Raw genomic sequence first — 112,887 nt, 5'->3', positions numbered from 1 at the left:
GCGCTCCCACAGGAGGCGCCCAGCGTGTCCGATGAGGATGAGCTGACGTTCGTGCTCGCCAAGGTCCAACGGCGCAAGCAGGTCCGGCGGGAGCCGTGCGAGATCGAAGATATGCTGCCGGTTCAGCCCGGCCTCGTCCAGCATGGACTTGAAGGGAATCATGGTGATCATGCCTGCTCGAGTTGACCTGCTCCCTGTCCGAACGTTTGTCGCAGCCGCTTGCCGTCGACGACATGCGCCTGCCGGCGCTCGAGATCGAATCGAATCAGGGTTCGCAGGGGGCCGGCAATCCGGGCGCTCTCGTAGCACATCCAGTCGACCGAACTGATTCGCAGCGCAACGGGGGATGGGCGCGGAATCGAACGCAGGCGCGCCTCGATCTCGGCCAACGGCCACGCGCCGGCATAGAGGCCGGCGGTGACGTGCGGCACATAGTGTGTCCTGTCCCAGGTCGGCGCGGCCCGTTCCCAGATGGATCGAATGCCGGTCAAGCTGCCCGCAGCAGCCTCGACCGAGAGGCATGCGGCGGACGTGAACGTGAACGGCTCGCTGACGTGCACGTCGAACGCGGCGATATCCGACTGGACCAGAGCGTCGATCTGCACCTTGATTTCGTCGACCGCGAAGTCATCGTTCCGGCGTGCCGTCGTCGTGGGGAAGCCGCACACGTGCAGGGTGATGTGCGGCTGCCGCTCGTAGCCGCGTAGCAGCAGGCCGTCGAGGGCGGTTCGAACCTGTCTGAGGCGCACGTCCAGAGCTGGATCCTCCAGCGCGAGGGCCCATACCGCGAAAAGGGGCCGGCCCAGGTGCCACTCGGAAAAGTCTCTTTGCTGGCTCGCGATCGTGAAGTCGCGCACTGGTGCCTTCGCGGCCGCATTCTGGTCGGCGCGACTCATCGTGCGATCCGCTGCCATTCGAGGTCGATCCGTTGCCCGTGGCGCGGCGGAGCCGGCCACCGCTCGCTCTTCGGCCGCGCGCCACCTTGATCGCGCACCCACAGCGCGGCGCATAGCCAGCCTCCGTGCGTGACCAGCAGCCGTGCATCGCCGGGGTCGAAGGACTGCACTCTCTGCAGCACCGATGCGACGGGCTCGCCGCCGCCCGGGGCGTGGTCCACGAAGTCGGCGCACCAGGCATCGATCGCCTCGGGCGCCACAGCCGTCCAGGGTTGTCCGTCCCACTCACCGAAGCTCACTTCGATGAGCGCTGGGTCGATCCAGTGTTCCCAGCCCCAGCGCGACAGCCAGCGACCGACCGCGCGGCAGCGTTTCAATGGCGACGTGACGACGATATGCGGCAGGCCATGCAGTCGGGCGAAGGCGCGGACTCGGTGCGCCAGCCGCTTCGCACGCCGGGCATCGACGCGCAGATCCGTCCGCCCGATGCACCGGCCTTCCGCCCCGATCGCGGACGGGTGTCGCCATACGTGCAGCCGCAGCCCGTTCATCGCCACGCCGACGCGGCGAACGACAGCAGGATGGCGACCTCGCCGAGCTGTTCGGCGGCGCCCAGAGTGTCGCCGGTGTAGCCACCCAAGCGATGTCGAAGCCAGCGGCGCAACATGAGGACCATGCCGCCCAGCGCCAGTAGTGAGGCACCCGCCGCGATCGTCGGTGCCTGGGTCCAGGCCGCGAACCCCAGCGCGAGCAGGCCGACGGCGACAGCCCATGCTGCGTCGATGCCGTGCACGTCGCGCGCCACGCTGCCCGCCTTGGCCTGCGCTGCATCGCCCTCCTCAGTGCGCGCATAGGGCAGGGCCGCCATCAACGCCACCGCAGCGCTGCGACCGCCCGCATGGGCTGCGATCAGGATGACTGCGGCTGCCGCCTGATCGCGCGCCATCAGCTCGGCCAGCAACAGCACGCGCAGCAGGAGCGACAGCACCAGGGCCACGGCGCCGTAGGTGCCTATGCGCGAATCCGTCATGATCGCCAGCGCCTTCTCGCGCGAAGCGGTACCCAGCAGCGCGTCGAAGGTATCGGCCACGCCATCCTCGTGGAAGGCCGCGGTGAGCCACACGGTACCGGCAAGCGCCAATGCGGCCGCCACGGTCGGTGGCCAGAACCGGTTCGCGGCCAGTGCGATGCAGGCGCCGAATGCCCCGATCAGCACGCCCACGAGCGGGAAGTGGCGAACGGCGTGCCGCATCAGCGCTGCGTCGAAGCCGACCCAGGCCGGCACCGGCACGCGGGTCAGGAACTGCAGCGCCAGCAGGAAGAGCCTCAGCTCTCGCACCAGCATCGTCATGGCGTGCGCTGGCTGACCCCGGCCGTGGCGAAGCTGGCCATCTCGGCCAGCACGCGGCAGGCGGATTCGAGCAGCGGCCACACCAGCGCGGCCCCCGAGCCTTCGCCAAGCCGCAGATCCAGGTCCAGCAAGGCCTGGACGCCCAGGTGCTGCAGCCAGTGCGTGTGCCCGGTCTCCTGCGAACGGTGCGCGAACACGCAGTGCGCGAGCACCCCTGGCTGCAGCGCGGCCGCCACTGCCACGGCGGCTGTCGTGATGAAGCCGTCGACCACGATCACGCGCCCGCCCGCCGCGGCCTGCTGCACAGCGCCGACCATGGTTGCGATCTCCAGGCCACCGAGTGCGGCCAGGGCCTGCAGCGGCCGCGTCGCCTGGGCGTTGGCCTCCAGTGCCTCGGCCAGCACCGCGCGCTTGGCGGCGAGGCCCGCATCGTCGAGACCCGTGCCACGGCCGGTGCACACCTGCAGCGGCGCGCCGGTCAGGCGGGCCATCAGCAAGGCGGCCGCCGAGGTGTTGCCAATGCCCATCTCGCCCAGCAGCAGCACGTTGCCGGGCAGCGCCGCGACGAGGCGGCGGCCCTGCACGATGGCGGTGCGGCATTGCGCCTCGCTCATCGCCGGGCCGCGGCTCGCATCGGCGGTGCCTCGCTCGACGCCGGCCACCTTCAGCCGCGCCAGCATCGGGTGAGCCTCGAACTCGGCGGCGACGCCGCAGTCGGCCACTGTCAGGGCCAGGCCGTGCTGACGCGCCAGGACCGACACGGCCGCACCGCCGGTCAGGAAGTTCAGCACCATCTGCCGCGTCACCTCGGCCGGATAGGCCGAGATGCCACGCGCGGCGATGCCGTGGTCGGCGGCGAACACCACCAGCTGCGGCGCGTGCAAGGCGGGCTGGCCGGTGCCGAGCGCGACCGCGAGCTGAACGGCCAACGATTCGAGCCGGCCCAGTGCGCCCAGCGGCTTGGTCTTGGCATCAAGCGCCGCCTGGACACGCGGACGGGCGGCGTGGTCAAGAGTGGGCAGCGGCAGGGTGGTGTCGAAATCGGAATCCATGGGTCAGCAGTGAAAGAGTGTGCGCAGCGTGGCCGCGCCGAGATGGGTGTCGATGAAATCCGCCAGGCCGTCGAAAGTGGCGTCGAGCGTGCGCACCTGCTGGCCGAAGAGGGCGCGCAGCACCGCAGCGTCCTCGAACAGCCCGTGGGTGGCGATGCCGAGCACGTTGTGCCGGTCCGGTTGCCCCGGGTCCGCGGCGGCCGACCAGCCGATCGGCAGGCCCTCGGCATCGTGCAACGCCAGCGTGGCCGCGGAGGCGGCACCTGCGATGGACTGTGTGCGTCCGCAGCGGATCTCGTAGGCGGCCCAGCGCTGAGATGACAGCGCCTGCCACGGGTGGGCCAGATGCGCGAAGCGCACCGGCGCGGCCCGCAGCCGCTTGGGCGCGGCATAGCGCGTGGCCAGCGGCAGCAGGCCCAGGCCCGGCAGCGGGCCATGGGCCTCTCCGTCCACGCCATCGGGGTCGTCGAGCAAGGCACCCAGCGCCTGCAGGCCGCCGCAGATGCCCAGCACCGGCCGCCCGGCGCGTGCATGCCGCACGATGGCGGCGTCCAGGCCCTGCGCCTTCAGCCAGGCGAGGTCGCCGCTGACCTGCTTGGAGCCGGGCAGCACGATCCAATCGGCACCGTCCAGGTCGCCCGCGCTGCGCACCCAGCGTACCGATGCCACAGCGGCCAGTGGCTGGAATTCGTCGAGGTTGCTCAGCTGCGGCCAGGCGACGATGGCCACGCGCAGGCCACCGGCCGGGCCCGACGCCGCGCCGTACAGCCCGTCCTCCTCCGGCAGCCCGTGGTCGCGGTTCATCGGCAGCACGCCCAGCACTGGCACGCCGGTCAGCGCCTGCAATCGCTCGGGCCCGGGTGCCAGCAGTACCGCATCGCCGCGGAACCTGTTGAGCACGAACCCGGCAAGACTGGTGCGCAGGTCGTCGGGCAGCAGCGCCCAGGTGCCGTGCAGGTGGGCGAAAGCGCCGCCGCGGTCGATGTCCACCACCAGCAGTGCCCGCAGGGTGGCGATCTCGCGTGCCCAGCGTGCCGTGCCGAGGTTGACATAGTCCTGCGGCGCGAGGTTGATCTCCGCCGGCGAGCCGGCGCCCTCGATCACCAGAACCTCATGCCGCGCGGCCAGGCGATCGAAGCTCTCGCGCGCGGCCCGTGCCAGCCGGGCGCTGCGTTCGCGCCAGGGCATGCGCGACAGCGCGGCGTCGACCCGGCCCCGCACCACCACTTGGCTGGCCGTGTCGCGCTCGGGCTTGAGCAGCACGGGGTTCATGTCCACCTGCGGCGCCGCACGGGCGGCCAGCGCCTGGAAGTACTGGGCCGAGCCGATCTCGCCCACTTCCGCGTCCGATCCGTGCGCGGCCAGCGGCACGACGCGGGCGTTGTTGCTCATGTTCTGGGCCTTGAACGGCGCCACGTCCAGGCCCTCGCGCGCGGCCCAGCGGCACAGTGCTGTCGCGAGCAGACTCTTGCCGGCGCCGCTGCTCGCACCCCAGACCATCAGGGCGGTCTTCATGGCAGGCCCCCGTCGAGCAGGTCCAGTGCGTGCATCAACGCGTCCTGTGCCGAGGGCGCTTGCGCCGAGAGGCGCCACCAGCCGGGCAGGCCGAACGAAGTCGCGTCGCGTACCGCGACGTGGTGCCTGCGCAGCAGCGATGGTGCCACGGGGCGCGGTGGGCGCACGACCACGTACGGCGTCACGCTCGGCCGCACCTCGAAGCCGCGTGCCGACAGGCGCCGCAGCAGGTCCGCCTTCCAGGCCGCCAGGCGGGTGCGTGATTCGGCCACCCAGGCGTGCACGTCGGGCGTGGCCCAGGCCAGCAGCATGGCCTCGGCGTGGGCCGACAGCGGCCACGACGGCGCCGCAGCTTCCAGCGCGGCTCGGGACGCCAGCACGTCGTAGCCGGCGCCACCGCGATCTCGTGGCGCGACCGCGTAGGCGCCGCGCACGCCGGTCAGGCCCAGCGCCTTGTTGGGGCTGTGCAGCACGAAGACCGCATCGCGCGCGGATGCTTTCCACGCCGACGCTCCCTGAAGCCTTAGCGGCGCGTACACCGCGTCGAGCACGGCGGGGCAGCAGGGGGCATCGTCACGGGCGACAGCGCCGTCCTGGCCCAGCGGACTCGTCGGATCGGCATGCCAACGCAGCGTACAGCGCGTCGGCGCCTCCGGGCGCGCTGCATCCTCCGGGACACAGACGCGCCCGCAGGCCGCGGCGGCCGCTGAGTAGTCGCCGTAGGCGAACCGTGGAACCCGCACGGTACCGGGCCAAAGCCGAGCGGTGACCGCGGTGACACGCTGGATGAATTCGCTCGCACTGGCGGCGGGCAGGATCCGCGAAGGTTCGACGTCGTGCAGTGCCCCCAGCGCCTGCCGGACTGCCGTGGCGGCCGGGTCGGGATAGCGCGTCGCGTCGGCTGCCTGCACGGCTGCGAGCGCGGCCGGGCACGGTCCCGCCGCGTTGGCGCAGGTGGAGAAGTCCCAGCGCGCGGCACCGTGTGAGTCGGCACCGCCGTGGACGCGGGCGGCCGTACCGGGGCTCACCACAAGTTCACCTTGAGCACGACCAGCAGCAGCGCAGCCGCGATCGCCCCGCGTGCCGCCCCCTCGCCGACCGTCAAGGCATTCGTCAGTGCTGCGGCATCCGGCGCCGGGGCCTGCGCGTTCAAGGCATAGGCGCCCGGTTTGCCGAGCCGGACCCCGATGCGAAACGCCATCGCCGCCATCGGCCAGCCGCCGTTGGGCGACGGCGTCAGCGGAGCCTCGCGCGTGAGACGAGCCACGCCCACGCTCGGCCGCCACAGCAGCAACGCCGCCAGGCGCGCGGGCACACAGCCCATCACGTCGTCGGCCCGCGCCGCCCATTTGCCGGCCCATTCCCAGGGGCCGCGATAGCCCCACATCGCGTCGAGCGTATTGGCGGCGCGCCAGGCCCAGGCACCGGGCAGGCCGGCGACCAGGAACCAGAACAGCGGCGCGACCAGCGAATCGTTGAAGTTCTCGGCCAACGTTTCGATGGCCGTCTCGCGCACCGCAGCCGCGTCGAGCTGGGTGACGTCGCGGCTGCACAGCCGGGCTACGCGGGCTTGGCCTTGTTCGAGCCCATGCCCGAGCGCCACTTCGACGGCGTGCACCTCGTCGTTCAGCATCCGCCACGCGAATGTCGGCTTCAGCGCCGCGGCGAGCAGCGGGATCGCGATCCAGGCCGGCGCTGCCCCGGCGGCCTGCTCCACGGCGAAGGCCGCTCCTGCGACAGCGGCGACGAGGCTGCACCACAACACCGCACCGGCCGCGAAGGCGGCAGGTGCAGCCCAGGAGTGCACACGACGACCCAGAGGCGCGGCGATGCGGCCGAACCAGGCCACCGGGTGCCAGGTCGAGCGAGGCTCGCCGAAGCGGCTGTCGATCAACCAGGCCAGGGCGAGCGCGGCGGCGGCGACCATCAGTCCTCAATGCCCCGCTGCGCCGGCACGCCCTGCTGGTGGTGGTGCTTGACCAGCGTCATCTCGGTGACGGTGTCGGCCAGATCGATCAGCTCCTGCGGCGCATCGCGGCCGGTGAGCACCACATGCACATGGGCCGGCCGCTCGCGCAGGCAGGCCAGCACGGGCTCCAGCGTCTGCCAGCCGTAGCGCAGCGGGTAGGTGATCTCGTCGAGCACGACGAGGAAGTGCTCGCCGGCACGGATGGTCTCCTCGGCGCGTGCCCAGCCGTCGCGGGCGAGCTGGGCGCTGTGTTCGAGGTCACGGCTCTTCCAGCTGAAGCCGTCGCCCAGACCCTCGATCGGGATGCCGAGCTGCTCGAACATGCGGTGCTCGCCAAAGCGGGCCGAGGGCACCTTCATGAACTGGTAGATCTTCACTGGCTTGCCGCGGCCGTGCGCCCGCAGTGCCAGGCCGAAGGCGGCCGTGCTCTTGCCCTTGCCGTGGCCGGTGTGCACGAGGATCAGGCCGCGGCGTTCGCCTTCGGCCTTCGGGCGGGGTGCAGTGGGTGGTGAGACGATGTCCATGGGCAGGCGGTCGAGGGGGCTTCAGGCGGCGTCCAGGGCCAGAGCGACACGCGGGCGGTCCTGGGAGTCGGACTCGATGCGGATGGCGCCGCCGAAGACGCGCACCAGCGCGGCCTGCACGGCCGGATCAGTCGGCGGGCCGTCGGCCTGCAGCGTGCCCGCATCCAGCACCAGAAGGCGATCGGCCTGCAGTGCGATGGGCAGGTCGTGCAGCACGCTCAGCACCGCGCGCGGCGCCGAGCGGTCGTGTGTCAGACGCCTGAACAGGCGGGCCAGGGCCACTTGGTGTGGCGCATCGAGGTGGGTGGTCGGCTCGTCGAGCAGCAGCATCGGCGCCTCTGTGGCCAATACCCTCGCCAGCAGCACACGCTGGCGTTCTCCGCCGGAGAGTTCGTGCAGCCGCCGGTGCTGCCACGGCAAGCTCTCGGTCAAGGTCATCGCACGGTCGACAGCCTTGCGGTCGGCCGCGACCGGCGTGCCCAGCAGACCGAGACGGGCGATGCCGCCGAGCTCGACGGTCTCGCGCACAGTCAGCTCGCCGGTGACCTCGCCCTGCTGCGCGAGCCAGGCCAGCACGCGGGCGCGCTCGGCGGGCGCGGTCCGGTGCATGTCGAGCGGCTGGCCCGCCGCGCCCGGGTTCAGGAAGACCTGCCCCGCCGCCAAGGGCTGTAGTCCTGCGAGGGCCCGCAACAGCGTCGACTTGCCGGCACCGTTCGGGCCGACGAGCGCGGTCCAGCCGGCGCCGATCCCAAGACTCACGGCATGCAGCACGTCGCGGCGGCCCAGTCGGACGTTCACACCCAGCGCCTGCAGGGTCGGATTCATGCGCTCGTCCTTTGTTTGAGCAGCCAGACAAGGTAACTGCCGCCCAGCACGGCGGTGACCACCCCGACGGGCAGTTCTTCCGGGGCGATCAGAGCGCGCGAAATGACGTCGGCCCACAGCAGGATTGCGGCGCCCATGCCGGCGCTGGCCACCAGCAGCCAGGCGTGCGTGCCCGGTGCGCGGCGCCGCACAAGATGTGGGGCGACCAGCCCGACGAAGGCGACCAGCCCGGCCTGCGAGACCGCCAGCGCCGTGCCGAGGCTGAGCATCAGCACCAGGGCCAGTCGCACTTTCCCGAGGTTCAGGCCGAGACTGGTGGCGCTGTCCTCGCCGAGCGTCAGCGCATCCAACGCGCGGGCATGCCGCTGTGCCAGCACCACCAGCAGCGTCAGGCCGGCGAGCATCAGCGCCAGCGCGTCCCAGCCGAGAAAGCCGGTGCTGCCGAGCATGAAGGCCTGCTTGCCGCGCAGCGCGTCCGGCGAGACGACCGTGATGAGGTCGCTGACGCCTCCCAGCAGCACGCCGATCACCACGCCGGCCAGCAGCAGCCGCAGGGTGTGGACGGCGCCGCTTGCCAGCGTCAACGTGAGCGACACCCCCGCCAGCGCGCCGACGAACGCGGCGGTGACAATCCCTACGCGCTCGATCCAGGCCACGGTGGCTAGGCTGATGGTGGCGCCGCCAAGTGCGGCAGCCGCCAGCACCAGCACCACCCCCAGCCCCGCGCCCGCCGCGCTGCCGAGAAGGTAGGGGTCGGCCAGCGGGTTGCGGAAGACGCCTTGCGCGATCGCGCCGGACAGGCCCAGCAGCGCACCCACCAGCGCGGCACCCAGCGTCCGGGGTGCGCGGATCTGTCCGAGCAGGAGCGCGGCGTCGTTGCCGTTGAGGTCCGCCCAGAAGTCCCTGGGCGCGAAGCCCGTCGAGCCGGTGGCCAGGCCGCAGGCGAGGCCCACGACGATGGCCAGTGCGATCCCGGCCGCGAGCCGGCGGCGTGCCTCTGCGTCGCCCATCGCTGCGTCGAACGCCGGCCGGTTCGTTGAGACAAAGGACATGCTCATCGGGTCGCCGTCGTCCCGAGCCGCGCCAGGCAGTCCGCCAGCAGACCGGCGGCTTCACCCATCCGCGGTCCGGGCCGAATCAGCATCTCGTACTGAGGCGTCTCGAAGCCGCACAAGCGCCGCTCACGCACGGCAGCCAGGGCATTCCAGCCGGGGCGCGCCATCAAGGCCGACTGCTCGCGTTGCACGCCCATGATGAGGTCGGGCTTGGCGCGCACAATGTACTCGGGGTTCAGCTTCGGGAAGGGACCGAGGTCCGGCGGCGCGATGTTCGCCAGCCCCAACCGCGCCAGGGTCTCGCCGATGAACGAGGTAGTGCCGGCGGCATAGGGGCCGCCGCCGATCTCGAAGTAGACGCGCTGCCCGCGCAGCGAGGCCGGCACACGGCTCGCTTCGGCATCGATCTCGCGGGCCAGGCGTGCCCACACCCGGGAACCTTCGTCGGGGTTGCCCAGCAGGCGCGCAATCAGGTCGAGCGTGCGGTGCACGTCGGCATGGCTTTCCGACTTCAGGCGCACGACGGAGAAGCCGAGCGCTTCGAGCCGCTCCATTGCGCGCGACGAGGCGGAGGCCAGGATGAGATCGGGCTTGAGCGCCGCGATGGCCTCGATGTGCGCATCGTCCAACCCGCCCAGGTGCGGCAGCTTCGCGACCTCGGCCGGCCAGTTCGAGTACCGGTCCACGCCCACCAGTCGCGACCCGGCGCCGAGCACCCAGGCGGTCTCGGTGAGCGACGGCAGCATGGTCACGATGCGCTGCGGCGGCGCGCTCAGGCGGTGCTCGGTGCCGCGGTCGTCTCGAATCTGGATCGGCTGCGCCGCTACCCATGACGGAGCCAGCGTCAGGTAGAGCCACACCAGCAGCCATCGCAGCAGGCGCGACGCCGCGCGTGGCTGCGGCCTCTTCCCGATGGACCGTGTGGAGGACCGAATGGGCGGTTCAGTGCGGATCAAGGTTCGTCCTTCACGCTCAGTTCACAGCCGGCCACCATCAAGGTCACGCGGCCGCAGAGCCCGGCCACGGCCTGGTGAAGCAGACCCAGCGTGTCGATGAATTCGCGCGCCTCGCGCGACGTCGGCAGCACCCCCAGGCCGATCTCGTTGGACACCAGCACGATGGGCGAGGCGCTCTCGCTCAGGGCCGACAGCAAGGCCGCCCGCTCCTGGTGCCAGAGCGCGGCTGACGCGACCCGTCCGGGCAGCGGCATCAGGATCTGGGTCAGCCAAAGCGTCAAGCAGTCGACCACGATGAGGAGTTGCGGGTCCGACAGACCCTGCAGGGTGCCGCCGAGGGCATCCGCCGCTTCGACGGTCTGCAGTTGCGGGACGCGGGCCGCACGGTCCGCGCGATGCCGCGCGATGCGCCGGTCCATCTCCGCATCGCCGGTGACTTTGCCGGGAAGCGCCGTGGCCACCAGCGCCGCGCGCCGGTTGCCGCCTTCGCCCAGCCATCTGGCGGCACGGCATTCCGCGGTGCGCGACTTGCCGCACTTGGCGCCGCCCAGGATCAGTTCATGTCGTGCCTGCGTCATGGCCGGAACGGCGAGGGCGTGTCGAACAAGCGGGCGGCCGCGGCAGGTGACGAGGCGAACCACGGGTGGAACCAGCTCGCGCGCAGGCTGCCGAGCTCGTAGACCGCCTCGCCGCCGCCAGCGGCTGCGGACCGGCGCTGCGGCGTGGTGAAGGAGGCAGGCTCGAGCGTGGTCTCGAGGCGGGACCAGTGGAAGCTGTGCCCGCGCAGTGGCATCGCCTCTCCCGCGAGCGGCATCTCATGCGGACCCAAGGCCGCGAGGCGCCGCCCCAGCATGGCAGTTCCCGGCAGCAGGCCCCAGAGGGCATGTGGTCGGCCCGCGGCGTCGACCAGGTGCTCGGCCAGCACCATCAGGCCACCGCACTCGGCCCACAGCGGCTTGCCCGACTGCACATGCGCCGCAATCTGCGCGCGCAACCCGGAGAGTTCGGCCAGCCGCGCCGCGTGCAACTCGGGATAGCCGCCGGGTAGCCACAGCGCGTCGCAGGGCGGCAAGGGGTCGCCGGCCAACGGGGAGAACAACACCGGCCGCGCACCGAGGTCGCGCAGGACCTCGAGGTTGGCGGGATAAACGAACGCGAAAGCCGCGTCGCGCGCCACGGCGATGCGCCGCCCGGCCAGGGGCCGCTGGCGAGGCGCCGGCTGCGGAGCCTGCGGTGGCTGCCACCGAGGCCAGGCGGCGAGGTCGCGCCCCAGGGGCTGGCCCGCAACGGCATTCGCGGCGGCATCGAGCCTGGCCAGCGTGTCCGCTGCTTCGGCGGGCATCGTCAGACCCAGGTGGCGCTCGGGCAGGGCGATGGTGTCACTGCGCGCCAGGTGGCCCAGCCACGGGCCGCCGTCATCGGGCCGCGAAGGGTCCAGCGCTTCGCGCAACATGTCGGCGTGCCGGGGGCTGCCAACCCGGTTGGCGAAGACCCCCGCCCACGGCAGGGCAGGCTGCCAGTGGCGCAGACCATGCGCCACGGCGGCGAAGGTACCGGCCATCGCACCGGCGTCGATCACCGCCGCCACCGGGATGCCGAAGCGCTGCGCCAGGTCCGCGGCGCTGGGCTCGCCATCGAAGAGGCCCATGACGCCTTCGACGATGATGAGGTCGGCCTTGCTGGCGGCAGCGGCCAGGCGCTGCGCGCAGTCGTCGGGGCCGTTGATCCACAGGTCCAGGGCGTCGACCGGGCAGCCGCTCGCCGCTTCCAGCCACATCGGATCGAGGAAGTCGGGACCGCACTTGAAGCAGCGCACGCGCCGGCCCTGCCGTTCGTGCAGCCGCGCCAGTGCCGCCGACACCGTGGTCTTGCCCTGGCCAGAGGCCGGGGCGGCGATCAGCAGGGCGGCGGCCATGTCGACAACTCGAGTGACTGTCAGGCGGGGGTCGGATCGCGATGACTCAGAGCGACCAGCGCAGCAAGACCTGGCCGTTGCGGCGGGCGGTCGCGTAGTTGCGCGCCAACTCGTAGGACTTGTCGCCGAGGTTGTCGATGCGCGCCTCGAGCGACATCCCCGGGTTCAGCTGCGTGCTGACGTAGAGATTCACGAGGCCGAAGCCACCGAGCACCTGGGTATTGGCCGCGTTCTCGTATCGCAGTCCCGCAGCCTGCACTTCGGTGCCCACCGTCCAGCCTGCCAGCACCGTCTCGGCACCGAAGGTCGCCAGCCGCTTGGCGCGGCGCCGCAGCACCTTGTCGGTGTCAACGTTGCGTGGGTCGTGCCAGCCCAGCGAGGCGCGCAGCGTGACGCCGTCCAAGTCGGTACGACCGGCGAGCGTGACACCTTCCAGTTCGGCGCGGCCGACGTTCTGGTAGCAGCCGAAGGCGTTCAGGCACGGGCCAGGCGGACCAAACTCGATCAGATTGATGACCTTGTTGCGCCACGCCGTCAGGCTCGCTTCGCCGCCCGCGGCAGCCCAACGCAAGCCCAGTTCGACATTGCGACCGGACTCGGGCACGAGGCTGGCCACGCCGTACTCGCTGAAGCGCTGGTACAGGGTCGGCACGCGGAAGGACGTGGCGGCCGCAGCCGTCACGCGCCACTCGGGCAGGAACTTCCAGCCCCAAGCCAGGCTGCCGGTGCTCTTGCCGCCGAACTCGCTGTCGTCGTCGCGGCGCACATGCGCCTGCAGGCCATGGTCGCCGAAATCGCCGCGCCAGCCCAGGCCGATGGCGTCCTGATGACGCTTGCCGCCGAAGGCCGCGCTGAACGCGGTTTCGGGGTTGAAGAGCTTGTCCTCGCGCCGTTCCAGCGTGCCGGTGAACACGTTGCCGCCGACCTTCTGCTCGTGCAGCAGGGTGTAGTCGTTCAGCGTCGTCTCGGTCCGGTAGAAGCTCGGCTGGGTTTCGTAGGTGCTGCGGGTCTGACCGACCTGCAGACGGGTCGTCGAATCGGCGTTCCAGCGGCCCTGCCAGACCACGTTGCCGGTGCGCAGCGTGTGGTGGTTCTCGTCATTGGTTGTGGCCGAGCCGTCGTAGCTTGACTTCAGGTTACTGGCGAGCAGGGAGGCATCCACGCGATGCTCGGCGTTGATCTGGTAGCCGACGCGACCCTGCACCGAACTGCGCTTCCAGCCGTCCTTGTCGGGGTTGTGCCCGAAGGCGCCGGGCTTTGTGGCGTCGAAGCCGTCGCTGCGGCCCCGGACTCCCGACAGTGCGTAGTTCAGTGCGTTGGCCGAGCCGCTGACGCCGACCTGGCCCTGCACCGTGTTGTACGAGCCGACGGTCAGCGAGGCCGTCGGGCGGGCAGGCCCCTGGCCGCGCTTCGTGAAGAGTTGGACCACGCCCGCGATGGCGTCCGAGCCATAGATGGCCGCGGCTGGTCCGCGCAGGATCTCGATGCGTTCGATCTGGTCGAGCGGGATCTGCTCCCACACGGCGCCACCGGTGGATTGCGAGTCCAAGCGGACGCCGTCGACGTAGACGGCCGTGTGGCGCGTTTCGCCGCCGCGGATGAACACGCTTGTCGAGTTGCCAAGACCGCCGTTACGCGTGATCTCGATGCCGGGATGGCGGGCCAGCAGATCAGCCACGCCGGCCACGCCGGTACGCTCGATCTCGTCGCGGTCGATGACGGTGAGATCGGCGAGCACCGTGGCCAGCGGCTGCGGCGTTCGGTTGGCGGTGACGACCACCCGTTCGAGCGCAGTCGGCGGCGCCGACTGAGCCATGGCAACGGGGGAAAGGGCAAAGGGAACGAGAGCGGCAGCGACACGCTGCGCGCAGCCGAAGGACGAGGAAGTCATGACGAAGACACGGACCAATCGCGCTCGGCCGCTTCCCCGCAGCCATGCGCCTTACAGCGAACCGCAAGAACCGTTCGCCACTTCGTTGGCCGGTATCCGGGCTGACGGAGACTATCCGTGACGCCTTCCCAGTCGTCATCGCCCCATCCTTTGACCGGCGATGCATCCCAGTGGCCTGTTGTCACGAACCGGCAGGCCGATCTGGCCTTGCCGTCCGCTTACCGTTGCGGGGGCAGCTCAGGTTAGGTGTCGGTCCGTCCGACCTCGACCTCCCTGATTCCCGTTGAACTGTCTTGGCAGAGCGCCTCGACGAGCACCAACAGCGACGATGATACAGCACAGCTTCAGCTCCGCAAAGCCCCACCGATGCACATCGACAATGAGTGCCGGCCTGTCGGTTCGGCGGGCAGCAGAGCGAGTGAGGAGCGCATCGACGGAGTCGGGCATCGCGGCATTCAGCGTGGTGCGCACAGGTGTACAGCGGAAGGCGCGGCAGTCGGCGCGGATCCAGACGTTGCCGTTCCAGCGCAGCGACGGCGCAAGGAGCCGATCCCGCAGCGGGCGGCCCAACCCCGGGCGCCGCCGAAGTCGTTCGTTCTCCAACGTTGCGAGCAAGCGCCGGATCGGAGCTTCTTCGACGGCATAGACGACCGGGGGCATGCAGCCAAGTGCGCTCGATAGTGGAACTGCGTCGGCAACCCGGAGAACTCGGCGTTCCGTTCGACGGGCTCGTGTCCGACGCCAAGCAGCGTGCATGGAGATGGTCCATCAACTGATCGGGCGCCGGCCTGTCGACGGATGCCATCTCCCGGCGTGGTGCTCACGAACGGGATGACATGCTCGCCCCGCAAGCAACGTCCTTCCTCGGCGACCTTGTCGGCGAGGCCCAGGTCGATTTCGGCATGCAGTCCCATGCGATCCCGCAGGACCGCGACGCACAGGGCGTCAGCGCGTGCGGTGCGTCGCTCCGAAAGATCACTCCTTCGCGCACGCGTCGGCTGTCGGCTGCCCGCCGAGGTCGCGGAAGTTGAACGCCGCTTGCGCGGCGAGTCCGACGCACGGCGCACGCCGTGCCTCAGCGGACGGGCGGACGCTCGAGGAGGTCTTCCACGTCGTCGTGCGGCCGTGGAATGACGTGCGCCGAGCGCACCTTGCCGACCACCTTGGCCGCCGCCTCGCCCGCGTCGACAGCGGCCTTCACGGCACCGACGTCTCCGCGCACGATGATTGTGATGATGCCGCCCCCGGGCTGTTGCATCGTCAGCAGCCGGACGTTCGCTGCCTTGACCATCGCGTCGGCGGCCAGTGTCGCCGCCGTCTTCCCCTGCGTCTCGACAAAGCCGAGGGCGCTGCCTCTCAGTTGACTGAGGTCACTCATGTCGATGACTCCTTGACCGCCAGTTGCCCGAGCGCCAGACGTGCCGAGGGCAGCGCCGTGGTGGGCAGCGAAAACAAGCGAATGCCGCTGCGGTACAGATCCTCGACCAAGCTGAGCGCGGAGCCATCGCCGCATTCGACGCCGATGCGCACCTCCGGCCGTTGCGCCGCCACCGCCGCGACGCCCGCGAACATCTCGGCGACCTTGCTGCCCAAGGCCGTCCGCGGGTTGTGCGCCAAGTACCCGTCAGCGACATAAGACTCGAAGACGTCGTCGGCGAAGGACAGCGCGCTCGGATAGCCGTAGTACGTCCTGATGATCTCGCGCAGGTCGACCCAGACCGCACTGGCGCCTTCGGCGATGCCGTGCGCCTCCGCAATGCCGGCGGGGCTCTGCAGGACCACGCCGACCTGGTTCAGTCCGAGGCCCGCTGCGGCGCGCCTGAAGGCGTGCAGTTCGGATGCGGCCGTGATGCCGGGCACCAGCGGCGTGGTCTGCGCATGACCGGTCTCGCGCGCGGCATCCGCAATGCCGCGAAGCAGCGCCACGTACAGGCCCTTCAGGCCCAGCGGCAGAAACAGCCGCGGTGCAAGCGATGCCCAACTTCCGATCATGCGCTGCGCGCGGGGTGAACCCAGGTTGGGCAGCCGCAGGTCGATCGGCGTGCCGGCCGACTCGAGCATCAGCCGCTGGCAAGCCTGGTAGGCAAGACAGGCGAGCCGATCCTGCGTCGACTTCCGGTCGGGTTGCTGCCCGAGGTCGTTGACCGCATCGATGAAGTCGCCCAGCGTCTCGTCGGCGATCATCAGCTCCGTCAGCGCCACGACGCCGAAGCCGCGAGGTGACTGTCGCAGTGCGGTCTGCGCATCCGCGGCGCCGACACTGCCTGCCCAGAACGACGCTTGGGTGCGATCGTCTGCCCAGACGAGCAAGCGGTCGATCTGTTCGGTCGCCTGCGAAGCCGGCTCCAGCGGAAGCAGGCCGCTGTACACCTTGCCCGTCGCACCGTCCACGGAAAGCGGAGCACCTTCCTCCAGGCGCTCATCGCCGACGGTGAAGCTGCGCGCAGCGAGGTCGACCTCCATGGCCTCACAGCCGACCACACACGGAACGTCGAGCGCACGGGAGACCACCGCGGCGTGACTGAGCGCGCCGCCCTTGGCCGTGACGATGGCCCGCGAGGCCAACATCCCGCGGATGTCTTGCGGACTGGTTGTGGGGCGCACCAGGATCACTCGCTCGCCCGAGGCCGCCACTGTGGCCGCACGGTCCGCGTCCAGCACGGCAATGCCGTAGGCGTGTCCGGGGCTGGCCCCGATCCCTTCGAGCAGCGGACGGGTTCGAACCAGCACAGCGGGTTCGAAAGCGGGTCGCAGCAGCCTCTTGAGCTGCTCGACGCTGACCCGCTTCAGCGCGGCGGCACGGCCCAGCATGCCTTCGTCGACCAGCTCGGTGGCAATCCGGACGGCCGCTGCCGCTGTCCGCTTGGCAGGGCGGACCTGCAGGAAATAGAGTTGGTCGCCTTCGACGGTGAACTCGATGTCCACTGCGTCGCCGTACATCTCCTCAAGGCGATGCCCGTGGTCGGCCAATTCGCGGTGATGGGCCTCGGACAGCCCGCCGGGTGCCCCGAGCGGCGATGGCGTGGCAGAGCCGGACACCAGATCCTCGCCCTGGCGGCCGGCGAGAAACTCGCCGTACAACTCGCGCTCGCCGGTGTTCGGGTTGCGGGTGAAGGCGACTCCGGAGCCCGAGCGGCCGTCCAGGTTGCCGAAGACCATCGCCTGTATGGTCACTGCGGTCCCCAGTTTGTCAGAGATCTTGTGGTGCGCGCGATAGGCGCGCGCGCGCCGGCTGTCCCAGGACTCGAACACCGCGGCGATCGCCCGACGCAGTTGCCAGGTCGGATCGGCGCTGACGTCGTTGACGCCTTGCGCAACGATTGCACCGAGAACGGCGGTCTCCAGCCGGAGGAAGTTCTCCTCGGAGGGCTCACGGCGCGTCTGGTCCAACAGCGATGCGACCGCGTGCTCGATCACCTCGGCCTCCAGGTTCAGCACGATCTCGGCGAACATGCGCCAGAAGCGCACCCAGGTGTCGACGGCAAAGGCGGCGTTGCCGGTCTCCTGCACCAGGCGCTGCGCGCCACGACAGGTGATGCCTAGGTTCAGGACCGTGTCCATCATGCCGGGCATGCTGACCTGCGACCCTGACCGCACGGATACGAGCAGCGGCAACGCACTCAGACCGCCGAATGAGCGGCTGGTGTGACTTTCGAGCACGCCCATTGCACGATCGACCTGGGACATCAGGTCCTCCGGCAGATCGCCGGAATCGCGGAAGGCGCGGTAGGCATCCGTGCCAATGACGAAGGCTGGCGGAACGGGAATGCCAGCGGCGGCCATGCGTGCCAGCCCAGCGGCCTTGCCACCGAACTTCGCCGTGTCCATGCCGTCGATCTCCTGGATCAGGTGGACAAGACTGGGAGCGTCGACGGTCGGAACCGGCGCGGCGGAGCACTGCGCCTTCATGTCGTGCTCTCCTGGCGCGGGCTCATTCCGGTGCCACTCTCGTTGGCGCGCATCACGGCCACGTCGTAGGTGTTCCAGGCAAGCTGGTCATTGAGGTCGTTCAGCTCGGGGATTGTGAGCTGGTCGCACAGCACATTCGCCCTGCTGACCTTCATGCGGGTCTTGCCCTTCGTGCGCGCTCTCATCATGCCGTCGCCGAGGATTCCGTCCAGAACGGGCGGCAAGTCATTGAAGTGGCCGATGTAGGTCGGGCCCTGCAAGCGCAGCCCGTCGTCGGCGGGCCGGTCGCGTTTCTGTTTCTGATAATCCATGTGTTGTCTCCGATCGTTGTTGTTAGTCCACCAGCACAACCTGCCCCAGCTCGGCTGCCCTCGCTTGCCGTCCAGCGCCGCCTTGCTCATCATTTCAAAGTGCGAATCGCCGTCTCTCGTCGTCGGGCGCAGGATCTGGAACTCGCGCGAGAGGCTCCCGACGTGCAGCTCGGGGGTTTTCGACAGCGTGACTGGGCCGCTACACCCATGCTCAGCGCCGAGGCGAGGAAGATCGTACGGCCTCGTCGAAGTCTCGAAGCTGTTGAAGCCTTCCACAATGACTTCACGGTGTCTCCCTGGTCTTGAGGTAGGGAGGGTGTTCGCTGGGTGAGCCCTCGACGTCTAGGCGATCTGTTGTGTGCCGCTCAGTGGTCTCCTTCTCTCAGGATTCGTTGCAGCGAGGACATCAGCTCGGTGCGTGCGCTCGGGCCGGACACTGCCGAGGCCATGCTGGCGCCGGGTGCCGCACGAGCTGTCGCGGCAGCGGCCTGCAACCGGGTGTGAAGCTGGCGTTCGCGGCGATGGCGCGCCACCTCTCTCACTGGGTCGCCCGTTGGTGGCGCGGCTGCAGCGCGGACAGCAGGCGCTGGTGCTGGCGGCAATGCACAGCTGTCTGCCGACCCGCTCGAGCAGCCGCAACTCGTCGCAGGCGCATCGGCGTCGCGCAGCCAGGCGACCAGTTCCTGCGGCCACAGCGCCACGCGTTCGGCGCCGGCATCGAGCAATTGGCGTTCGCTGTGCATGCCCCAGGTCACGCCGATCGCGCGGATGCCGGCTTCGCGGGCCTCCCGGACGTCTCCGACGGTGTCGGTAACCAACACGACATCCTGCGCCTGCAGCGACGCGTGGCTGGCTTCGCCATCGTGATAGGCCGGCGAGCAGGCGCGGTGCACTGCATAGCGGTGATCCCCGAGAAAACGGCGGATCGAAACCGACTTGCGCGGCTCAACGTCACCTGAGAAGACGTGCGAGAAGCAGTTGGCCAGATCGGCACCGACCAGAATGCGACGGATCGCCTCGATGCCGTTCGTCGAGATGACGGCCAGCGTGCTGTGAGGCGCCAGCGCGCGCACCACGTCGACCATGCCCGGGATCAGTGCAGGGTGGTAGCGCGTGCGCAGCAGCTCCATGAAGTGTGCCTTGACAGCCGCGGCGCGCTGCGGATCGGGGCAGAGCTTGGCCAGGGACTCGAAGAAGTTGCCTTCGAAGGCCCGGAAGAAGGCCTCGCGCGAGTCGATTCCGAGTGCGAACGCGAGATTCGTCTCAGAGAACAACTGCCATGACGCGGCTCGCGTGTCGACGAGCGTGCCATCGAGGTCGAACAGGATCGCGCGGGTCACGGCGTACCTCGGCTCCTTTCGGTTCGTGGGACGTCAGAGGGGACGTGACGGGCGGCGCGTGGACTCGACGCTGTTCAGCGCGTTCAGTTGCGGCAGTTCAAAGAAGTCCTGGACCTCGCCGTGACCCTTCAAGCCGTTCATCTCCCACGCGCACAAGGAGTTGAAAGAGATCATGTTGGGCCAGCACTGCCAAGGGAACGTGGTCAGCGCACGGCCGCGCAGCTTCCAGACGCGGTCCTTGGCGTCCGTCACCTGCAGCTGCAACTGCTCGGGGTAGCGTTCCTGCGGGCGCTCGACCTGTCCCGTGCCGGCCTTCAGCCCGACGATGCGGCCGCGCTCCATCACGTAGCCATGGGCGAGCCAGAGCTCGACGCCATTGCGCGTCTGGTCGAACCCGAAGATGCCGTGCACGGCCAGGTCCTTCGAAAAGTGCGCGTGCAACCAGCTCATGTTGGGCTTGCCACGCTCGGGACGGGCCCCCCAGCTGTGGTCCATCGTTGAGACGCAGTCGATCGGCACCTCGCGTCCGCGGATCGCCACGCTGCCCTTGAAGTGGCCGGTCTGGTCGAAGTGGCCGTTGTACGCGGTACCCCAGGCGAACTTGCCTGCCTCACCCTCGGAGCCGCACATCGGGTCTATCTCTGGGTCATGGATGTCGAACGCCGGCATCAGCGCTTCGTAGCGCACATCGATGCGCGTGCCCTGCTGGTCGTCATAGCCGATGTGCCAGACGCGGTTCGGTTCCAGGCAGCGCACGTGCAGCGTGTTGAGCAGCTTGTAGTCCAGCAGCGAGCGCGGCGTCGGGATCGGCATCGCGGAGCGCAGATCGCAGAAGTCCGCTTCCCAGGGCGTGACGGCGCGGCCCGAATTCATACAGATCGTTGAGCTGACGACGCCAAGGTTCGGCCGGAAGAGCGCATACACGCCCACGTTCAGCTTGTGCTCGGCGTTGAAGAAGCCGAAGAAGTTCGTCTCAGCCCAGGTCGGGTCCGAGTCGGTGACGTGGAATTCCGCGTCCTGATCCTTGATCACGTCTTGTCTCCGTTTGGTCCTTGCGCACGCAGGCTCGTTCTGGCGAACTCTTGGGGCAACTCTAGGGGCGGCGAACGGTGACCACCAGGGGCGGCATGGACAACGGAGCCCCCCTTTGACCTTCCACGCTGGCCAATGACGCCGCACTGCGCGCCCTCTACCGTTCAGTCCATTCCCAGAACAGATACGGAGACAGGCACGATGCAGCTGGCTCGCGTTCGCGGCAACGTTGTCGCATCGATCAAGGCCGCCGGGCTGGCATCGCACAAGCTTCTGTTGCTCGAGCCGGTGCGGGCCTCGGCACCGCTGGACGACGGCGTCGAACCGTCTTCCACCTACGTCGCGATCGACCTGGCCGGCGCCGGCGTTGGGGAGATCGTGCTCGTGACGCTGGGCAGCGCCGCGCGCGTCGATTCGGACGGACACAACGCTCCCACCGACGCCGCCATCATCGCAATCGTCGACTCGGTTCAGTTCGACGGCGAAACCACTTTCCAGAAGCGCTAGGCCGCTGGCGCACTTTCAACCCCCGAAGGAGATGCTGAAATGGCAACGAACCCCATCACGACCGGCGCGGTCAACGAGGGCCCGCGCGGCGCGCTCGGGCTGATCGAGACCAAGGGCCTGGTCGGCGCGATCGAGGCCGCCGACGCGATGGTCAAGGCGGCCAACGTGCGGCTGGTCGGGCGCGAGCAGATCGGTGGCGGCCTTGTCACCGTGATGGTGCGCGGCGACGTCGGCGCGGTGAAGGCCGCGACCGATGCCGGCGCGGCCGCTGCCGGGAAGATCGGCGAGATTGTCTCGGTGCACGTGATCCCGCGCCCGCACGAAGACGTTGAAGGCATCCTGCCCAAGCCGCGCTGACGCGCTTTGGCAATGGCGACAAGCGTTCGCGAAAGGGCGCGCGACTGCCTGCGCACCCTGTGGGCGATACGGCACTGCCACGACCACAAGTTCAAGGCGATCGTCCGCGGCCTGATCCGCGAAGACGTCGCCCGGCTTCGCGGGTTGCAGCGGCCGACGAGCAGCAGGTGACGATGTGACCGACTTCAACTTCCTAGATCCAGAACTCGTGGCGATCGGCGAGGCGCGCACCAAGGCGCAGCTCGCCCGCCAAGCCTTCGAGGCCTTCCAGGGTGTCACCCAGGAGCAGGCCGACCGAATCGTCGATGCCATGGGCCATGCTGCCGAGGTGGCCGCGGCGGAACTGGCGCGCTTGGCAGTCGACGAGACCGGCTACGGGGTGTACGAGCACAAGATCCTCAAGAACCTCTACAACGCCAAGTTCTGCGCTCATGCGATGAAGAAGATGCGCACCCTGGGCGTGCTGTGGACCGACGAGGTGGCACGCGTTACGGCGATCGGCGCGCCGATGGGCGTGATCGCCGCGATCATCCCGGTGACAAACCCCACCTCGACGACGATCTTCAAGTGCCTGGCGGCGGTCAAGTCGGGCAACGCGATCGTCTGCGCGCCGCATCCGCGGGCGGCGAAGTGTTGCGTTCGGACCGTGGAGATCATGGCCGAGGCGGCCGAGCGCGCCGGCGCGCCGATCGGCCTGCTGCAGTGCCTGTCTGGCGGCCAGCTGCCCGCTACGCGCGAGCTGATGGCGCACCGCGACACCGCGCTCGTGATGGCGACCGGCGGGGCTGCGATGGTCCGGGCTGCCTACTCCTCGGGCAAGCCGACGCTGGCCGTCGGCGCCGGCAACGTCCCGGTCTACATCCATCGTTCGGTGGCGGACGTGTCGGAAGCGGCGCTGATGGTCATCACGTCGAAGTCGTTCGACAACGGGACTGCCTGCGTTGCGGAGCAGTCGGTCGTGCTCGATGAGCCGATCGCCGACGCCGCCATCAAGGCCTTCGAGCAGCACGGCACCGTGTTCCTCGACGCCGAGCAGCAGCGCCGGCTAACCGAGCTGCTGTTTATCGGGCGCGGGGCGCTCAATCCGGAGGCTGTGGGTCAAACCGCGACCGAGCTGGCCCGGCGCATCGGCATGACCGTGCCACCCGGGACGAAGGTGCTCGGCGCCGCGCTGGACGACGTGGGTCCGCAGACACCGCTGTCAGCCGAGATCCTCGGACCCGTGCTGTCGTTCTATCGGACACGCGATCTTGGCGCCGCACATCAGCGCTGCCGCGAGGTGCTGGCCTTCGGCGGTGAGGGCCACACGCTCGGTCTGCACGGCCAGGACGCGGAGATGGTGGCGCGCATGTCGGACCTGCCGGCCTCGCGCATCGTCGTCAACACGCCGAGCCTGCTCGGTGGCATGGGGTTCAGCGCCGGCACCGACCCGTCGTTCATGCTGGGTACTGGCACCTGGAGCGGCTCGATCGTGTCGGACAACGTGACGCCGATGCACCTCATCAACATCAAGCGCGTCGCCCACCAGAACCGCCCCTGGCGCGACATCTACCTGCCGACGATGGGGCTGTAGATGCTCATGCGAACCGAGACCGACACTGGCTTGGCGCGTGTGCAGCGCTTCCTGGACGGCGCCGCTGCGCGTCTGCGCAAACCGTCGACGCCGCAGGTGCCGCTGCGCTTCGGGGTGGACCTCGGCACGGCGACCGTCGTGATCGCTGCCGTGGACGCGCAGGGTGAGCCTGTGTACTGGGATTTCATCAGCGCCCAGGTCGTCCGCGACGGAGTCGTGGTCGACTTTCATGGCGCAGTGCAGGCGGTACGGCAGCTGAAGGCCAGCAGTGAAGCGGCACTCGGGATGGAGATCGAAGCAGCGGCAACCGCGCATCCGCCGGCAGTGCCGGTGAGTGACTGCCGTGCCTGTGCCTTCGTGCTGCAGCAGGCGGGGATCGACTGTCGCAGCCTCGTCGACGAGGTCACTGCGGCGAACGCCATCCTGCAAGTCAAAGATGGTGCGGTCGTGGACGTGGGTGGCGGCTCGACCGGCGTCGGCGTCTTCCGTGGCGGCGAACTCGCCACCCTGAGCGACTTCGCAGGTGGCGGCCATCACCTCGATCTGATCCTCGCCGGCGCACTGAAGCTTCCCGTCGAGGCCGCCGAGGTCCACAAGCGCGAGCACGGGGCAGAGGTCATGCAACTGCTGCGTCCGGGCATTGAGCGCGTAGCCGAGTCCGTCCGGCGCCAATGCGCTGGACGGGACCCCGGCACAGTCTACTTGGCGGGCGGCGCCCTGCAGATCCCTGGCGCCGATGCCGTCATCGCGCGCTATCTCGGCTGGAAGGTCCAGGGCTATGCACACGCCGAGTTGATCACTCCATTTGGAATTGCACTGAGCTGAGCCATGGATAACTTTCAACTGCGCACCTACGCCTTCGTCGACCGCATGCAGCCGCAAGCGGCGGCGCACGTCGCCGCCACCTGCCAGGGCGACGTCCCCGTGGCCGGCATGTCCGAGCTCTACATCGAGGTGGCTCCGGGCAACGAGATCTTCCGCTGCGCCGATATCGCTCTGAAGGCGGCTGACGTGAGGCCGGCTCTGCAGGTCGTCGAGCGGGAGTTCGGTCTGCTGGAGATCCACTCGCGAACGCAGGCCGAGGTGCAGGCCGCCGGTCAAGCGGTGCTCGAGCACCTGAAGCTCACCGAGGCGGACCGGGTCAAACCGAAGGTCGCCTCGTCGATGTTCGTGACGAACGTCAACCCGTATCAGGCGCAGCTCATCAACAAGTGGCGCAAGGGCAACCTGCTCATTCCCGGACAAAGCCTGTACGTGCTCGAGGTGTCGCCGGCCGCCTATGTCTCGCTGGCCGCCAACGAAGCCGAGAAGGCAGCCGACATCACGATTGTCGAAGTGCGTGCGCTCGGCCGGTTCGGGCGGTTGTTCATCTCGGGCACCGAAAGCGACGTGCAGGCAGCCGCTGCCGCGGCCATCGCTTGCATCGAGCAGCTGGAGGGCAAGTGATGGCTCGCATGCTGACTGCCGCCGACGTCGAAGCCGCAGGTGGCAAGCTGATCCTCGCCGCAGGCGATCGCCTAACGCCGCTGGCACGCGATCGGGCCCGGGAACTCGGCATCGTCGTCGAAGCCGCAGGTTCGTCATCTGGCGCATCGACGCCGTCTGCCTTGCCGACGCGGACTTCGGCTCCAGTCGTGAAGTCCCCGGTTGCCGCGCCGGCCCCTGCGCCCGTGTCCGCCGCACGCCCGGCGACTCCGGTTGCGCCGCCCGCCGCCAGGGGTTCTCGGCCGCTGGTGCTGCCGCCGTCGGGTGCCCTGTATCGCCGCAATGCGTTGGGGCCGAGTGCACAACCTTCCCGAGCGGTCGACCGGCGGCCCAAGGCGGGCGTGGTCGGGGCCGGCCACGTGGGCGCCATGACGGCCCTGCGCTTGGCCGAAAGCGATCTCTTCTCGGAGGTGGCGCTCGTCGACGTGGTGCCGGGCCTGGCCGCTGGGCTCGCGCTGGACATGTGGCATGGCGCCGGCCTGTACGGCTTCTCCACGCGGCTGTCGGGCAGCGATGACCTCGTGGCACTGGCCGGTGCCGAGTACATCGTCATCACCGCCGGCAAGCCGCGCCAGCCGGGCATGAGTCGGACCGACCTGACGGCGGTGAATGCCGAGATCATGACGTCGGTGTGCCGCGGCATCCGCACGCATGCGCCGAACTCGACGCTCGTGATCGTGAGCAATCCGCTCGAGGAAATGACGCACCTGGCCGCGCAGCAGACCGGCTTCCCGGAAGAGCGCGTGCTCGGCATGGCGGGTGTGCTGGACTCGGCGCGTTTCTGCGCGCTCGTCGGCCTGACGGGCAAGGCGCGACCGCAGGAGGTCCGTGCAGTCGCGCTGGGCAGTCACGGTCCCGAGATGGTGATCCCGCTCAGCCAGGCCTTCGTCGGCGACCGACCGATCGAGTCGATGTTCGACGCCGAGACGCTCGAGGCCCTGGTCGAGCGGGCACGGGAGTCGGGTGGCGAGGTAGTCAAGCTGCTGCAAAAAGGCAGTGCGTACTTCTCGCCCGCCGAATCGGCCGTGACGATGGTGCGCGCGATGGTGCGCGACAGCGGCGAGGTCATCGCCGCGTGCGTGCGCTCGCGCGGCGCCTATGGGGCGGTGGACACGCGTGTCGGGCTGCCCGTGCGGCTGCACCGTCGCGGTCTCAAGGAGATCGTTCCGCTGGCGCTGCGGCCGGCAGAACAGCAGGCGTTGCAGGATGCCGCCGCGCGGATCGCCGCGCGGATCGCCGAGCTCCCGGTCCCTTGCTGATTTCGGCCCCGCATTCGTGCGGCCGAAAGGAGACAGCATGACAAACGATCCGATGGGTCGCTGCAAAGAAGCACACGAGCGCAAGTTCGGTGGCCTTATCAGAGCACCGACGCTGTTGGCGATGCTGCTGCTGATGGCATGTCGGCTTCGGGTGGGGCTTCGCGCCCGGCTGGCACTTCGCAGCTCTCTATGGACGTGACTTGTCCATGCGCAACGGTCTGAAGGAGTCGGACCGCATCAATTTGCGCTTGCTGAAAGCATTCTGAGGCCCCTGGGCCACAATCAGTCCTGGCGTTCTCGAAACGTCGGGGCCAGTGCGGAAACCGCGTCGACCACAATTCTCATGCGAGCCGTCGTCTACAAGAGCCCCGGGCACGTCGAAGTCAGCGACGTCCCAGAACCGCACATTGCCGAGGCGACTGATGCTATCGTGAAGGTCACGCACGCCGGCATCTGCGGCACGGACTTGCATGTAGTGAAGGGCGACTTCGCGGGCATCACGCCGGGTGCGGTGATTGGACACGAATTCGTTGGCGAGGTCGTGGAAGTAGGTCGTGCAGTTCACCGAATTCGCTTGGGCGACAAGGTGATGTCTTCCGATTTCACTGCCTGCGGCCAGTGCCGCTGGTGCGATCGAGCCGAACACTGGCAGTGCACTGAGCGGGCCTTCTTCGGCACCGGCACCGCATTCGGCCCCAGCATCTCCGGAGCGCAGGCGGAGTACGTCCGGGTGCCGTTTGCCGACCAGACCCTGGGCCAGTTGCCGGAACAGTGTGCACCGGAAGCAGCCTTGCTGATGGGTGACAACCTCGCCACCGGCTGGGTCGCGATCGAGCGCGCTAGCACCCAAGCGGGGGACTTCGTCGTAGTTATCGGCGGCGGCGCGGTCGGCCAGCTCGCCGCATTGTCGGCGCAGGTGGCCGGTGCGGGGATTGTCGTGCTGGTCGAACCCAACGAAACGCGCAGGGCGTTCGCGACTGCCCAGGGATCCATCGCCGTGCATCCGGACGACGCCGCGGTGCTGGTGCGGAAACTGACGGATGGCGACGGTGCCGAGGTCGTCGTCGAGGCGGTCGGCGGCAATGGCCCGCTCGACTTCGCAATGTCGCTGGCGCGCGCGCGCGGACGCGTCGTCTCCGTGGGCGCGCACGTAGCAGAAAGCTGGGCCTTTCCAGTCGGCCGCGCGTTCAAGGACGAGATGACCCTCAGCTTCGCGATCGGCGACAGCATTCGCCTGCGTCGCAAGCTGTTGCGGCTGATCACCAGCGGAGCCTTCGATCCCACCGTGGTGGTGGACACACGTGGCCGACTGGCCGACGCGCCGGGGCTGTACGAACTGCTCGCCAAGCAGCAGCGCCTGAAGGCAGTGATGACCCCATGATCTGGCGCGCGCATAGCGGTGCAGACTCGGGGGCATGGGAAATCGATTCACCTCCAAGCGAACGCTGATGGCAGGCGCACTGGCGGGCGTTCTCGAGCCGATCGCGACTGCCGCGGCCCGTGGGCAGTACGACCTCCTGCTCGCGGAGGCCGAACGGGCTGTCGCCGAACTGCTCCCCGCCGCCCGCGGGCGCGTCATTCTGCGCACTGGCGGCGCCTGGCATGCCCCGTCAACGCTGGAACTTGTTAGCGACACACCGGGTCTGGATCTTCCCGGAGGACTCGAGACGCACGAAGCACCGCTGCGGGTGGGGAGGGGCGTGTTTGTCCCGGTTGCGCCCGGAGCGCTCGCTCTGCTGATCGAGGGTGATCCCGTCACGATCGAAGCCTCCGACTCTCTGGACGTGTTCTGCAGGTTCTTTGCGCTTGCTGTACAGACCTGTGAGCGTCAGCGGATCGCCGTCCAGAACCTCGACGAAGTGCAGGCGCTGCAACGGGTCGCCACCCGCATTCTCAAGAGCCACGATCTGAGCGAGATCCTGCTGCTAATCACGCAGGAGGCCAAGCAGCTGCTGTCGGCGGACATCTGCGGCGTTCTGCTGCGGCAGGACGACAGGATCGTCATGCGCCGCTGCGTCGGTAACCGCTCCCCGGAAACGGCGAACCTGCAGATGGGACCCGGGCAGGGGTTGGCCGGGCTCGTCCTAGCACACCGCAAGCCAGCTTCGGTCGAGGACTATGTCACCAGCGAAGCCATCAGCCGCGACTTCTTCCACCTAGCCGAGGCCGAGCTCGTTCGCTCGGCGTTGGCGGCCCCTCTGCTCGGACGAGACGACATCATCGGCGTGCTGGAGGTCTGGCGTCGTCGACCCTCGACATTCACGCCACAGGACACGACCCGGCTGACAGCGCTGGCGAATCTGACATCGATCGCCCTAGAGAACGCGGAACTCTACGCCGGGCAACGCCGCATGGTCGAGGAGTTGGGGCAGGCGCATGAAGCGCTCAACCAGCGCTTCGACGTCGTGCGCAGCGTCTCGAGCCTCACGCAGACACTTATGCTGCTGCTGCTCCAAGGCACCGGATTGAATGCGATCGTTTCTACCACGTCCACGACGCTGAAGACGGACGTGGCCGTCATCGACAGAGACGGCACACTGTTGGCATGGAGTGGTAGTGACCGGGCGCATGGCCTAGTCGCTGCAGTGGCCGCCGCCGTCGTCGCGCAAGGCGTCGCCACCGCGGGGCTGTCGATGACCCAGGGCGGCTTGTCCTGGCGAGTTCAACCCATCTTTGTCGAGGGCGAGGCAGTGGCCTGGATCCTCGGAACGCTCGACGACGCGCATCGCTCGGAGCTCATCGAGCTGACACTCACGCAAGTTGCGATCATCGCTGCTTTGCAGCGGCTGGAACAGCGATCGGCGAGCCGAGCACGATCGGAGTCGATCGACGCAACGTTGTGGGATTTGCTGCGCGCGGATGAGACCGCACGTGCGGCGGCCATCGACCGCGCGGCGGATCTCAAGCTGGATCTGGAGGGCCCGATGCGGCTCTACCTCTGCGAACTCGGCGCCACGGTTCCGGGATCTGCGCAGAGCTCGGGCTCTATCCTTCGGCAGAAGATCACACATGCCGTGCAGACCGTACGTGGCGAGAAGGCGCGCGCGATCGCATTGCAAGGCAGCTCGATCGCCGTGTTGTGTTCCGATCAGGCGCTCGACAACGCCGAACGTTTTGCTAAGGGTCTCGCAGAAGCCATCAGCGACGGTCTTGGTGGACGCCAGGTTGTGGTGGGTGGGAGCAGCCGCTGCCACGTTCCCCGTGCTCTCGCAATCGCATACCGGGAGGCGCAGATCGCGCTGGATGTCTCACGGCAGATGGGCAAGACCGCCTCGGTCGTGTACGACCGTGCAGGCGTAGTCGGCATGTTGCTGAGTCTGCGCCATGATGTCGGGATGCGGCGATTCCTGGAACTGAACCTTGGTGAGTTGCTGAACGAGGAACCGAAGCAGCGCGACCTCTTCTTGCAGACGCTGCGCGTCTACTTCGATGTGAACTGTTCACACGAAGCAGCGTCGCAGAAGCTTGGTGTGCACAGAAAGACGATTGCACACCGGCTTGGTCGAATCTCCGATCTGACGGGCCTGGATCTCAGTACGCACGACGACCGGTTGGTCGCGGACCTTTCGCTGTACGTCTTCCAGATGCTGAACAACGGTACAGCATCCGGCGATGCAGAGGATCGGCGCGTCAGGTAGTTGGTAAGCAACGAGATGGACGTCCACCTCCCGTTGAAGGCAGCAGCGTGCCAGAGTAGCATTCGACGGAAGAAGCCTCCGAACGGTGTCTGCAAGTTGACATAATAACCACGCCATCAAGGCTGCACCATTGAGGTGCAAACTGACGCCGGATGGCGCTTTGCCGTCGCAGTTGCTTGGGTGCTGAGAGCCTCGGCCCCCGGTTGCAGTTCCGGCGACGGTCTTGGGCGACTCGGCGACTCCGCAAGGTCCGGGGGGAGTGGTGCGAGCCGCGCGCCAGTAGGAATTCACGCGAGCGGCGTCACCTTGATCGTCTTGCGTCGGTCGTACACCGTGCGCATCGTCTGCGGGTTCTTATGGGTGTTCGGCTCGCGCTGCTGCTCGAGCATTTCGGACACGTATAGCGCGCGCAGGTCGTGCGCGCGGAACCAGCGGGCCGACTCCTTGCCTTCGGGCGCATAGGCGCGCATGAGCTTCTGCCAGAGGGCCTTGAAGCCGTGGTCTGTGTAGGTCTGGCCATCACGGTTGGCAAACAGAAAGCCAGACATGAGCGGCGGGCGGTTCTTCGCACGCCGGTGCTTGATCGACATGGCTTCCGCGATGACTTGGCGCAGCGTCGGGCTCCAGCCCACGAGGTAGAAGCGTTCGGCCTCGCCGGCCTTCGTCTTGTTGTCCTTCACGTTGATGCCCTGCTCGGTCATCGCCGTCTTGGGTAGGTGCAGAATCTCGCCGCGGCGCCGGCCGGTGAGCGCCACTGTGCAGCCGATGAGGGCGACGAGGTAGCTCGAGCCACCCTTGTTCTTCGCGAAGGCCAGGAACTCGTTCAGCTCTGCGATGGAGACCTTGCGTTGACGCGGCCTCTCCGGGTTGCGCCGATACCCGCGGCACGGGTTTATGTCGACGGCGCCAGATGACAGGCCATAGTTGAACGCCGACGACAGCGCGCTCATCTCCTTGTTCGCCCGCACGCCGTTGCCCTGCATGCGGCGCATCTTGAGGTACTTCGCGGCATCGCCCGGCTTGAAAGCCCGCGGGTGCATGTCGCCGAAGACCTTGCAGACGGTCTTCAAGCAAAGGTCGTAGTCGATCAACGTGTTTTCCCCGAGCGCTGTGTCGTCCCCATCGGCGCGCATCTGGCGCTGTTCGGCGAGGTAGCCATTGCACATGGCGCGGATGGTGGTTTCGGTGCCGGGGAGCTCGAGCAGCGCGGCGAGCTTGGCCTTTGCCTGCTGCTCGTCGTACCCGAGGGGAACGCGCTTGCCGCCCACGCGCGTCGAATACTGCGTCCGGCGCTTCCCGATGCGTGCATAGAGGTGCGGCGCTATCTTCACTTCCGCTGTCATGGCGTCATGCTTCCCATTAGCGCGGCCCAATTCGGCGAGCCACCGTCGATGTGCTCCCCGGTCGTCGCCAGCTTGCATCCCATCTTGGTCTCGTAGTGGGCGCGATCGACGCGGGGCTTGCCGAGTCGGTCGAGCCGGAACTTGAACCCGTTTTCCTTGAGCCAGCGCGCCTGCTCGGCGCCGCGCTTGTAGCCGGTGAGCTCGTGCAGTTGCTCGGGCGACAGCGTCAACCGCGACGAGCCCACGACAGCGTGCCCCAGTTGCTGAACTGGGGCGGGCGCTCGGGTGACACATGGGTTGTGTTTCGTTGAAGAATCCTCCAATGGCTGGGAGGACAGCAGCTGGTCCATAACGACCTCCAAGAGTCTGATGCCGACACGCGGGGCCGTCACACGCTTCAATTGAGCGCGGATCAGCAATGCGGCGCAGAGCACGTCAGCAGGGAAACAGGAACGAGCGGCAACACCGCCGAGCCGAGCGAACGGAGAACGATGCGCGCGTCGGCGAACGGCTCAGCAGTGCGCTGTTGCTAGATTCGAGCTTGGGGACGATAGGCCCCAACACTCTGCCGGTGCGAAGCAGCCGGCGCCTCGTCGGAGATCAAAACTCTTGTGCGGGTCACGACCGCTAACGGCTGCAAGTGGGGGCAGCGTCCGCGGAGCGTCGCGCTCCGCAACTGGCGAACCGACATGGTCCGACCGTCTGGGCATCTTATGTGAGGCACCCAGGTGCACGTCAAGGCGTCGCTTACACATGTCGCATGCACATGGGTCAGAGGTGCCCACGCGGCAATGGCGGGATGCAAGCAAGGACGGTATGCGCCCACGGCCCCGAAGCCTCTAGCGGCATGTTGATTACTCCCAATATCAACAAGCGTGATTCCCGCGGCCAAATGGCCCGGATTTCCGAGTAGACAGCGGCGCACTGCCGCGGACACTCGTTTCCGCTGCGACGCCGCGTGCCCCTTCTGCGCCGATCGTCGCCTGCACGACGATCGACAGCGGGGATTCAGTGACCTACGACTTCGAGATGCCGGGATTGGCGCAGGCTGTTGCGCGCATACCTGTGGAACCCAAGCACGCAGCGCTGCTCGACGCCGTGCGTTCGCACCGTTGCCTGAACAACGCCAAGGTCGGGGCATGGCGCAACGGCTCGTGGCTGTCGCAACGCAAGGTGGTTACGGCGGCCGGCGATTTGGTCGACGAGGACCATGAGGCGTGGCTGGAGCAGCAGTGCGCACTCGACGGCGGCAATCTGTCGCGCACCGTGCGCCGGCTGCGCGCGCTCGACTACCGGCTCACCGAGTGCGAAATCACGACGCTGTACCTGATCCACGACCGCGGCGGCCGGCAGCAGGACTTCGTGCAGCTCACGGTGCATCAGGAGGACGAGTTCATCGAGAGGCGGCTGTTCAGCATGCACGACACCAGCTGGCGTCGCTCGCCGAAAGACGTGAGCGATGTGGTCGGCGAGGCTGAGGACGGCGAGCGATTCGACGGCGAGACGAAGGTGCGCTTCCGCCCACCGGCCTATCGGCTCGCATGCGCGGTCGACTTCGCCGCGTTCCTGCAGGAGGCGGTCGCCGTCGAGGGCGCGCGCCGCCTGATGCAGCGACAGAGGGTCGTCATGGTGGCCGAGGTCTTCCCCGGCGAGGCGACCTCGGTCGCGCGCCCCATGACGGTGGGAGAGCTCTATCCTGAGGGCGGCAGGTTCGCCTGGGCGGGGCAGCGTCTCTTCGATGACTGGGCGTTCTCGAGCGCCGGGCGCAGCGGTGCGCGCCTGTGCGATCACTGGGTGTTCCAGACCGCGGACTACACGAGTCCTGCGCGCAAGCTCGCCGAGCGAGCGTTCGATGAGCTTCGTGCCGGTGTGGACCTTTCGCGCGAGGCTCGCCGAGGTGGCGCGCAGGCCGAGCAGCGTTCATGCGCTGTACGGCAAGCTCGAAACGATCGACCGACGTACCGGCGTGCCCTTCGGCTGGTACTTCTGGATGCTGCACGGCAATCGGGTGCACGACGCGGCTGGGCGCGCGATCCTCGAGGCCGCAGAAGCCGGGAAGATCGTGCTGCCCGAGCACGACTACATGACGCTGAAGAGCTGGTACGAGAGACCTTATGGCTTCTGATCTCGGCGCTGTTCATGTCGCGTCGCCGGCAAGGGCGCGCAAGCTGGGTCCGGCGCATTTCGCCTTCATGCGCGGCCTGGTGCAGGGTCTCCCGCTGCGAGAGACGTGGGACAGGTACCTGGGCGTCGAAGGATGCGCGACCGACCTGCGCGTCGTACGCACGACGATCGACTGGATCCGCGACGCATTCGCTGCGGCGGCACGGCGCGAAAGCCGGTTCGGGACCGCGCGACTGGTCTTGTTCGATGTCAGCCGCATGCCCGAAGCGGGGCCCAAGGTGCCGTCACTCGAGGAGTTCGCAGCGGCGCGCGGCATCGAAGACTTCTCGCAGGCCGAACAGATTGAAGCGTTCGAGGCCGAGTACGGGAGGGCCGGCGAGCGACAGACGCGCCGTGCGCGGCTGATCGAGAAGCAGCTCGACGCGCTGCGCTGGCTCGAGTCCCTGGTGGCGCAACCGCTGCGCGCCGGCGATGCGGTGTCCGCTTGGCTGAACCCGAGCATCGCACTGCGCCTGGAGGCCGCCGGCATCTTCACGCTGGCCCAGCTGCTGGAGCGGATCAATGGCGTTGGCCGTGGCTGGCCGGCATCGATCAGAGGCGTGGGGCAGGCGAAGGCCGAACGTGTTGTGCATGGCTGATGCAGAACCAGGCGACGATCGGCATCGCCGTCGGGCGGCACGTCGGGCTGCCGCGAACGTCACTGTCCTTGCACGAACTGCGGCAATTAGTCGGTCCGGCGACCGACATCCGACCGCTGGAGAAGCTTGTCGTGCCCGCCGAGCTCGACGGCAGCGGCGGCGCCTTTCGGCGGCCGCAGAGCCATTGCCTCTTGTCTGCGTCGAACGACTACGAGGCACTTCTCGCCTGGCTGCAGTCGAAGGCCGGCGTCACGCCGGAACAGCGAGACGCCGCGAAGGCGCGGCGCAGGGGGCGCGATGCGGGGATCGACGGTCCGATGGACTGGCTGCTCTACCTCTCCCACACCCAGGGCGCCTATCGCAAGGAGGGAGAGCGATTCCTGCTGTGGGCCGTCGTCGAAAGGCGCAAGCCGCTGTCGTCGATGACGACCGAGGACTGTGCCGCCTACCGCGCCTTCCTCGCCGATCCTCAGCCTCGTTCGCGCTGGTGCGCGCAACGCAACCGCGAGCGGTGGTCGCCGCTGTGGCGGCCCTTTGAAGGTCCGCTGTCGCTTGCCGCACAGCGCCAGGCCGTCACGATCCTCAAGAACCTCTACGCGTTCTGGGTCGATAAGAACTACGTGATGGGAAACCCGTGGACCGGCATCAGCGTGCCCCGATCGTCGCGGCCGCGCATGAACATCGGTCGGAGCCTGACCGTGGGGCAATGGCGGTTCGTGCTTGACCAGGCCGCCCGATTGCAGGGCACATCTAGTTCGCGGCGACTGCGGTTCGCACTGTCCCTGCTGTACGCGACCGGCCTGCGCCTTTCCGAAGCCGTCGCCGCCCGGGTCGATCACCTTGAGTGGGTCGAATACCCGCCGGATGACGAAGACAGCGAACATGTCGAGGGATGGGTGCTCAACGTCGTCGGCAAGGGCGGCCGGCTGCGCCAGGTGCCGGTCCCGATCGACGTCGTGCGCGAGCTGTCGAGCTATCTCGTGACGCGCGGACTGGACCCGAATCCGGACTCGACGAACAACGTCGGGGCCTTCCTGCTCGGCAAGGCGAGCGACATCGGCAACGTGGCGCCTGCGCTGCAGCCAAGCGGCGGAGTTGACCCGCGCGCCGGCATCGCGGCCAATACGCTCTACGACCAAGTCAAGCGATTCTTCGAGGGTTGCGCGCAGGTGCTTTCGACGCAGGGCGACTGCAAGAGCGCAGAACGCTTGGCGCGCGCGAGCATCCACTGGCTTCGACACAGCCATGCATCGCACTCGATCGCACGAGGCACCCGCGTCGAGATCGAGCAGCAGATCCTCGGGCATGCATCGCTGGCCACGACCACCGTCTATGTGACGACCGAGGGAAAGCGCCGCATGAAGGCGATCGCCTCCTTCTGGCAGCGATGACGATCCCGGGGCTGTAGCGGCTACCATGCCGCCGACGAGGAGCGCGAGTCATGGAAGCGCGCCGTTTTCATCCCAAGGGGAGGGTGCCATGGACCAACATCAGCGGCGGCGCAGCGCGCGAATGACGTGCGCGTTCGGATACCTCACGACGTCTCCTGTAGACGGTCTCCTCGACAGGCGGGAAGCGGAGCCCCACACCGAAAGCAGCCGTCTCTTGCCGGCGGAAGGGCCGCTGGCGCCGCAATGGCACGCGATGCCGTCGATGCCTCACTCGGAGCGTGTTGACATGGCTGGTCCCGGCCGACCCGCACCGGGTCTGGCCGCAGTCTCCGTCACGCACAAGCGTGCGCGGCGCATCCCTGTTGACGTGGAATAACGGCGACCTGACGGGCGACCAGGGCGGAGGTGGGGCGGACCTGCAGGGGAGAGGCGCTCTGCACGCCAGGTGGACGAGCAAAAGAGAAGGGGCCCTCGCTCTCGCGCAGGGCCCCAGAAATGGACGCGTCAGGCAGCCAAGGGCTGCTCGTCGGCTTCGATCGACTGCGACCCGACCTCGTCCTTGTCGACGTCGAGTTCGCGTGCCAGCTCTCGCTGACGAGCCAGCAGCGCCGTGAGGCGCTCCTCATGCTCGAAGGGCTTGGCCAACTCTTCGCGCAGGTCCACCAGCCGTTGACGAAGCGAGGTCAGCTTGTGGCTGGCCTCGGCGGCGCGCACCTCAGCGCCCCGGAGGACGTTGTGCAACTCCGCCGACAACGCCGGTCCTGTCGAGTAGGTCTTGCAGTCGTGGACCGCCTGCCCCTGCAGGTACAGGTGCACGTCATCGGCACTGCGGCCGATGAAGACGTACAGTCGCAGCCGTCCCACGTGGCCGATGAGTTCCTCGGACGCGCGTCCCGAGACGTTTGCGCGTGCGGTCTTGATCACCGTGCGCAGCGCATCGCCCAGGTCGTCGCGGTTCTGGTAGCGGCGGCCGTTGACAACCGCCTCCGCGCCCCGGGCCAATACTTCACTGGCAGCCTCTTCGTCCGCCTTCAGTGCCGCGGCCAGCTTCTCCATGCTCTGGATCCGCGCGGGCAGGTTGGCGACCTCGGACTCGTGGCCGTAGCGCTGGTTGCGCCACACCGAGAACAGCGACGAGTAGCGCGCGATCTCGGCGTCCACGCCCGCCTTCTCGATGACGAGCGGGTTGCCCGAAGCCAAGGCCTTGACCTCGGCGTAGCTCAGCGTCGCCAGCTCGACGTCCTCCACCGACCGCAACCCCTTGTCGCCGCTCATCACCTGGGCGATGAACTTGGACTTGGTCAGCACGGTCTGCCAGGAGTAGGCGTCGAAGCTGCCCTCGGTCACGTAGCGGATGATCTCGACCTCCTCGCATTCGTTGCCTTGGCGCAGGATGCGGCCCTCTCGCTGCTCGACATCGCAGGGCCGCCAAGGGCAGTCCAGTTCATGGAGCGCGACCAGGCGCTTCTGCACGTTCGTGCCGATGCCCATCTTCGCTGTCGATCCCAGCAGGACGCGCACCTTTCCCTCTCGGACCGACCGGAACAGCGTCGCCTTTTGGGCGTCGGTTCCGGCGTCGTGGATGAACGCGATCTGTTCCTGCGGGATGCCGAGCCGGATGAGTTCGGCCTGCAGTTCGTCGTAGACGCTGAAACCGGCGTCGGCGCGCGGCGTCGACAGGTCGCAGAACACCAGCTGGGCCCTTTTGAGGCCCGTGGTGCGCGACCAGATGCCGTGAACCTCCGCTGCGCACTGCGCCACCTTGCCTTGCGGGTCGGCGAGCGAGTGCGAGTCAACGAGGCGCATGTCCAGCGCTGCCTTGCGGCCTTCGTTGGTGATCTTCAGCATGTTGTCGACCCGAGGGTCGACCCGTTGCGTCTTCAGCCTTTCGGCCCTCGTCACCAGCGTCTTCACGAACGCCTTCAGTTCGGCGCTCGGCTTGCACATCACCGTTCTCGGCTTGCCGCCCTTCAGTGCAGGGACGGGCAGGTTGAGCATCTCCTTGGTGCGGATGTCCGATGCATCGCAGAAGACGCCCATGAGGTCGGGCACGTTGACGAAGCGCGCGAAGCGCGTGTTCAGCCGATAGCCGCTGCCATCCGGCGCGATCTCCAGCGCAGTGACCGTCTCCCCAAACGTCGCAGCCCAGGCGTCGAACTGCTCCAGGCCAAGCGTGCGCAGCGTGTGGGGCTGCAGGTAGCGCTGGAACGTGTGGATCTCGGCCATGCTGTTGGCCACCGGCGTCGCCGTGGCGAGCACGACGCCGCGATGCCGACCGCGGTGCAGGCCCATCGTGTAGCGGGACTTCAGGTAGAGATCGAATGCGCGCTGCGAGTTGGACAGCGGCAGTCCCGCGATGCGCGCCATCTTGGTGTGGCGCCAGAGGTTCTTGTGCAGGTGGGCTTCGTCGGTGAACAGGTAGTCGATGCCCAATGCTTCCCAGCAGAGGAAGTCGTCCTTTCGCTCTTGGTTTTCCAGTCGTTCGAGCCGCACCTTCCAGACCTTCTTCATGCGCTCGAGCTGCTTGATGATCCTGTTGGAGCGGTCGTCAGCCTTGGTCGCGCGCACCGCGAGCTCGAGCTCCCGGATGATGGATTGGATGTGCTCCTTCGTGAACTCGCGCGACATCGGCAGCAGCTCGAAGGTCGAATGGGTCAGGATCACTGCATCCCAGTCGCCCGTCGCGATGCGAGAGACGAACTCGCGCCGGCGGTCGCCGGCCAGGTCCTCCTTCGTCGCCATCAGCACCGAGGCGAACGGATACAGGCGCACGAACTCGGCCGTGTACTGCTCGAGCATGTGGTTCGGCACGACGTGCGCTGGCTTCCTGGTCAAGCCGAGGCGCCGCAGTTCCATGCTCGACGCCACCATGATCGCGGTCTTGCCCGCACCCACCGCATGGAACAGCCCGGTGTTGCCGGACTGCACGATGCGCCAGATCGCGTTCAGCTGCGACCGGTGCAGCTCGAAGCACCGGGAGAAGCCCGGCAGCCGCAGATGCGACCCGTCGAACTCGCGCTGCCTCAGGCAGTTGAAGGTGTCGTTGTAGATCCGGCACAGCCGCTCGCGCCGCCGCACGTTCTCGTAGGCCCACGCGGCGAAGCGCTCCTTGATCGCCGCCAGCTTCTCGCGCGCCGCCAGCGTCTGTTCCTTGTTGACGATGTAGGCGCCTTCCTTCTCCGGGTGCGGATCGCGCACCGTCGGCGTCTGGACGTTCAGCGCGTGCTGGATCAGCTCGACTGCGTCCATGCGCTGGATTCCGAATTCCTGCGTACATGCCAGGTTACGGCTCACCGTCCACTTGTCGACCTTCACCGACCAGGTGCCGGCGATGTCGAGGTAGCGCACCGTGGCCGACTCCAGCCCCAGCACCTCGTTCATGAACGTCTCGACGACATCGGCTGGAATCCAGACGGCGCCAAGACGCGGCTCGATCGCCGCCGGCGGTAGATCCTCAGGGATCACGGTTTCCAGCGCGACCACGTTGGCCAGGAACTGCGCTCCGGCAGCGGCCGCGGCCTTGAGCTTGCGCTTCACGTCGCCGGACAGATAGGCGTCGGCGGTCTCGTACGCGCCGCTGTCGGGATCGAGGAAGACCATTGCGCGTTGCCTCAGGTCCTCGACCAGCGCTTCAGGCGCCGGACCCAGCAGCGCCGCCATGTAGGACGGATCGACCCGACCCCGCCATTGCATGCACAGGGCGAGCGCTTCGTCCGGGCTCTCTGCCCTTTGCGGCTCCTCGATGCACGACACTGTCCGCCGCCGGAAGATGTCCGCCTTGGTGGCTGTCTCGTCCTCCTCGTCGTACTGCTCGAGCGAGAGCAGCAGCGGGTAGTCGGGGTCCCTCCGAAACGCCAGTGCGTTCGCACGCGCGCTCAGGAAGCCGTGCTTGGCGACGAACCGGTCGTAGGACAAGTTCAGCGCCACCCGCTTGCTGGCGAGGTCGGCGTCGCTCGCATCGCTGAGTTGAGCTGCGAGCAGCGCGCGCGCCCGATCCCTGATCTCGCACATCCTGGCGATGCGCTGTCGCGCGGCCGCGGTAGTGCGCTCATGCACGTCGACAAGCTGGCCGTCTTCGACGCAGCAGACGCGACCATCGCGCACGACGAAGCTGCCCGGGCGGGCGTTGGACGCCGCTTCTTCGGGCTGCTCGCTCGGCCGAACGACGCCACGCGTTTCCGAGGGCGGGCTGTAGGCGCCGGCCGGCACGAGGCCAGTGACCCGTTCCAGCTCCGTGCTCAGCGCGCCGTCGAGCACCGCCGTCGGCACGGGGTAGTGGCCGTTGCTGACCTTGTCGATGCGGCCGAGCACGAACTCGGGCCGCTCGCAGTACCACGCGTTGATCCGCATGTAGCGGTCGTGACAGCCCGTGTGCCTCAGCGCGTCGGGAACCGTGCCCAGCCCCAACCAGATCGGCTCTTCGGCCGGGATGTCGCCCGATTCCCGCTTGCGCAGGATCAGGAGGTCGGTCTGAACGGCGGTGGAGCCGAGGCGCTCGAACGCGCCATGCGGCAGCCGGAAGGCGGCCAGCAGGTCCGCTCTCGACGCAACGTGGGCACGGGCCGAGCCGTCGTGTTCGTCCAGCATATACGCCGAGGTCACGACACAGACGAGGCCGCCAGGGACGACCACATCGAGCGCCTTGCCGACGAACCAGTTGTGCACGCTGAACCGGCTGTAGGGCCGGTTGCGGCCGTCGTTGACCGGGAAGCTCCCGAACGGCACGTTCGAGATCACGAGGTCGATCGATTCGTCGGCGAGCGCTGCGGCCTCTGCCGCCTGGATGCGCACGTCGACGCCGAACGGTTCGTAGAGCGCCTGCAGGATCGAGCCAGCGACCGTGTCGATCTCGATCGCGGTCCATCGGCTCGCGCGCGCCAGGCGTGGCGGCATGCAGCCGATGAAGTGGCCGATGCCGGCGCTCGGTTCAAGGACTCTGCCGCCGCGGAAGCCGACGGTTTCGAGGGCTTCCCAGATCCAGCGGATCAACGCCGGCTCGGTGTAGTGACTCGTGTTGACGGAAGCCTTGGCGGCCTCGTACTCGGCCGCGTCGAGGCTTGCGGCCAGTTGCTCGGCCCGACGCCGCCACGCTGCGTCGTGCTGCTCGCGGTTGAAGCTGGCGGGAATGCCGCCCCAGCCGGTGAAGCGCAGCAGACGGCAACGCTGCTCGTCGCTTGGCGCCTTGCCAGGCGATTCAGCCACTTCGCGCAGCACCGCGATCGCTTGCAGGTTCGCGTCGAATTTCGAGACCGCGCCGGCCAGGCCGTCCAGCGCGGACCGTCCCAAGCGGGCCAGTCGAAGGCCGTGGCAGGTCTCGTCGTTTCGCCGCACAGCGTCGGACGCCAGGCTTTGATCTGGTCGCCCTCGAGCATGTTCGAGGGCGGAGGCGCGGCCGGAGACGGCGGCTCGCTGAAGAGGTCGGGGAACGAGGCTTCTTCCGTTGGACAGAAGCCCGGGAGCCAAAGGCTCGGCGCCTTGGTGGCATGGTTTGCCATCGGTGGTTCTCCATGGGAATGGAGAGCCCACTGCCCCCATGGGAGCGTGAGCTCCCCGTTGGGGATGCGCCGAGGAACGCTTGCGCGCGCCCCGGCAGGTCGATGGGTCAGCGAATCGCGCGCCGCGGGCACCAGGCGCGGTGCGACGATCTGCGCGGTCTGTTGACCGAGGATGAGGAATGGCCGACACCCGTTGGGGAGGCGGCAGCGATGAGGTTGCCCACCCCGAGTTGGCTCAGGCGGGGATGCATGTGCGGGTCACGACCGCTAACGCCGACCAGGTCGGAGGAGTCCACGGGGGACAGCTGGGGAGCGAACGCTCCGACAGTGCGCCGAGTATGCGAACTTGCGGGCGCATCGGCAATCCATCGCCGCCAACCGTCGCATGCACATTGGTCGCATCCGCGACCGATGTTCAGCCGCCTTTGCCCGACGCCGAGATCGGAGATGCCGCCGGGCCGCTCAACGGGAGGACGACGAAGAAGGTCGTGCCCTCGGCATCGCTGCGCATTCCAACGTCCCAGGCGGCAGTCGTCGCCAGCAGCTTGACGACGGCCAGGCCCAGGCCGCTGCCTTTGGGTCGATTCGACCGCGCCGCGCCGCGCACGAAAGGCTCCCACACTGCCTCCCGCACAGCCTCCGGGATGCCCGGTCCGTGGTCCGTTACGCTGACCTCAACACCTTCGGCGAGGCTCATCGTGCCGAACGTGTGGCTGAGGAGCTTGGCTCGAATGTCGATGACCCCTGGGCCGGAGTACTTGACCGCGTTCGAGAGGTAGTTGTTCAACACCTGGTGCAGTCGAATGTCGTCGCCGTGCACCTGCACGTCTGCAGTCTGCGGCGCGTCGAGTTTGAGCGTCTGATCATTCGCCTGCGCGGCCTCGGCATGCTCGGTGACGACCCGCTCGAGCAGAGGCACGAGCCTGAACGGCTCTCGCCGCAGCTCGACGTTGCCGCTCGCAAGTCGCGCGTACTGGGCGATGTTGTCGAGCCGCCCCTTGATCTGCACGATGCACTGTTCCAAGCCCTGTACGAGCTGGGCCGTTGCCGGGTTCTGCGGTTTGAGAGCGAGCAATTCGACATTCGCCAGCATCGTTTGCAGGGGCGTGCGCAACTCATGCGAGACCATTCCCAGCAATGCCGTCCGCGCCTGGGCGCTGCGCTGTGCTTCGGCGCGCGCCCGCGCCTGCAATGCTGCTGCCTCGCGCTTCGATGCCTGCGCCCGGCGTTGCAGATGCAGTCCGATCGAGAGCGAGGCCACCAACACGATGCCGGACACGGCAAGGACGGCGAGAGCGGGGCTGCGGTTGGTCGGGACGGTGGCGATGAGCCAGAAGCCGGCGGCCACCAGGACGGCGATCAAGGCGAGCGCAACGAGCAGCAAGGATCGCCCCGACAACGTGCCAAGGCGGCTGGAACCTGCTGTCTCTGCGGGTTCGTCGATGGCTTGATCGCGCTGCAAGTTTGGGTGACGTCCGAGTGATGTGGACGCGCGCGCTTGGCGACCCGATACCAGTGATTGCGAGGGCATGCGTCAGGCCTTGCGATCGCCGAGGGCCAGCCGCAGATCTGCGGCGAGTTTCACCCCCGAGTATGGCTTCGCGCGGTATTGCACCCGGTGGCGATCGATGGTGCGTGCGAGCGCTTCATCTGTCGGCACGCCCCCGACCGCGAGGTTGCCCGACAGGAGAAATATCGGCGAGTGAGCCGACGCAGGGCTGCGCCGCAGAGCGTCGATGAGTCCAGCTGCGGTTGTGCTGCCGAGGTACCAGTCGAGTACATAGGCCGCGAATGGCGCGGTCCTCGAAGCGCGCTCGAGCTGCGTCGCTTCGGTGTACGGTACGACGTCGAAGCCGCTCTGGGTGAGGATCGCCGTGACGGAGGCGACTGCGGCGAGATCGTCGTCGAGCGCCGCGATCCGCGGCCGCAGCTCATTGCCCTGCGTTACCAGCGTGTCGCCTTCGCAGGGTGACTCGCCATCTCGCTCGACACGGCGCGAACCTGCCGACGCGACCCGAGTAGATCGCGTGCTGGCCGTCAAAGACGGCCCGTCTTGTCGACTGGCCATCACCACGAGTCCTCCTATCAGCGGGAGACGTCAGCGCGGTGGGCGCTGAGTCGCCCCTTGTCCGCGAGCGTGCGAGGCTCGCGCAGGACCACAATCGTAGTCGAAGTAGGTTACGTAGTGCCACCATAAAAAGTAACATCATGGCACCCGAAGTTGTCTCAGACAGTTACTAGATCATGAGCTATAAAAGATCTGCTGCGGTTCACATGACGACCCAAGCCACTCGATCGCGTCGACGCATGCAGCCCATTCGAATCCTCATTGCCGATGATCACCCCCTCATCATCGAGGGGCTGACCCTTGCGCTCGGGAAGCGGGGCATCGAGGTGGTCGGGCACGCGTCCGCGATTGCCGATGCTGTTCGCGAGTACCGGCAACACAAGCCCGACGTCGTCGTGATGGACGTCGGCTTCGGGCAGTCGTCAACCGGGCTTGACGCTGCGCGCGAGATCCTCGGAATCGATCCCGACGCGCGCATCGTCTTCTACACACAGTACGACCAGGACGAGATCGTGCGCGAAGCCTACCGGCTCGGGGGCCGGGGGTTCGTGCCGAAGGTGCAGCCCACCGACCTATTGGCCGATGTGATCGGCCAGGTTCAGCAAGGGAAGATCCACTTCCTGCCCGAGATCGCCGAGAGGCTGGCTCTGATGGGCGTGAGAGGTGGTGACGACTCCCCGCGAGCAAAGCTCGATGCCCGCGAGTTGGACGTGTTCCGACGCCTGGCCCAGGGCCAGACGATCGAAGAGATTGCCGGCAGCCTCAGCCTATCGAGGAAGACGATCTCGCTTGTCGTGCAGGCCGTGAAGGACAAGCTGGGCGTTCAGAGGTCGGCCGACATCACGAGGTTGGCGATCCGCCACCACATCATCGAGACCTAGTTTCGCGGCCGGGTCAGCAACAAAAAGGGAGAGTGCACGATGCCCGTGCCGTTCGTTCTGCTTGTCGTGTCCATCTGCGCGGCCTGGCTGCCGCCGCTGTCCGTCGCGAAGCTTCGCGTGCATCCGTGGGCCGTGGTCTACGCAGTCGCAGTCGTTGCGGCCTTCGTCCAAGGGTTCCTGCAGGTCAGCGCCGTTGTCGCGTTGATCGTGCTCGTCGCACTGGCTCTGTGCGTGACCCGCGCAACCCGCAAGGTCATGTACTGGCTGGCGTTCGCGTTGCTGTTGCTGCTGTGCCTGGCGCTTGCGCTGCACAAGGTACCCGGCTTCAACAACCCGATCGTGATCGACGGGGTGCAGTTCTCACCCGACGCGAAGCCCTTCACCCAGTACCTGAACTTCGACAAGGGTTCGGTCGGACTGGTCTTGCTTGCGCTGCTGTCGCCCAAGCTCCGGCGCGGCGATCGTGTCGGCCGCTTGGCCGCCGAGACGGCAGCGGGATACGCCCTGACCACGGTCATCGTGCTCGGTGCCGCTCTGGCGAGCGGCCTGGTCCGCTTCGAGCCGAAGTTGCCCGCGCAGGCGCTGCTCTTTCTCGCGACGAATCTGTTCCTCACTTGCGTGGCCGAGGAGGCCTTCTTCCGCGCGCTCGTCCAGGATCCCCTGCGCGGCATGCGCGCCGGCCAAGCCGAGCCGGGGGGCGCATCGTGGCGCGCCGGTGCCATCGTCGCGATCGTGGTCTCGGGCCTGCTCTTCGGCATCGCGCACGCCGCAGGCGGGACGTCGATGATCGTGATGGCGGCTCTGGCGGGCATCGGCTACGCCGCCGTGTACGCCAGGACGAACCGCATCGAGGCCCCCATCCTCGTCCACTTCGGCGTGAACGCCACGCACTTTCTGGCGTTCACGTACCCCGCTCTAAAGGGGTAGGGCGATGAAGCTGCACCGTGTCTTGTCCTCGGTCGGCCTCGGGCTGACCGCTGGACTGTGCGCAGCAGCAGGCGCCGCGGAGATCCCCGCGGACGCAGACCTGTACCCGACCGTGTTGACGCCCACGCGGCTGCGGCAATCGCTTCAAGACGTGCCCGCGAGCGTCACGGTCATCACGGCAGACATGCTGCACAAGTTTGGCATTCGTTCGATCCCGGAGGCGCTTCGGCTGGTCCCGGGGATGGCGATCACGCAGGCCAGCGGGCCCGACTATCGGATCAACTACCACGGGACCAACGTGCTCGTCCCGCGGCGCATGAACGTGTTGATCGACGGCGTGTCGGTGTATCAGCCGTTGTTTGCGCGAGTGGACTGGACGAACCTTCCGATCGCGATCGACGACGTCGACCGGATCGAGGTCACCCGCGGTCCGAACTCGGCGGCCTACGGGCCGAACTCACTGCTGGCGATCGTGAACATCATCAGCCGCCATCCGCGCGACGTGGAGAGGGTCTTCGCGTCGGTCGAGAAGGGCGGCAACGGTGTTGCGGCAGCGACCTTCCGGTTGGGTGCGCAGCTCGGCGACATCGACATGCGGCTGACGCTCAACCACGAACGGGATGGGGGCTACGACGTTCAGCAGCGTGCGGGCGCAGATCACGACAGCCTGCGGATGACGCGCGTGAACTTCCGCGCTGTCAAGCCATTCGGGTCGGCGACGAACTTGGACATCAATGCCGGATACGTCAGCGGGACCAAGGAGGTTCCCGGCGTCGACGCCGGCGGCATTACCTATCCGGATGCGAAGCCGCGCGACACCTATGTCTCGGCAACGCTGACTCACAGCTTCGCTCCGACGCACCAGTTCCAAGTGCGCGCGTACGTGTGGACCGACAAGATCGAGCAGTCCTGGCGCACGTGCTATCCCACGGCGATGTTCCTTCCCGAGATGTTCGCCGTGTACCGAGCCAACCCGAGCTACGCTGGCGCCATCCTTGCGGGTCGCCTGCCCACCGGCGGCACGCCGGCGGACGACGCGCTCGCGGCGGCGGCCATCGCGGCGATCCGCGCCCTCGGCTCGTCCGCGACCACGCCCACCTGCGGCACGGCAGAGCAGGGTCTCGAGCAGCGGAGGGCCGACCTGGAAATGCAGGACACCTACGTGGTCTCGGAACAAGCAAGGTTCGTCGCAGGTGCGGGCGTCCGGCGCCACAGCGGATCAAGCGCGACCTATCTGGGCACCGACCTGGCCAACACGGTATGGCGTGCCTTCGGCAACCTGGAGTACCGTCCCGTGCCCGATCTGGCGATCAACCTCGGTGCCTACGCCGAGCGCGACGAGCTCAGCGGGTCCTCGTTCTCGCCGCGCGTCGCGGCCAACTATCGACTCTCCGACCTGCAGACGCTGCGATTCGTGTGGTCTCGCGGAACCCGAACGCCCGACGTCCAGGAGCAGCGAGCGAACTGGACGTACACGCTGACCGAGGCAGCCCCCGCACTGAACGGCTCTTCGACGGTTCGCTTGTTTCAGAGCGCCCGCTCGCCAGGCGGGTTGCAAAGCGAGCGCATTCGCTCGGTCGAGGTCGGGTACCTGCTGAACGTTCCCGCGTATGGCCTCCTCGTTGACGTCAAGGCGTTCGATGACGAGCTGTCGAGCCTCATCTCCGAGAAGCTGCAGCTGTCCAGCTTCAAGCCGACGAACAGCGGCGCCGTGCACCTGACCGGTGTCGAGCTGCAGGCGAACGCAGCAATCACCGCCGACTGGACGGTGTTCCTCAACTACGCCTATCTCAGCAACCATGGCGCCACGAACCCTCTCGAGACGACGCAGTACTCGAGGCATAGCGGCTCGATCGGCACGTGGAAAGGGTTCGGGGACGGGTGGGCGGCGTCGATCGCGTACTTCGGCGCCGCGGGCGACGGGCTTGGGCAGTCCTCGTACGGGCGGACCGACCTCACGGTCAGCAAGCGCGTCGGATTGGCGGCGGGCAAGGCGGAAGTCTCGTTGACGGCCCGTCGCTTGGACAACCCACAACAAACGTACTTCCGCGACTTCGGAGCCGCCAACACGTTGCGGGCGGCCTACGACAGTCGTTGGCAAGTGCTTGGGCAACTCAGGGTGAGCTTCTGACGTGAGCGGGCAAGCAGACCCGTAGCGCATGCATGGATGCCGCCACTCGTGCCAAGAAAAAACATAACGCAGGACCTTCAGCACACGGCGACCAGCAGTCGACGCTCTCTGGGCATGCTCGCGCTGAGCATGTGCTTCGGCGCACCCCTCGCGAATGCCGCGCCCGCCGAGTTGCGCGTGCTCATGGCGGACCAGCCGACACCGGCTGCGCGCGAGACGCTTGCCGCCTTGATCAAGCGCTTCCCGTCGACCACGGTCGACACCGACGCGCGCCGGCTCCTTGCGCGGCCCGGCGCAGCGGTCCACGTGGCCTTGGGCGCCGATGCGCTGAAGGCGCTGCTGGAGGCTGGATCGAACAGCCCCTTGCTGGCCCTGCTGTCGTCGAACGAGTCCTTCCGCGCGACGGTCGCCGCGGCGAGCGCCGAGCGTCGCCGGGCTCCGCTCAGCGCGGTATACGCCGAGGCCGCGCCGGCGCAGCAGATGATGCTGATCCGCCTGATCTTCCGACGGCAGGTGAGGGTAGGCGTTCTGCTCACCGAGAACACAGCCCACATCGAGCCGCTTATCCGCTCGGCGGCGCGCAGCGTTGACCTGGACGTGGACATCCAACGCATGGAACGAGGCGACAACCCGATCCGTGCCCTCAACCGGCTCGCCTCGGCGAACGTGCTGCTCGCTGTGCCGGACCGCGCGATCTTCTCGCCGGAGAATGTGCAGAGCCTGCTCAAAGCGACGTATCGACGCGGGCAGGCCGTGGTGGGGTTTTCGTCGGCGCTAGTTCGCGCCGGCACGCTGGCGTCGGTCTATTCGACGGTTGACGAGGTAGTGGCGCAGGCCAGCATGCTGATCGAGCAACTGGCGAACGGCCAGCAGCCAGGTGCGCAGTACCCGATCTACTGGCGCGTGGCGGTAAATGAGAGCGTGGCCCGATCCATGAACATTCCCATCGACAACGATGCCCGGGGCTTCGCCAGCCCGGTACGCTGACATGCGCACACCGTGGCCATCGCACTGGGGCATCACCACGCGCTTGGTGATGGTGGCAAGCGTACCTGCGCTTCTCATGTTCCTGGTGATCACCGCGGCGCTGTACGTCAGCGGCCAGGACGAAGCGATCGAGGCAGTGCGGGAGCGAGGCGCATTGATCGCATCTTCGCTGGCGCAGACAGGCCAGTACGGCCTGGTGTCGGGGAACAGCGCTTCGCTGGAGCGCAGCATTCAGCGCCTGGTCGAGTCGGACCCCACCATCGCGTCGATCCACTTGCGCGACCCCAGCGGACGAGTGGTCGCCGCGGCGCAAGCGCTGAACCGGCAGGCGAGTCTCACCTTCGAGAGGGAAATGCGCGCCGACGTGTTCGCGCTCGACTTGCTGGACAACTCGGGGGCGGCCGCCAGCGGCACGGTGCCGGATGCCGCGACCAGCGAGGGACGCGTGGTCGGCAAGGTGACGGTGCGCATGTCCAGCGAGCCGATCGTCCAGCAGCGCCTGCGCCGCATCGCCTATGGGGCGGCCGCGGTGCTGTTTGCCGCGGCCATCAGCGTCCTGGCCGGGCTCACGCTCGCGCTGCGCCTGAGAGAGCCGCTGCGCGCGGTCATGGCTGCGCTGCGCGAGATCCGGCAGGGGCGCTTCGACGTGACGCTGCCAACGGGCGCCAGCGGCGAACTCGGCGAACTGCAGGCGACCATCAACGAGATGGCGCATGGCCTGTCGGTTCGGCGCGAGGAGCTCCAAGCGCTCGTCGAAAGCCGCACTGCTGACCTGCAGGCGGCGATGGAACAAGCGCGCATCGCGGATGCCGAGCGCCGGCGGCTGATCGCGCGCAGCAACCGGCAGCTCGAGGACGAGAGGAAGCGCATCGCCGTCGAGATCCATGACCATCTGAACGCCTCGCTGATCGGATTGCGCTCGAAGGCACAGCACATCGCCGAGGTCTCCGCGGGAATGAGCGGCGCGACGGCCCGCGAGGTGAACGTGACTGCAACCGAGATCACCGACACCATCGCCGGGCTCTACAAGAGCGCGAGGGACCTCATCAAGCAGCTTCGCCCCGAAGTCATCGACGTCCTGGGCTTGACCGGGGCGCTGCAGGAAATGACGCGCGAGTACAACCAGCTCGTGCCGGCCATTCGCTTCGTGCTGCACGTGCCGCCGGACTTTCCCACGATGAGGGGCCAGGTCGCGATCGTCGCGTTCCGGCTCGTGCAGGAAGCGTTGTCGAACGTCGTCAAGCACTCGTCGGCGAGCCGGGTGGAGGTGTCGCTGACGGCACCGCCCGGCAGTGCCGAGGTCCTGATCGCCGTGCGCGACGATGGCGTCGGCTTCGATCCCGCCAAAGTGCCCGGTGGAAGCCTGGGGTTGGCCGGCATGCGCGAGCGCGTTAGCGGAGCCGGCGGTCGGATGAGGATCCGCTCCAGGCCGGGCCGCGGAACCCGCGTCACGTTCCGCCTTCCCTTGGTCGACGACGAGGAAGGGACCGTTTAGCGGCCGCTCTGCCGGCACTGCCGCCTGTACTCGACCCTGTTTGGGGCGGATTTCCGCTGGCAATTGCGGCCCGGACGGGACAAGACTGGGCACCCCAATCAGCGGTGCCGCCATGCAGCCAAGGACGATCCGACAAGCGACCGAGATCCTGCACGATGTGCTCGAGCGCAGACTGAGCTACCGCGAGGCCGGTGCGCGACACGGCATTGCCAGATCGACGGCCGAGAAGCAGGTGAAGGCTCTGGTCAGGCTGGCCGCCAGCCAGACGCCCATCGGCACGCTGAATGGTGCCGCTCTGTCGAGCTTGGCGCTGCTGCGAGCAGCGCGTGACGACGTGCTCAGGGCCGTTCAGGCCTTCGACCCGGCCGCAGGTGCTCACCGCGGAATGCCCCGCTGGGACGGGGAGTTCGCCGAGGCGCTGAAGTCTCTTCGGTCGCAGAGCGAGAACGCCAATCGGGACGTCGCGCTGCTGCTGCTGCTGTTCAGCACGGGCGCCAAGCCGCTGGAGATTGCGGTCCTGCGGGTGCGCGACTACCTGACGCAGGATGGGCAAGCCCGGGACTGCGCCGACATCGGGCACCTCGAGGACGGGCAGCCTGGACGGCGGCCGCTCTACTTCTTGAGCCAGCGCCTGCGCAGCGCACTGGATGCCTATCTCGAGGAGCGGTTCCGCCGCGGCCTCGGCGTGAGCGGACAGCCCGGCTATCGAGGCCTGGTGGCCGACAGCAGCCTCTTTCTGACGAAGGACGGGCGGTCCTTCGAAGTGAAGGCGCGAAGCAACAGCGATCCCCGCCCCATCTGCCCTGTACTCGTGGCGACCTATCGCCGCATCCTCGTCAGGGCCGGCATGCCCGGCATGACGATGCAATCCGCGCGAAGGCACGTCGCGCAGCGGTTGCTCGCGCGTGGCGCGACGCGATTCCAGGTCGGAGAACTCCTGGGCATCGTGCACCAGCGTTCCGTCCAGCGCCTGCTGCGCCGCGCGGCGCCGTCGATCGAGTACCTGGTCAAGGACATCGCCTAGGCGGCCGGTAAGGAGAGACTCGTGGACGCGGCGCGCTACTTCATCAAGGGACAGTCATTCGCCGCATCGGATCCGCGCTTGCAGGACGCGCTGGCCCGGGTCTACGAGTCCTCCGAGCGGCCCCGGTGCATGTGCGTGCCCGGCGGCGTCGAGATGTACGTGGCCAAGCACGCTGAGTTCGTCATCAAACGCATGCCCGATACCGGTCGACGGCACCACGTGACATGCCAATCGTTCGAGCCTGAGCCGGACACGTCGGGCTTGGGCGAGCTTCTGGGGGAGGCGATCGTCGAGCATGCGCCAGAGCAGGTCGAGATCAGGACCGCATTCCCGCTTGCGCGCGTGGCCGGTCGGTCGATGCCTTGTCGCGAGGCGACTGAGGACCCAGCCGCGGTCAACGCACCGCGCAAGCGCATGAGCCTGCGGGCCGTGCTCCACTTCCTGTACGACCGCGCTGGCTTCAACCGTTGGTACCCGGCCATGGACGGTCGGCGCTCGCAGGCCGTCATCCGCCGCTACCTGCTGGCGGCGGCACAAGGGGTCACCCTCAAGGGCGGAACCCTGGAGGAGCGCCTGTTCGTTCCGGAGCAGTTCCGGGCGGCCGAGGCTGATGAGATCGGCGAGCGCCGGCGGCGAAGGCTGTCGATGCTGCTGTCACCCGAGACCGACGTGCAGTTCAAGATGGCGATCCTGATCGGCCAGCTTAGCGGCGTCGAGGCGACTGCGTACGGACGCCGGCTCAGCGTGAAGCACATGCCCGATGCGCCCCTGTACATCGACAACAAGGCATGGGCGAGGGCGGAGCGCGCCTACGGTCCAACCTTGCAGGCCGTGGATGCCGACGTCGAGCGCAAGCCGCGCGTGGTGATGGCGGCGCTGATCTACGCCAAGCGGGAGCACATCTACCAGGTCGAGTCGCTGTCGCTGATGCTCACGACGGATCAGTGGATACCGCTCGAAGGGCTGCATGAGCTGCCGCTGATTGAGGCACTCCAGCGGCAAGGGCGGCAGTTCATCAAGCCGCTCAAGTACGACGTGAAGTCAGCCGCAGGCTTCCCGAATGCGCTGCTGCTGGACGCCGGCGCCACGCCTGTTGCGCTTCACGTGGTCAGCCCGTTTATGGATGCAAGGGAGCGCGCTGCGAAAGAGAGTGCTCTGCGCGCGTCCGGCGAGACGGCTTGGACGTGGATGACCGACAAGGGCATGCCGGACCTGCCTCCGCCTACGAAGGGGCATCGGACTGTTCATCTCGGTACCGATCGTCCGGCATCTTGAACACAGCCGGCATGCGCGATGGTCGCAGCGATGTAGCGATGTGCCAGGATTGAACGCTTGTTCGAACGTTCGGCCCTTTCGGGTCTGAGGCCAGGTCTGAGGCCCCCCTCAGGAACATCGGCCGGGCGTCGGCCATGCGGCGGTATGCTGACCTTCACCTAGCACCGGACCCGGACCGGACCCGGCCGAGGCTGTGTGAGAACTCGGCGGAGGCGACTCGTGCCGGCCTCGTTGAGGCGGCGGGCGATGCAACGGCCCTGGACGCACCCCAGTGGTCGCTGTGAGCTGATATTCGAGTTGTCCGGGTTTGGCGAGCGTTCGTGGCGTCGTTTGAGCATGACAAGGCGCTCATGCGCCCACCAACTTCATCGCCTTCATCGTTCTGGCGATACCAAGGATGCGGATCACGCGCTTGAGGTTGTAAGCCAGGACGTGAAGGCTCATTTCGGTGGAGACGTTGGGCAGCCTGCGTGTTAGGAAGTGCGCCGAGCCCATCCAGTGCTTGAGCGTTCCGAAGACGTGCTCGACCGTTCGCCTTCGCAGCGTCATGGCGTCCAGGCGCTTGTCCAGCCGGCGCTGCACAGCTTCGAGTACTGCTTCGTGTTCCCAACGCGAGATGCGCCTGTAGTCGCTCGGCGTGCATTGCGCCTTCATGGGGCACTGCGGGCAGGCACTGCTCCAGTAGCGACGAATCTGCAGCCCGTTCGTAACCGGTAAGTCGATGGCGTTCTTCCGGTGCTGAGGATGGCTTCCGACAATGCCGCACATCGGCAACACGACGGAGGCACCGATGGAAGCGAAGAGAACGCGGCGGCATCTGAGCGAACAGGCTTGGTGCGAGGTGTTCGACCGATTTGACGGCAGCGGCGAATCGGTGACGCGGTTCTGCAAGCGCGAAGGGTTGCACACGAGCAGCTTTCAGCGATGGAGGCGCCGCCTGGCGGCGACGGCGGCGGCGCCGATGACGGCGCAGGCACGCAAGCCTCGACAGGCGACGCGGCAAGCGCCGGTGGCCAGCTTCATCGAGATGGGCTCGGTGGCCGCGGCCGATCCGGCGGGCCGGCTGGAGGTGCGGCTCGATCTGGGCGGTGGCCTTGTGCTGCAACTGGTGCGCAGCTGATGTTCTTCCCCGAAGGCCAGATCCGCGTGTTCCTGTACGGAGCGCCGGTGGACATGAGGAACTCGTTCGACGGGCTGTATGCGCTGGCACGCCACGGCCTGCAGCAAGATCCGCTGAACGGGCAGTTGTTCACGTTCATCAATCGGCGCGCCACGCAGATGCGGGTCCTGTATTGGGATCGCAGCGGCTGGGCCCTGTGGGCCAAGCGTCTGGAGGCCGGGCGCTTCATCGCAGACTGGTCGCAGGTGCGGCACACCGAGATGGACTGGACGGCGCTGAAGCTCATGATCGAAGGCATCGAGGTCAGGCGCCGGAACAAGCGCTATCGGCTGTTGCCGCGAGATGCTCGCCAGGGCCGAGGTGATCACGCGAGTGCCGAGACAATCGCGTGATGCCCAGCGCCGCGACCACCGCCGAGCCCGATACCAACGAGGTCATCGTGCTGCGGCACCAGGTGGCCGAGCTGCAGCGGCAGGTGGAATGGTTCAAGCGGCAGCTGTTCGGCACCAAGAGCGAGCGCTACGCGCCGCTGCCCGATCCGCAGCAGATGCACCTGGGCCAGGTGTTGCCCATGCCGCCGTGCGACGGCGGCGGCCAGCAGCAGGTGCCCGCGCACACGCGGCGCAAGCCCAAGAGCGACTTCGCCGACGACGCGACGAGCGCGCCGTTCTTCGACGAGGACAAGGTCCCGGTGCTGGTGATCGAGGTGCCGAACCCCGAGGTGAAGGACCTGCAGGCCGACCAGTACGAGGTCATCGGCGAGAAGACCACTCACCGCCTGGCGCAGCGCCCGGGCAGCTACGTGGTACTGAAGTACGTGCGCCCGCTCATCAAGCGGCGTGACACGCAGACGCTGCACTGCCCGCCGGCGCCGGCCGGCGTCATCCAGGGCAGCCGCGCGGACGTGAGCTTCGTCGCCGCGATGGTGGTCGACAAGTTCGCATACCACCTGCCGCTGTACCGCCAGCACCAGCGGCTAGGCGACTCGGGCATCACCGTCAGCCGGCCGTGGCTAACGCAGCTCACACAGCAGGCGGCGCAGTTGGCCGAGCCGATCTACGAGGCGCAGTTCGACTCGATCCGCGCCGCCCGCGTCAAGGCGATGGACGAGACGCCGATCAAGGCCGGTCGAGCCGGGCCGGGCAAGTTGAAGTGCGGCTACTTCTGGCCGGTATATGGCGAACTCGACGAGGTGTGCTTCCCGTACTTCGAGTCTCGCAGGCACGAGCACGCGCAAGGTGCGTTGGGGCTGACGCCGGCGCCGGGATCGGTCCTGCTGAGCGACGGCTACGAGGCGTACACGCGGTATGCCGAGAAGACCCGGATAACGCACGCGCAATGCTGGGTGCATTGCCGCCGCGGGTTCTTCGAGGCGATGGGCGCGGAGCCGCAGGCCGCGGGCGAGGCCATGCGCCAGATCGCCGTGCTGTACGACATCGAGGAAGAGATCCGGCGCGCCAAGCTCGGCGGCGAGGCCAAGCGGCTGCATCGCCTCACGCACAGCAAGCCGCTGGTCGAAGCGTTCTTCGAGTGGGTCCAGCGTCAGTTCGATCAGCAGGGGCTGCTGCCGAGCAACCCATTGACCAAGGCGCTGGCATATGCGCGAGAACGCCAGGCGGCGCTGCAGGTGTTCCTCGGCGACCCTGACGTGCCGATGGACACGAACCACCTCGAGCGAGCTCTGCGCGCGATCCCGATGGGCAGGCGCAATTGGCTGTTCTGCTGGACCGAGGTCGGCGCGAGGCACGCGGGCATCCTGCAGAGCCTGATCGTCACCTGCCGGCTGCACGGGATCGACCCGTACACCTACTTCGTGGACGTGCTGCAGCGCGTGGGCGAGCATCCGGCTTCCCGCGTGGCCGAGCTCACGCCGCGGCTGTGGAAGCAGCACTTCGCCGAAAACCCATTGCGCTCGGATCTGTACAAAGCGACGGCCCTGTAGACAAGAACGCCGTCGGCTTACCGCTTACGCCCGTTCTCCTCTCGCGTGAACCGATAGATCGCGCGCTGCCCGGCTGGGCACTGGTACTCGTCGTCCCTGGCGATATATATGAAGTCGGCCTTGTCGAAGCGTCCATCGGCCTTGGCGTTGGAGGTCATGGGCTTAGGAACGTAGGCCACGATTCCCGCGTCGTCGCAGGCCTTGAGTTCGGGGCCGCTGTAGTAGCCACGGTCGGCAAGGGCCTGCAGCTTGGTCTTGCCCATCGCCTCACGCGCAGCTTGCGCCATCTTGTTGAGTTGAGCCCGATCGCTGCCCACGTTGGTGACCTCGTGCGCGACGATCAGGTGGTGCTTGGCATCGACCACCGTTTGCACGTTGTAGCCAACCACGCCGGTGCCCTAAGCTTGCGACATCATCGAGCGCGCGTCGGGATCGGTCAGCGACAGCTGCGCGTCGGGCTCGCGCGTCAACCGGTCCTTGATGCGATCCATCCGTCGCATCTGGTCGCGCAGCGTCTTGATCTTCTCCTGCAGCCGCTCGGTCTTGCCCTCGATCTCCGCCGGCTGCGTGCGATCGGCCGTCTCCAGCGCGTCCAGGTAGCGCTGGATGCTCTCTTCGATCTGCTGCTGGCGCTTGTCGATCTTGCCGGGCGTGAAGTTGCGGTCACGGCTGTTGACCGCCTTGAACTTACTGCTGTCGACCGCCACGATCGCCTGCGAGAACAGCTTCAGCTCTCGGCACAGCACGACGAAGCGACGACAGACGTTGCGGATGCCTTTGCCGTTGTCGCGCCGGAAGTCGGCGATCGTCTTGAAGTCCGGCGCCAGGCGACCGGTCAACCACATCAGCTCGACATTGCGCTGGCACTCGCGCTCCAGCCGGCGGCTCGACTGGATGCGGTTGAGGTAGCCGTAGATGTAGACCTTCAGCAGCGTCGCCGGGTGGTACGCCGGGCGGCCGGTGGCCGCCGGAGTGGCGCCTTCGAAGCCAAGCTCGGTCATGTCGAGCTCGCCGACGAATGCATCGATCACCCGCACCGGGTTGTCTTCGGCGATGTAGTCGTCCAGGCACTCGGGCATCAACGACACCTGCTGCCGGTCTTCCCCTTCGATGAAACGGCCCACCCCCGTCCCCTCATCCAACGCGTTGGCGAAGCATACGGGCGTGAGGCGTTTTCACACAGCCTCGGCCAAATCCAGACGTTCGTGAGCGGACGCCGCCATGGCAGGCAAACGTTCCTAGGTGGGGCGCATTCGCCTAACGTCTTCTCGTGGCGGCGCCCCGAACAGCCGGCTGTACTCGCGGCTGAACTGAGAGGGGCTTTCGTAGCCCACGAGGCCACCTGCTCTGCCTGCGTCAATGTTTTGGCTCACCATCATTTGGCGAGCCTCCAGTAGCCTCAGTTGCTTCTGGTACTGGAGAGGGCTGGTGCCGGTGATGGATCGGAAGTGCTGCCGAAAGGTCGACGGGCTCATGTGTGCGAGCGCGGCGAGTTCGTCGACGTGCAGCGGCTGCTTGAAGTTCTGCTTGAGCCAAGCAACCGCCCTAGCGATCTGCTGACTGGGCGATCCGTTGAATGCCAAGTGCTGGAGCCGGAAGCCGTGTGGGCCGGCCAGGAGACGCACCGTGATTTCCCGTTGGATGAGGGGCGCGAGTTGCGGAATCAGCGCCGGCTCGGCGAGGAGGTTGACCAATCTGACCAGCGCCTCCATGAGAGGCGCATCCAGACTCTCAACGGCGATGGACGAACCGGGCGGCCGCCGCGGCGGAGCCAACCGCATCTCCGCGGCGACCTGCGTGACTTCGCGCGCGTCGAGGGTTAGCACCAGTGCAAGCACCGGCTCGTGAACGCTGGCTCGCGTCACTTGAGAGATCACCGGCAAGTCCACCGTCGTTAGCAATGATTGGCCCGGGCCGTAGTTGATGGCCTTCTCATCAAGCAAAACCTGCTTGGCCCCTTGCGCGACGACGGCAAGGCCAAGATGGTAGATGCACGGGAGCGGTTCGGTCGGGGCTTTGCGGCGATAGAGGAACAGAGCCGGGATGGCCGTTGCGTAGTCCCCGTCGGACGCTGCCATGGCGGCAACCGCTTGAGCCAGCCGGTCCGAGGCTGGGGTCGTTGGCTGTTTGGATGAGACGCTGTCCATGGGATTTCCGCCGGCTCTCGGGTCTGATCGATCCTAGCGCCGCGCTGCCTAGCCATCAGCCTTTTCGACGGAATGCCGTCATTTCAGGCAAGAACTCCGGCAGATCCGGCAAGACGTCGCCCGCCGATTTTTCGACACTGCGTTTCCATCGGTAGGCAACGGGCTTGGCCCAGGAGTAACGACCATGTCGTCAAAAGATCATCGCGCTGATCACGAACCGCGCATGGATGTTCCGAGCGAAGAAGGCCACGGGACGCTCGGTCGCCGGAGTTTCAACGTCGCAGGAATGGCTCTCACCGCGGCTTCGTTGATGACCCTGTCTGCCGCTGCGCAGGCTCAGCAACGCGAGGAGCGAACACGCGTTTCTCGAAACCGCGCAACGCTCGAGCGCTACTACAGCGCGCTCCAGAACAAGAACGCCGACGCGCTCCGCAGCGCGGTTGAAGAGGGCTTTGCGCCCGACGCGGTCCTGCGAATTTCGGACTCCTTGCCGTACGGCGGTACGCACGCCGGTCGAGACGTCATCCTCACGATGCTCATGGGATTCGTGACGACGACGACGCCGATCATCAGGCCCGAGCAAATCAAGATCGAACGCATGGTCGAGGAAGGCGACTCCATCGTAGCCAAAGCGGTCTTTCCATGGCTGGCGCCAGGTGCCCGCGAGCCGATTCCGATGTCCGCGTTCGAGTGGTTCGTGTTCCGCAACGGGCGCATCTCCGAAATGGTGGTGAGCTACTGGGATACAGCGGCATGCCTCGCCGCGATGAAGGCCGCCGGATCGAAGCCTTAAAGCTGCGTTGACGGAACTGCGGTGCGCGGTGCTGACTAAACGGTTTCCTTAACCTACACGGGAATTGAATATGAGCGAGAAGAAGGTTTGGCTCGTGACAGGTGCAAGAAGCGGCATGAGCGTTGACATCAACGGCCGGACTCTGCCGGATCGCCGCAGGGCACTTGCAGCGGGGCTTGGACTTGGCGCGGCAGCCTTGTTGACCGGTATGCCCACGGGCGCTCGAGCGCAGCAGGCCAACCCATCCGCCTTGCCGCAAGCCGCACCGAACGGGCGCCGCCGGCTCGGCTCCCTGGAAGTGTCCGCCCTTGGGCTTGGCTGCCAGAACTTCGCCGGGATGTATGGCCCACCGGTCGATCGGCAGGAGGCCATCCGGGTCATGCGGGCAGCCTATGACCGGGGCGTCACGTTCTTCGATGTCGCCGAGGTCTACGGGCCGTTCCTCGGCGAGGAGATGGTCGGCGAGGCACTGGCGCCGATTCGCGACAAGGTGGTGATCGCCACCAAGTTCGGTTTCGACATCACGCCGGACGGCCAGGTGCGGGGAGCTAACAGCCGACCGGACAACGTCAAGCGAGTGACCGAAGCCTCGCTGCGGCGCCTGAAGACTGATTACATCGACCTTCAGTATCAACATCGTGTCGATCCAACCGTGCCGATCGAGGATGTGGCCGGGGCGGTGCAGGACTTGATCCGCGAGGGCAAAGTCCGTTACTTCGGCCTGTCTGCTGCGGGTAGCGCGACCATCCGCCGGGCGCATCGAGTGCAGCCGGTCACGGCCGTGCAGAACGAGTACTCCGTCTGGACACGCGACCCGGAAATCGAAGTTCTTGCGACCTGCGAAGAGTTGGGCATCGGTTTCGTGCCTTGGAGTCCGCTCGGAATGGGTTATCTGACCGGCACCGTCACCCCGTTGATGGTGCATGGCAGCGCGGATCTGAGGGCTACGCTGCCCCGGTTCACCCCAGAGGCGCGCCGCGCGAACTGGCCTGTCGTCGAACTGCTGCAGCGCGTGGGCGCACGCAAACAGGCGACGCCTGGCCAGATCGCGCTCGCCTGGCTGCTCGCCCGCAAGCCGTGGATCGTGCCCATTCCAGGGCCGACCACACGGGGACACATGGAAGAAAACACGGACGCCCTGCAGCTGCAGTTGACTTCCGCGGACATCAAGGAGATCGAAGACGGCTTCGCCCGGATCCGTGTGCAGGGTGCGCGATTGAACGAACCGATGCTCGCGATGATTGATACCGGGGCCAAGTTGGGGACGAGCTCGAAGGGCGGGCACGGCATGTCTCCGCTGCCCCGCAACGCAAGGCAGTAGAGCCTCGCCCGCGTGCGAGTCTTCCCTGAATAACCAAGAGCGCGGACCCGAAGCGCGACGGCGCGGTTCGGCGTCCGGAGAGAAACACTGGAAGTGGAACATGACTGAGAAGAACGTCTGGTTCGTGACAGGAGCGAGCCGTGGCATGGGCGTGGACATCGCGAAGGCGGCCCTGGCCGCGGGGCACGCCGTCGTCGCGACGGGCCGCGACACGCAACCCGTGGCCAGAGCGCTCGGAGACGCGGAACACCTGCTGGTCGCCAGGCTCGACGTCACGCGTCCTGAGGACGCCGAGGCAGCGGTCGCCGCCGCTGTCCAGCGGTTCGGCCGCATCGATGTACTTGTCAACAACGCCGGAACCTTCTACGCGGGGTTCTTCGAGGAACTCCCTCCCGAGGACTTCCGAGCACAGGTCGAGACCAATCTGTTCGGCCCCGTCAACGTCACCCGTGCCGTACTTCCTGCCATGCGTGCCCGCCGCAGCGGCCTGGTCGTGACGATCTCCTCCATGGCGGGCATTGCGGGACAGTCGTTCGCTTCGGCCTACGCGGCGGCAAAGTTTGGCGTCGAGGGCTGGATGGAGTCGCTAGCCCCCGAAGTCGCTCCCTTCGGGATCCGCACCATGCTCGTGGAGCCCGGCTTCTTCCGCACCGACTTGCTCACCGAGCAGTCAACGAAGTATCCCGAGCCCTCGATCGACGACTACGCCGAAAACACCCGCGCGACTGTCGATGCCTGGAAGTCAATGAACGGACAGCAAGGAGGAGACCCCGCCAAGCTCGCCGACGCCCTGGTACAGCTTGCGGGGCGCAGGGAGCCGCCGGCCCGCTTCGCTGCCGGCACCGATGCACTGCATGCCTTCGAGACCAAGGCCAAGGCCTTGCTCACCCAAGCCGACGCCGATCGCTCCCTGTCGTCCTCGCTCTGGCCCTGCGCGATACGCTGGGCATGACAGGCACGAAGTTCGGCTGCGGCGCGGCCCTGTGCGGCGCGTGCACCGTGCATCTGGATGGACAGGCCATCCGCTCGTGCGTCACGCCGATCTCCGCGGCCGAGGGCAAGAAGATCACCACCATCGAAGCCGCCACGAATGGAAGCGACCGTGTCGGCGCCGCCGTGCACGCTGCGTGGGTCAAGCACGACGTGGCCCAGTGCGGCTACTGCCAGAGCGGCCAGATCATGAGCGCGACCGCGTTCCTGAAGTCGGTGCCGCGCGGCAAACAGCCCAGCGCTGCCGACATCGACGCGGCCATGGCCGGCAACATCTGCCGCTGTGGCACCTACGCCCGCATCCGCGCCGCGGTGGCCGACGCCGCGCGCACCCTCGGCTGAAGGAGCCACCATGCTGCCGTACTTCGATCGCGGCGACATGCCGCGCGCCCTTCAGCGCCTGCTGACTCGGGACCAGGCCGACGATGCCGCCACGCTGCCTCGCCGCAGCTTCCTGAAGCTGGCTGGTGCCGGAGGGCTGGCGCTCGGCGCCTTCCCCCATCTGGCCATCGCACAGGCCGACGGTGCCGGCGCCCTGAAGCCGACGCAACAGCCGTCGGCCTTCGTGCACATCGCGCCCAACGGCGAGGTCACGGTGACCATCAACCGGCTGGAGTTCGGCCAGGGCGTGCAGACCGCGCTGCCCATGATCCTGGCCGAGGAGCTCGACGCGGACTGGAGCAAGGTGCGCAGCCGACACGGCTCGAACGACGCGGCCTATCTCGACCCGCTGTTCGGCATTCACCTGACCGGCGGATCGAATTCGATCAAGAACAGCTTCACCCAGTATCGCGAGCTCGGCGCGCGCGCCCGCGCCATGCTGCTCGGTGCCGCCGCGGCGCGCTGGAACGTGGACGTGGCCAAGCTGAGCACGCACGCCGGCACGGTGCTCGGCCCGGGGGGCCGCAAGCTGGGTTACGGCGAACTGGCCGAGGCTGCGATGGCGCTGCCGGTGCCCGACAAGGTCACGCTGAAGGACCCCAAGGCCTTTCGCATCATCGGCCGCCCGACCGCGCGCCTGGACTCACGCGCCAAGAGCAGCGGGCGCCAGGACTTCGGCATCGATGTTCGCCTGCAGGGACAGCTGACGGCCGTGGTGGCCCGTCCGCCCGTGTTCGGTGCGCGCCTGTCTTCGGTGGACGACACCGCAGCACGCGCCATCAAGGGCGTGAAGGCGGTCCTGCGCGTGCCGCTGGACCGCGGCGCTGAAGGTGTGGCGATCGTGGCCCAGGGTTACTGGCCCGCCAAGCAGGGGCGCGATGCACTGAAGCTGCAGTGGGACATGGCCCCCGTCGAGAAGGTGGACAGCGAGCGGCAACTGGCGCAGTACCGCGAGTTGGCCGGTCGCCCGGGCCCGCGCCACTTCGACGCCGACATGGCGCCGCTGGCCACCGCACCGCGCAAACTCGAAGCGGAGTTCGTATTCCCGTACCTGGCCCATGCGCCGATGGAGCCGCTGAACTGCACGGTTCGGCTTGCTGGCGAGCGGGCCGAGGTCTGGACCGGCTCCCAGTCGCCCGGGCTGGACGCCGCTGCGGCCGCGCGCGTGCTGGGCCTGAAGCCCGAGCAGGTGGCGGTGCACGTGCAGATGGCAGGCGGCGGCTTCGGCCGGCGCATGTCGAGCACGAGCGACTTCGTGGTCGAGGCCTGCGAGATCGCCAAGGCCGCGCGTAATGCCGGCCTGGACGCACCGGTGCGCACGCTCTGGAGCCGCGAGGACGACATGCGCGGCGGCTACTACCGTCCCATGCACCTGCACCGCGCGCACATCGGATTCGACGACCGCGGCAAGGTGCTGGCGTGGGACCACGTCATCGTCGGCCAGTCCGTCACCACGGGCTCGGTGTTCGAGCAGTTCATGGTGAAGAATGGCATCGACGCCACGGCGACGGAGGGTATGCGCGATCCCTACCCGCTGCCGATGCGCCTGACCGTGCAGCACCCCAAGCTCAACGTGCCGGTGCTGTGGTGGCGCAGCGTGGGTTCCACTCACACGGCCTTCGTGATGGAGACCCTGATCGACGAGATCGCCCGCAGCACGAAGCAGGACCCGGTGGCCTACCGCATGGGCTTGTTCGGCGACAAGCACCCGCGCCACCGCGCCGCGCTGCAACTGGCGGTCGACAAGAGCGGCTATGGCAAGAAGCGACTGCCTGCCGGCCGTGCCTGGGGCGTGGCGGTGCACGAGTCGTTCTCGACGGTTGTCGCTTATGTCGTCGAGGCCTCGATGCGCCAGGGCCGGCCGGTGCTGCATCGCGTGACGGCCGGCGTGCACTGCAACCTGGCAGTGAACCCGCGCACCGTGGAGGCCCAGGCCCAGGGCGCGGCGATGATGGGCTTGTCGATGTGCTTGCCGGGTGCCGCCATCACCTTGAAGGATGGCCAGGTGGAGCAGAGCAACTTCGGCGACTACACCGTGGCCCGCATCACCGACATGCCGCAGTTCGATGTGCACATCGTGCCCAGCGCCGACGCGCCCACCGGGATGGGCGAGCCGGGACTGCCCCCGCTGGCCCCCGCGTTCGCCAACGCCGTTGCCCGGCTGACCGGCAAGCCGCTGCGACAGTTGCCTTTCAATCTGGCCTGACGCGGCGCCATGGAAGATCTCGACACCCTGGTCCTGCGTACCGCGCTGGACTGGCAGGCGGCAGGTCTGCCCGTGGTGCTCGTCACCGTCGCGCGGACCTGGGGCTCCTCGCCCCGGCCGCCCGGCTCGCTGATGGCCATCAATGGGCGCGGGCAGACGGTTGGATCGGTGTCGGGCGGTTGCATCGAGGACGATCTGATCCAACGCATCCGGGATGGCGGCGTGAACGCGGTGTGCGCCAGTCTGGAGCCCACGACGCTGCGCTACGGCATCTCCACTGACCAAGCTCACCGCTTTGGCTTGCCCTGTGGGGGAACGGTGGAACTGGTGCTCGAGCCCTTGTCGGCGCACAGCCGTCTGGAGGCGTTGCTCGACGCCTGTGTGCAGCGGCGCAGTAGCGCGCGAACCTTGGACTTGCGTACCGGAAGGGTGGTACTGCGGGAAGGCAGACGCGATGGCATACCGCAGCTCACCGAAGCCGCTCTGACCACGTACCTGGGGCCGCAGTTTCGACTCATCGCGATCGGAGCAGGCGATCTGTCGCGCTACCTGTGCCAGATGGCGCTAAGTCTGGGTTTCGAGGTGATCGTCTGCGACCCGCGCGAGGAGCACCGAGCCAGCTGGACTCTGGACGGCGTGTTGCTGAGCCGCGAGATGCCGGACGACCTGATCCTGCGAATGACGCCGGATGCTCGTACCGCCGTCGTGGCGCTGACGCACGACCCGAAACTCGATGATCTGGCACTGATCGACGCTTTGCAGTCCGATGCGTTCTACGTGGGCGCCATCGGCTCGCGTCGCAACAGCGCTCAGCGTCGAGAGCGCTTGCGCGAGCACTTCGATCTCTCCGAGCCTGCACTGCAGGCCCTGCACGGGCCGGCGGGCCTGTTCATCGGCAGCAAGACGCCCGCCGAGATCGCGCTTTCGATCATGGCTGAAGTGGTGGCGGTAAATAAGAATGGTGTTCCGGTGAGCGAATCGATGTCGGTTGCTCAAGACAAGTTGCACCAACAGCTTCTGCCCCGCGTCGCCAGACCCAGCGTCAAGGCACCTTGACAGGCCGCCCTGGAAAGGCAGATGACAGCATTGGGTCGGTGGCTGCCGCCCGAACCCGGATGACCAACGGCCGGTCTCCGCCAGGTCGCTGACTCCGATCCCGCATCCGCTCCGCGGCGCGCGCCGCACGCATCAAAGGCGAGAACGACAAGCACGGCCCTCGGGACTTGCCCCAGCGCGCAAGCTCTGGGCGGCGGCCTGTGCCTTCGCGGCCGCGCGCACCAAGCCCCTGGATTTGAGCTGGGGTTGAAGCAAGCGAAGCGCATCGGACTATCGATCGGCAACTCGAAGGAGGCCGATCATGTCGAACACCGAATTCCTGTCTCCCCGGAAACCGCGGCAGGTTGAAGGGCAGTCGCTGCTGAGCATGGATGAGTGCCGGCAGATCGCAGGCGAGTTCGACGGCACAACGGAGCGCATCGATGCGCTGCTCGAGAAGTGGTCGGCCATCAAGCCCGGCGTCAAACGCCACACGATCATCCGTGCGGCCAAGCGCGGCGGCTACCAAACGACGAAGGACCGGAAGGACTGGACACCCGAAGAAGACCGGTTCCTGCGCGAGAACTGGCACCGCATGTCGGCTGACGAGATCGCGGCCGCGCTGGGCCGCGGCTTCAACTCGGTCAACCTGCGGCGAAAGCGGATCGGGATCGGGCGGTACGACGGCGAGGACCTGACGATCCGCGACCTCGAGGAACAGACCCGCATCGACCACCGGCAGTGGCACGACTTCGTCGCTCGGGGATGGCTCCGGCCCCGGCAGCGCGGCCGCCGCAAGGGTGCGGCGCCGATCACCTACGTCAGCGTGAACGCCCTCCGCTCGTTGCTGAAGGAACATCCCGAGATCTACGACTACCGTCGGGCGCCGAAGGCAACCATCGTCGCACTGGAGTTGGACCGGCTGCCTGACCCGCCGGCGTGGAAACGCGTCGTGTGCAGATCCTCGTCCTGGCGGGAGCAGATCAAGCCGACGCCCACGGGTCGCACGGTCACTCACGGCGCTGCCCCGATGGAGATGCGCCTTCACACCTTCCGCCACCGCTCCTGCGAAGAGGAGGGCGGCACGCCATTCTGGGCGCTGCTGTACGCGTCGCCTTCGTGCCCGCGTTGCGGCTGCCAAGTGTCCCGGTACTCCGAGGAAGGGCTGTTCACCGACCTCGATCCGGGCAACGACGAGGTCATCGACATCCAGGCACGCAAGCTCGGCCTCACTTGGCGAGACGGCAAGCTGCGCGACGCCAATGGCAACGTGGTCAGCGATCGCGACATCCTGAGTTCGCTGTTCAGCGCCGGCCGGCGTGCGGCGAGGTCGATCAAGGCGTTCGAGAACCTCCTAGATGCCGGCCTGAGCCTGGCGCAGTCGAAGCCGGTGGCGCCGCATCGCCTGCTGGCCAACATCCTCGACATCGAGCTGCGCGCCGATCAGGAGCAGGCGCTGCAGACCTTTGTAGAGACCGGCTCGATGACCGCGGCCCATGCGATGAGTTTCGGCAAGAGCACGTTGGGAATGATGGCCATGACGCGCATCGCCGGCCGGCATCTGTTGATGGTCGACACTCAACTGCTGCGCGAGCAGTGGATCGAGAAGCTGACCACGCTGGCTCCGCGGATCGCGGTAGGACGCTGCCACAAGCCGGCCAAACATGTCCTCACGATCTACGACCGCGAGGGCACCGTGCGCTGCGTGATCGACATCTTCAGCTACCAGACTCGGGCCAGGCTCGACGGCCCCTGGGTCGTGGGCTGCTTCGATGAGGTGCACCGGCTGCCGGCAGCGCTTGCCCACCGCCACGCTTTCGCACGAACCGAGTACCGCATCGGGTTGTCGTCGACGCCGGACCTGCGCTGCGACGGCCGCGGTGCGTTCGTTTCCCGGATGACCGGCGCGCTCGTGGGCGATGACTGGACCGAGCAGATGTGCACCGGCGTGGTCAAGCGCATCCCCGTCAAGGTCATCCTCGTCGAGGACCGCGAACACAAGCACGAGGTCGTCGGTGAGATCCTGCGGCAGTACGGATCGGTCGTCGTGCTGTGCGAGGCGATCGAAGACGGCCGCGAGCTCGAACTGCGCTACGGCATCCCCTTCATCCACAGCCAGACGAAGCACAAGCTCAAGGTGTTGCGCGCGGCCAGGAGCATGGTGCTGTCGCGCATCGGCGACACCGGCATCAGCGTGCCGCACTGCGAGGTGACGGTCGATCACTCGGGCCTGTTCGGCTCACGCATCCAAAGCCTGCAGCGTCTGGGCCGGCTCATGCACTCCGATCGCGCGCGCTTCCACTGCGTCCTGATGACGCGCGTCGAAAGGTACGAGCGCTTTGCCGGACGCGTCGAAGCGATCCGAAAGAAGGGCTTCGAGGTCGTTGAGGAGGTGGCGGCCCGGAAGGAGGCGAGCGTGCAAAGACTGCTGAGCCCGGCGCTGCAAGCTCGCGTATCGGCGCAGGAGAACCCTTACCTGTCCATGCTCGGCTGGCTGAAGGACAGCTTGAGCCGCGCGGCCTGACTCGTAGCCTCAAGTCCATGGTGACCGAGGACGAGAAGGCGCAGATTCGCCTCTGCATGGACGCGCTGCGCGAAGGCATCGAGGGATTCCGCTCGCGCCGGCCGCAGCTCGAGATGATCGCCACAGTGGCCACCACGCTCGCCGCATGCCGCGGCGAAGAGGATCCGCCGGCCGATGGCGAGCACATCGCAGTTGTCGAGGCGGGCACCGGCACCGGCAAATCGTTCGGTGCCTTGGTGCCGGCCATGGTGATGGCGCGCTCGCGTGGCCGCCGCCTGGTCGTGTCGAGTTCGACGGTCGCGCTGCAGCACCAGTACGCGGAAAAGGATGCCCCGACGCTTCAGCGCTCGATCCCGTTCGGTTTCACGTTCGCGGTGGCCAAGGGGCGCCGCCGCTACGCGTGTGCCGCAAAGCTCGCCGCCGCTGCGGCTGAAGCCGGACAGCGCGAGATCGATCTAGGAGACGAGCCACCTGCCACGGACACAAGTGCCGACCGCCGGCGGCGCACCATCATCATTGGCTTGGCCGAGAACTTCGATGCCGAGCGCTGGAACGGCGATCGCGACGAATTCGCGGTGCCGGTCCCAGACGAGATCTGGAGCGACCTGACAACAGACCGCCAGGGTTGCTCGGGGAACCGATGCGCCGAGTTCGCGCGGTGCCCCTTCTACGCGGCGAGACAGCGGGTCAAGGAAGCCGACCTCGTGATCGCCAACCACGACCTGGTCCTGTCCGTGATGGAGATGGAGGCGGGCAGCGTGCTGCCCGCGCCCTCGGAAACGATCTATGTCTTCGACGAGGCGCACAGCCTGGCGGCCAAGGCGGTCGAGCACCTGTCGGCGAAGCACGCCCTTCGTGGCGCGCAGGAGTGGCTGCGCGACTCGATCGAGGCCGTCCGGAATGCCGTGCTGGCAATGCGCCTGCCGGACAGCTTGCTGCACGATGCACGAGCCAGCGTGGAGCAACTCGTCGCTGCACTGGACGCGCTGAGGCAGCGCATCCACGCGCTGCGGGCCTTCGACGAGAAGAAGGCCCGGCGCTTCAAGAGCGGCGAACTGCCGTCGTGGGTGCGCGATGCCGGCGAGTCCGCGCAGACAGCAGGCCGTGCGCTCGAGAAGACCTTCGCCGCGCTGCGCGAGGCGCTTCTGGAGAGGGCGCCCTCCGAGGGAGCTCTCGCCACGCGCGTGCTGTCGTCACTCGGCTTCTACGTCGGCAAGCTCGAGAACCTGCTCAGCACCTGGGAGCTGATGCTCGCGCAAGACGCGGCGGACGAGGCGCCGATCGCGCGATGGATCGAGCTCCATGAGGACGCGAGCGGCGGCGCCGACTACCTTGTGTGCGCCGCGCCGATCAGCGGCAGCGACCGCTTGCGAAAGCTGCTGTGGAACCGGGCGAGCGCGGTCGTGTTGATGTCCGCCACGTTGACATCGTGCGGGACCTTCGACCTGTTCCTCCGACAGTCGGGGTTGGCGATCTTTCGGGGACTGCGGCTCCTGCGGGTGGAGTCACCCTTCGACTACCGCTCCAACGCGAAGCTCGTGATCCCGGCCATGCGATCGGACCCGGCGAACTCCGAGGCGCACACGAGGGAGGTCGTGGATCGCCTGCCCGGGCTCGTGCGCACGCGCGGGACGCTGGTGCTGTTCGCGTCGGCTAAGCAGATGCGCGCCGTGTACGGGCAGGTCGACGAAGGCCTGCGACGCATCACGCTCATGCAGGGAACGATGCCCAAGATGGAGATGCTGGCACGCCATCGGGCCGCCATCGATCGAGGGGACAGCTCCGTGCTGTTCGGCCTGCAAAGCATGGCCGAAGGGGTGGACCTGCCGCGCGACTACTGCACGCACCTCGTCTGGGTCAAGCTGCCCTTCTCGGTGCCGGACAGTCCGCTGGAAGAGGCGCGGCGTGAATGGGTCGAGTCGCAGGGCCGCTCGTCGTTCATCGAGATCACGCTGCCCGAGACGGCGGTGCGCTTCAAGCAGGGGCTCGGGCGCCTGCTGCGAACCACCGAGGACCAAGGCACGGCGACGGTCCTGGATCGGCGGCTGGTGACGAAGCGCTGGGGCGGTCTGCTCATGCGGGGCCTGCCGGACTTCGAAGTCATCGTCGAGCCGGTTCGAGGCGCGCCGGCCGGGCGGCGAGCGCAGGCGTCGACTTGAAGGCGAGCAGTCTCGCGAGAGCATGGGCTCTCGATACCTCACATGGTGATGAAGGAGCGATGAATGGCGGCGATGGATAGTGGCTCGACGAACGGACGCACCCAACTGGCACCGGTGTCCTCAGGAGCGCTCGCCGTGCCGACGCTGCTCGGCCGCTCGGCGATGAGGATTCCGATCGGCGGGCGCATCCGGGCCGGCATCAAGGTGCTGACCAGGAAGGCGGAGGAGTCTGCCGAGGCGAGGGCGATCTACGGCGCCGGCGTCGCGGCCGGCAAGGCCTTCGACACGATCGAGCGTGAGATCGCGCAGCGGTGCCCGAGCCTGAAGAATCCGCTGACCCCGAAGAACGTCCCGTACTTCACCGTGCGCGGCGAAGACTTCCCGAACCCCGAACTGGCTCGGCAGATCATGGACATGTATGCCGAGGACCGGGGCGAGGGAGGGAAGCGGCTCTACCGGTTCCCGGTGGTGTTTCCCGCCGACGCCTGGCAGAACGTGATGCCGCACGAGCTGGTGACCTGGACCGCGAGCGAGCGGCGCTACTGGTCCGAGTATTCCGAGGACGGCCAGACGCGGTACTGCAAGACGCACGAAGCGGTGCCCGTGGACGGAAACGGCCGGCGCACGATCCGCATCTTCGGCGGCCGCAAGACGGTGCTGCGTGAAGAGAACGCGGGCCTGTGCGACCCCGAGTCGTGCCCCGAGTACCAGGCGAAGAAGTGCAACCTGACGGGGCGCTTCATCTTCTTCATCCCGGGCATCAAGTCGATCAGCGCCTTCGATTTGCAGACGAACAGCTTCTACGCGATGCAGGCCGCGATCGAGAAGTTCACGACGATCGGCTTCATGCGCGGCGGGCGCATCTCCGGCTTCCTCGACGGGCAGCGCACCCCCTTCTACATCAGCAAGCGCCTCGTCGAGGTGTCGCGCATCGATGACGAAGGCCGAGCGACCCGCGTCGCGCAATGGCTGATCGAACTGGAGGCGCCGGTGGACGTGACGTCCCTGCTGCGGCCCGACGATGGCCTGGAAGCGCTTGAAGCGCGGGCCGGCGAGGCCGCGGCCATGCTTGATGGCGGCCACGTCGAAGCGCGTCCGGCCGGCGACTCCGATGACGGGGTAGTCGACGTCGCCGCTCGGGCCGTCGATGGGCCCGAGCTGTCTTCGCAGGCGCAGGGCGGCAGCCAGCGGCGGGAAGCCTGGGCCCCCACGGAGCAGAGCACGCGAACCGAAGCGGCGGGGGCGCCTCGCGAAGGACGCGACCGCACGGCGCCGCGCGCGGCCGCTGGGGCGGACGAACTCGCGGGCATCTTCGGCGCCGCGGCAGCCCTCGGTGTCGAGCAGGCAAGGTTCGAGGCCTATGCGGACAAGCGGTGGGGCAGGGGCTGGAAGCTCGCCACCGGCGGGCGCAAGCGCGCGCTCGAGGAGGTGAGCTCGTTCGCGGACGACGCTGCGGGGTTTCAGGAGAAGGTGCGAGGCGAACTCGAAGTCTTCTCATGACGTGCGCGCCATGGGGTTGATGAAGAACCCGGTGCGGCGAACATCAATCACGCGCGGGCGCCACAGCGAAGCCCGCGCCGCATAGCAAAGGAGCCATCGAATGATCAGGGTAGGGCACTTCTCCGACTTGCACTATTGCGAGAAGAATCTGCAGGAAGCGGACCGCTGCTTCGGCTTTGCGGTCGATGAGGCGATCCGGAACGGGATCGACGTTGCCGTGATCTCCGGTGACGCGACGGACCATGCGCTCGACGTGCACAGCCCGGCGGTGGTGCGGCTGGCTCGCCAGGTCCTGCGGCTGGCCGACCACTGTCCTGTGCTGATGCTGCAGGGCACCTTCTCGCACGAGCCGCCCGGGACGTTGTCGATCTTCCCGCTGCTCGCAGGGCGACATCCCATCCACGTCGCCGACCGGATCTCCCAGGTTGCGCTGGGCATCGACGGCAGGTGGGCGCAGGCCGAGGGCTGGCGGTTCGATCAGGTGCCATCCGGTACGCGAACCCTGTTCACCTGCATTCCCACCGTCAACAAGGCCGCCGTCGCGGCGGTGGTCGGCGCGGCCGACGCGGCGGTCGCCCAAGGACAGGAACTGGCCTCGTTGCTGAGTGGCTACGCGCGCATCCACGCCGCGGCGCGTGCTGACCTCGTACCAACCATCGGTGTCTCGCACGGCACCGTCATGGGCTGCTTGACCGAGCACGGGGTGCCGATGGCTGGCTTCGACCACGAGTTCACGACCGGATCGCTGTTCGCCGCGCAGGCGCAAGCATTCCTGCTCGGCCACATTCATCGACATCAGGTGTGGGAGCAGGAAGGGCGGGCGATTGCCTATGCCGGGTCGATCGGCCGTTTCCACCACGGCGAGGTGGGCGACAAGGGTTTCGTGCTGTGGGAGGTTGGCGCGTCCGTGACTCGGCTCGAACTGGTGGCCACGCCGGCGCGGCGCACCGTGGACCTCTTCTTCGAGGGGAAGCCCGACCTTTCGCGGATCGAGGCTGCTGTGCAGGAACAGCGCCTGCAGGGGGCTCACGTGCGCGTGCGATGGGTCGTGGCCGACGAGGATCGCCATGAAGTCGACCGGGACGCGATCAAGCGCGTGCTCGCGGGTGCGGCGGACGTGCAACTCGAAGGGCGCGTCGTACCCGTGGTGCGCAGCCGGGCGGCAGGGATCTCGCGCTGCGCCGGCTTGGCGGACAAGGTCCGCATGTGGTCGAGCGTCACGTCGACGCGCCCGGAACCCCTGCTCGAGTGCCTGGCGCGGTTGGCTGAAAGCGAGCCCGCGAAGGTAGCAGCCGCCGCTCTGGCGCGGATCAGCGTGGAGCCGAACGCGATCGTTGACGGATTGGCGCGAGAGGACGAGGCGGTCGGCCCAGCGCCGACGGACAAGGGCTCCGAACCTAAGGACCAACCGGCCGAGTACGAACTCTTCTGACCTTGAAAGGTCTGGTCTTTGCAAGACGTGTTGCGCCCGCAGATACTGGGTATCCAGTATTCAGCAGCGATGAATGCGCCACACCTTCCGGAGAATTCTTCATGTATGCGACGACTCCGCGCAGGAAGGGCTGCCCCAGGCTACCGAAGTCGTGTTGCGCTACGTGTGGGAAGGCCGCTTCGGCTCGATGCTGATCGAGGTTGCAGACGGCGTCGCGTATGTCAACGGCGCCAAGGTCGAGTCGCTGCATGCGGGCGGGAACGATGAAGCGCCGGCCAACTCACCAGCAAGAGGAGCGTCGTCATGAACCAGATGCTGCGCCAGACATACCGTCCGCGTCGCCAAGTCGTGCCTCACTGGCTGCGCAGGGTGTGGGCATGGCTCTGACCTGCTGAGACCATGAGAGGCGGCCGAGGCCCGCTTCCGCGGTCTGTGGGCTTACACCCCAGCGTCCACGCGATTCCGTGGGCTTGTCTCGCGGCCCGTCATGCGGCCAGCCGGTGCTCGTAGTACGGCCTTTCCCTCTCATCCAGGATCGCGTAGAGCGCGTCCAGTTTTCCCGGGTCAGGGTTCAGCCAGGCGTCCAGGTTCTCGGCACGGATCGGAATGATGCAGCGGTCATGCCCCGCCGCGGCCACTTCCGGCGGCGGTTCGTCCGTGATGGCCGCGAACGACAGCAAGTCATCCTCACCCGGTGCGGTCCAGCGCGACCACAGACAAGCCACCAGCATGACCTGCGTCGGCCGCGGTCTGAATTCGAGCACGACGTTCCCGACCTTCTCGCCTGGCTGCAGCTCGCGCCGCTCGACCCGATGCCTGTTGACGTTCTCGTAGAACGCGTTGACGACCATGATGCCGTGCGAGTGCCCGAACAGGCCACGCCAGAACCCCTGGAGGTTGTCGCGCCTGGCGTTGTAGAGGCCGGAGAACTTGGCGTCATATGACGCCGGCTTCCCCGCCGGCCGGCATTGGTAGCGCATCGGCTTGATGACGCGCCGCCCGTTCTCCATCACCATCAGTGGCGGGTAGTGGCCGGGAAAGATTCTGGCGTCCTCGTCCGTGAGCTCGGTTCGCCGCAGGTCGGAGAGCTTGCCCAAGGCCCACTCGATCTTGTCGCCGGCGATGCGCTTGTTCTCAAGGAAGGCCTTGGTGGTCTTCGTCTGCAACGTTCTCTCGGCGTCGGCCAAGCGCTTGCGCTGCTTGAACAGCTCCTGCTCGAGTCGGGTGGTCTCCTCCGCCTTGAACTCGTCGATCAGCATCTTGACTTGCCGCTCGTCGTCGCTCGCAGGTTCGGCGAAGGTCGCCTCCATGGCCTTCGGGATTGGAACTCTCGCGCCGGTGCTTCGTCGCCAGAAGAGATCGACGAAATCTTTGATGCTCAGCTCGGCGCCGAACCTCCTGACGTAGCGGCGGTAATCCGCCAGGATGTGCGCCGAGTAGCACACGTCACGCGGCCTGCTTCTCGATGAGATATGGCGCGCGGCTCTTGGCGCCCGCAATCCACCCCGGCGGCTTGCCGCGGCCGGTCCAGGTCTTGCCGGTCTTGGGGTCGCGGTACTTCGCGATGCCGATCGTCGCGGCCTTCTTGCCATTGGCCATCTTGCGGCGCTTTGCGCTGCCGTTCAAGCCGAGGTCCGCCGCCGTGAGGCCATAGGTCGCGACAGCCGCCTTGATGCTGGCAATCACCTTGCCGACTTCCGCCTTGCGCAGTGCCTGCGCCTCCTTTTCGAGCTTTGCGATCTCTGCTTGGAGCGAGGCGTAGGTCTTCATCTGCGGTTCCTTCATTCGTCATTGGGACAGGTTGTCATTTTCACAGGATTCGCTTGACCGACGGCCTCCGCCCAGGCTGCCGTCGGAAGTGGGTAGAAGGTGGCTGGCTCTTGCCGACCCATGGGCGCCGCTCGCCTGATGCAGAAGCAGACGCTACGACACGGTTCCGCAACTCGAGACCAAGCTCAATGCGGCACCTGCAGTTCCGCCTCCTTGCCGGCCGGCCGGAACCACAACTCCCGAATCGCTGCGTCGTCGCTCTTCGGTTTCGGTTCCACATCCCGCACCTTAAACGTGGTCGGCAGATTGACCGCGTTGCCGAAAATCAGGGCGTGCTGCTTCGGCAATGACGGCAGGCGCTTCATCACACTGTCGGAAATGAATGGAGTCATCTGCCGGATGTGCTGAAGGTCGTCAGGGTTCTGGATGCGATGCACGACAAAATTCGAGCACTGCGACAGGACTGTCTTTGACAACTCGCTTGGCCGTTGAGACGCGACCATCAGGAACAGGCCGTACTTCCGACCCTCCTTGGCGATCCGCTGAAAGATCCGACTCGCGTCAATCGCATAGCCAGACGGACGCTCCGCGACGTACCGGTGGGCCTCCTCCAGGACAAGGTTGATGGGCGTCCTGTTCCTCGGCTCCGCTCGGCGCAGCCGGTCGAAGATCAACCTTGCGATGACAGCCGACGCTACCTCGACGACTTCATCCCCCGCTTCGTTCATGTCGAGCACGATCACTTGAGCGGACTTCTGGAACTTTCCATCCAGCCGGGAAAGACCAATGCATCGCTCGACAAACTGCGCCACGTCCCGCTCGTGCTCCTGAAGCTGTTCAGGCGGCACTCTGAGGAACGCAAATTCGTCGCGCTCCCGAATCCACTTGAATCGCGTGATCATCTGGGAGCAATAGTCCCTGATCTGCATATTGCCGTGCGCTTCCTCGTAGAGAAGCGCCAGGTCAAATGCCAGCTCGAGGTCCTCGAACCGAAAGCCCTTGTTCGAGTAGTTCGGCACCTTGACGTCTTCATTCAGCTGCGCCTCGAACATCTGCATCAACTGTGGCAACTGCGGCATCGTCCCGAAATTGAGTCCGAGCAAAGGCTTCGCGGCTTTAAGAGTCAGCGCTGCTGTCTGGAAAGATGACAGTAAGGCTGTCACTCGATCAGCCTTCGCTGCCGGGCTGTCAGCCGAATTCAGCACGTAGAGAAGACACTTTGCGAGGATGTGGTTCTTGAGCTTCTCGAGCGCTTCTTGGTTGCCCCCTTCGGCCGAGAACAGGGTCACCAGCCCGAGCGCCGATCGCAGGACCGGCTGTTGGGTGCGCTCGCTGGCTCGCAGCAGAAGTTCCCACTCCTCTACGGTCATGAACCAGTGTGGCAGTCGGAAGACAGCGGTCGTCTCTGCCTCGTCCGCTGGTGCAGCCGCTGGAGACGCTGGATCAGCCTCGAGTTTCAGATACCGCCGCTTCACGGACTGCGGCAGCTCGCTGAACGCCGACCGGTACTCACCGTTGACGTCCAGGAGCAGGAACGTGGCACCTCGCGCGAAGAACTCGTCGCGCTTCCCGAACAGCGACTGCAGCAGGGTTGCCACCGTGCACGACTTGCCGCTGCCCGTGTTGCCCAGAACAGCAGAGTGGCCCCCGAAGAACTCATCGACTCGGACTTTGACGGCGTAGTCCTGAAAAACCACCGACGTCCCGATCGACAGCGCGTTGTATCGGGTCGCCTCGCCGTTGCCCATCGGCGGCGGAACGATCTCGGTCGCGCTCTGCACTTCGAAGATCCTGTCGAGCTCCTCATCGAGCACGTACAGCGCATCGGCATACAGGGACGGGAATGTCGAAACGCCGAACCTGAACGCACCATCGCGCCGCTGGGGAAGCATGCCCACCGGAACCAGGTCCAGGTACTTGGCTGCGCCTGCCTTGTCTAGTTCTGTCGATTCCCCCTGCGCGCTGCGAGAGGAGGGGGCGTCCTTCTCCCGCAACCCGACGACCTCCGCGACCACGTACTCCGCTTGTGCGGGCATCACGACGAACGAGCCGAGTCGTGCGACGTAGTGAACATCGTCGAAACCGACCACAGTGAAGTTTGCAGTCCCGCCATGCAGCTCCACTACCAAGCGGTCGGCCGCCACCGACACCACCTTGCCGATCGCTCGGCGCCGGTCGTCAGTCGTCATGGCCGTTTCCCTCGTTCGGCCCTGCCTTCATGCCCTGCGCGATCAGCTCCTGCAGCACCTTCTTCACCGCTGTATCGACCTTGTCGCCCGGTGATTCAGGCATGAACTTCTCGACGAAAGTGTCGAAGTAGTGCGCCTTCGTCCCGTCCTTCGGGCCCGCTCCACCTATCAGCCAGATCCGGGGGTCGTGCAGTGAACGAAGCTTCTGCGCCACCCCGGGGGCGTTGGGCGGCAGGAACGCCACCAGTCGGAATGTCGGTACGGTGAGCGCCTGGAAGATCAGGTTGTTGACGTGCTCGTCACTGAAGCTGTATCCGACCACGAAAAGAACGCTCTGTTCTCGCACGATCCGTCCCTGGAACTCTCTGAAGAGATCCGAGTACGGCGACCCGAAGCTGGCGTTCTGCTTCATCGGGGTCGGGTAGATCATGACCCGACTGCCTTTAGTGGCCGCAGCAGTTGGAACCTCCCGGATCGGAAACAGGCTTCCGCCCTCCTCGATCCAGTTGATCGAGCCATGCAACTTGCACAGGTAGATGAAGCTGTCCACCGCCGCCCACTTGCGACTCGTCAGATCGAGCTGCTCGGCCAGCGCGTACCGGTAGGTCGTCGGATTGAACCGACGCTCGATGGTCCCCGAGAAGCCGTTGCAGTACGGCATACCGAGCCGGTCCAGCGCGGTTTCGCTGAGCAGATCGTAGTTCGTCGTGAAGACCCATGGCCGCGGAAGCGTCCGGTCCCTGTAAACTAACTTCCGGTAGAAAGCCTGGTACAGGCTCACGATCGCGGGATCACCCTTCGAGAAGGGTGCTTCCGAACACTTCTGGGTGACGAACGTAGTCACCTTGTCGATCAGCGAGTCGACCGCGTCCTTGCCCTTAGCCATCTCCTCGCTGGCGCTTCGCATGAGTACGAACTGGAAGCTGTACAGCACCTCCATGAGACGTTCGAGGTTTGACGCGAACTCCTCGGCATTGAGATCGAAGCCGAGATGCTTCGTCAGCGCCTCGCGTTCGGCTGCAGTGGCAAACCGCGCGTCATCGACGCCCGGAGCGGCTCCCAGGAACTCCTTGGCCAGCGGCGCCATCGTGGCGATGCCCCGCTGTGTGCCATCAACCATCAGCGAAGAGCATCCCGACCCGAACAGAAACGCTAGGTTCTTCGCATTCAGTGCGTCATGCAGGTTCTCGCGCACACGCAGCGCACCCTTCTCCCAGTCGAAGTCTTCACCGCCCTTCGGCGCGACAGCGTCTTCGCCACCTTTGAAGAACGAGAACCGAACTTTGGTCGCCTCTGCGTCTTGCATTTGCTCTCCTTGGGGTTCATGGACTCGGCACACATACCGATCAGGAAGTCGTGTCGATAGCGCGGTTCGGTAATCTGGAGGTGCGCCACTATCGAGGAGGTCGTTGCAAAGGGCGTCACGCCGCTGGCGTAACGCCTCCATTGCAGGCTCCGCCGAGCTTGTCCTTCATCACTACCCTGCCCAGATTGTCGCGAAGGTAAGTGTCGGCTTCGGGTGAGGGAAACCACCGTCTGCTGCTGCTGGCCGCATTGCGGGCGTGAGTTCCGTACATTGCCTACCTCCTCACACACCGCGATTCTGACTTGTCTACCAAACGCCATCGATCGATGGTGCTCGCGCAACCAGCTTCTTCGTTGGGCCATGGCTGTCCGCCAAGGCGATGTCCTTTAGTGGCTTGGGGGGCTTGCGAAACCAGGCCATGCACGCATTCAGCAGGTCTCCGAACTGAACTGACTGGCTGTCGAGGAGCGAGTTGGCAAGGGATCGATCGTGGTTGACGAAGAACTCGCCAGCGTGCCGAATCTCACCGAGGCTGGCCTTCCGCTCGGACAGACGCTTCTGCAGCATCAGACGTGGAACATGCCAGTCACGGCCATCCGCGCGCAGGGACATGCCCATGATTGGCGCCATGAAGTCGATAAGCCAGTCGCCACACTCCACCCAAGCGTGGAAGGCGTCCTTGTCGTTCACAAAGACGCCGCTCTCGTCCCGCCCATACACCACGACGTTTGCTTTCTGCTCGTCGACCATGATGGCCAAGCAGCCGGCACTGATGGTGGCGGGCAGTGCGTAGTGATCCCGGAGGATCATCGCCCCGACCGAGGCGAAGAAGATGCAAGCCCGGTGTGTAATCGCGATCTCTGAAGCCTCAAGGACGCTGTAGGCGACTTGGTAGATGCGCTGGTAGTCGGGCAGTGGTAGCAAAGGACGTTGAGCCATGGCCGATCGTAGTCGTAGATCGAAGGATGGTTAGTACTGCGAGAAGGCGCCCGTCGACTTGAGCCGTCTGCAGTCGACGGTTTCGCCGAAGGCCACTGGTGACGGAGGCAGTGCGCCACGATCGCAATTCGGTCAGCTCGGGATCGAAATGGGAGAGAACGGGGTGTACTCCCCCGTTGGTGACGCCTCTGCTCTGCCGCTCGAATTCCTGCTTTGCGCGTTGCCCCGTCAGCTTTCGCGAAGCAAGGCGAGCGTCGACTTCTGGGCCGGCTGGTGCCTCAGGAAGCTGCCCAGCCGATGGGTCGCTTCGCGCCACACTGATGACGTCGACCTGCTCCTCGAACGCCACTAACGGAGCCCAGCAGCGGGGAGCCGCAGCTCGCACTTGGTCGACCCGATCGGGTGGAAGGCGAGCCCGCCCGGACTTGATTCCTTGCATCGGGATCCGAGACTTGGCTGACGGAGCGACCCTCCGCCAATCAGAAGGGATCAAGGCATGACAGAGCAAACGACGACGGCTGTGGAGTCGAACCGGGCTCACATGGGCTACGTGCCCCTGCACATCACGCTGACCGGGTTCAAGGGCATCCGAAGCGGGCTGGGGCGCGACACGCTGACGCTCAACCTGGACGCCACTCTCGGCGACGCTGTTCTCGTGGCCATTGCCGGCGCCAACGGGCGCGGCAAGACAACGCTCATGGACAACTTGACGCCCCACTTGGTAATGCCCTCGAGGGCAAATGCCGACGGCCTGGGCGCGTTCTCCTACTACGACCACGTCTATCTGCCCGAGAGCCAGAAGGAACTGGTCTGGTCGCATCGCGGGCGCCGGTACAAGACGCATCTCGTGTTCAGGCTCAACGGCAAGCGCAAGACCGAGGCGTACCTTTTCGAGGCGAGCGGCGGAAACTGGAAGCCCGTGGTGCTGGCCGACGGCACCGCCGTCGATGGCAAGGTGGACACGTACGAACGCGCCGTGAGCGAAATCCTCGGACCGCCGGAGACCTTCTTCACGTCGGTCTTCTCCGCGCAGGGAAAACGACCGTTGTCGGCCTACAAGAACGGCGAAATCAAGACGCTACTGGCCGATCTACTCGGGTTGGACGAGGTGCGCGAGCAGGGAGCCCGAGCAGCCGAGGTGGTGCGGCTGCTGAAGGCAGGCCTCGGCGTGATCCGGCAAGAGCAGGGGCAGGCGGCCGAAACGCTCGCCAAGCTGGATCGCCAGATCCAGGCCTGCGCCGGGTCCGCCGGGAAGGTGCAGGCCGCCCAGGCCGCGAAGGAGCAGGCGGCGCGCCGGGTGGAGGACGCGAAGACCCACGCGGCCCGATTGGAGTCGGACGCCCAAGCATCGGCCGACACCGAGAAGCGTCGCGCCGACCTGTCTGCAGATCGTGCCCGGGCGGCACGTGAGCAGCGCGAGGCGGTGGCCCGGCTCGACGAGGAGGACAAGCGTGTAGCGGGTCGGCAAGCGGCCGTCGATCAACGTGCCGCCGCCCGTCGACAAGAGCATGCCGAGCGCCGCCGGCGGCTGGAGACACAAGGCAAGGCGCTGCGCGAGGTGGCGGCACGGGCAGGGCGGGTGGCGTGGGCCTGCCGCCGCGAAGGCGCGGCCGCGGCATGCGTGGAGGCGCGCACCGGCCGGTTGCGCGTGGCGCAGGCGGAAGTGGCGCAGGTCGATGCCTTGCGTGTGCAGATGCGACTGTGCCGGCAGGAGATGGAGGCCCTCGACCGGGAGGCCGGCCAGCTCGCGCTGCGGCAGGCCGACCTCGGACGACGCTTCGGGCTGACGGCGCAGGTTCCATGCGCGGGGACAGACTTGCAGGGCCGGTGCCAACTGCTCGGAGACGCGCGCGAGGCGCAAGCCTTGATCCCGTCCGTTGAAGGCCAGTTGAGCGCGCTCGGAGAACGCAAGCGCCAGGCGTTGGAAAACCTGTCGACGATCACGAACCAACTGGAGCGCCTCGCCGGCGCCTGCGAGCGCCGCAACCGATGGGAGCAACGACTGGAGGCCGCGCAAGCGCGGCAGAACGCGTTGGCCCTGTTGGCGGGCAAGGAGGGCGAAGTGCACCAGGCGGTGGAAACGCTGGCGTCGATCGAACGGGAACTGTCGGCGTTGCCCGCAGCGGTGGCCGGCCTGACTGAGGACGAGGCTGCGGAAAGCCGCGAGATCGCCATGGCGCGACAACGGCTCGCACAGGACGGGGAGCGCTGCGCCGCGGCGCAGCAGCAGACGTTCGACCGGATCGATGCGGCGCTGCGCGCCCTGCCGGCGCCGTTCAACCAGGCACGCTTGACGCAGGCCCGGCAGGCAGCCGACGACGCGACCCGGTCACTGCGCGAGGCCGAAGCGGAGGCCCTCGAAGCGGTGCGCCTGCACGAACAGCGGATCGGGCTGCAGCGCCAAGCCGACGCTGCGCGTGAACAGCAGGCGGCAACGGACGCGCGCGCAACCCGGGTCGAGCGCGAACTCGGCAATTGGGTATTGCTGGCCAAGTGCCTCAGCAACGACGGCGTGGTGGCGCTGGACATCGACGACGCCGGCCCCACCTTCTCGGCGCTGGCCAACGACCTGCTGCTGGCGTGCTACGGACCGCGCTTCACGCTCGAAGTCATCACCCAGACCGAAACCGCAAAGGGCGAGCTTCGGGAAGACTTCGACATCATCGTGCACGACGGCCTGCGCGGCGAGGCGAAAAGCCTCAAGCTGGTCAGCGGAGGCGAACGCACCTGGATTGACGCCTGCCTGACTCGCGCGATCGCGCTGTACCTGGCCGGCAACACGGGGCGTCAGTTCGGCACGCTGTTCTGCGACGAGGCAGACGGCCCGTTGGACCCCGAGCACAAGCGGATGTTCATGGACATGAAGCGCGAGGTACTGCGCCTGGGCAACTACGCGCGCGAGTTCTACGTCTCGCAAACGCCGGAACTGACCGCGATGGCCGACCGCATCATCGACCTGGACGCGCTGGCCTGCCAGGAAGCGGAGGTGGCGTGATGGACGCAACCGGACGAACCGTTCACGGGGTGCCGCGCCTGTGCTATGCCGTGCTGCCGGGGCTGCCCGCGGGGGGCAACATCGCGCTCTGCGTGCGTGGCGAAGAGGGTGTGCGCCTGACCCGGATGGACTTGGGAGAGACGCAGCGGGCGCGCGCGATCGTTCGTGCCTTCAACGCATCCTTGGGAATCGGGGCCGCGGTCGAACGGGCCATGTTGGCCGGATGCCTGTTCGGCTGGAAACGAGAGCAGCTCGCGGCCGCGCCGGTGCTGCACTGACAGCCGACCGGCGAGGAGGCCCGACGCCGCGAATCGCGGCTGGCGGAAGTCCCCGGGGACGAACCCCGGGGACAGCGCGACTCAGATGTTGCGGCACGATGCCATCGTCAGCAGCCGCTGGCGCGGCGCGGCCGCAAGGCATGCGCGGATCCACGCGCCGTGCGGGCGCGCGAGCGTCAGCAGGAAGCGGATTTCGTAGCACATGCGCCAATCGTGGTGGCATTGCGCTTCATGGCCGGCGGCGAGGCCGACCTGGGCACAACTTTCGCCGGCCGGCATCGAGCCGGGATCGATGTCCCCCATCGTCTACTCCTTTCGAGCCTCAAACGGGAGGTCGCCGTATGTCCCGGGACGAAACCCGGGACAGCGGGATGCTCAGCCGTTGCGGTAGTTCTCCTGAATCGCAGCGATGCGATCGCTGCAGCCTGCGGCTGCCATGCGTCCCGCCAAGTCGCTCATGCGCATGGAAATCTCGAGGCGCGTTTCGAGCTCCTCGCCGGCGGCGTCGAGCCACTCGACATACGTGTCTTCATAGGTCTCGATGAGGGCGTCACGCGTGCTCGCACGCGTTGCGTCCGTCTCGCTTTGCATTGCCTTCTCCGCGTAGAGAGGTTGGGAGACTTCAAACAAGCCCGCGTTCGGCCATGGAGGCGCACGCCGAGCCGGCCACCACGAAGTGGTCGACCAGGCGGACGTCGATCAGGCTCAGCGCAGCCTTGAGCGATTGCGTGAGATGAGTGTCGGCGCGGGACGGTTCTGCATTGCCGGAGGGATGCGAATGTGCGCACATCAAGGCTGCCGCGTTGTGATGCAGCGCGTGCCGCACCACCTCGCGCGGATAGACCGATGTGCTCGTGAGCGTCCCGAGGAACAACTCCTCCGTGGCGATCACGCGCATGTGGGCATCGAGAAAGATGACGATGAATGATTCGCGCTCGGCGCCGGCAAAGAGGATCTTGAGGAAGTCCTTCACCAACTCCGGGCTGCCGAGCAGGCAGCGCCCGGCCATCGACTGAGAAGCAATCCGCACCAGCAGTTCGTGCGCGGCGGCGAGAACATGACGCAGCCGCGTGGTGCGCGCGTCGGCCGCTGGCGGCAGGAGTTCGGCGGCGAGGTCGTCCGAGCAGCGCAGCGGCTCGGCCTCGGTCGCCGGTGGTTCCAGGATGATCGCCTCGAGTTGAGAACGATCCAGCAGGGCCAGATTCATGATGGGTCTCCGATCAGAGGTCACGGGGACGCCTCGCCCGAGGGGAATGGCGTCCCCTCTGGGGTGGAAAGGCCGCGCGGCGCCCAAAGGGTCGCGCGGGGTGTCTGCTACACGTGGTAGTGCTGTCGCACGTATCGGCGCCGCGTGCTGTACGGCGCGCCCTTGGTGATGTCGAGCGGCGCCAAGTGGATCAACTGGCGCAGCGCGGCGATGCGCAACAACGGCGGATACCGGTTCTCCCGAACGATCGGCACCAGCTCATTGATGGTGTAGCGGCGCAGGCCGATGACCAGGTTGGCGAGTCGATTCAGGCGATGGGTCAGCATGATCGCCTCCGCCTAATCGAGCGCGCGCCGGATCGCGATCTGGTCGGGGTGGTGGCTGATGTAGGCGAGCAGTTGCTCGTACTTCTCGCCGAGCTTGTCGTGGCCCCGCCAGATCAGCCCGTTCAGGGCGAACGCCGTGGCAATGACGCCGGTGGCATCGGCGCTGACGCGGTCCTCGAAGCCGTTGCCCTCGACGCAGAGGTCGAAGGTCTCCGCGCCGCTTGGAACCATGTAGGCACCGCCGTTGGACAGCTCGACGAAGTTCCAGTACCCGCCGACGTAGGTGGGGCACAGGCGCTGCATCCAGGCGAAGACGGCCGTCTCCACCTTGAGCATTGCCGTCACACCGAACTTGGACGGAAGGAACTCCATTCGACGCCCCTCGGGCACGATGCTGGCGACCACGGCGCCGCGGCTCTCGTTGGCCACGGAGGGCTGGACGGTGATCTCTTGTTCGTGGGACATGACGCTTTCCTTTCAAGCGCATGAGCACGAGCGACCCCCTGCTCGGGAGGTGGCCCGAACTCGGGGTTGATGACGCGCAGGCATTGGGCCTGCATCCATGGCCGCTCAAGGGCGGCGGCGACGGGCCTTATTAATAGGCTGCCTTGTTGACCGTCGGCGGGCGCCGACGGTGGGACTCAAAGGCCCGTCGAAGCGGGGAGGATGCGGGTGCGGGTCACGACCGCTAACGCCGCTGCGACTGCAGCGGATGCCTCCTCTTGCGAGGTCGGACCCTGAAGGGTCGCAGGTCAAGAGTCAGTATGGCACCGGGGCGCGGCTCTGTGCAATGGCGCCACGCAACCGTCGCATGCACATCGGTGCCACTGCCCTCACGTCCGAGGAATCGACGGCTGCCTTGAAGACGGCGCCCTCGCGCTGACGATCGCACGCAACCACCGCTGCGAGCGGCACCTTGGAAGGAACAGACGAACGGGATCGCATGCTGCGTCGCTCGACGGACGCGGTTCTCAACGCGCCAGGAGCGAGGGGCCGCGCAGTCAGTGCTGCTAGGCCTCTACGCGGGCTTTGCGGACTTGAGTTCCAAGAGGACCGCGAGACCATGAGTTCGCACCATCAGTCGGCGCGTGTCATAGGAGGCTAGATGCAAGATCAAGTGCAACCGACGCTCAAGGTCCGCCAGATCGTGTCGGGGCCGAACCACCGGACGTACTACGACCCCCGGAAGATGGCCGAACTCGAAGAAGGTCTGGTCGCGGCGGGGCGCGTCACGCAACCGATCCAGGTGCGGCCCCATCCGACGCAAGCAAGCGTCTGGGAAATCATCGCCGGCGAGCGCCGCTGGCGGGCTGCGGGAAAGCTGTTCGGGGACGACTACGACATGCCCGTCGTGATCTCGGATGCCAGCGACGCAGAGGTCCGGGCCCTGGGCATCATCGAGAACCACTATCGCGACAACCCGAGCGACGTGGAGCAGGCGCGCGGCGCGGCGGACCTGCTGCAGTTCAACCGCGGCGACAAGGAGCAGACGGCCAAGCAACTGGGCTGGGGCCTGGAGACGCTGGAGCGCCGGCTGCTGCTGCTTAATTGCGCGGCGGACGTTCAGGCCGCACTCGTCGAGCGTCGCATCAAGCTCGGCCACGCCGAATTGCTGGCCGGCCTGCCACAGGATCGGCAGGTCAAGGTGCTTGCCGGCGTGCTGGAGCACAAGGTGCCGGTCGAGGTACTCAAGAAGCAGCTCGGGCAGTTCGCCAAGCGGCTGGCGGACGCCATCTTCGACACCGCACTGTGTATCGGCTGCCCGCACAACTCTGCGCAGCAGGCGGCGCTGTTCGACGAGACGATCGGGGAGGGATTCTGTCAGCACCCCACACACTTCGACGAACTGACGATGGCAGCGCTCGAAGCCAAGGCCGTGCCGCTGCGCGAGCAGTACCCGGTCGTTCGCATCGTGCGCGCCGCCGATGCCTTTGTTCCACTGCCGGTCGGCCCGGACGGCGAACTCGGCGTCGGCACGGAACAGTACGCGGATTGCAAGGCCTGCGCGAACTTCGGCTGCAGCGTGTCGGCCGTTCCCGGATCGTATGGGAGCGTGGACGAGTCGCTTTGCTTCGACGCCCAGTGCCATTCGACCAAGGTGGCCGAGCGGCGACGCGCCGAGCGCGACGCGGCCAAGGCAGCCACAGCGGCGAGCGACGCGAGCGAGGCTCCACGCAGTGCTCCGGCGCAGCGCGACGCGCCTGCGCCTGCCGCGAAGGCCCAAGCCAAGCACACGAGCAATCAGACGCCCGCGCGAGTCGCGCAGTACCGCACCGAACGCTGGCGGACCTGGGTGGCCAACCGCCTCATGGCGGACCCATCGCGCAACCATCGGGTGCTCGCTGCGCTGATCGCGTCGAGCAGCATGCAAGCGTTCAACCCCCTGAAGTTCACCGAGGCGGCGTCCAAGCTGGCCACGGCGAAGTTCGGCACCAACGGCTTCAAGGGGGCGCTGGAGTTGGCGGACAACTTCGACCTGGCGAAGTTGCCGGCCATCGTGCAGGCAGTGACCGCTTCTGCCGCCTACGGCGTCAGCCAGTCCGACCTCGAAGTGCTGCTGAACTACCTCGAAGTGGACGAGGCGCGGCACTTCAAGCTGTGCGCCGAGTACCTGGAACTGCTGACGGTGAGCGAACTGGAAAGCCTTGCCGACGAGCTCAAGCTGCGCAAGGCGATGGGGGACTCGGCGTTCAAGAAGGCGCGGGCGGGGACCAAGGCGAAGTTCATCGACGCGCTGCTGAACGTCGAGGGCTTCGAGTACGCCGGAGCGGTGCCCAAGGCGCTGCGCTATCCGCGCCGCAAGTACCGCTTCTGCAGTGACGACAGCTCGACGGCGAATGGCGCGCCAACGCCGGCGGGAGCGCAGAGCGACAGCGCCGACGCCATCGAGGCCGCAGCCTAGACAACGCGGGGGAGCCTCATACGATGGATTTCAGAGGCACCCCTCACGACGGAGATACCCAACCATGTCCATGTTCAAGGAGCTATATGAACTGGCGCTCGGCGCGACGCTGACGCTCACCATCAGCGCCGACGAGAAGAAGGGCCGGATGACGGTGAACGTCATCCCCAAGCCGCGCGACGATGTCGGCGAGCCGGCGCTGTCCACGCCGCTGGTCCTGACCGCCACGCCCGAGGAGTTCGACGCGGACTTCGTCACGGTGCTCGCCGGCTATCGCACATCGCACGCCAGTCTGGTGCAGCAGGCCCAGGTGACACAGGAGCTTCTCGATGCGGCCAAGGCCGCATCGGCCAAGAAGGCGACGGGTGCCGTTGCGAAGGCGCAGACCAAGTCGGCTTCGCCCGCCGCCGCGGCAAGGCGCGCCACCGGCAGCGCGCCGGCGAGCGAGCCCGACGCCGCCGACGACGGTGCGGGTGACGGCGACGACGAGGCCGAGGCCTCGGCATCCACGCCGGCTGCGTCGAACACCGAACCTCAACTCTTCGGCTAAGGAGCACTCCGCATGTCCATCGAAGTTCAGACCATCGCGCGGCGCTACCTCTACAACGGCATGACGCTGCCCGACATCCCGGGCCACGAGCCCAAGGAAGTGCGCGACGTGTACAGCGCGCAGTTCCCCGAACTCCTGAGCGCCGACATCGAAGTCGGCGAGATCAGCGATGGCGTCCAGGAAATCACCTTCAAGCGCGCGGTCGGCGTCAAAGGCTGATCCCACGGCGGGCTTTCGTGCCGCGCTGGAGGCCTCGACACAACGCGATCCGCGAGGCCTTCAGCAGGCTCTGCAGAAGGCGCTCGCGTCCAAGCAGTCGCAGCAGTGCGCGAAGGCGCTGCTGCGTGCTGCAGACACCGCCGCCCGACGCTCCGTCGACGACCACCGGCAGGATCGCCTCACCGCACCATCGGACGCACTGCCACCGCTGCCATGAACTCGATGTTCCGGATTCCCGCGCTTTGCGACTCGATCCCTGCCGAACTGTTGCCGGCCACAGGGTACGACCACGCCGTGTCGCTCGCCCGCTGCTTGCTGGACGCCCGCGTGATACAGGGCGACGTCCATCCTCGGCGCGCGAGGGAGCCGTTGGTCACGAGCCAAACCTTCCTGCAGCAATGGGTGCGCGATCGGCTCCCGGGGCTGGAGTGCCTCGTTCCATGCTTCAGGCTGGTGCTCGAGGGCGCGTCGGATGCCTCCACCTCCATGCGGACCCGGCAAGCGGGCGAAGCGACGGTCGTCTGGTTCACCGAATGCAGCGCCTTCGCGATCGGGGAGGCGCTGGAACGCCTGGAGGGTGTCCATCCGCTGCTGGGCGCCACGATCCTGTCGGTGATCGACAAGACCAACATGAGCCTGATCCCGACGTTCACGCCGTGGGACACCCTGGGCACGGCTCAGGAGTACTACTGGTACGGCGAGCGCGACGAGTCGGTCGCCCTGGACGAACAGTGCGGCGACGACCCCGGCATGCGCGCGACCCTGCGGCAGGAGATGGTGACGCGCGAGAAGATCGACGCCGCCTTCCCCGAGTGGGCCACGCAGTGGCCCGGGACACGCAAACGCCTGACGCGACGGATGATGCAACGCATCGCCGCAGAAGCTCGCAGCGCGCGTGTCCGCCGAGTCGCCGCAGACGCACTCGCGCTGGACCGCCTCGATCTGGACGACGCCTTCCGGCCGAACGCGGACGGCTGGTTCATCGGCTATGGCGCGGTGCTCACGTGGCGTCCCGGGGACATCGGCGTGCGCGTCTTCGACGACTTCGCGAACGACGCCGTGCAGGGCGACTACTGCGACTGGATGGGAGAGTTCTCGTTCGACATCGGTGAGCCGCAGGCGTTGAGCAAGTGGATGCAGGCGATGGAGGTTCGCTTCGAGGGCATGCGCAGGCTCGACGCCTTGATCCACGAGCTGTCCACAGGAGACTGGCGTCGAGGGTTCCGATGAGCAACGAAGTGAAGTTCGAAGTGGTCGCCGGCCGAGAGACGCCGCTCGCGCTGAGCGCAGCGATCCTGCTTTACCGCGGCGGAAACGATGCCGCGTTCGCGACGATCCACGACATCGGCATGAAGGGAAAGACGCCGCTGATCCTGGAAGGCAAGGCGCTGACGCCGGGCGCCGCGATCCAGCTGGCGCTGGACCTCGCGAAGAATGCGAACCGCGGTGGCTTCATCCCGCAGTGCCTGCTGTACATGGACGGCGACACCATGGCGTGGTGGGTGCCGCCTGCCAAACGGCATGTGGCCTTCCGCTCGCCTGAACTGGGCGCCGCCGAGCGCGGCGAGGTCGTGCCTCATCCGGGCCTCGTCTTCAAGGTCGATGGCATGCGGCGCTGGCACGTGTGGGCGGTGCTCGGCGCGGACCGCCCCTCGGAGGGCACGCCGCTGTATCAGGCGCCGTACTTCAACGTCTACTCCGACGGCGGTATCTGCACCGGTAACGTCTCGCTGCCGGAGGGGACGACGGCCGAACGCATCGATGCCTGGAACCGGGCCTTCTTCGGTTCGTTCTTCACCCATCCCAACGTCCACGGCAAGCTCGTGACCTACCGGGGCGGTGCCTACGGGTTCTGGCGCGACATGCTCGACGGCCGTCACGCGGAATTCCCCGAGCGCGTGCTGGTGCCCACGAAGCGCACGCTCGCGGAGGTGCTGTGCCACCGGGAGTCCGCGCGGTGAGACCAGACCCGCGCGACGCCGCGCTGCAGGCCACCTGCCCGTGCGTGCCTGTGCCCCGTTTCGGGCGCCAGCCTCCGGGCGGGCAAGGCCAGCGTGTGCTGGTCGCACGCAACGGCGTGTTCATGGAGGTGACGCGGCCGTGGCTGCACTGCGTTCTCAAGCTCGCCGAGTTGCCCCAGGCGCCGCCGCTCCCATACGGGGACATGCGCGAGGGCATCGAGTTCTCCTTCGGCGTGATCCCGATCGCGATGCTGGACGAGTTCGTGGCGCATGGCCGCGCAAACCTGCCCAACGAGGTAGCAGGCGCCCTGATCTTCAGCAGCGTGTCGAACACGCTGCGCCTGCAGATGCATGAAGCGATCGACTCGGGGCCGGCCGGCGTGCGCTACCGCATGCCCGAACTTGCGGCCGACGAGTCGCTGGCCATCGACCTGCACACGCATGGAAGGCTGCCCGCGTTCTGGTCGAGCACCGACGACGCGGACGATCAAGGGGTCAAGGTGTGCGGGGTGTTCGGCAGTCTGCATCTGCGACGGCCGACCGCTGCGTTTCGGCTCGCAGCGAACGGATGCTTCAGGCCGCTTGCCCATCCGTGGCAGGTCGAAGCGTCCGAGCACGAAGCCCTTGATCTCGAAGGACGCTGTCCCACACTGGCCTCGATGGGTTTCGAGGAGATCGACAGTCGATGGAACACCTGATCCAGCCCGAGCTGCTGTCGCGCCGGGTGCGTGTGCACTTGGTCGGCGTCGGCGGCAACGGCGCGCAGATGGCCGCATGCCTGGCGCGGCTGGACATCGCGATGCGGGCGCTCGGCCATCCGGCCGGCCTTCATGTGACCGCGTTCGACGGCGACGATGTCAGCCCGGCCAACGTCGGCCGGCACCTCTACAGCCCTTCCGACGTGGGGCAGAACAAGGCGCTGCTCACGATCAACCGGCTGAATCTCTTCTACGGCCTGGACTGGGCCGCGCGTCCGTGGCGCTACGAGCAGACCTCTCACAACGAACCCGGGCCGGACATCCTCGTTTCCTGCGTGGACAGCCGGGCCGCACGCCGAGCTTTGCACCACGCGCTTTCGGGCCCGCGATGCGGCGCGAGCTACTGGCTGGACCTGGGCAATACCGAATCGACCGCGCAGGCCGTGCTCGGCGAGCCTGCGGGGCGAGTCCGCCGTGATGCCGTCCTGCGGCTGCCCTGCGTCACCGAACTCTTCCCCGAACTCCTGGACGATCGGGTGAAGGAGGACAACGCGCCGTCCTGCTCGGTGCGCATGTCGCTGGCCTCGCAGGGCCTCTTCGTCAACGACACCGTCGTGCGCTTCGCGGCCCAGCTGCTGTACGAGCTTTTCTCGTGCGGCAGGCTCTCGGCGCACGGTGTCGTGATCAACCTGGGCAGCAAGCGCACGGGACCCATCGACGTCAACCCCGAGGTGTGGCGCCGCTACGGCTTCGATCACGCCGCGCTCGTGAAGACCAAGAGGCGGCGCACGACGCGCAACGGCGAGCGTACGGCTGCGCCGGCGTGACGGCGGGGACGCCGCGCAAGACACGCTCAAGCCAACGATCCGCGCGTATCGGATGCACCTTTCCTCCCGGATTTCCGCTGGCGCGCGATGGCGACAGTCGCGAGCATTGGTGCCGTCGCCGGCTCGGAGAGGCACGCGGGAGCCTGCGCGGTAGGGCGAGGCTTGAAGAAGCCGATGCGACTTCGAGAATGACTATCGCCTCGACACCCGAAAGGAATGGCATGACGTTTGCGGATGAGCTGCAGATCGCCGGATGGTTGCTCACGGTGGTGGGCCAGATCCAAGTGGCGCTCAAGCAGCGGCAAGGTTTCATCACCTGGATCGTCGCGAACGCGGTCCTGATCGCGTTGTGCGCCCTCGTCGGGCTGTGGTGGAGCATCGGCATGTACGCGACCAACGTGGCCGTGTGCGCGTGGTCGTTTGTTCGGTGGAGCGCCGATGCGGCCGGACCGCGACGCTTGTTTGCCAAGCGCACCGCGCGCTGGAGCGCGTCTCCATGGAGCTGACCGAAGAGCAGACGCGCATCGTGCGGTCCGGCAGTCGCCGACTCGCCGTGCAAGCCGGCGCAGGCGCGGCAAAGACGACGACGCTGTGCGCTTACGCAGACGCGCGGCGCGGCGCCAGGGTGCTCTACCTGGCGTTCAACAAGGCGATTCAGCTCGAGGCGGCGGCCAGGATGCCGCCCAACGTCACGTCCCGTACGACGCATTCAATCGCCTGGCGCAAGGCGAAGGAGCTGTTCGGCGAGCGTGCGGCCGAGCGCGTAGGCAACACATACCCTTCGACGGTGGGCAAGGCGTTCGGATGCGGGCCGTTGGTCGCTGCCGGGGCGCTGCAGGCCATCCAGCGCTGGTGCGGATCGCTGGAGCCGCAGCTCGGTCTCGATCACGTTCCCCCCGACATCGCGGCGCGCATGGCGGATCCCTCCGTGCTCGTGCGCGTGGCGCGCGAGGTGTGGCTGCGGATGACCGATCCGCGCGAGCGGGAGATCAAGCTTCCCCATGACGGCTACCTCAAGCTGTTCCAGATGGACCGACCGGCGCTCCGGGGGTACGACGTGATCGCGGTCGATGAAGCGCAAGACCTGAATCCCTGCACGTTCGACATCGTCCGAGGGCAGGCCGCTTCGGTCGTGATGGTGGGCGACGCCGCGCAGGCGATCTACTCGTTCCGCGGCGCGACGAACGCGCTCGTCCTGTTCGACGCGCAGGAGCGGTTGCCGCTGACGAGAAGCTTCCGGTTCGGTCGCGGCATTGCGAGTCTGGCCAACGCGCTGCTCTCGGCTTTCAAGGAGGGGTTCGATCGTCCGCTCGTCGGTGCCGGCCAGCCGCAGGAGACGCGCATGTCGATCGACACGCGACAGGCGTTCGCCGTCATCGCGCGCACCAACGCCGCTGTTTTCGAGGAAGCGGTCGCGTTCCTGTCACTGAACCGCCGCTACCACTTCGTCGGAGGGTCCGAGGGCTACAAGCTGGAGAAGATCCTCGACACCTACTACCTGTCTGCCGGCGACCGAGGCCTGATGCGCGACGCCTACCTGCGCTCGTTCGCGTGCTTCGACGATCTGTGCGAACTTGCCGAGGAAGCGGAGGACCCGGAGCTGAAGCACCTGGTGCGCGTCGTGCAGGACTATGGTCATCGGGTGCCGGCGCTGATCGACGAGATCAAGGCGCGGCACGTCGACGTGGGCAAGGAGGACTGGCGGCGGTTCGACGGGGTCTTCTTCAGCACTGCCCATAAGTCCAAGGGCCTGGAGTTCGAGCAGGTGTGGCTCGCCGACGACTTCCTGCGGTTCTTCGAGGACGGACGCGAGCTCCGCGTCGACGAGGTCGAGCAGGAGGAAATCAACATCCTCTATGTCGCGCTGACGCGCGCAAGGGCAGCGATCCGCCTGTGCGCGAGCTTCGAGGAGTGGCTGCAGCATCGACAGCTCATGCCCGCATAGCGCAACTTGACCGGGCGATGCGGCGCGAGACGATGCAGCAACCGAAGACTCGGAGGAGGTGCATGGAATCGGCAAGGACAGCGGCCGGCAACCAGGCCGCGGCGATGGCCGGGGCTGCTGCCATGGATGCCACGAGCGCTGTCAAGGGGCCGCCCGAGGCGGCAGTTCTGCTGCTCTCCGAACTACCCCGAGGCCACGACCTGCGCACATGTCCGCTGGGGCAGGTCGGCGCCGAGTGCCGGAACAAGCTGGGCAAGGAATGGCGAAACGTCGCGCGCTGGCGCATCGCGGCGAACAGCTATGACGAGCTGGCGGGCGCACTGGCGCGGGTGTGCGGTGCAGTGCGCATGATGGAAGGCCTGGACGCCGGACGAGTCGCGAAAATGCTGCGCGACTGCATCGAGCACGTCGAGGCGGTCGGCCAAACGTCAGCGCGGGGCGAGGGCATGGTCGCGCGGGCGAGTCGGGCATGACGACGAAGCCGACCCGTCCCGTACGCCGGGAGACCTCGGCGCTGGTGCGCGATCGTGGGCTTCGCCCCGTGATCGTGACGGTGGTGGGCAGCGTCATCGAACTGCGGGCCAAGGGCCTGCGCACCACGGAGACGATCGACGTGGCGTGGTGCTACCGCGCTGCCGTGATGCAACGAGTGTCGCGCCAGCGGGTCGAGCGCGCGAAGGTCAAGCGGACTGTGGGCGCGCGAGCATCACTGAAGGAAAGACGATGAGTGAAGGAAGGGAAGCGCTCGGAATGACGTGCCGGACACGGGGAGTCGGCGCGATCACGGCGTTGCTGCTCGCGTCGTTGCTCGTCGGGCCGTTGCTGCTTCAGCCGCAGGCCCGCGCGCAGGACCGCCCGGCCGTCGCCGCGACCACGCACGCGGTCGCTCGTTTGCCGGAGCACGTCGCGCGGGGCGAAGTGACCGGCATCAGCGACGGGGACACGCTGTACCTGCAGGTGGAAGGCGCTCAGTTGCGCGTGCGCCTGGCGAGGATCGACGCGCCGGAAAGGAAGCAGGCGTTCGGCCGGCGCTCGGAGCAGTCGCTGCGTGAACTGGTGTGGAAGCGCGTGGTCACCGCAAAGTGGCACCAGGTCGATCGCTATGGGCGACCGATTGCCGAGGTCTTCGTCGACGGGTTCGACGTCAATGCGGAGCAGGTCCGCCGCGGCATGGCCTGGGTCTATCTCGCCTACTCGCGGGATCCCGACCTCATCCGGCTCGAGGAGGAAGCGCGCGCCGACCGCCGGGGACTCTGGTCGGAGTCGAACCCAGTCGCACCGTGGGTCTGGCGCAAGCAGCACGTGGCGACCGGGGACGAATCGCGGAGCTGAATTTGGCTGCCGGCCGCGCGAGAACTGTTGTCGCCGGAAAGAGGGGATCGTAGAAAAGAAAAACCCCGGCAAGCCGGGGTTCAAGTTTTGGAGCGAGCGTCTTTGCGACCTCCGAAGTCGGGGAAGAGCGGGTGCTGCGGTGGATGCTCCATCGCGGCTCTCTCGCGCAACCTGCTGCAGTAGGCGAGAACCACGACAGAAGTCCCCCAGACCGTGAGCGCCAGCCAGGCTATCGCCAGTCCGGCCAAGTCAGGGTCGGTGTTGAGGGCGCTTGCCACGGATTCCAGAAGTGCTTGCATGTTGCTGCTCCTCGGGCCCTTGCGAGCCCTCCTTCTCCTCGATGCTGAGGAGAATGACGGCCAGGGTCTGCGCGACCAGCCAGCCGATCACCACGATGACCATGTAGGCCAGCGAGCCCTTGGCGAAGCCAAGGTATGCGTTCGCTGCCGCCAAGATCCACGACGCCTTCTTCAGCGCGTCGGCCGCGCTGATGCGGGCTGTTTGTTGAAGAAGATCGTGAGGCGGCGGCGCTGCTCGACCTTGAGTCGAGCGCGTTCGGTGCGAGGTGCCATACGAGTCGTCCTTTCTTGTTGTCGAGAAGGACGCCTCCACCCGACCGGGGAATGGCGCGCCCCGCTCGGGTTCTTGGAATGCAGGTGTCGAGCACCTGCGTGATTCGCGGCCACTGTTTCAGGCCGCCGCGCGCACCGGTTCTGCGAGCGTGAGCCACGGCGCCAGGTAGTCCTGGCCAGCCGCGGCGTGGATGTGCTCGACCTGCTGCTGGCGCAGGAGGTGCTCGAGCTTGAGCAGCAGATGACGACCATGCTCCGCGACATCTGCGGGCGCGTCCTGCACGCCGTTGCGAACCACCTCGATGTAGTGGCTCAGCATGGGCGCCGGCGCGATCGCAGCATCGAGCTCGATCATCGTCAGTGCTTCGTTCGTAATCGTCATGACTTGGATCCTTGTGGGAGATTCGTTGAACCTCGACGTGGGACACTCTTGACGCTCGGACAGCAACTGCTGCCGAGCACGGAGATCCGCAGGACATCGAGATGATTCGGCTTGGAAACAGCATCCGGCTCACCCGACGCGAGGTCGAGCGCTTCACGAAGATCACCGGCATGCCGCCGGTGCACGTGAAGACGCTCGACGACCTCGACGAGTACATCGGGAAGTGCAAGGTCCATTTCTGGGGCGTGTCGGAGGACACGCGCTTCCTGCACTTCCTTCTGGACGAGGAACGCTCACGCTGCCTTGGCGCTGCGTGATTCCCCGGCTTCGCCCGCCGCGGAGCCCGGGACATCGGCGCCAGAAGTGAACCGACCTTTCGCGTGCGCGAAGTCCGGGTCGCTGCGGAGAGCCGATGTGCGGGCCTTGGCGGGCTCCCTGCGAACAGGGGGCATGGCTTCGACGGCCACGCTTGCACCGAGGGACAGTGCGGCGCGCACGAGGCGAAGCGGGCCCAGGACCACGAAGTCCAGGGCATGGCGCACGAAGGCACCGATGCGCTCGATCCGTGCGTCGGCGGCCTTCTGCTCGCGCAGGGTCGTCCTGGCCCGGATGTACAGCGCCAGGTGCGTGCGCTTGGATTGCAGATCGGCATCGAGTTGCTTGACCACTTCCTCGGCGGTGGAGGTCTGGCCAATGGCTGCGTACAGCTGCGACCAGGCGCGGTCCTCCTCGGCGTAGCGCCGATTCGGAGCCGGTGTGTACTGCCGCGGCTGGGGTTGATGCTGCTCGTTGCTGAGGGCTTCGGACATGGCGTCTCTCCTGTGTCGAGCAGGGAGACGAACCGTCCTTTGGCGGGGACAGCCGGTCCCCGCTGGGGTAGCATGGAATACCGCTTGCGCGGCACCCCACATGAAAGCCTTCACGATGACTCGTTCCGGCACTTCTCTTCAGATGATTGAAGGCGGGCGGGCCGCGCTCGAGAGGGAACTGCTGTGGGCGGCGGCGTTGAACCGGCCCACGTTCGAATCCCTCCTGAGGCGGCTTACCCCTGCGGCTAACGACGCCCTTGCGAGCGTGTCGCCAGGTTCTGACGAATCAGGACCTCCTCATCGATTAGGCGCAGCATCCGACGCAGATCGGAGCGAACGCCCGGCTCAGTGACGGCGGCCTGCGTGGAACGCAGGCGCTGCTTCATCTGAGCCAGTTCACCCTCGTTGGCATCGTCGAGCCAGCGAAGGAACTGCTTCCACTCGTCCTTGTCCATTGCGTTCACGCAGCCAAGGGCTGCGCGGCGGGCTGGACGACCGCGTCGACCGCTTGACGGCAGATCGGCGCGAGCAGGGCGGGGAGCTTCACGGTCGGCACCGCAACGAGCGGGGCACGGCCGGAACCGCCAAGCAGGCGGCACACGAGTCGAGACGTGTTGGTCGACATGGTCGTTCTCCTTTGCGTGAGCAAAAGGGGAACACCACGCCCCCTGGATTGGAGAAACGATGTTCCCCATTCCGGGTTGCAGGCGCCGCGAACGCGGGCCCAGAAGTAGCGAAAAGACCCAAGCCGAAGCATTGGGTCTTTCGCACGATCAGGAAGGCTGTGACCTTCCCAAGGATGAGCAGTCCGGCATCACGGACTGCGACTTCGGTGGACTCGCCATCCGCGAGGAATGACGTGTCGAGACACGAAGCACTGCAGCGAACTTGCAGCAGCTCCTTCGAGACCACTGACGATTCGCCACCGCTCACCGTGCCGTGATCCGATGTCTCGAGATCGAAGCGCGGGAGCAAAGCTTCAAGCGTGATCGTGACGGCCAGGCGCAGCTGACTGCTGCGGGCAACACGACCCCTCGAACCGCAGAGTGATCAGCGGCTCGACGATTCGAACAGCGCTTAGCGCGCCGTCCAGTCCCTTGCGGGATTCATCGCTTTCGCGACATGGCCAACGAGTGGCCGCTCCTAGTGCGGGTCACGACCGCTAACGCCAAGGTGCAGGAGCCCCTTGGGACTTCACGTCAGAACCGACGACGGTTCGGAATGAAGGCTGTGTCGGCACGAGCGCCAACAGGAAGCTTGGTTACTCTGCCACCGAAGCGGCCGCGCCGGTAGTCCCGTAGCACGCGTGTCGCATGCACATCGGTGTCGATCCGGCCACTTCGTGGCCGACGCTTCGCGGCCGAGGGGTGCGACGGGTGCGCACAGGGTTGATCGCTCTCGAAGAGCTTCAACACTGGCAGCACCATGAACCTCACCACGCGCACAAGCATGGCGGAATTGGCCCGCCGGATCTTCAGCACCCTGTCGGGCACTTCGGGCGAACTCGTACCGGGCCCCTTCGAAGGAAGCGACGCGCAGCTGGCGCTGACGCTGCCCAACGGCGCGCTCGTTTCGATACTGCCCGACGTCGACATGCCCGCCATGTACGAGATCGTCCGCCTCGACACGATGGCTCTCGTCGTGGACAAGCTGACCAGCGACCGTGTCATCGACCTTCTCATGGAGGAGGCCGGCCTTGCCGCCGGCTCCTGAGGCAACAGGGCCATGGGTTACCTCAATCCCCTCATGAGGCTGCCGGCCGCACGGGCACTTTTGGCCCTCAGCGAAAGGGAGCGCGTCGCGCTGCGCTCGCTGCTGCTCGACCTGCGCAGCCGGGCCAATGCCGAAGCGGAGACGGCTTGGGCAAGGCGCAAGGGCCCCATGGCTTGCTACTGGCGCGCTGTGGCCACCTATGCGCGGCACATCGCTCACCTGCTGAAGGGAGGTGATGTGCCGCCGGCTGCCGAGCGCGACGAGGTCCAGCGCCTGCTGGTCGAGCTCGACATCGCGCGTCGCCAAGTCGAGGACTTCATCGCTGCAGCACGCTCCGCGGTCCCGGAGGCCGAGCACCCGAAGCACGAATCGCCGCACAACTGGGCGTGGCAGGTGCGCCTGCTCGGACAGGATCGGCGGGCAGCGTACGAGCAGCTGGAGCAGGTACGGCAAGGGCTCGGGCGCGCAGCGCGGACGGTGGTCGCATGAGGGGCGCCCAGTTGGGGCAGCAACTCTCGCTGTTCGAATCGTGCCAACGGTGGCGAGGTGGTCGAGAAGCCTTTCGGCCTGCGGGAGAGCCCTTCGAGCCGGCGAGGTACTGCGTCGAGCAGGTAGACTTCTCCACGGCCAAGCGGTTCGTCCTCGAGCATCACTACAGCGGCACGATGCCTGCCGCGCGCCTCGAGCTGGGGCTGCTCCAGAAGCCGTCTCGCTGGCGCCGCGAAGAGGTCGCCGGCGTGATCGTCCTCTCGGTGCCAGTGCAGGAACGCGCCATACCCGCCTGGTTTGACGGCATGCATCCTCGATTGGGGATTGAAATCGGGCGCCTCGTCCTGCTGGACGACGTGCCGGCAAACGGCGAGACGTGGTTCCTCGGAAGAGCGTTCCGTCTCATGCGCCAGCTGCTGCCCGAAGTGCGCGGCGTGCTGTCCTATTGCGATCCGATGGAGCGTCGCGATGCGCATGGCCGCGTCGTGAAGCGAGGCCATATCGGAACCGTGTATCGGGCCTTCAACGGCCGGTACGTAGGGCGCTCATCACCGCGCGTGATCACGGTCTCGCGCGATGGAAGATGCGTCAGCGAGCGCGCGTTGTCCAAGATCCGCGGTGACGAACAAGGTGCCGCGTACGCGGTGCGGCAGCTCACTGACATGGGAGCCCCTGCGAGGGATGAAGGCGAAAGCGGAGCTGCTTACGTAGAGCGTGCGCTGCGCGCCGGCGGCTTCTCGCGCGTACGGCACCCCGGCAACCTGACCTTCACGTGGCGCGTGGATGGCGGGCAGCCCCGTGGTCAAACAGCCACGCGAGCACCGTAGCCTGAAGCCAGCAAGGAGGTTCGACGATGGTGACGCAGCAGGCGCCTAGCCTTCCGTCCGGGCTCGTGAACGCGCCGTTCGAGCAGGTCGGCAAATTCGTGATGCGCGTCGGCATTCCGCACAGGGGTGGACGCCTCGCGTTTCACGCCTTCAACGAGGGTTACGCCGCGATGGTGAGCGCGAGCGCGTTCTGGAGCCACAGTGCAGGGGCCTTCCGTTTACCCCCGGGCCACCGACCTGCAGGAAGTCGACTTCGCGCTCGCCAGTGCCGGATTCACGGCAATGCAGTTGTGGAAAGCGAAGGGCACGCAGTTGGGCATGGCCGGCGTCTTCCCGTGGACTTACGCGCAGTACGTCGAGCTCGCATCGATGAGCGGCGCGAGTTGGTGGTCGCAGCCGGACCTGTGCTGCGAGCCGGAGATCGCGGCCAATCGGGAGGAGGTGGACTATCGCGTCCGGGCGACAGCGACGTTGCTGGAAGGCGTCCTGCGCATCGTCTATGGGTGGCAGAACGAACTGGCGAGGACATGCTCGCCGCGCACGGTGGCCAGTATGCTGCCTCCGCCGGTGCCAGTGATCCAGGGGTGGTCACCGGACGACTATCTGCGCAGTCTCGATCTGCTCGACAAGGTGTGGTCGCGGTGGCAGCCCTGGCTCGCGGCGCCCGCGCTGATGGGGGTGGGCTCCGGCGCGGCAGGTCGCTCCGGCGCCCGGGGATCAGTACCGGTTTCGATTCGCGTGACGGACGGACGGACCGGCGCACGGCTGCCGCCGGCAGCCTCTAGAAAGGGCGATCGTCGCGATCGTCAGGACGCCCGAGGCCATCGGCGGGGCCGAACAGCGGAGGAGGCTCGCGCTGCTCGTCGGTTTGCGGCGAAAGCAGTGCTGGCGCCTGCAGCGTCCAATCGGACGCCACCGGCAGCGGGGCAGGCGTGGCCTGCGACACACGACCGGCCAGGGTCGAGCCGGTGAACAGCGGCGGGCGCTCGCTGGTCGCGGGCTCATCGAACATGCTCGTGTGCGTCGGACCCGACAGTCCCCAGATGCTGAACGCGTTCTGGCGTGGCACGACTCGCCTAGCCTTCGACAGGTTTGCCTTGCGCTGTCGTGTCGAGCCGGGCGGAAGGGCGCGTTCCTGGCGGAGCAGGTGACGCTCGAACTCGGAAGGGCTTCCGGCGTCGACGGCGTCGAGTTCCGTGCGCAGACGTGGCGGCATTGGCACGGGCGTGGTCGCATCCGCGGCTGAGCGCTCGGGCCGCAGCGGCTGCTCGGCGGCGCGGACCAGGTTGCGCAGGCCGTGTCTGATCCGATCAAACAGCCTCTTCATGAGGGGCCCGTCAATGCAGCGGACCGTCTTCGACGTTCGCCTGAGGGCCCTCTGCGGCGAGAACCGCAGCTTCGGCGTCCGCGATTGCTTGGCACCACTCCGAGCGCGCGATCGGCTCGAGGTAGTGGCGGGGCATGTCGATCATCGACAGCTCGCCTCTGGGAATGAAGACCACGTCGCCGTCTGCCATGCTGAGGCATACGGTATCCACGCGCGCGCGGGACATGATCGCCTTGCACAAGTGCCACTCATCATCGCGGTGGATCGTCCTTTGCTCATGGCGGCCATCCACGAGGTGCAAATGGGTGGCGACCAATCGCTCGAACACGAGATCCTCCGTCCATTCGCCGCGCGCGAACTCCTGTTGGGCGAGCTCGAGGGCTTCCAGTTCCGCAGCGTCGGTCGTGCCCGCCTCGGTGTACTGGTGACCATTGCTGAGCGCGAAGAGGACGGTTTCGGCGATCTTGTAGTACGTCTGTGTCCGCAGGTCGTAGCTGTCCCAGTCCAGTTCGTCGTCGTCCTCCGGAAAGTCCTCGTCGTCGCTCAGCAGCCGCATCTGCTTGACCGCCAATGCGTTGACGACGAGGACGCGGTTGTTCAACGTGAGGGCGTGAATCCACGGATGCTCGGGAGTGGCCTCCAAGATCGCGGCCGCGAGGTTGTCGTGCTCATGCTGGTCAATCGGATACCAGCGGCTGTGGGTATGACCTGGCAGTAGGACTCCGAGATGGCCCCACAGTGGACGTCGAGTCTCCTCGACAATTCTGCGGGGGTCGTCGAGTTCAAAGCCCGTGTCGGATTTCAGGGCAGCCAGCAGGTCCGCGGGCCAAAGGTCGAACGTTCCTGACTTCATAGGATGCCTCCAAGGTGGGTTGTGACGAGAGCCCCTCTCGGGGACTTGCTGGGTGATCTTGTTGAAGAACACCGTTCGGCACCATTGAGAATCCGGCCCAAAGTCGGCCCGGAATGGGGGGTGGTCAGCATCGCGAACATCTCCGTCAGATCGGGTCGCCGGCGCTGCCGGACTCGTCCGCTGAAGCCGGGCAGCTTGGCGCTTCTTTCCGCAAGACAACTGACTGGCCCAAATAGCAGGAAGTGACCTGAAGCCGGTTGTGGCCGAGGACCCGCGCCGCGCGCTGCCGAGCAGCCTGGTCGTGCGGAGGCGGTGTCTCCGCGCCGCGCACCGGGGATGGACCACCGGCGTCAGCCTCGTAGGCGTCGTTGACTCGTTGGTGCCGCAGGCCGTGTGCGACGACGCCCAGCGCCTTCTTCGATATGCCGCACTTGCGGATGACGTAGTAGAAGCGCGACTGCGCCTGAAGGCTCGTGATGCCCGGTCGGCCGACGTACATGCCCGGCGCGACTGCCGCCCTGACGCGTACGAGCAGGGCGCGTTGCGACTCCGCGACTACAGGCACGTCGCGGGGCCGGCCGCCCTTCGCGCCATGGGAGACGCGAACGAAGGTGTTGCATTCCGGGAACGCGGCGGCGTCAATGGGGTTGGCTGCTTCCCGCGGGAGGACCGCGCTGTGCGGGCGGAAGTGCCGCGCTTCCTTGCCGCGCATGCCGAACTCCGCGCACAGCTCGACCTGCAGGCCGACCCACGGATCGAGAGCGTAGATCTCGGCGATCTTCGCCGCGATGTCGACGTTGCGTGCCGACCAGCTGCGGTCGCGCGTGGCCACCTGCGTGCGGTGGGCGTGCTCGGACTCGGTGCCGACGTAGTACTGCGGCTCACGCACCATGCCAGGCTTGCCGATCCAGCCGGCGAACGTCCGAAGGAAGCTCAGGTAGTTGTGGATCGTGGCCGTCGCCAGGCCCCGCTCGATCCAGCGGCCAACCATCACCTCGATGTGGCGGTTGGCGAGCTGACGGGGGTCGAGGTTGCTGAAGCGGGTGTGCCGCCGCAGCTCGCGGAAGAAGCTCACCAGGAATCGGTGACGGTCGACCATCGTCTTGAACGACACGCCCTTGTGTTTCGCGCTGTGCTCGTGGTTGTGCTTCTTGAGGATCGCGCCGAGGACGCGGATGTAGTCGCGCGTGCCAATTGGCAGACGCTCGAGGATGGCGTCGGGGTCGTCTGCCGACGCAGGCGCACGGCGCGCCGCGTGGCCAGGTGATGAAGGAAGCGCACGGTCAGTGCCGGGCCGAGGCACTCTTTTCGCAGACATGGGCATCTCCAGGTCAGGGCCGCTTGAGCCAGGGCGGCCGTTGAACGGGGCGGAACGCGAAAGCCTTGCAGCCGCGCACAGGCGTTCCCGTTCAGCGCGCGGCTTGAGGTCGTGAGAAACCATCTGCGCGGCAGACCTCGATGCCACGGAGACGCGTCCAGGGTTCGCAGCCGCGAGCGGCCGCCGGTGGGGCGTAAAAAAATCGACGCTGGGTAGATCGCGCGCATTTCGGCGCGAGATCCCCGTGCACCCTACGGTGCGGGCGGCGACGCCTCAGTGGGTGTCGCCCGCCGTCCCAGGCACTGCTCGCCTGGGCTCATCAGGTTGTTCGTGAATCCCGGTGCTTCCCGTTGGACGCTCGCCCTACCACCAGGCGAGAACGGGGCCACGTCTGCATGCGCGCGGCGCACCTCAGCGGGGTGACGACGCGCGTTCGCCCTCTAGGGACGGTCGACGAAAGCTCGGGAGTGTCAGCGCGCTGCTCCATGGCAGCGCGGTGCGAAGGCCGGCGCGCTCGGACGGCGGCGCCAGCGGCATCAAAGGTTAGGTCCGAAGAACGGATCGATGGGAAGGGGGAAGGTCACCGCGTCGGGCGCGGCGGGCTCTCGAAGGAGCAGGATGCCTGTGCGGGTCACGACCGCTAACGGCTGCTTCGCGGCTCAGAGGCCACCGGACACAGCGTCCGGCCTGCTTGCGATGCTTCGATCTTGTGGCAGGCACACAAGGCTCGGGATGCAGTTGACACCATCGCCTTCGATGCTGTCAAGAGACGTCGTGTGCGCCCAATGCGTTGACACACACGAATTAGTTGCTAAACGGCATCCACGGCCCGATCTCCCAGAGGTGTTGACAACGTCTTTGCTAGACCTCTCGTTTGGCATCCGGCGTTGGATGGGCGCTTTGCACGCGCTGCCGGCCTGCGATGTGGCTCGCTCTCATGGGGCTCTGGCACCTTCAAGGTCCTCTACCGAGGACCTTGCGCCGAAAGGATCTGAGGCGAGGGTCCTTTGCTGGTCCTCGTGAGCGGACTCCGAGCGGACAAAGCAGCCCGATTCTCGGGGCGAGTTCGGGCGGATTTCCGCTATGCACCTCGCGCCAGTCGCAGCGATGCTTCGGGCGTCATCCGCACCGAGAAGGGTAGTCAGCATGGGACCGACCGTCAGAGCCATCGACGTGGGCTTCGGCAATACGAAGTACGTCGTCTCGTCATCCACAGGGAAGCTTGAATGCAACCACTTCCCGTCGATCGCGTACTTCAGCATCGACGACAAGGCGCTGGACTCGATGGGCACCCGGCGGCGGACCGTCGCACCGCTGGTCAACGGCCTCTACTACGAGGTGGGTCAGGACGTCGAGCTGGCCTCCGATCGTTTCCGGTCGCGCAACCTGCATGACGGGTTCATCGAGACGCCCGAGTACCGTGCGTTGATGGCCGGTGCGCTGCACTACATGAAGGTCGACAAGGTCGACCTGCTGGTCCTTGGCCTGCCAGTCGCTCAGTACCTGGCCAAGAAGTCTGCGCTGGAGCGCATCGCGGGCGATTCCATCGACGTCGGCAAGAAGCGGAAGGTGAAGATTGGCCGCGTGCTCGTCGTGGCCCAACCCCAAGGCGCGCTCTACGCCTACGCGACGCAGATTGGAAGCGCTGCCTCGATCGCTCAGGGCCGCAGCTTGGTGGTCGATGTCGGGTCGAGGACCTTCGACTGGCTGGTCACCCGCGGCATGAAGGTGGTGACGAAGATGAGCAACTCGGTGACCCGTGGCGTCTCCGACGTCCTGATCGGAATAGCGGCGCAGATCGGAGCCGAGATCAAAGAAGACTACAGGGACTTGGAGGCGATCGACCTCGCCCTTCGCACCGGCAAGTGCCTGCGCGTCTACCAGAAGGAGTACCACCTGAAGCGCTACGACACGCTGGTGCAGAAGATCGCCGATCAAGCCGTGATCTCGATGGTGCAGAGCATGGACGGCACGTACGACGTCGAGAACATCGTGCTGGTTGGCGGCGGCGCGCACTTGTTCCGGAAGGCGATCAAGAAGCACTTCCCGCGCCACACGATCCACGAAGTCGCCGACCCGATCTATGCGAACGTTCGAGGCTTTCAGCTGCTGGGCGAGCAGCACGTGCGCGAGAAGCCGGAGCACTTTGCCGAATCAGCCCCAACTGCCGGCGGCGCTCAGGAGGCGGTGCAACCATGAACGCGGGCAGCGACAACAAGCTGCTGATGAAGCTCACCATCGCGGCCGACGAAACGCCCGAGCTCTTCCGGGCCCTCGCAAGCGTGAAGGATGCGCGACGCAGGACCGGGCGCCTGAAGGATCTGGCGAGCAAGGGCTTCATGGTTGAGCGGTCCGGCATTGGCATCTCGGCCAGCGAACCGGCACCACGGGTTGCCGGCTCGACCGCTGAAGGCCTCAGGCATCTGCCACCCGGCGACACCGTGGCGTCAATGCTCGATTGGGAGCACAGCTAGACATTCACAGAGGGCGCCGGTCGTGGTCAGGAAGCCAGACGACAAGTTCGTGAGCGCGAGCGAGATCGCCAGGCTGGCGTACTGCGAGCGGCAAGTCGCATTCGACGCCGCGTTCGGCCGCCGGCCAACGCTGCATCAGCGCCGCGCGCAGGAGCGCGGCCGAGGCGCACACGAGGAGTTCTATCGTGAGAGCCGGCGCATCGCAAAGGCCAGCGAGCGAAAGGGGCGGTGCTTCGTCGCCACCCTGGCGCTGGGTGACTGTCCGGAGACGCGCGCCTTGCGAGCGTTTCGGGACCTGCATCTGCGCAGATCCGTTGCCGGGAGGTGGCTCATCGCCGTGTACTACAGGTTCTCGCCGCACCTCTGTCGCTGGATGGAGACGAGGCCGACGCTGGTGCGCGCATCTCGGCCGCCGCTGCGTGCATTGGCTCGGGTCGCCGCCGCCCTGGTCGACAGGACTGCGAGGTAGTGTGAGGTAGAGGATGCAGGAAGGCTGGAGCGCCATCGTCGTCGTACTGCTGTTCGTCGGATCGGCGGTACTGTTCGTTCGGCTGCGGCAGGGATCGGCTACCAGCGACGACGAACGAGGTCTGCCTCGCGCACTGATCGGGGCGGAGATCGCCTATGCCGAACGCACATTCAGGTCGGTCCGCACAAGGCTGGTCGCGCGGCTCGATCGCGCCTACCGTGTCGATGGCGAACTGAAGCTCGTCGAGCTCAAGACCAGGGCACGCGACGTCGTGTACATGTCCGACATCGTCGAGATGTCGGTACAGCGAATCGCGGTCCAGGACGAAGCCGGCGAAGCGGTCTCGTCCGACGCCTGGGTCGTCGTTCAGAACGGCGACACCGGATCTCGTCGACCTCACAAGGTCCGCCTGCTCGACCGCGACGAGATCGCGAGGTTGGCGGAGCGCTATCGGGACGTCGCCGGCGGCCGAGTCACCGCACCGCATCCCGCTCGATCGCTGTCGCAGTGCCGGCAATGCACGCACTGCGACCGTTGCTCGGCCACCTTCCGCGACCGGGGCTGAGGCCGACGGCGCTATTCGCGCAGACGCGCACGCCGCCTGCGCTCCAGGGCAACGTGGCGGCCGATGACGAGCATGACGGCCAATGCCCAGACGGAGCGACCGACCAGGAGGTAAACGCCGATCCGGGACGGAAGCAGCGCCGCGGCGACGAGCAGGCCGGGCGTCGAGTCCCACAGGATGAAGCGGTCACACGAGCGCGTGATCCGGTTGAAGTGTTCTTCGTCGAGCTGGCGCAGGTAGTGACGACGCGACCTGGCTACAAGGAAGGCCGCAAGCAGTGGGACGGCCCATCTTGGAGCTGGTCGCGGCCGTCGACATCGGTCCCACCGGGAGCGCGGCGCCTGCTCAGCGCACTTCGGGGACCGAGCCCCACAGTCGCTGGACGGAGCCAACGATCACGTCCTGTAGCGTGCGGCCCAACAGCGGCAGGCTCTGAGCGTTCGGACCGAAGTCGTAAGTGCGGAGGCCCCACGTCGCGCTAACGTACTCGTCGATGGTCCCGACGACATCAATCAGGCCAAGGTCCTTGGCTTCAGGGCCAGGCCAGACTTCGCCGGTCGCCACGTCCACACCCTGCTTCAAGCGGGAACCGCGCCGTGCCTTGACCTCTTCCAGGAAGGCCACGCCGAGCTGATCGACCAAGCGCTGCGCCTTCGCGTCAACCTCCGGCGTGACGGGCGTGAAGGGGTTGAGGAAGGCTTTGAGCTTTCCGGAGGCATAGACCCGCTGGCTGATATCGACCTTGGCGATGGCGCGATCGAACTGCCACGGGGCCATGATCGCGCCGATCGAGCCGACGAGCGAGTACCTGCCGGCGACGATCTTGTCGGCATGCAGCGCGATCATGAACGCCGCGCTCGCGCCGATGTTGCTGATGACCGCGACCACCGGCTTGGAGTGCTTCTTCTTCAAGGTGCCGATCGAGGTGGAGATGCGTTCCGACTCGACGGGCGCGCCGCCAGGGCTGTCGATGGACAGGACGACAGCCTTGACGTTCGGGTTGGCGAAGGCCTTTTCCAGGAGCGGAACGATGGACTCCGCGGATGCCCGTTCGTTCGATGCGATCGGACCCTCGATCCTGACGACGCCGACAACGTCACCGAACGGCCCCCAGCGGAAGCCGGTCGAGCTGAGGAAGAACAGCAGGTACACGACGCCGAGAACCACCGGGAAGCAGAAGACCAGCGCCTGGAAGAGCATGCGCCAGCGACGCTCGGACCTACGCTCGGCCGCGGCGAGTTTCTGGGCCTCGTCGAAGGACTCGCGCTGGCCACGCATCTCGCGGACGAGTTCCAGAAGCACACCGGCCTGCGACCGTTCTCCGCGGGATGAAACGGAGGTCCCGGGCGATCGCTTGAGCTCGTCGTACAGGTCGGCAGGCTGAGCGGATTCAGAGGGTCTGTCGGGCGAAACGGAAGATGACTGCTCGTCCTGCTGCATGGTAGGTCTCCGGCTGAGGCAACGTTGGCGGAAGCGAGCACCACAATAGGAGAGCGCGCTCCGCGCTGCCACCGGAAATGCTGGGGTCAAATGCCCGAGAAGAGGGACCTGCCCCGGCGACCGGATGGAACCGAAGGTTCCTGACGTAGAGGACCGGCGGAGTACCGGCTACTTCTTGCAGCCACCGCCCTGGAGCAAGAATGAGAGGTTGACCTGGCCGCAGTCTTTCTTCTGCTCCGCCGAGGAACCAGAAGCTCGTGCGGTGGAACCGGGGTCGCGAGCGGCGGCGGCAAGGCGTGCTTTCAGGGACTCCATGGGGTCAGCACGCTCGAGCTCAGCGAGCTTCGCGGCGAGTTCTTCGCGCTTGGAGATCACACATCGAAGCTCGAAGCCAGGCTCTGCTTGACCAGCGAGTGGAACAGAAACTTCGCTTCGCTTGACCCCGGCAGAGGCGCAAGCAGAGTTGGCCACCTGGGTCAATGATGGGGGATCGACGCTGACCGTTGCCAATCCTTGCAGGATGAGAAGTTGGCCATTCGAGCACTTGGAAGCGACGAACAGGGCGGCAAGGCGAAAGAACGCGTCTATCTGATCCTTTGGATCGGCTCCGGCGGGAATGAGGAGAACCGAGCCGAGGTAGCCGGTAGTGTTGTGGGTGAGGTCGCAGACAGAGTCATCGGTCGCCTTGTTTGGCCGCATTGACACGGCTTGAGCGGCTGTGTGGATCCCAACGGCGATGGTTAGAGAAAGGGCGAGCAGACGGAGGCGATCAAGACACATGTCGATCCCCTTGACGGGCTGGGAAGAACAGTATAGAGATGCGCAGTTGAGGGTGGCTAAACTTGTTGGTGAGAGGGCGAAACACCACCTGGAGAGAACGATGGGTAGAGGCGGTAGAGCGATCGTGGCGTTCGTAGTGTCTGGTGCACTGGCCGCAGTGTCGGTCACGTCGCGTGGCGCGTTCGTTGTTGGCTTCTTCTTCCTGTTCTTCGGATCGATTGTGGGTCTTCTTGTGTGGCTCGCAGGTGGTCGGTGGAACAGCGCAGGAAGCACGTTGCTCGAAGAGGACATGGAGCCGAAAGCGATTGACCATCGAGATCCGTTTGTTGACGAGTTAGGCGTTCATCGTTATCCGGGAGACGTGTTTGACCTAGAGAACCATCCGACGCCAGGGGCGCACGGAAAGTTCTAAGGGAACCTCAACTACTTCATCTTTCGCTTGCCATCCACCGGACGCATGGTTGGAACTTCGGGCGTAGCTTCAATATCGCGAGCGCGTTGAGCCCCAGCGTTTCGAGCACGGGCCTGTGCGGCCGCAGCGGCAGCTCGATCGGGAGCGCCGTTGACGAGTTCACCGACGTTGTCGGCCAAGTTGGACACATCGTCGCGAAGCTGCCTCGCGTTGCCAAGAACCTGAGAACGTTTTGTGCTGACGGTTCCATCAGGGTTACGAGTGATCTCATTTCGAGCGTCAAACGTGGCGGCGGCTGAAGGAGCAGTGCCTGCAACAGCATTGCGCGACGAAACGTCGTCTCGCAAGCCACGTAGGGCTTCAGGGACATCAGGGGCTTGCAGCGCGTGGGTGCTGATTCCGGGCGCAGCGGAGCGATCGTTGGATTTGTCGGCGGCGCTGACCCTGGAGCGCGAGAACAACGGATCAGCCAAATCAACTTGGCGCGAAGCCTTGATATCGGAAAAGGAAGCCGGCAGCGCGGAGGCAGACGAAGGGTCGCGAATAGGGGGCAGCGCCCGGGTAGCAAGCTCGCTAGTCATTGCCGCCTGAAGCGCGAGGCTGTCGGAACCGTACTCAGAGGCCAGACGCTGATAGCGCCGCATGAAGTCTGAGTTGGCTGGAAGTTGCGCGAGATCGATGGACAGAGTCTCACCACGTTCGTAGGCCGTCGACAGACGCTCGGCAACGGCCTGCCGCTCAGCGTATGTGGACTGAGCGGACTCGACTCGAGATGTCGCACTGGAGAGTCGTGACGCGAGCTCCTGACCATCACGGCTGTCAGCGCCGAGGGAACGAACGAAGGACTGGTCACGGCTCGCACGATCGTGAAAGGATCGGAACTCTCTTAGCTGGTCGGTCGTAAGCTCGTTGGCTACCTTTTGTTCTGCCTCACTGAGTGAATTGCTATATGACTTGCCTGCGGAGCCCATCGCGCTACCCTTGATCGGGCTGATACCAGGTGTGCCAACGCCCCCTGAAAGCTGGAATCCGATCTGTTGGACTTGCTGCGCGCTCAGGCCGGTCGCCCTTGCGATGCCCTCGGAAATCGTTCGGATCCGATCAGCTGACTGGCCAAGCTCCTCGCTGGTGGAAAGGGATTGAGCACTCGAAGTGTTGGAAGACTGAAACCGTCCAGACGCGCGGGATACGGTGTCGGCGAGCATGGACGAAAGTTCGCTGCTTGCAGAAACAACATCCGAGCGCGCGGCTTCCGCAGCACGCGACGCTTCGGTAACGTTGCTCTGGCTGACCCTCGATGAGACGACGCGCGACGTGGCACCTTCGTTCCGGAGGAACGAAATCGCTTGCGCGCCGTTGCCAGTCGTGGTGGTCCAGTTGCCATCGAGATCCTGCTCACGCGAAACCCAAGGGTTCGAGGCCGACGGGCTGATGACGCGCTGGTCCATCGTGACGTTGCCCATGTTGGAGTTACCTAGCGCAGCCGCGGCGCTGGGGCTGGCAGAAAGCGATGCGGACTGAAGGCCTTGAAGGCCGCCGACCATTGCCGAGCCGAAGTTGACGAGGCGATTGGCCAACGAGTAGGCGAGCATCGGAATGCCGATGATGAGGTAGGAAACGACCGCCTGGGCAGAGACGGCGTTGGAGTAGATCGGCGAGGCTGACTGCAACGCGAGCGCCTTGACGCCACCGCCAACTTCAGCGGCTGCAGCCTGATCTAGTTGGGAGTAGATCGACGCCATGTAGTTCAGGATGGCGAACAGCGGGGGCCAAAGCTGAATGGAAATCAGCGCAGCCACATAGCCGGTGAGGATGAGCAACGTCGTGCGACCCGTCGAGAGAAACAGCAGCAGAACGATGAGGGGAAAGACCGCGTAGCACATCGCCTCGGCCACGTTGCGAACAACAGGCAGTGCCTGCTCCGCGATCTTGGCGCCGTTGATCCAGGCGGCGTTCTGCGAAGCGACGGCAGAGGCGCGGCCGGTGGCCAGCATCATGCAGGACGGATCGTTGATCTTCTGGCAGCCCATCTCGCCGGCGTCGTTGATCGCGTTGATCATCGCGTTCTGGCGGATCAGGTCGGCCGCCGTGGAAGCGGCCGTCGCGATCTGGCCGCGGATGTAGGCCTGCGGGATCTGGTTGACGACTGCGGCCTGTGCCGCGAGCGAGGAAAGCGACGGGTTCAAGCGCTGACCGAGGCGAGTGGTGAGGTCCGTGATCTGCGCCGGGAGACGACCGTTGATCGAGGTGTACACGGCATCGCACGTGTTGGTGGTCACGCCGGTTGCCGTGGTGACGATGCTGAAACGCGCTGGGTTGGTGGCGCCCATCGTTGTCCAGAGGTCGGCAGACGTGGAGAAGGCGGTCGGAGAGATGGTGCCGTCGGCGATGTCGTAGGCGGTGCAGTTGCTGACGAAGTTGACGAGGTCGGTGCGCACTGCGGGGTCCGGGATGGACGTGCGACGAGTCTCCTGGATGAGTCGACTGCCGAACATCAGGCCGTTCTGCTGATAGGCGAGCTCGGCCGGAAGAGCGGCGGGTCCGGGAAGGACCTGAAACGCGGTCTCGAAGAGTTCGGTAATGGTGTTGCCGATGGTGCTTGTCAAGCCACCGAGTGCGGCCATGCCGAAGGGCACGTTGGCGATGATGCGGTTGGGCGTGCCGCCAGTCTTGTCGACGATGCCCACGGTCACCCTGGGCACGAACAGCACGCCATAAACGAGCACGACGGTGATGAGCCACTTCCACCCCTGAAGCTTCTCGGGTTGGAACATGTAGGCGATCATGGCCGCGACGAACCCGCAGAACGCCACGGCAGCGATGGCGCTCAGGTAGGTATTGGACGCCATGATCGCGGCGATCGCGTTGAAGATGCCGGATAGCGCCTCCGTGTTGTGATAGGCGTAGATCTCCCACACGGCCGTGTCCTCGGAGTGGTGTTGGGCTAGCGAACGCGGTGGGCGTGGCCGAGCATGTCGAGAACATGCGAGGACATGTTGGCCCGGAGGTTGCGCTCGAGTCGCTCGAGGTCCGTGGCCACCGTCGAGACCGAGGTCACCTTCCTGTACGTGTTCGCCTGTTCCTGCTGAAGGCGCGTCATGAACTTGTGGACGTCGTCTCGCTGACGATTGGCGAGCAACTGCTGTTGGGGGTTCAGAAGGTGTTGCTTCGTCAAGGCAGACAAAGCGACGTTGAGGAACTGATTCAGGAACGTAAAGGCGTAGTCGGCGGCGATCACCTCGCGGTAGGTGCCGATCATCATGTCGGCCAGCCCAGACCCAGGGATCGTGTTGCCGATGGAAAGCATGCGCCAAACAGGGATGCTGGTGCTGTTGACGAAGCCGACAGCTACCGAGTTGTTTGGAATGGCCGTCCGCGTGCGAATGTTGTCGGAGATCAAGCGCATCAGGTCCTCGACCCTCTTGGTCAACGGCTCGTGAACATTGGTATTCGTACGAGAGACAACGTCGCAGTCGGTGTAGTTGTTGCACCGGAGCAGTTGCACGTTCACATTGCCACCACCGGCATCGGACTGGCCATACAGGAGCTGAGCAACGGTAGTGATGCTGGGACCGATGTACTCAGGGTCCCGGTTGCTCTCCTGAGCGTGGAAGATGAGAGCGCCAACGACGCTCATCACCATCTCGCGAGCTTGGTCGTCGAGAGTGTCGATGTTCTTCAGCGCCTTCCAAGTGAAGTTCCCAACGAACGGAGCTTGAGCACGTATGTTTGGGTCTGCACTGCTGCGAGCCGACGCGAGGATGCTCGTGCTGTCGGAAGCACAGCGACGCATCGCTGCGTCGATGTCCGTCTCGAGCCCCATCTGCATGGCGAGCTTCGAGCAGGCGCGCTGAGAGTCGTAGCCGACGGCATCGGCAGCAGACGCCACCAGAGCCGTCGCGGTCTCGCAGGAGTTGACACGCGCGTTGTTGATCCAGGTCTCCAGGCCCTTGGCCCACTTGGTCAGGCCACCGAGGAGTGGAGAGACGGCCTCGAGCGCGAGCTGGAACGCGATGCCCGGCAATGCGGCCGTGATATTCCTCAGCATGTTGCGAAACTCGGCCGCCGAGATGTGGGAGAACGACCCGCCGAAGAGATCGATGCCGCCGCAGCCGCCCTTCGCGGACGGGAACTGGATGGCAGCCAGTTGGTAGGTCTTGTTGGGCGAACGAAGGTAGAGGTTGCCGCCGGCATAGGTGTTGAAGGTCTGCCCCTTGAACGCCCCTGGCGCGGTGTAGTTGCCGATCGCGCCGAGGTTGTTGAACATGTTGGTGACCTCGCCATTGAGGTCTGCGGCATACGAGATCGGAGCGCCGAGCGCGAGAGACCAGGCGAGCACGGTGGCCATCGTTTGACGCAAGACGTTACGAACGGTCATGGTCGGCTCCTACTGAAGGGACACGCGGCGCGTCACCGAGGGAACGATGGCTTCGGCACCAGGGGCGGTGACGGTCGCGATGCGTTCCACGAGTTGCGACTCGGAGAGAACACCGAAGCCGATCGGCGTGATCTTTCCGCTGAAGGGTTCGGCCAGGAACACCGCCGGCACCTGGGTCACCTGCAGGGTGCGCGAGATGCCGTTGTCGCGGCGGAACTGCGGGAAGTTGGGAAGGCCACCACCGTCCACGCTGATGGGGACGATCTGGATTCCATGGCGCGCCTGGAAGGCCTCCAGCGTGGGCGCGAAGGCGTGGCAGTACGGGCAGTCCGATCGGAAGAAGAAGAAGAGGACGTGCGTGCGCGAAAGCGACGCGAGCGACTGAGTTCGGCTCTGGGCCTGCTCTCGATCGAAGACCTCGATCGCGCGAGCGTTCACCGGGCGCCCCTGGAGCGTCATGTCCAGGTCCGGTGTCGACCAGGCCACGCGCTGGGCCACATCGGAGAAGTACGACGCCTGGCGCACGACGCGGGCCTCGAGTTCCATGTAGCGGCGGACGTTGGACTCGGTCGGGCGAATGATGGCGATGTTGCGAAACTCCTCGAGGCGTTTTTGCAGGCGCTCGAACTCGATCAGCTCCGGGGCACGAGTGTCTGGCCGAGGCTTGTCAGCATTCAGCGGCGGCTTCGGCGTGGGAACGGTCTCGATCTCGGGGTCATCGTAGAAGTGCCAGCCACGGCGGTAGTCGTCCCAGAACGGATGGTTGGTGACCGGAGTAGTCGACTGCGTCGCAGCGACGTCGCCGGCAGGCTGCTGCGCCTGTGCAGCGCCGAAGAGCAAGACTGGGAAGAGGAAGAGCAGGCGGGATCGCATGGCGAGGCACCTCACGCAAGGGACTTCGGGGGCTTGCCGTCACGGCAATAGTTCAGGCCGACGTCCACGGTGCGACGCTGCGGCGTGCTGAAACCGGGCAGGTGAAGGCCTTCCTGAGAGAAGGTGACCTTCAGGCGGCTGCAGCCAGGCTGCTGGTAGCGGCGCTCGGTCGAGACGTCGATCAGGATCGGTGTCGACGCCTTGAACTGCTGCGTGATCGCGTCCGCCTGCTTGCCTGAGAGAAAGCCCTGTGCCTGGCCGCTCGGCGAGTCGATCGCGGCCACCATCAACACGCGAATGTCCTCGACGGGGACGCGGGACGAGGAGGACTGTGCCCAGGCTGCGGGCGCAGACAGGCAAAGGACGCATGCGAGGAGGCGGTTCACTGGCACCTCCCTTGGCCGTAGTAGCAGGCCGGAATGCGCGAGGCGTTGTTGCCTTGAAGCGAGGTGAGGTTGGGGTTGGTCGGGACCAGCGACGCATAGAACTCGGTGAAGTCCATGGCGGCGAAGTCGAGGGTCTGCAACTGGGCGACCGTGAAGCCACTGCAATCCGGGTTCCGGGCGTCGCCCCACCCCTTCGCAATCTGGATGCGTCCCTGCTCGTTCACGATTCGCGCCAGCATCGAGTTGAAGCAGCACTTCCCGGTGGTGTGCTCGATGCATGACACGCAGGAGCCAAAAACACGAATGCACGAGGAGCAGTAGCTGCCGATCGTGTGGCACACACGAGCGCCCTCGCGCAGGTCCAGGCGCGCTTCCTCCTCGTTGCAACTGGTGAGCGAGAGGACGACGTAGATGATCGCCGCGATGACCAGCGTCCACGGATCGAAGGCGATGACGAACCCCTCGCCGGCGATGGTGGACGAGGAGTACAGAACGGTCGACCCAGCGGGGAGGGCGGTGCCGTTGACAGCGATGGTGACGCCGTAGGTTGTGAAGGAGCCGCTGTACCCGGCGCCGGTGAGGAGCGCGCTGAGTCCCTGGTAGATGAACTGCCGGTTCTCGGAGTTCATCAGGATGTCGTAGACCAGGCGGGAGCCGCTGCCGAAGACGCTCTGGTTCGTCATGCCG

The 112,887-nt window shown here is 66.7% G+C and carries 105 protein-coding genes, 5 pseudogenes and 1 riboswitch (1 of these 111 only partly in view); of the genes and pseudogenes, 56 read left to right on the top strand and 54 right to left on the bottom strand.

Annotated features, from left to right (window positions below; all coding sequences use genetic code 11):
* The 20 genes from QZV97_RS03480 to QZV97_RS03385 form a co-directional block, all read right to left on the bottom strand.
* A protein-coding gene (locus QZV97_RS03480; RefSeq protein WP_295638491.1) for a hypothetical protein crosses the window boundary here: on the bottom strand, positions 1-171 show its beginning. It extends 540 nt beyond the left edge of the window; only the first 171 of its 711 coding nucleotides appear in the window; its start codon is at positions 169-171; its stop codon lies beyond the left edge, outside the window.
* Positions 168-896, bottom strand: coding sequence for a 2'-5' RNA ligase family protein (locus QZV97_RS03475; protein ID WP_295638488.1), 729 nt, complete (start codon positions 894-896; stop codon positions 168-170). The genes QZV97_RS03480 and QZV97_RS03475 overlap by 4 nt, the downstream gene beginning before the upstream one ends.
* On the bottom strand, positions 893-1,447 hold the full coding sequence (locus tag QZV97_RS03470; RefSeq protein WP_295638485.1) for a histidine phosphatase family protein: 555 nt from the start codon (positions 1,445-1,447) through the stop codon (positions 893-895). The genes QZV97_RS03475 and QZV97_RS03470 overlap by 4 nt, the downstream gene beginning before the upstream one ends.
* Complete coding sequence (gene cobS, locus QZV97_RS03465) at positions 1,444-2,247, bottom strand: adenosylcobinamide-GDP ribazoletransferase (protein WP_295638482.1); 804 nt, start codon at positions 2,245-2,247, stop codon at positions 1,444-1,446. The genes QZV97_RS03470 and cobS overlap by 4 nt, the downstream gene beginning before the upstream one ends.
* Positions 2,244-3,299, bottom strand: a complete 1,056-nt coding sequence (gene cobT / locus QZV97_RS03460) for a nicotinate-nucleotide--dimethylbenzimidazole phosphoribosyltransferase (protein WP_295638479.1) — start codon at positions 3,297-3,299, stop codon at positions 2,244-2,246. Before cobT ends, cobS begins: the two co-directional genes overlap by 4 nt.
* 3 nt (positions 3,300-3,302) lie before the next feature.
* The gene (locus tag QZV97_RS03455; protein WP_295638476.1) at positions 3,303-4,814 is read right to left on the bottom strand and encodes a cobyric acid synthase; all 1,512 of its coding nucleotides are present in this window, start codon (positions 4,812-4,814) and stop codon (positions 3,303-3,305) included.
* Entirely contained in the window at positions 4,811-5,842 is a 1,032-nt protein-coding gene (locus tag QZV97_RS03450) for an aminotransferase class I/II-fold pyridoxal phosphate-dependent enzyme (RefSeq protein ID WP_366558884.1), read from the bottom strand. The genes QZV97_RS03455 and QZV97_RS03450 overlap by 4 nt, the downstream gene beginning before the upstream one ends.
* Entirely contained in the window at positions 5,839-6,741 is a 903-nt protein-coding gene (gene cbiB / locus QZV97_RS03445; RefSeq protein WP_295638469.1) for an adenosylcobinamide-phosphate synthase CbiB, read from the bottom strand. The genes QZV97_RS03450 and cbiB overlap by 4 nt, the downstream gene beginning before the upstream one ends.
* Complete coding sequence (cobO, locus tag QZV97_RS03440; RefSeq protein WP_295638466.1) at positions 6,741-7,307, bottom strand: cob(I)yrinic acid a,c-diamide adenosyltransferase; 567 nt, start codon at positions 7,305-7,307, stop codon at positions 6,741-6,743. The genes cbiB and cobO overlap by 1 nt, the downstream gene beginning before the upstream one ends.
* Before the next feature lie 21 nt (positions 7,308-7,328).
* Positions 7,329-8,132 carry an ABC transporter ATP-binding protein gene (locus QZV97_RS03435; protein ID WP_295638463.1) on the bottom strand — a complete coding sequence of 268 codons (804 nt, stop codon included), beginning with the start codon at positions 8,130-8,132 and terminating at the stop codon, positions 7,329-7,331.
* The gene (locus QZV97_RS03430; protein WP_295638459.1) at positions 8,129-9,190 is read right to left on the bottom strand and encodes an iron ABC transporter permease; all 1,062 of its coding nucleotides are present in this window, start codon (positions 9,188-9,190) and stop codon (positions 8,129-8,131) included. The genes QZV97_RS03435 and QZV97_RS03430 overlap by 4 nt, the downstream gene beginning before the upstream one ends.
* Positions 9,187-10,047: an ABC transporter substrate-binding protein gene (locus tag QZV97_RS03425; RefSeq protein WP_295638456.1), complete on the bottom strand. Its 861-nt coding sequence runs from the start codon at positions 10,045-10,047 to the stop codon at positions 9,187-9,189. Before QZV97_RS03425 ends, QZV97_RS03430 begins: the two co-directional genes overlap by 4 nt.
* Positions 10,048-10,139: 92 nt before the next feature.
* Positions 10,140-10,721 carry a bifunctional adenosylcobinamide kinase/adenosylcobinamide-phosphate guanylyltransferase gene (locus QZV97_RS03420; protein ID WP_295638453.1) on the bottom strand — a complete coding sequence of 194 codons (582 nt, stop codon included), beginning with the start codon at positions 10,719-10,721 and terminating at the stop codon, positions 10,140-10,142.
* A complete protein-coding gene (locus tag QZV97_RS03415) occupies positions 10,718-12,058 on the bottom strand; it encodes a cobyrinate a,c-diamide synthase (protein ID WP_295638450.1) in 1,341 nt (446 codons plus the stop codon). The genes QZV97_RS03420 and QZV97_RS03415 overlap by 4 nt, the downstream gene beginning before the upstream one ends.
* A gap of 46 nt (positions 12,059-12,104) precedes the next feature.
* A complete protein-coding gene (locus tag QZV97_RS03410) occupies positions 12,105-13,874 on the bottom strand; it encodes a TonB-dependent receptor (protein WP_295638447.1) in 1,770 nt (589 codons plus the stop codon).
* 144 nt (positions 13,875-14,018) lie between these two features.
* A riboswitch (cobalamin riboswitch) is annotated at positions 14,019-14,285 on the bottom strand.
* 739 nt (positions 14,286-15,024) lie between these two features.
* A complete protein-coding gene (locus QZV97_RS03405) occupies positions 15,025-15,327 on the bottom strand; it encodes a BMC domain-containing protein (RefSeq protein WP_295638445.1) in 303 nt (100 codons plus the stop codon).
* Positions 15,324-17,858, bottom strand: coding sequence for a pyruvate, phosphate dikinase (locus tag QZV97_RS03400; protein WP_295638442.1), 2,535 nt, complete (start codon positions 17,856-17,858; stop codon positions 15,324-15,326). The genes QZV97_RS03405 and QZV97_RS03400 overlap by 4 nt, the downstream gene beginning before the upstream one ends.
* The gene (locus tag QZV97_RS03395) at positions 17,855-18,445 is read right to left on the bottom strand and encodes a hypothetical protein (RefSeq protein ID WP_295638439.1); all 591 of its coding nucleotides are present in this window, start codon (positions 18,443-18,445) and stop codon (positions 17,855-17,857) included. The genes QZV97_RS03400 and QZV97_RS03395 overlap by 4 nt, the downstream gene beginning before the upstream one ends.
* An 89-nt stretch (positions 18,446-18,534) precedes the next feature.
* The gene (locus tag QZV97_RS03390; protein WP_295638436.1) at positions 18,535-19,509 is read right to left on the bottom strand and encodes an HAD family hydrolase; all 975 of its coding nucleotides are present in this window, start codon (positions 19,507-19,509) and stop codon (positions 18,535-18,537) included.
* Positions 19,510-19,542: 33 nt separating this feature from the next.
* Entirely contained in the window at positions 19,543-20,541 is a 999-nt protein-coding gene (locus tag QZV97_RS03385; protein WP_295638433.1) for a hypothetical protein, read from the bottom strand.
* Positions 20,542-20,742: 201 nt separating this feature from the next.
* On the opposite strand from QZV97_RS03385, the gene QZV97_RS03380 reads away from it, so the two are divergent.
* From QZV97_RS03380 to QZV97_RS03340, 9 genes are all read left to right on the top strand, one after another.
* Positions 20,743-21,048 (top strand): EutN/CcmL family microcompartment protein, encoded by a 306-nt coding sequence (locus QZV97_RS03380; protein ID WP_295638430.1) that lies wholly within the window; start codon positions 20,743-20,745, stop codon positions 21,046-21,048.
* Between the two features lie 39 nt (positions 21,049-21,087).
* Positions 21,088-21,405 (top strand): ethanolamine utilization microcompartment protein EutM, encoded by a 318-nt coding sequence (gene eutM / locus QZV97_RS03375; protein WP_295638427.1) that lies wholly within the window; start codon positions 21,088-21,090, stop codon positions 21,403-21,405.
* Between the two features lie 175 nt (positions 21,406-21,580).
* Positions 21,581-22,978: an aldehyde dehydrogenase family protein gene (locus tag QZV97_RS03370; RefSeq protein WP_295638424.1), complete on the top strand. Its 1,398-nt coding sequence runs from the start codon at positions 21,581-21,583 to the stop codon at positions 22,976-22,978.
* Positions 22,979-23,803 carry an ethanolamine utilization protein EutJ gene (gene eutJ, locus QZV97_RS03365; protein WP_295638421.1) on the top strand — a complete coding sequence of 275 codons (825 nt, stop codon included), beginning with the start codon at positions 22,979-22,981 and terminating at the stop codon, positions 23,801-23,803.
* 45 nt (positions 23,804-23,848) lie between these two features.
* Positions 23,849-24,424: a BMC domain-containing protein gene (locus tag QZV97_RS03360; protein WP_295638419.1), complete on the top strand. Its 576-nt coding sequence runs from the start codon at positions 23,849-23,851 to the stop codon at positions 24,422-24,424.
* An 8-nt stretch (positions 24,425-24,432) separates the two neighbouring features.
* Positions 24,433-25,722 (top strand): malate dehydrogenase, encoded by a 1,290-nt coding sequence (locus QZV97_RS03355; RefSeq protein ID WP_295638416.1) that lies wholly within the window; start codon positions 24,433-24,435, stop codon positions 25,720-25,722.
* A 37-nt stretch (positions 25,723-25,759) separates the two neighbouring features.
* The gene (locus QZV97_RS03350; RefSeq protein WP_295638414.1) at positions 25,760-25,921 is read left to right on the top strand and encodes a hypothetical protein; all 162 of its coding nucleotides are present in this window, start codon (positions 25,760-25,762) and stop codon (positions 25,919-25,921) included.
* 144 nt (positions 25,922-26,065) lie between these two features.
* Positions 26,066-27,103 (top strand): alcohol dehydrogenase catalytic domain-containing protein, encoded by a 1,038-nt coding sequence (locus QZV97_RS03345; protein WP_295638412.1) that lies wholly within the window; start codon positions 26,066-26,068, stop codon positions 27,101-27,103.
* A gap of 34 nt (positions 27,104-27,137) precedes the next feature.
* Positions 27,138-29,360: a helix-turn-helix domain-containing protein gene (locus QZV97_RS03340; RefSeq protein WP_295638409.1), complete on the top strand. Its 2,223-nt coding sequence runs from the start codon at positions 27,138-27,140 to the stop codon at positions 29,358-29,360.
* A gap of 287 nt (positions 29,361-29,647) precedes the next feature.
* Here QZV97_RS03340 and QZV97_RS03335 read toward each other — a convergent pair whose 3' ends face one another.
* The 3 genes from QZV97_RS03335 to QZV97_RS03325 form a co-directional block, all read right to left on the bottom strand.
* Complete coding sequence (locus tag QZV97_RS03335; protein WP_295638407.1) at positions 29,648-30,703, bottom strand: hypothetical protein; 1,056 nt, start codon at positions 30,701-30,703, stop codon at positions 29,648-29,650.
* Positions 30,700-31,053: a DUF4224 domain-containing protein gene (locus QZV97_RS03330; RefSeq protein WP_295638405.1), complete on the bottom strand. Its 354-nt coding sequence runs from the start codon at positions 31,051-31,053 to the stop codon at positions 30,700-30,702. The genes QZV97_RS03335 and QZV97_RS03330 overlap by 4 nt, the downstream gene beginning before the upstream one ends.
* A gap of 658 nt (positions 31,054-31,711) precedes the next feature.
* Positions 31,712-32,494 (bottom strand): hypothetical protein, encoded by a 783-nt coding sequence (locus QZV97_RS03325; protein WP_295638403.1) that lies wholly within the window; start codon positions 32,492-32,494, stop codon positions 31,712-31,714.
* A 61-nt stretch (positions 32,495-32,555) separates the two neighbouring features.
* Between QZV97_RS03325 and QZV97_RS03320 the strand changes: the two genes are divergently transcribed.
* The 3 genes from QZV97_RS03320 to QZV97_RS03310 are packed head-to-tail and all read left to right on the top strand — an operon-like array spanning position 32,556 to position 34,856.
* Entirely contained in the window at positions 32,556-32,828 is a 273-nt protein-coding gene (locus tag QZV97_RS03320; RefSeq protein ID WP_295638401.1) for a hypothetical protein, read from the top strand.
* A complete protein-coding gene (locus QZV97_RS03315) occupies positions 32,818-33,465 on the top strand; it encodes a phage integrase family protein (RefSeq protein ID WP_295638399.1) in 648 nt (215 codons plus the stop codon). The genes QZV97_RS03320 and QZV97_RS03315 overlap by 11 nt, the downstream gene beginning before the upstream one ends.
* Entirely contained in the window at positions 33,465-34,856 is a 1,392-nt protein-coding gene (locus QZV97_RS03310) for a tyrosine-type recombinase/integrase (RefSeq protein ID WP_295638398.1), read from the top strand. The genes QZV97_RS03315 and QZV97_RS03310 overlap by 1 nt, the downstream gene beginning before the upstream one ends.
* A 504-nt stretch (positions 34,857-35,360) precedes the next feature.
* On the opposite strand, the gene QZV97_RS03305 is transcribed toward QZV97_RS03310, so the two are convergent.
* From QZV97_RS03305 to QZV97_RS03295, 3 genes are all read right to left on the bottom strand, one after another.
* Entirely contained in the window at positions 35,361-40,391 is a 5,031-nt protein-coding gene (locus QZV97_RS03305; protein ID WP_295638397.1) for a DEAD/DEAH box helicase, read from the bottom strand.
* Between the two features lie 375 nt (positions 40,392-40,766).
* Complete coding sequence (locus QZV97_RS03300; protein WP_295638396.1) at positions 40,767-41,813, bottom strand: HAMP domain-containing sensor histidine kinase; 1,047 nt, start codon at positions 41,811-41,813, stop codon at positions 40,767-40,769.
* A gap of 72 nt (positions 41,814-41,885) precedes the next feature.
* The gene (locus QZV97_RS03295) at positions 41,886-42,425 is read right to left on the bottom strand and encodes a hypothetical protein (RefSeq protein WP_295638395.1); all 540 of its coding nucleotides are present in this window, start codon (positions 42,423-42,425) and stop codon (positions 41,886-41,888) included.
* Between the two features lie 200 nt (positions 42,426-42,625).
* Between QZV97_RS03295 and QZV97_RS03290 the strand changes: the two genes are divergently transcribed.
* From QZV97_RS03290 to QZV97_RS03260, 7 genes are all read left to right on the top strand, one after another.
* Positions 42,626-43,300, top strand: coding sequence for a response regulator transcription factor (locus QZV97_RS03290; protein ID WP_295638394.1), 675 nt, complete (start codon positions 42,626-42,628; stop codon positions 43,298-43,300).
* A gap of 39 nt (positions 43,301-43,339) precedes the next feature.
* Positions 43,340-44,227, top strand: a complete 888-nt coding sequence (locus tag QZV97_RS03285) for a CPBP family intramembrane glutamic endopeptidase (RefSeq protein ID WP_295638393.1) — start codon at positions 43,340-43,342, stop codon at positions 44,225-44,227.
* A 4-nt stretch (positions 44,228-44,231) separates the two neighbouring features.
* Positions 44,232-46,358 (top strand): TonB-dependent receptor, encoded by a 2,127-nt coding sequence (locus QZV97_RS03280; RefSeq protein ID WP_295638392.1) that lies wholly within the window; start codon positions 44,232-44,234, stop codon positions 46,356-46,358.
* A gap of 114 nt (positions 46,359-46,472) precedes the next feature.
* Entirely contained in the window at positions 46,473-47,345 is an 873-nt protein-coding gene (locus QZV97_RS03275) for a hypothetical protein (protein WP_295638391.1), read from the top strand.
* Between the two features lie 76 nt (positions 47,346-47,421).
* A complete protein-coding gene (locus QZV97_RS03270; protein ID WP_295638388.1) occupies positions 47,422-48,840 on the top strand; it encodes an ATP-binding protein in 1,419 nt (472 codons plus the stop codon).
* Positions 48,841-48,952: 112 nt separating this feature from the next.
* Positions 48,953-49,864 (top strand): hypothetical protein, encoded by a 912-nt coding sequence (locus QZV97_RS03265; protein WP_295638385.1) that lies wholly within the window; start codon positions 48,953-48,955, stop codon positions 49,862-49,864.
* 21 nt (positions 49,865-49,885) lie between these two features.
* Positions 49,886-51,139 carry a DUF1173 family protein gene (locus QZV97_RS03260; RefSeq protein WP_295638381.1) on the top strand — a complete coding sequence of 418 codons (1,254 nt, stop codon included), beginning with the start codon at positions 49,886-49,888 and terminating at the stop codon, positions 51,137-51,139.
* Between the two features lie 348 nt (positions 51,140-51,487).
* Here the strand turns inward: QZV97_RS03260 and QZV97_RS03255 are convergent.
* A pseudogene (locus tag QZV97_RS03255) lies at positions 51,488-51,841 on the bottom strand (transposase); the annotation flags it as partial.
* Positions 51,842-51,896: 55 nt separating this feature from the next.
* Between QZV97_RS03255 and QZV97_RS03250 the strand changes: the two are divergent.
* The 3 genes and pseudogenes from QZV97_RS03250 to QZV97_RS03240 all read left to right on the top strand — a co-directional run.
* On the top strand, positions 51,897-52,259 hold the full coding sequence (locus tag QZV97_RS03250) for a hypothetical protein (protein ID WP_295638377.1): 363 nt from the start codon (positions 51,897-51,899) through the stop codon (positions 52,257-52,259).
* The gene (gene tnpB, locus QZV97_RS03245; RefSeq protein ID WP_295638374.1) at positions 52,259-52,651 is read left to right on the top strand and encodes an IS66 family insertion sequence element accessory protein TnpB; all 393 of its coding nucleotides are present in this window, start codon (positions 52,259-52,261) and stop codon (positions 52,649-52,651) included. Before QZV97_RS03250 ends, tnpB begins: the two co-directional genes overlap by 1 nt.
* A 50-nt stretch (positions 52,652-52,701) precedes the next feature.
* Positions 52,702-54,201, top strand: a pseudogene (locus QZV97_RS03240) (IS66 family transposase); the annotation flags it as partial.
* Positions 54,202-54,236: 35 nt separating this feature from the next.
* Here QZV97_RS03240 and QZV97_RS03235 read toward each other — a convergent pair.
* A pseudogene (locus tag QZV97_RS03235) lies at positions 54,237-55,325 on the bottom strand (IS1182 family transposase); the annotation flags it as partial.
* A 114-nt stretch (positions 55,326-55,439) separates the two neighbouring features.
* Positions 55,440-56,348, bottom strand: coding sequence for an AraC family transcriptional regulator (locus QZV97_RS03230; protein WP_295638371.1), 909 nt, complete (start codon positions 56,346-56,348; stop codon positions 55,440-55,442).
* Between the two features lie 184 nt (positions 56,349-56,532).
* Between QZV97_RS03230 and QZV97_RS03225 the strand changes: the two genes are divergently transcribed.
* The 11 genes and pseudogenes from QZV97_RS03225 to QZV97_RS03175 all read left to right on the top strand — a co-directional run bounded on the left by QZV97_RS03225 (position 56,533) and on the right by QZV97_RS03175 (position 70,996).
* On the top strand, positions 56,533-57,141 hold the full coding sequence (locus tag QZV97_RS03225; protein ID WP_295638367.1) for a nuclear transport factor 2 family protein: 609 nt from the start codon (positions 56,533-56,535) through the stop codon (positions 57,139-57,141).
* Between the two features lie 70 nt (positions 57,142-57,211).
* Complete coding sequence (locus QZV97_RS03220; protein ID WP_295638362.1) at positions 57,212-58,462, top strand: aldo/keto reductase; 1,251 nt, start codon at positions 57,212-57,214, stop codon at positions 58,460-58,462.
* A gap of 100 nt (positions 58,463-58,562) precedes the next feature.
* Positions 58,563-59,414 carry an SDR family oxidoreductase gene (locus QZV97_RS03215; protein ID WP_295638359.1) on the top strand — a complete coding sequence of 284 codons (852 nt, stop codon included), beginning with the start codon at positions 58,563-58,565 and terminating at the stop codon, positions 59,412-59,414.
* Positions 59,390-59,794: pseudogene (locus QZV97_RS03210) on the top strand ((2Fe-2S)-binding protein); the annotation flags it as partial. The gene QZV97_RS03215 and the pseudogene QZV97_RS03210, both read left to right, overlap by 25 nt.
* Before the next feature lie 10 nt (positions 59,795-59,804).
* On the top strand, positions 59,805-62,039 hold the full coding sequence (locus QZV97_RS03205; RefSeq protein WP_295638354.1) for a xanthine dehydrogenase family protein molybdopterin-binding subunit: 2,235 nt from the start codon (positions 59,805-59,807) through the stop codon (positions 62,037-62,039).
* A gap of 9 nt (positions 62,040-62,048) precedes the next feature.
* Positions 62,049-63,095, top strand: coding sequence for an XdhC family protein (locus QZV97_RS03200; RefSeq protein ID WP_295638351.1), 1,047 nt, complete (start codon positions 62,049-62,051; stop codon positions 63,093-63,095).
* A gap of 301 nt (positions 63,096-63,396) precedes the next feature.
* Complete coding sequence (locus tag QZV97_RS03195) at positions 63,397-65,598, top strand: DEAD/DEAH box helicase family protein (protein ID WP_295638348.1); 2,202 nt, start codon at positions 63,397-63,399, stop codon at positions 65,596-65,598.
* A gap of 17 nt (positions 65,599-65,615) precedes the next feature.
* Positions 65,616-67,757, top strand: a complete 2,142-nt coding sequence (gene dinG / locus QZV97_RS03190) for an ATP-dependent DNA helicase DinG (protein ID WP_295638345.1) — start codon at positions 65,616-65,618, stop codon at positions 67,755-67,757.
* Positions 67,758-67,820: 63 nt separating this feature from the next.
* Entirely contained in the window at positions 67,821-69,257 is a 1,437-nt protein-coding gene (locus tag QZV97_RS03185; protein ID WP_295638342.1) for a hypothetical protein, read from the top strand.
* Positions 69,258-69,357: 100 nt separating this feature from the next.
* Entirely contained in the window at positions 69,358-70,689 is a 1,332-nt protein-coding gene (locus tag QZV97_RS03180; RefSeq protein WP_295638339.1) for a metallophosphatase family protein, read from the top strand.
* Between the two features lie 73 nt (positions 70,690-70,762).
* Positions 70,763-70,996: a hypothetical protein gene (locus QZV97_RS03175; RefSeq protein WP_295638336.1), complete on the top strand. Its 234-nt coding sequence runs from the start codon at positions 70,763-70,765 to the stop codon at positions 70,994-70,996.
* A 178-nt stretch (positions 70,997-71,174) separates the two neighbouring features.
* Here the strand turns inward: QZV97_RS03175 and QZV97_RS03170 are convergent, their stop codons facing one another.
* The 5 genes from QZV97_RS03170 to QZV97_RS03150 form a co-directional block, all read right to left on the bottom strand.
* Positions 71,175-72,134: an SOS response-associated peptidase family protein gene (locus tag QZV97_RS03170; protein ID WP_295638333.1), complete on the bottom strand. Its 960-nt coding sequence runs from the start codon at positions 72,132-72,134 to the stop codon at positions 71,175-71,177.
* A gap of 1 nt (position 72,135) precedes the next feature.
* Complete coding sequence (locus QZV97_RS03165) at positions 72,136-72,459, bottom strand: H-NS histone family protein (RefSeq protein ID WP_295638330.1); 324 nt, start codon at positions 72,457-72,459, stop codon at positions 72,136-72,138.
* 185 nt (positions 72,460-72,644) lie between these two features.
* The gene (locus QZV97_RS03160; protein WP_295638326.1) at positions 72,645-74,648 is read right to left on the bottom strand and encodes a DUF87 domain-containing protein; all 2,004 of its coding nucleotides are present in this window, start codon (positions 74,646-74,648) and stop codon (positions 72,645-72,647) included.
* Positions 74,638-75,954, bottom strand: coding sequence for an SIR2 family protein (locus QZV97_RS03155; RefSeq protein WP_295638322.1), 1,317 nt, complete (start codon positions 75,952-75,954; stop codon positions 74,638-74,640). Before QZV97_RS03155 ends, QZV97_RS03160 begins: the two co-directional genes overlap by 11 nt.
* A gap of 306 nt (positions 75,955-76,260) precedes the next feature.
* The gene (locus QZV97_RS03150; protein WP_295638319.1) at positions 76,261-76,893 is read right to left on the bottom strand and encodes a DUF2026 family protein; all 633 of its coding nucleotides are present in this window, start codon (positions 76,891-76,893) and stop codon (positions 76,261-76,263) included.
* Positions 76,894-77,434: 541 nt separating this feature from the next.
* On the opposite strand from QZV97_RS03150, the gene QZV97_RS03145 reads away from it, so the two are divergent.
* Together QZV97_RS03145 and QZV97_RS03140 are read left to right on the top strand one after the other, a co-directional pair.
* Positions 77,435-79,888, top strand: coding sequence for a DNA repair protein (locus tag QZV97_RS03145; protein ID WP_295638317.1), 2,454 nt, complete (start codon positions 77,435-77,437; stop codon positions 79,886-79,888).
* Positions 79,888-80,166 carry a hypothetical protein gene (locus QZV97_RS03140; RefSeq protein WP_295638315.1) on the top strand — a complete coding sequence of 93 codons (279 nt, stop codon included), beginning with the start codon at positions 79,888-79,890 and terminating at the stop codon, positions 80,164-80,166. Before QZV97_RS03145 ends, QZV97_RS03140 begins: the two co-directional genes overlap by 1 nt.
* A gap of 81 nt (positions 80,167-80,247) precedes the next feature.
* Here QZV97_RS03140 and QZV97_RS03135 read toward each other — a convergent pair whose 3' ends face one another.
* From QZV97_RS03135 to QZV97_RS03115, 5 genes and pseudogenes are all read right to left on the bottom strand, one after another.
* Positions 80,248-80,469, bottom strand: a complete 222-nt coding sequence (locus QZV97_RS03135; protein ID WP_295638311.1) for a hypothetical protein — start codon at positions 80,467-80,469, stop codon at positions 80,248-80,250.
* Between the two features lie 72 nt (positions 80,470-80,541).
* The gene (locus QZV97_RS03130) at positions 80,542-80,757 is read right to left on the bottom strand and encodes a hypothetical protein (RefSeq protein WP_295638308.1); all 216 of its coding nucleotides are present in this window, start codon (positions 80,755-80,757) and stop codon (positions 80,542-80,544) included.
* A 31-nt stretch (positions 80,758-80,788) separates the two neighbouring features.
* Positions 80,789-81,208: pseudogene (gene radC, locus QZV97_RS03125) on the bottom strand (DNA repair protein RadC); the annotation flags it as partial.
* A 272-nt stretch (positions 81,209-81,480) separates the two neighbouring features.
* Positions 81,481-81,699 (bottom strand): hypothetical protein, encoded by a 219-nt coding sequence (locus tag QZV97_RS03120; RefSeq protein ID WP_295638302.1) that lies wholly within the window; start codon positions 81,697-81,699, stop codon positions 81,481-81,483.
* Positions 81,700-81,711: 12 nt separating this feature from the next.
* On the bottom strand, positions 81,712-82,164 hold the full coding sequence (locus tag QZV97_RS03115; RefSeq protein ID WP_295638299.1) for an antirestriction protein: 453 nt from the start codon (positions 82,162-82,164) through the stop codon (positions 81,712-81,714).
* A 640-nt stretch (positions 82,165-82,804) separates the two neighbouring features.
* On the opposite strand from QZV97_RS03115, the gene QZV97_RS03110 reads away from it, so the two are divergent.
* The 12 genes from QZV97_RS03110 to QZV97_RS03055 all read left to right on the top strand — a co-directional run bounded on the left by QZV97_RS03110 (position 82,805) and on the right by QZV97_RS03055 (position 92,133).
* On the top strand, positions 82,805-84,601 hold the full coding sequence (locus QZV97_RS03110) for a PRTRC system ParB family protein (protein ID WP_295638296.1): 1,797 nt from the start codon (positions 82,805-82,807) through the stop codon (positions 84,599-84,601).
* 64 nt (positions 84,602-84,665) lie between these two features.
* Entirely contained in the window at positions 84,666-85,151 is a 486-nt protein-coding gene (locus QZV97_RS03105; protein WP_295638293.1) for a PRTRC system protein E, read from the top strand.
* A gap of 12 nt (positions 85,152-85,163) precedes the next feature.
* The gene (locus QZV97_RS03100; RefSeq protein ID WP_295638290.1) at positions 85,164-85,370 is read left to right on the top strand and encodes a PRTRC system protein C; all 207 of its coding nucleotides are present in this window, start codon (positions 85,164-85,166) and stop codon (positions 85,368-85,370) included.
* A 213-nt stretch (positions 85,371-85,583) separates the two neighbouring features.
* Positions 85,584-86,600 carry a PRTRC system protein F gene (locus tag QZV97_RS03095; protein ID WP_295638286.1) on the top strand — a complete coding sequence of 339 codons (1,017 nt, stop codon included), beginning with the start codon at positions 85,584-85,586 and terminating at the stop codon, positions 86,598-86,600.
* On the top strand, positions 86,597-87,331 hold the full coding sequence (locus QZV97_RS03090) for a PRTRC system protein B (protein WP_295638283.1): 735 nt from the start codon (positions 86,597-86,599) through the stop codon (positions 87,329-87,331). The genes QZV97_RS03095 and QZV97_RS03090 overlap by 4 nt, the downstream gene beginning before the upstream one ends.
* Entirely contained in the window at positions 87,307-88,029 is a 723-nt protein-coding gene (locus tag QZV97_RS03085) for a PRTRC system protein A (protein ID WP_366558880.1), read from the top strand. The genes QZV97_RS03090 and QZV97_RS03085 overlap by 25 nt, the downstream gene beginning before the upstream one ends.
* Positions 88,017-88,856, top strand: coding sequence for a PRTRC system ThiF family protein (locus QZV97_RS03080; protein WP_295638277.1), 840 nt, complete (start codon positions 88,017-88,019; stop codon positions 88,854-88,856). Before QZV97_RS03085 ends, QZV97_RS03080 begins: the two co-directional genes overlap by 13 nt.
* Before the next feature lie 188 nt (positions 88,857-89,044).
* The gene (locus tag QZV97_RS03075; protein WP_295638274.1) at positions 89,045-89,362 is read left to right on the top strand and encodes a hypothetical protein; all 318 of its coding nucleotides are present in this window, start codon (positions 89,045-89,047) and stop codon (positions 89,360-89,362) included.
* Positions 89,353-90,801 (top strand): UvrD-helicase domain-containing protein, encoded by a 1,449-nt coding sequence (locus QZV97_RS03070; protein ID WP_295638271.1) that lies wholly within the window; start codon positions 89,353-89,355, stop codon positions 90,799-90,801. The genes QZV97_RS03075 and QZV97_RS03070 overlap by 10 nt, the downstream gene beginning before the upstream one ends.
* A gap of 62 nt (positions 90,802-90,863) precedes the next feature.
* Positions 90,864-91,274 (top strand): hypothetical protein, encoded by a 411-nt coding sequence (locus tag QZV97_RS03065; RefSeq protein ID WP_295638268.1) that lies wholly within the window; start codon positions 90,864-90,866, stop codon positions 91,272-91,274.
* Positions 91,271-91,528, top strand: coding sequence for a hypothetical protein (locus QZV97_RS03060; RefSeq protein WP_295638265.1), 258 nt, complete (start codon positions 91,271-91,273; stop codon positions 91,526-91,528). The genes QZV97_RS03065 and QZV97_RS03060 overlap by 4 nt, the downstream gene beginning before the upstream one ends.
* On the top strand, positions 91,525-92,133 hold the full coding sequence (locus QZV97_RS03055) for a thermonuclease family protein (RefSeq protein ID WP_295638262.1): 609 nt from the start codon (positions 91,525-91,527) through the stop codon (positions 92,131-92,133). Before QZV97_RS03060 ends, QZV97_RS03055 begins: the two co-directional genes overlap by 4 nt.
* Before the next feature lie 249 nt (positions 92,134-92,382).
* On the opposite strand, the gene QZV97_RS03050 is transcribed toward QZV97_RS03055, so the two are convergent.
* Entirely contained in the window at positions 92,383-92,745 is a 363-nt protein-coding gene (locus QZV97_RS03050) for a hypothetical protein (protein ID WP_295638259.1), read from the bottom strand.
* A gap of 78 nt (positions 92,746-92,823) precedes the next feature.
* On the bottom strand, positions 92,824-93,087 hold the full coding sequence (locus tag QZV97_RS03045) for a hypothetical protein (RefSeq protein ID WP_295638256.1): 264 nt from the start codon (positions 93,085-93,087) through the stop codon (positions 92,824-92,826).
* A gap of 101 nt (positions 93,088-93,188) precedes the next feature.
* Between QZV97_RS03045 and QZV97_RS03040 the strand changes: the two genes are divergently transcribed.
* Entirely contained in the window at positions 93,189-93,404 is a 216-nt protein-coding gene (locus tag QZV97_RS03040) for a hypothetical protein (RefSeq protein WP_295638252.1), read from the top strand.
* On the opposite strand, the gene QZV97_RS03035 is transcribed toward QZV97_RS03040, so the two are convergent.
* From QZV97_RS03035 to QZV97_RS03025, 3 genes are all read right to left on the bottom strand, one after another.
* A complete protein-coding gene (locus QZV97_RS03035; RefSeq protein ID WP_295638249.1) occupies positions 93,381-93,896 on the bottom strand; it encodes a hypothetical protein in 516 nt (171 codons plus the stop codon). The genes QZV97_RS03040 and QZV97_RS03035 overlap by 24 nt on opposite strands.
* A 245-nt stretch (positions 93,897-94,141) precedes the next feature.
* Complete coding sequence (locus QZV97_RS03030) at positions 94,142-94,351, bottom strand: hypothetical protein (protein WP_295638245.1); 210 nt, start codon at positions 94,349-94,351, stop codon at positions 94,142-94,144.
* A 5-nt stretch (positions 94,352-94,356) separates the two neighbouring features.
* Positions 94,357-94,521, bottom strand: a complete 165-nt coding sequence (locus tag QZV97_RS03025; RefSeq protein WP_295638242.1) for a hypothetical protein — start codon at positions 94,519-94,521, stop codon at positions 94,357-94,359.
* 800 nt (positions 94,522-95,321) lie between these two features.
* Between QZV97_RS03025 and QZV97_RS03020 the strand changes: the two genes are divergently transcribed.
* From QZV97_RS03020 to QZV97_RS03010, 3 genes are read left to right on the top strand one after another with little or no spacing between them, the layout of a single operon-like run.
* Positions 95,322-95,609: a hypothetical protein gene (locus QZV97_RS03020; RefSeq protein ID WP_295638239.1), complete on the top strand. Its 288-nt coding sequence runs from the start codon at positions 95,322-95,324 to the stop codon at positions 95,607-95,609.
* A 33-nt stretch (positions 95,610-95,642) separates the two neighbouring features.
* Positions 95,643-96,098 carry a hypothetical protein gene (locus tag QZV97_RS03015; RefSeq protein WP_295638236.1) on the top strand — a complete coding sequence of 152 codons (456 nt, stop codon included), beginning with the start codon at positions 95,643-95,645 and terminating at the stop codon, positions 96,096-96,098.
* A complete protein-coding gene (locus QZV97_RS03010; protein WP_295638233.1) occupies positions 96,095-96,925 on the top strand; it encodes a hypothetical protein in 831 nt (276 codons plus the stop codon). Before QZV97_RS03015 ends, QZV97_RS03010 begins: the two co-directional genes overlap by 4 nt.
* Positions 96,926-97,706: 781 nt before the next feature.
* Here QZV97_RS03010 and QZV97_RS03005 read toward each other — a convergent pair.
* The 3 genes from QZV97_RS03005 to QZV97_RS02995 all read right to left on the bottom strand — a co-directional run bounded on the left by QZV97_RS03005 (position 97,707) and on the right by QZV97_RS02995 (position 100,546).
* Positions 97,707-98,252 carry a hypothetical protein gene (locus QZV97_RS03005; RefSeq protein WP_295638230.1) on the bottom strand — a complete coding sequence of 182 codons (546 nt, stop codon included), beginning with the start codon at positions 98,250-98,252 and terminating at the stop codon, positions 97,707-97,709.
* 10 nt (positions 98,253-98,262) lie between these two features.
* Complete coding sequence (locus tag QZV97_RS03000) at positions 98,263-99,105, bottom strand: hypothetical protein (RefSeq protein ID WP_295638227.1); 843 nt, start codon at positions 99,103-99,105, stop codon at positions 98,263-98,265.
* Positions 99,106-99,250: 145 nt separating this feature from the next.
* The gene (locus QZV97_RS02995; protein ID WP_295638224.1) at positions 99,251-100,546 is read right to left on the bottom strand and encodes a phage integrase N-terminal domain-containing protein; all 1,296 of its coding nucleotides are present in this window, start codon (positions 100,544-100,546) and stop codon (positions 99,251-99,253) included.
* A gap of 1,023 nt (positions 100,547-101,569) precedes the next feature.
* Here QZV97_RS02995 and QZV97_RS02990 point away from each other — a divergent pair.
* From QZV97_RS02990 to QZV97_RS02975, 4 genes are read left to right on the top strand one after another with little or no spacing between them, the layout of a single operon-like run.
* Complete coding sequence (locus QZV97_RS02990; protein ID WP_295638221.1) at positions 101,570-102,622, top strand: PRTRC system protein D; 1,053 nt, start codon at positions 101,570-101,572, stop codon at positions 102,620-102,622.
* The gene (locus QZV97_RS02985; RefSeq protein ID WP_295638218.1) at positions 102,619-102,897 is read left to right on the top strand and encodes a hypothetical protein; all 279 of its coding nucleotides are present in this window, start codon (positions 102,619-102,621) and stop codon (positions 102,895-102,897) included. The genes QZV97_RS02990 and QZV97_RS02985 overlap by 4 nt, the downstream gene beginning before the upstream one ends.
* Positions 102,898-102,946: 49 nt before the next feature.
* The gene (locus QZV97_RS02980; RefSeq protein WP_295638215.1) at positions 102,947-103,366 is read left to right on the top strand and encodes a CFI-box-CTERM domain-containing protein; all 420 of its coding nucleotides are present in this window, start codon (positions 102,947-102,949) and stop codon (positions 103,364-103,366) included.
* A gap of 13 nt (positions 103,367-103,379) precedes the next feature.
* Positions 103,380-103,931 carry a PD-(D/E)XK nuclease family protein gene (locus QZV97_RS02975; RefSeq protein WP_295638212.1) on the top strand — a complete coding sequence of 184 codons (552 nt, stop codon included), beginning with the start codon at positions 103,380-103,382 and terminating at the stop codon, positions 103,929-103,931.
* Positions 103,932-104,276: 345 nt separating this feature from the next.
* Here the strand turns inward: QZV97_RS02975 and QZV97_RS02970 are convergent, their stop codons facing one another.
* Positions 104,277-105,371, bottom strand: a complete 1,095-nt coding sequence (locus QZV97_RS02970; protein ID WP_295638208.1) for a S49 family peptidase — start codon at positions 105,369-105,371, stop codon at positions 104,277-104,279.
* Between the two features lie 168 nt (positions 105,372-105,539).
* Entirely contained in the window at positions 105,540-106,151 is a 612-nt protein-coding gene (locus QZV97_RS02965) for a hypothetical protein (RefSeq protein WP_295638205.1), read from the bottom strand.
* On the opposite strand from QZV97_RS02965, the gene QZV97_RS02960 reads away from it, so the two are divergent.
* A complete protein-coding gene (locus tag QZV97_RS02960) occupies positions 106,150-106,563 on the top strand; it encodes a hypothetical protein (protein WP_295638201.1) in 414 nt (137 codons plus the stop codon). The genes QZV97_RS02965 and QZV97_RS02960 overlap by 2 nt on opposite strands.
* A gap of 11 nt (positions 106,564-106,574) precedes the next feature.
* Here QZV97_RS02960 and QZV97_RS02955 read toward each other — a convergent pair whose 3' ends face one another.
* From QZV97_RS02955 to traN, 5 genes are all read right to left on the bottom strand, one after another.
* Positions 106,575-109,481: a conjugal transfer protein TraG N-terminal domain-containing protein gene (locus QZV97_RS02955; protein WP_295638198.1), complete on the bottom strand. Its 2,907-nt coding sequence runs from the start codon at positions 109,479-109,481 to the stop codon at positions 106,575-106,577.
* Positions 109,482-109,507: 26 nt separating this feature from the next.
* Positions 109,508-110,941, bottom strand: a complete 1,434-nt coding sequence (locus tag QZV97_RS02950; protein WP_295638195.1) for a conjugal transfer protein TraH — start codon at positions 110,939-110,941, stop codon at positions 109,508-109,510.
* Between the two features lie 9 nt (positions 110,942-110,950).
* Positions 110,951-111,814, bottom strand: a complete 864-nt coding sequence (traF, locus tag QZV97_RS02945; protein ID WP_295638192.1) for a conjugal transfer protein TraF — start codon at positions 111,812-111,814, stop codon at positions 110,951-110,953.
* Positions 111,815-111,825: 11 nt separating this feature from the next.
* A complete protein-coding gene (locus QZV97_RS02940) occupies positions 111,826-112,200 on the bottom strand; it encodes a hypothetical protein (protein ID WP_295638189.1) in 375 nt (124 codons plus the stop codon).
* On the bottom strand, positions 112,197-112,887 hold a 691-nt coding region (gene traN / locus QZV97_RS02935; protein WP_295638185.1), incomplete at its 5' end, for a conjugal transfer protein TraN. The genes QZV97_RS02940 and traN, both read right to left, overlap by 4 nt.

Source organism: uncultured Methylibium sp., from assembly GCF_902826655.1.
GTDB lineage: Bacteria > Pseudomonadota > Gammaproteobacteria > Burkholderiales > Burkholderiaceae_C > Methylibium.
Note: the sequence above shows the minus strand (reverse complement) of the source record. Positions and strands in the feature narration are given on the sequence as shown.

Coding starts and splice junctions, on each gene's coding strand:
- tnpB (WP_295638374.1), top strand. CDS start 52,259: ATGTTCTTCCCCGAAGGCCAGATCCGCGTGTTCCTGTACGGAGCGCCG.
- QZV97_RS03055 (WP_295638262.1), top strand. CDS start 91,525: ATGAGTGAAGGAAGGGAAGCGCTCGGAATGACGTGCCGGACACGGGGA.
- QZV97_RS02990 (WP_295638221.1), top strand. CDS start 101,570: ATGGGACCGACCGTCAGAGCCATCGACGTGGGCTTCGGCAATACGAAG.
- QZV97_RS03185 (WP_295638342.1), top strand. CDS start 67,821: ATGGCGGCGATGGATAGTGGCTCGACGAACGGACGCACCCAACTGGCA.
- QZV97_RS03100 (WP_295638290.1), top strand. CDS start 85,164: ATGTCCATCGAAGTTCAGACCATCGCGCGGCGCTACCTCTACAACGGC.
- QZV97_RS03025 (WP_295638242.1), bottom strand. CDS start 94,521: ATGTCGACCAACACGTCTCGACTCGTGTGCCGCCTGCTTGGCGGTTCC.
- QZV97_RS03075 (WP_295638274.1), top strand. CDS start 89,045: ATGACTATCGCCTCGACACCCGAAAGGAATGGCATGACGTTTGCGGAT.
- QZV97_RS03400 (WP_295638442.1), bottom strand. CDS start 17,858: ATGAAGGCGCAGTGCTCCGCCGCGCCGGTTCCGACCGTCGACGCTCCC.
- QZV97_RS03320 (WP_295638401.1), top strand. CDS start 32,556: ATGAGCTTCGTGCCGGTGTGGACCTTTCGCGCGAGGCTCGCCGAGGTG.
- QZV97_RS03310 (WP_295638398.1), top strand. CDS start 33,465: ATGCAGAACCAGGCGACGATCGGCATCGCCGTCGGGCGGCACGTCGGG.
- QZV97_RS03290 (WP_295638394.1), top strand. CDS start 42,626: ATGACGACCCAAGCCACTCGATCGCGTCGACGCATGCAGCCCATTCGA.
- QZV97_RS03305 (WP_295638397.1), bottom strand. CDS start 40,391: ATGGGGGCAGTGGGCTCTCCATTCCCATGGAGAACCACCGATGGCAAA.
- QZV97_RS03150 (WP_295638319.1), bottom strand. CDS start 76,893: ATGGCTCAACGTCCTTTGCTACCACTGCCCGACTACCAGCGCATCTAC.
- QZV97_RS02960 (WP_295638201.1), top strand. CDS start 106,150: ATGTCGATCCCCTTGACGGGCTGGGAAGAACAGTATAGAGATGCGCAG.
- QZV97_RS03360 (WP_295638419.1), top strand. CDS start 23,849: ATGCAGCCGCAAGCGGCGGCGCACGTCGCCGCCACCTGCCAGGGCGAC.
- QZV97_RS02985 (WP_295638218.1), top strand. CDS start 102,619: ATGAACGCGGGCAGCGACAACAAGCTGCTGATGAAGCTCACCATCGCG.
- eutM (WP_295638427.1), top strand. CDS start 21,088: ATGGCAACGAACCCCATCACGACCGGCGCGGTCAACGAGGGCCCGCGC.
- cobO (WP_295638466.1), bottom strand. CDS start 7,307: ATGGACATCGTCTCACCACCCACTGCACCCCGCCCGAAGGCCGAAGGC.
- QZV97_RS03455 (WP_295638476.1), bottom strand. CDS start 4,814: ATGAAGACCGCCCTGATGGTCTGGGGTGCGAGCAGCGGCGCCGGCAAG.
- cbiB (WP_295638469.1), bottom strand. CDS start 6,741: ATGGTCGCCGCCGCCGCGCTCGCCCTGGCCTGGTTGATCGACAGCCGC.
- QZV97_RS03095 (WP_295638286.1), top strand. CDS start 85,584: ATGAACTCGATGTTCCGGATTCCCGCGCTTTGCGACTCGATCCCTGCC.
- QZV97_RS03020 (WP_295638239.1), top strand. CDS start 95,322: ATGAACCTCACCACGCGCACAAGCATGGCGGAATTGGCCCGCCGGATC.
- QZV97_RS03355 (WP_295638416.1), top strand. CDS start 24,433: ATGCTGACTGCCGCCGACGTCGAAGCCGCAGGTGGCAAGCTGATCCTC.
- QZV97_RS03000 (WP_295638227.1), bottom strand. CDS start 99,105: ATGAAGTCAGGAACGTTCGACCTTTGGCCCGCGGACCTGCTGGCTGCC.
- QZV97_RS03475 (WP_295638488.1), bottom strand. CDS start 896: ATGAGTCGCGCCGACCAGAATGCGGCCGCGAAGGCACCAGTGCGCGAC.
- QZV97_RS03155 (WP_295638322.1), bottom strand. CDS start 75,954: ATGCAAGACGCAGAGGCGACCAAAGTTCGGTTCTCGTTCTTCAAAGGT.
- QZV97_RS03160 (WP_295638326.1), bottom strand. CDS start 74,648: ATGACGACTGACGACCGGCGCCGAGCGATCGGCAAGGTGGTGTCGGTG.
- QZV97_RS03065 (WP_295638268.1), top strand. CDS start 90,864: ATGGAATCGGCAAGGACAGCGGCCGGCAACCAGGCCGCGGCGATGGCC.
- QZV97_RS03380 (WP_295638430.1), top strand. CDS start 20,743: ATGCAGCTGGCTCGCGTTCGCGGCAACGTTGTCGCATCGATCAAGGCC.
- QZV97_RS03010 (WP_295638233.1), top strand. CDS start 96,095: ATGAGGGGCGCCCAGTTGGGGCAGCAACTCTCGCTGTTCGAATCGTGC.
- QZV97_RS03145 (WP_295638317.1), top strand. CDS start 77,435: ATGGGCTACGTGCCCCTGCACATCACGCTGACCGGGTTCAAGGGCATC.
- QZV97_RS03275 (WP_295638391.1), top strand. CDS start 46,473: ATGCTCGCGCTGAGCATGTGCTTCGGCGCACCCCTCGCGAATGCCGCG.
- QZV97_RS03070 (WP_295638271.1), top strand. CDS start 89,353: ATGGAGCTGACCGAAGAGCAGACGCGCATCGTGCGGTCCGGCAGTCGC.
- QZV97_RS03080 (WP_295638277.1), top strand. CDS start 88,017: ATGGAACACCTGATCCAGCCCGAGCTGCTGTCGCGCCGGGTGCGTGTG.
- QZV97_RS03405 (WP_295638445.1), bottom strand. CDS start 15,327: ATGAGTGACCTCAGTCAACTGAGAGGCAGCGCCCTCGGCTTTGTCGAG.
- eutJ (WP_295638421.1), top strand. CDS start 22,979: ATGCTCATGCGAACCGAGACCGACACTGGCTTGGCGCGTGTGCAGCGC.
- QZV97_RS03420 (WP_295638453.1), bottom strand. CDS start 10,721: ATGACGCAGGCACGACATGAACTGATCCTGGGCGGCGCCAAGTGCGGC.
- QZV97_RS03200 (WP_295638351.1), top strand. CDS start 62,049: ATGGAAGATCTCGACACCCTGGTCCTGCGTACCGCGCTGGACTGGCAG.
- QZV97_RS03195 (WP_295638348.1), top strand. CDS start 63,397: ATGTCGAACACCGAATTCCTGTCTCCCCGGAAACCGCGGCAGGTTGAA.
- QZV97_RS03220 (WP_295638362.1), top strand. CDS start 57,212: ATGAGCGAGAAGAAGGTTTGGCTCGTGACAGGTGCAAGAAGCGGCATG.
- QZV97_RS03350 (WP_295638414.1), top strand. CDS start 25,760: ATGACAAACGATCCGATGGGTCGCTGCAAAGAAGCACACGAGCGCAAG.
- QZV97_RS03225 (WP_295638367.1), top strand. CDS start 56,533: ATGTCGTCAAAAGATCATCGCGCTGATCACGAACCGCGCATGGATGTT.
- QZV97_RS03120 (WP_295638302.1), bottom strand. CDS start 81,699: ATGCTGACCCATCGCCTGAATCGACTCGCCAACCTGGTCATCGGCCTG.
- QZV97_RS03410 (WP_295638447.1), bottom strand. CDS start 13,874: ATGGCTCAGTCGGCGCCGCCGACTGCGCTCGAACGGGTGGTCGTCACC.
- QZV97_RS03130 (WP_295638308.1), bottom strand. CDS start 80,757: ATGCAAAGCGAGACGGACGCAACGCGTGCGAGCACGCGTGACGCCCTC.
- QZV97_RS03265 (WP_295638385.1), top strand. CDS start 48,953: ATGCAGCCAAGGACGATCCGACAAGCGACCGAGATCCTGCACGATGTG.
- QZV97_RS02975 (WP_295638212.1), top strand. CDS start 103,380: ATGCAGGAAGGCTGGAGCGCCATCGTCGTCGTACTGCTGTTCGTCGGA.
- QZV97_RS03060 (WP_295638265.1), top strand. CDS start 91,271: ATGACGACGAAGCCGACCCGTCCCGTACGCCGGGAGACCTCGGCGCTG.
- QZV97_RS03175 (WP_295638336.1), top strand. CDS start 70,763: ATGCGCCACACCTTCCGGAGAATTCTTCATGTATGCGACGACTCCGCG.
- QZV97_RS03090 (WP_295638283.1), top strand. CDS start 86,597: ATGAGCAACGAAGTGAAGTTCGAAGTGGTCGCCGGCCGAGAGACGCCG.
- QZV97_RS03110 (WP_295638296.1), top strand. CDS start 82,805: ATGCAAGATCAAGTGCAACCGACGCTCAAGGTCCGCCAGATCGTGTCG.
- cobS (WP_295638482.1), bottom strand. CDS start 2,247: ATGACGATGCTGGTGCGAGAGCTGAGGCTCTTCCTGCTGGCGCTGCAG.
- QZV97_RS03315 (WP_295638399.1), top strand. CDS start 32,818: ATGGCTTCTGATCTCGGCGCTGTTCATGTCGCGTCGCCGGCAAGGGCG.
- traF (WP_295638192.1), bottom strand. CDS start 111,814: ATGCGATCCCGCCTGCTCTTCCTCTTCCCAGTCTTGCTCTTCGGCGCT.
- QZV97_RS02995 (WP_295638224.1), bottom strand. CDS start 100,546: ATGGTTTCTCACGACCTCAAGCCGCGCGCTGAACGGGAACGCCTGTGC.
- QZV97_RS03335 (WP_295638407.1), bottom strand. CDS start 30,703: ATGACAGCGGAAGTGAAGATAGCGCCGCACCTCTATGCACGCATCGGG.
- QZV97_RS03270 (WP_295638388.1), top strand. CDS start 47,422: ATGTTCCTGGTGATCACCGCGGCGCTGTACGTCAGCGGCCAGGACGAA.
- QZV97_RS02965 (WP_295638205.1), bottom strand. CDS start 106,151: ATGTGTCTTGATCGCCTCCGTCTGCTCGCCCTTTCTCTAACCATCGCC.
- QZV97_RS03005 (WP_295638230.1), bottom strand. CDS start 98,252: ATGAAGAGGCTGTTTGATCGGATCAGACACGGCCTGCGCAACCTGGTC.
- QZV97_RS03140 (WP_295638315.1), top strand. CDS start 79,888: ATGGACGCAACCGGACGAACCGTTCACGGGGTGCCGCGCCTGTGCTAT.
- QZV97_RS03470 (WP_295638485.1), bottom strand. CDS start 1,447: ATGAACGGGCTGCGGCTGCACGTATGGCGACACCCGTCCGCGATCGGG.
- QZV97_RS03415 (WP_295638450.1), bottom strand. CDS start 12,058: ATGGCCGCCGCCCTGCTGATCGCCGCCCCGGCCTCTGGCCAGGGCAAG.
- QZV97_RS03340 (WP_295638409.1), top strand. CDS start 27,138: ATGGGAAATCGATTCACCTCCAAGCGAACGCTGATGGCAGGCGCACTG.
- QZV97_RS02970 (WP_295638208.1), bottom strand. CDS start 105,371: ATGCAGCAGGACGAGCAGTCATCTTCCGTTTCGCCCGACAGACCCTCT.
- QZV97_RS03135 (WP_295638311.1), bottom strand. CDS start 80,469: ATGGGGGACATCGATCCCGGCTCGATGCCGGCCGGCGAAAGTTGTGCC.
- QZV97_RS03035 (WP_295638249.1), bottom strand. CDS start 93,896: ATGTCCGAAGCCCTCAGCAACGAGCAGCATCAACCCCAGCCGCGGCAG.
- QZV97_RS03115 (WP_295638299.1), bottom strand. CDS start 82,164: ATGTCCCACGAACAAGAGATCACCGTCCAGCCCTCCGTGGCCAACGAG.
- QZV97_RS03205 (WP_295638354.1), top strand. CDS start 59,805: ATGCTGCCGTACTTCGATCGCGGCGACATGCCGCGCGCCCTTCAGCGC.
- QZV97_RS03015 (WP_295638236.1), top strand. CDS start 95,643: ATGAGGCTGCCGGCCGCACGGGCACTTTTGGCCCTCAGCGAAAGGGAG.
- QZV97_RS03105 (WP_295638293.1), top strand. CDS start 84,666: ATGTCCATGTTCAAGGAGCTATATGAACTGGCGCTCGGCGCGACGCTG.
- QZV97_RS03215 (WP_295638359.1), top strand. CDS start 58,563: ATGACTGAGAAGAACGTCTGGTTCGTGACAGGAGCGAGCCGTGGCATG.
- cobT (WP_295638479.1), bottom strand. CDS start 3,299: ATGGATTCCGATTTCGACACCACCCTGCCGCTGCCCACTCTTGACCAC.
- dinG (WP_295638345.1), top strand. CDS start 65,616: ATGGTGACCGAGGACGAGAAGGCGCAGATTCGCCTCTGCATGGACGCG.
- QZV97_RS03165 (WP_295638330.1), bottom strand. CDS start 72,459: ATGAAGACCTACGCCTCGCTCCAAGCAGAGATCGCAAAGCTCGAAAAG.
- QZV97_RS03250 (WP_295638377.1), top strand. CDS start 51,897: ATGCCGCACATCGGCAACACGACGGAGGCACCGATGGAAGCGAAGAGA.
- QZV97_RS02950 (WP_295638195.1), bottom strand. CDS start 110,941: ATGACCGTTCGTAACGTCTTGCGTCAAACGATGGCCACCGTGCTCGCC.
- QZV97_RS03230 (WP_295638371.1), bottom strand. CDS start 56,348: ATGGACAGCGTCTCATCCAAACAGCCAACGACCCCAGCCTCGGACCGG.
- QZV97_RS03435 (WP_295638463.1), bottom strand. CDS start 8,132: ATGAATCCGACCCTGCAGGCGCTGGGTGTGAACGTCCGACTGGGCCGC.
- QZV97_RS03030 (WP_295638245.1), bottom strand. CDS start 94,351: ATGGACAAGGACGAGTGGAAGCAGTTCCTTCGCTGGCTCGACGATGCC.
- QZV97_RS03430 (WP_295638459.1), bottom strand. CDS start 9,190: ATGAGCATGTCCTTTGTCTCAACGAACCGGCCGGCGTTCGACGCAGCG.
- QZV97_RS03280 (WP_295638392.1), top strand. CDS start 44,232: ATGAAGCTGCACCGTGTCTTGTCCTCGGTCGGCCTCGGGCTGACCGCT.
- QZV97_RS03180 (WP_295638339.1), top strand. CDS start 69,358: ATGATCAGGGTAGGGCACTTCTCCGACTTGCACTATTGCGAGAAGAAT.
- QZV97_RS03345 (WP_295638412.1), top strand. CDS start 26,066: ATGCGAGCCGTCGTCTACAAGAGCCCCGGGCACGTCGAAGTCAGCGAC.
- QZV97_RS03040 (WP_295638252.1), top strand. CDS start 93,189: ATGATTCGGCTTGGAAACAGCATCCGGCTCACCCGACGCGAGGTCGAG.
- QZV97_RS03330 (WP_295638405.1), bottom strand. CDS start 31,053: ATGGACCAGCTGCTGTCCTCCCAGCCATTGGAGGATTCTTCAACGAAA.
- QZV97_RS03285 (WP_295638393.1), top strand. CDS start 43,340: ATGCCCGTGCCGTTCGTTCTGCTTGTCGTGTCCATCTGCGCGGCCTGG.
- QZV97_RS03045 (WP_295638256.1), bottom strand. CDS start 93,087: ATGACGATTACGAACGAAGCACTGACGATGATCGAGCTCGATGCTGCG.